The sequence below is a fragment of the Mycobacterium sp. 20KCMC460 genome (assembly GCF_022179425.1).
Taxonomy (GTDB): Bacteria; Actinomycetota; Actinomycetes; order Mycobacteriales; family Mycobacteriaceae; genus Mycobacterium; species Mycobacterium kiyosense.
On record NZ_AP025524.1, the window covers coordinates 2912515 to 3027857 of the forward strand.

Genomic DNA, 115343 nt, shown 5'->3' on the forward strand with positions numbered 1-115343 from the left:
TGCGCAGAGCCGACGACGGTAACGGCTCGCCTCGGGTCAGCCCGTCGGAGAAGTTGCGCCAGGTCGGGGATGCCGAGAAGCTGTCGAATGCGGTGGAGCCGAGCAGCACCGCCAGCACCAGCACCACCCCCGGGCGCACCGGCAGCGACGGCAGGTGGTCGAACGGGTTGCCGATGACGATACGTCCGTCGTGCCGCCGAAACGGCGAGAGCCGTGACACCGCCATGCTGTAGACGCCGAACGGGTCGGCGCGCGCCAGCCAGCGCTGCCCGCACAGCCATGCCCCCGCCAGCAACACCACGGTGTAGACGAGCAGCCACGCCTTCACCCCGATCAGCGACGCCGAGTTCGGGCTGGCCAGCTCCATCCATACGAACGCGAACAGGCCGACCGCCGCCGGCCGGTATCCCCAGCTCTCCGGAAAGCTGTAGCGCGGCTCGCCCAACCGGCCGGGCACCGCACGGCGCGCCAACAGGTACAGGGTGCGCACCGGCGAGATCACCCGCCACACCGGCCCGAACAGCAGGGACAGCGCAACCAGCCCCACCCACAGCAGCACGTAGAACGCCCCGAGCAGGCCGTTGGCCGGACTCTGCGGCCCCCACACGCCGACCGCGACCGCCCACGCCGCCACCACCAGGGCCAGCCCGGCGGCCGTCCCCCGGGCCACCGGGGAATCGACCAACCTGGTCACCGCCGTCGGCAACGGGCGACCGGGCTTGTCCGGGTCGAACCGGGGCCGTTTCCACGCGAACGCCACCAGCGCGAAGGTGAACGTCAACGCCCAGGCCGCGCCCACCATCGCATACATGTACGGGACCGGCAGATCACCGACCCGCCGAGGCCGTGGGCCTGCAGCGACAAACTCACGATTGCACTTGGATGGTGGCGATCGTCCGATGCAGATGGTGCAGCTCGACGTCGACGCTGCCCGGCACGTCGACGGTGAACTGGAAGGCCTGGTTCGGTGCGGCGGCCACCTCGAACTTGTGGTCGGGCACCGAATGCACGTGCAGTTCGTCGGTGGCGTCGCTGTTGACCCGCAGGTTGATCTGCTGGCCGACGGACGCGTGCAGGGTGGCGTTGGTGGGTGTCACCTGCCCGTTGGCGATGGTGATGTCGACAACCAGGGACTGCGGCGCGGGCTTGCTCGGCGACTTACCGCCGCACCCTACCAACGCGCACGTCAACGCGAGTGCGCCGAGAAGGCAGCCGAGGATGCGGGCCACCGGTCACGCCGCCCGGGGAAGCGGAGTTTCCGCGTCCTCCGTACGCCTGGGCCGGCTGGTTCCGCCGTTGATCCGCCCCGCGCCCCAGGTGATGCCCGCGATCACCATCAGCGTGAAGATCAGCACCACGATCGAGCCGACGTTGAACAGCCACACCGGGGCGTTCTGGTCGCGCTCGCGCTGCAGGATGGTGATCTCCTGGACGAACGGCCGGGTGCTGTTGGCCAGCGCGGGTACCTCGGCGGCGGGAATCGCGTCATCGGCCGGCTCCCAGATCGGCACGGCGGTCATCGTGTAGCCGTCCTGCGCGCGCAGCAGTGTCTTCCACTTGCCCCAGACGGGGATCGGCTGGGTGGACCGGTAGTGACCGGGTCCGACCCGCTCCAGGCGGTCGATGACCAGGCCGCGGCGGTTCTCCATGCCGCCTTGCCAGGACAGGATGGTCAGCCAGTCGGGATTGTCGCTGACCATGTTGGCCGGGTTGAGCTGCACATCGGCCGACACCATGCGTTTGCCCGGCTCGCCGGGAAGGTCGGTCAGGGTGATCGTCGCGGTGTCCTGCTTGGGCACCACGATGTGCAGACCGTTGGCCACCGTCGCCCCGATCACCAGCACCGTCATCACCACGACCGAGATCCCGATGGCGCGGCGCGGCAGGCGCTGGCCGGTGAGCACCATGCCCAGCAGGCCGCCGCACACGCCCATCAACACCGCCACCGGCACCGCCATGGCCAGCGCCTCGCCCCACATGCTCGTCGGCCACGGGTAGTGGTAGACCGTGCCGATCCACAGCGATTCCAGCCAGAGTCCGACGGTGCCGACGCCCAGTCCGGCCACCGCGCCGAACACCACCGGGCGCTTGAACAGCGGTGTCAACGCCACCGCCTCGACCACCAGCGCCGGCCCCAGATAGAGCGGGAACCAGTTGATCGGCGCGCCCAGCACCGGCCCCACCAGGAACGCGACCACGCCGCGGAGCAGGATCGCGAACAGCGCGGCAATGATCGCCGCGCCCTTGCCCAGCGTCATACGCGCGACCACCAGACCCAGCGCGGCGACCCCGGCGATCATCATCGGCTGCAGCACCAGGCGGAACTGCTCGACACCGAAGTCGTACTCGATCTGGTAGACCGACAGGCCGATCAGCAGCCCGCCGCAGGACAGGTAGCGCAGGAACCGGACGAACGGCCGATCGGCCGGGGCGTCGGGTAGCGCGCCGCCGCCCTCGTATTCCAGCATCAGCACCGCGAACAGCGAGAAGCACGCGCCGCCGATCATCATCAAGTGCGTCGGGCCCCACAGCGTGACGTCCTGGCCGAACAGGCGATGCCAGATGTCGTCGAGCGGAAACCCGATCAGCGCGTACAAGCCGCAGCCGGCCATCAGCACCCCGCCCACCGGCGCGTGCCAGTCCTTGGTGATGCGCACCGGCGCCGGACCGGGCTTGTCGAATGGCAGAACCACCGCGATCATGCCCGCGAGGAAGATCCCGAACAGGCCGATGATGATGAAGTAGTGCGCCGGGTTGGCCAGCGGTCCGGGGTCGCGCCCTTCGCCGATGTGCCAGCTCACGTCCCAGATGAACCCGAACAGCGCGCAGATGATGAAGGTGGTGAACACCAGCACCGGCAGCGCCACCCAGGACGGGCGCTTGAACTTCACGCCCAGCCAATCGGCGAAGTTGCCCAACCATGCGATGCGATGGGTGCGGTGGCGATGACCGATCCACAGCATCGCCAGCGCGATCATCATCGCGGCAATGGAAAGCCCGATCACCTGGTCCAGGCCTGCGCCTCGAGCCGGCGCATCCGCTGCAACAACTGACAGAACCACCGCTATCGCCTCCCACGCTGAGACATCCCGGAAATTCACATCACCGAGCCGCTGCCGTTTAATTGTGATCCAATAATGCCCACTCGATGTGACCGTTAATCCTGCTTTTCGGCGAGGGTGTCGTCGGACTCCTTTTGGCGCCTGTCCCGGATGGCGATGTAGGAAATCACCCCGACCACGATCACCGCGGGAAAGAACGCGGGGATGGCCAGCAGCAGCGCGTGGTGGCCCACGACGTGGGTCTGGCACTCGACGACGAGGTGGTTCATGACGGTCGGGTGACCCTCCAAACCGGCTACCGCAAGCAATCGGTGCATCCGCCGACCGTTACCCTAGCCTGTACGACATTTCGCTCAGGCTGCCCGATGCGCGCAGCGCGGAAACATCCATACCGACCAAGGATTCAGGGGAGTAACCCGGTGACTCAAGCGCCAGTTCGACCGACCACTGCTGCTGGCCACGATGGCAACGAGGCTTCGGACATTCTCGCGGTCGCCCGTGAGCAGGTGCTCCAGCGGGGCGAGGGGCTGACCAAAGACCAGGTGCTGCGGGTGCTGCAGCTGCCCGACGACCGGCTCGAGGAGCTGCTGGCGCTGGCCCACGAGGTGCGGATGCGCTGGTGCGGCCCGGAGGTTGAGGTCGAGGGGATCATCAGCCTCAAGACCGGCGGCTGCCCGGAGGACTGCCACTTCTGTTCCCAGTCTGGATTGTTCAAGTCGCCGGTGCGCAGCGCCTGGCTGGACATCCCCAGCCTGGTCGAGGCGGCCAAGCAGACCGCCAAGTCCGGCGCGACCGAATTCTGCATCGTGGCCGCGGTGCGCGGGCCCGACGAGCGGCTGCTCGCCCAGGTCGCCGCCGGTATCGAGGCGATCCGCAACGAGGTGGAGATCCAGATCGCCTGCTCGCTGGGCATGCTGACCGCCGAACAGGTGGAGCGGCTGGCGGCGATGGGGGTGCACCGCTACAACCACAACTTGGAGACCGCGCGCTCGTTCTTCACCAACGTCGTCACCACCCACACCTGGGAAGAACGCTGGCAGACGCTGTCGATGGTGCGCGACGCCGGGATGGAGGTGTGCTGCGGCGGCATCCTGGGCATGGGCGAGACGCTGGAGCAGCGCGCCGAATTCGCCGCCGATCTGGCCGAGCTGGACCCGGACGAGGTGCCGCTGAACTTCCTCAACCCGCGCCCCGGCACGCCGTTCGGCGACCTGGAAGTGTTGCCGGCCAGCGAGGCGCTCAAGGCGGTGGGTGCGTTCCGGCTGGCGTTGCCGCGCACGATGCTGCGCTTCGCCGGCGGCCGTGAGATCACGCTCGGTGATCTGGGCGCCAAGCAGGGCATCCTGGGCGGCATCAACGCCGTCATCGTCGGTAACTACCTGACCACGCTGGGACGGCCCGCCGAGGCGGACCTGGAGTTGCTCAACGACCTGCAGATGCCGCTGAAGGCACTGAACGCCAGCCTGTAATGACCGGTGACCTGCCGGGCCCGGTGGGCGCCGGCGCCTACAACGTCTACACCGGAGACCGCGCGGGCACCGCGGTGCCTACCGCCGCCCAGCTGGGACTGGAGCCGCCGCGGTTCTGCGCCGAATGTGGACGCCGGATGATCGTGCAGGTGCGCCCCGACGGCTGGTGGGCCAAGTGTTCGCGGCACGGGCAGGTGGACTCGGCCGACTTGGACGGGCAGCGCTGAACCGGCGCGGGCGTCGGCGACTATATGCTCGCGGGACCATCGAAGCGGAGGAGTGCGGCGTGACTGACGGCGTGGCGCTGGCATCGGAGCAGCCGCTGGGCGCCGGGCCCGGCCAGGTCAAGCCGCAGCGGGCGCGGGCATATCTCGTCGTGATCGGCGCCCTGCCGGCCTGTGGGGTGCTGGCCGGTGCGCTCTGGGCGTGGATCGCGCCCTCGATTCACGCCGTCGTGGCGGTCAGCCGCAAGGGCGAGCGGGTGCACGAGTACCTGGGCAGCGAATCGCAGAACCTGTTCGTCGCGCCGGTGTTGCTGGCGGGCATGCTGGGGGTGGTCGCGGCGGTGGCGGCGGTGGCGGTGTGGCAGTGGCGCTATCACCGTGGCCCGCACATGGTCGCGGCATTGACGGCGGGGCTGGTCGGCGCCGCCGCGCTGGCCGCGGGGGTGGGTGCGCTGCTGGTACGGATGCGTTACGGCGCAATCGATTTCAACACCGTGCCGCTGGCTTCGGGTGAGCATTCGCTGACGTACGTGGAACTGGCACCGCCGGTGTTCGTCGGCCACTCGCCGCTGTTGATAGCGGCCACGCTGATATCGCCGGCCGCAATAGCGTCGCTGGTCTACGTCATGATCGCCACCGGATCGGTCCGCGACGACCTGGGCGGCTACCCGCCGCAGCGTCGCCCGGTCATGCCGCCGGTGGTGCCGCCGCCTCCGCCGCTGCCCGCGCCCCCGGTGTCATAGCGGGCGCCGGCGGATCCTGCGACCGAGAATGACCTTGGCCGCGATCACGCCCAGCCGGGCCATTCCCGCGTAGGTCATCGGGTTGAACGCGGTGGGCCAGGTGGTGCGTACCAAGTTGTCGCTCAGCGGGCGACCCGCGAACCGGTCGATCAGCCAGCGCAGCGCCATCGGGGCCGACAGCGGATGCAGGATCATATGCTCGTTGAACGCGTCCCGGTGGTAGGTGACGCTGGCGCCGCCGGCGATGTACGTCTCGGCCAGTTCGTCGATGTCGTCGACAGCGATCAGATAGTCGTGGACGGCCTGCACGATCAACACCGGCGGCGTCGGGATCGCGGCACCGAGCTTGATGCTGTCGAAGACGTGCACCACGGCCGGGCGCGACAGGGTCTGCTCGAGCGGTTCGTCCAGATAGTCGCCCACGTTCTTGTGGGCCATCTTGATCACGGCCTCGGCGGTGGTCATCGTCTCGAGGCTCTCGAGCAGGGCACGGCCCTCTTCGCTGGTGTGCTCCTTGATCACCTGGTCCAGACCGGGGTAGCTGTGCGTGAGCGCGGCTACCACCAGGGCCGGCAGCCCGGCGAACAACCCGCCGTTGAGGCGGCGGAAGGTGTGGCCCAGGTCGCCGACGGGCGAGCCCAGGACCGCTCCGACGATATCGAGCTCGGGGGCGTACTCACCGCACATCTCGGCCGCCCAGGCACTCGCCAGGCCGCCGCCCGAGTACCCCCACAGCCCGACCTTCGCCGACGGCGACAAGCCGAGCCGCTCGGAGCTGAGCGAGGCGCGGATCCCGTCCAGGATGCGGTATCCGGGTTCGATCGGGGTGCCCCACAGCCCCTGTAGGCCCTCGTGATCGGGCACCGACACCGCCCAGCCCTCGGCGACCGCCGCGGCAACCAGGAGCAGCTCCAGCTGCGCCAAAGAGCCGACGGCCTTCGCGCGGCGCCGCATCGCATAGGAGGGGAAGCAGCGTGACGACACCGCGTCGATGGCGCACTGATAAGACAGCAGCGGGATGGTCTTGCCCGGCGCTACCTCGGCGGGCACGATCACCGTCGTCACCGAGGCCTCGGGGTTGCCGTGCTTGTCGGTGGTCCGGAACAGCAGCTGCGTGGCGTTCAGGGTCTGCGGAATCAACCCCATGAACGCCAGCTCGACGTCGCGGGAGCGCAACACCGTCCCGGGTTCGGCATGCTGAAAGCCGGCCGGGGGCTGGTAGAAGGGGTCGTCGGTCGGCAGCAGCGGCCGGACCTTGCGCTGCAGCTCCTCGTGCGGTGCCGCGCCGATCCACCGCAGGCCGTCGGTTCCCGTCGCGCCGGCCAGGTTGCCCAGCTCCCCCATCAACATTCCCTTCACGTCCACTCGGTTCGCGCGAGTTGCGCGCCGTCGATCCCGGATCAAGTGCAGTGCTGTCAGCCGGAAGAGTTCACCGCGGGCGCGTGGCATGCGCCCGCCGGCTCTTAATCATCTCTTAGACAATGTACAGGTGGCGTACGCCGAATCGAAACCGGCGTGTCGCGCCGCGCCGGTCTCTCAACCGGGCGGGCGCAGCGCGGCGAACTCGTCGGTCACCCGCAACTGGGAGTCGGTGAACCGGTACAGGGCGGCGGGGCGGCCACCGCTGCGGCCGGACTGGGCGATGGTGCCGGTCGCGGTGATGACGTTGCGGCGGGCCAGTACCCGCTGCAGGTTGGTGGCATCGACCTGGTAGCCGAGCGCGGCACCGTAGATGTCGCGCAGCGTGGAGAGTGCGAATTCCTTTGGCGCCAAAGCGAATCCAATGTTCGTGTAGGACATCTTGGCGACCAGCCGGGCGTGCGCGTGGGTCACCATCGGGCCGTGGTCGAATGCCATCTCGGGTAGCGCGTTCACCGGATGCCACCGGGTGTCGGCGGGGAGTTCGGGCGTGGCGGGGGAGGGCACCAGTCCCAGGAAGGTGGACGCGATCACCCGGCCGCCCGGCACTCGGTGCGGATCGGAGAACACCGCGAGTTGTTCCAGGTGGGCCAGCTCGCGCAGGTCGACCTTTTCGGCCAGCTGGCGTCGCACCGAGGTGGTCATGTCCTCGTCGGCGCGCAACTGACCGCCCGGCAGCGACCACGCGCCGCGCTGCGGATCCTGGGCACGCTGCCATAACAGCACGTTCAGCTGCGGTTTTCCGGATGGTGTGGCCGCGGTAACCATCCGAACCTGGAACACGACCGCGAGCACTTCGTGGCGAGTGCTACCATGTGGCATGTTTTCGATTATAAGTCGAAAACCTCCTGGTGTGAAAGGAGCCCCCATGACGGTCTTGAATCGCATGGACACGCTTGCTACGCGGCGATCGCAAGCGCGGCTCAGCACGGCGCCGCAGCTCGGCGCCATCTGCGAGGAATTGGCCGACCGGATCGTCAGCACGCCCACCGGTTACACCGGGGTCGAGGGTGACGCCCGGTGGGCCGCCGAAATCCGCCGCCTGGCGCGGCTGCGCGGCGCCACCGTGCTGGCGCACAACTACCAACTGCCCGCGATCCAGGACGTCGCCGATCACGTGGGGGACTCGCTGGCCCTGTCGAGGATCGCGGCCGAGGCGCCCGAGGACACCATCGTGTTCTGCGGGGTGCACTTCATGGCCGAGACCGCCAAGATCCTCAGCCCGGAGAAGACGGTGCTGATCCCCGACCAACGGGCCGGCTGCTCACTGGCCGACTCGATCACGCCCGCCGAACTGCGCGCCTGGAAGGACGAGCACCCCGGCGCGGTCGTCGTGTCCTACGTCAACACCACCGCGGATGTGAAGGCGCTCACCGACATCTGCTGCACCTCCTCCAACGCGGTGGACGTGGTGGCCTCCATCGACCCGGATCGAGAGGTGCTGTTCTGCCCCGACCAGTTCCTCGGCGCCCACGTGCGCCGGGTGACCGGCCGCACCAACCTGCACGTGTGGGCCGGCGAATGCCACGTGCACGCCGGGATCAACGGCGACGAACTGACCGAGCAGGCGCGGGCCAATCCGGATGCCGAACTGTTCGTCCACCCCGAATGTGGTTGTGCCACCTCGGCTTTGTATCTGGCCGGGGAGGGTGCGTTCCCCGCCGAGCGGGTCAAGATCCTGTCCACCGGCGGCATGCTCGACGCCGCGCACGCCACCCGCGCCCGCAAGGTCCTGGTCGCCACCGAGGTCGGCATGCTGCACCAATTGCGCAGGGCCGCACCGGACGTCGACTTCCAGGCGGTCAACGACCGCGCCTCGTGCAAGTACATGAAGATGATCACCCCGGCCGCGCTGCTGCGCTGCCTGCTCGACGGCGCCGACGAGGTGCACGTCGACCCCGACACCGCGGCCGCAGGCCGGCGCAGCGTGCAGCGGATGATCGCCATCGGCCAGCCCGGCGGTGGCGAATGACGACCGCCCCGCTCTGGCAGGACCGCGCCGATGTCGTGGTGATCGGCATGGGAGTGGCCGGGCTGGCCGCGGCGCTGGCCGCGCACCGCGCCGGCCGGCGGGTCGTCGTCCTGAACAAGTCGGCCCAACTGCACGGGGTGACCGCCACGCACTACGCCCAAGGCGGCATCGCGGTGGTGTTGCCCGACAACGACGATTCGATCGACGCGCATGTCGCCGACACCCTGGCCGCCGGCGCGGGCCTGTGCGACCCCGACGCGGTCTACTCGATCGTCGCCGACGGCTACCGCGCGGTCACCGAATTAGTCGGTGCCGGAGCACGATTCGACGAATCGGTGTCCGGCGGCTGGGACGTGACACGCGAGGGCGGGCACTCGCGGCGCCGCGTCGTACACGCCGGCGGCGACGCCACCGGCGCCGAGGTGCAGCGCACCCTGGATCACGCGGCCCGCGCGCTGGACATCCGCAGCTCGCACGTGGCGCTGCGGGTGCTGCACGACGATTCCGCGGTGACCGGGGTGCTGGTGCGCCGTCCGGACGGCTGCGGCATCATTCACGCCCCCGCGGTGATCCTGGCCACCGGCGGGCTCGGCCACCTCTACAGCGCGACCACCAATCCCGACGGATCCACCGGCGACGGTATCGCGCTGGGGTTGTGGGCGGGTGTGCCGGTCAGCGATCTCGAATTCATCCAGTTCCACCCCACCATGCTTTTCGACGCGTCGCGCGGCGGTGGGCGGCGTCCGTTGATCACCGAAGCGATCCGCGGCGAAGGCGCCATATTGATTGACCGGCAAGGCAATTCGATCACCGCCGGGGTGCATCCAATGGGCGATCTGGCTCCCCGCGACGTGGTCGCAGCCGCCATCGACGCGCGGCTGAAGGCCACCGGCGACCCGTGCGCGTACCTGGACGCCCGCGGCATCCCGGGTTTCGGTGCGCGGTTCCCGACCGTCACGGCCTCCTGCCGGGCGGCCGGCATCGACCCTGTGCGCCAACCCATTCCGATCGTTCCCGGCGCCCACTACAGCTGCGGTGGCCTGGTCACCGACGTGTACGGCCAGACCGAACTCGCCGGGCTCTACGCGGCCGGTGAAGTAGCGCGTACCGGCATGCACGGCGCCAACCGGCTGGCCTCCAACAGCCTGCTGGAAGGTCTGGTGGTCGGCGGCCGGTCCGGCAAACTCGCCGCCGCGCACGCCGCAGCCGCCGGGCGTCCCCGGGCGGCGATGCCCGAACCGATCACCCACACCGCTCCGCAGCGCGGCGATCTGCAGCGGGCGATGAGCCGGGACGCGTCGGTGGTGCGCGACGCCGCCGGACTGCACCGGCTGGCCGAAATGCTCGACGCCGCGCCGGTGCGCGAAGTCTCGGATCGCTTCGCAGCCGAGGACGTTGCGCTGGCCCTGGCCGCCCGGACCGTGGCCGCCGCCGCCCTGGCCCGCACCGAGAGCCGCGGTTGCCACCACCGGGCCGAATACCCGGAAACCTGCGCCGCGCAAGGCCGCAGCCTGCTGGTCCGGCTGGCTCCCGGGTCCTGCGACACGGTACAGGCGGAGGCGCTGGCGGCGGTGGGCTGATGATCCTCGACGACGCCGAGCGGGCCGACGCACGCGAAACCATCCGGCGCGGTCTCGTCGAAGACCTCCGCTACGGGCCGGACGCCACCACCTTGGCGACGGTGGCCGCCGGTACGGTGGCCACCGCATCGATGGTGCCGCGAGAGGCGGGCGTGGCCGCCGGGGTCGAGGTGGCCTTGCTGGTGCTCGACGAGGTGATCGGCAGCCGCGGCTACCAGGTGCTGCACCGCGTCGAGGACGGTACCCGGCTGCAGGCCGGCCAGCCGCTGCTGACCGTGCAGGCCGAGACCCAGGGCCTGCTGACGGCCGAGCGAACCATGCTGAACCTGGTGTGCCACCTGTCCGGCATCGCCACCGCGACCGCGGCCTGGGTGGAGGCGGTGAGCGGCACCAAAGCCAAGATCCGTGACACCCGCAAGACGCTGCCCGGTCTGCGCGCTTTGCAGAAATACGCGGTGCGCGTCGGCGGTGGTGTCAACCACCGGCTGGGCCTGGGTGATGCGGCGCTGATCAAGGACAACCACGTGGCGGCGGCCGGATCGGTGGTCAAGGCGCTGCGCGCGGTGCGGACCCACGCGCCCGAGCTGACCTGCGAGGTGGAGGTCGACTCCCTCGAGCAACTCGACGAGGTGTTGCCGGAGAAGCCTGAGTTGGTCCTGCTGGACAATTTCCCGGTCTGGCAGACCCAGACCGCGGTGCAGCGCCGCGACGCTCGGGCCCCGGGCGTACTGCTGGAATCATCGGGCGGGCTCAGCCTGGAAACGGCCGCCACCTACGCGCAGACGGGTGTTGACTTTCTGGCCGTAGGAGCGCTGACGCATTCGGTGCGGGTGCTCGACATCGGCCTGGATATGTGAGCGCCTGTTTTCGCCCCGTCGCCTCTGCGTTCCGTCCCCCCTGCGCTTTCGCTGCCAGCCCGGGCCTGACGTGAAATCAGGGCGGCAAAAGCGCCTTCCGACCGCCACCAGTTCACGCGAGGCGGGGGTCGGTTCACGCGAGGCGGGGTAGCTCCGGGCGCGGTGGGAGATCCGCTGCCCCGGTCAGGCGATATCGGCCACGAAGACCGCCATCCGGCGCAACTGGGCGCGGGCCGGCCAGGGCAGGTCATCGCCGGGGGTGCCGGCCGGCAGGATGCGCGGATTGACGAGATGCACGCTGCGCCGCGCATAGTGCAGGTCAGCCTCGCCGGCCGCCAGCACGTTCTTCACCCAGTCGGTCTTGCCGTGGCCCAGCGCGATCGCCAGCACGTTGCCCTTGCGGTAGGTGGTGACGATGGTCTGATAGGGCTTGCCGGACTTGCGGCCGCGGTGCTCGATGGTCGCAGTGCCCGGCAGGTAGCGGGCGACCGGCTTGAACAGCGGGTTCAAGTACTTGACTTGGAGGTTCTCGAACCACACCGGGAAGACCATCGGGATCCCGGGGGCGTTGTTGGGGTGTCGATCCCGTGCTGACATGGCTGACTCCTCTGTTATGCGGGACTGTACCGGGCGGATATCGACTTGAGTTGCTCTGGGACAATGGTCCGGTGACCACATCGCCCCCGCTGCTGGCCCGCATCGATCTGCGGGGCGTCGAGCTGACGGCCGCGCGGTTGCGGGCCGCACTGCCGCGCGGCGGCGTCGACGTGGAGTCCGTGCTGCCCAAGGTACGTCCCATCGTCGAGGCGGTCGCCGACCGCGGCGCCGACGCCGCCCTGGAGTACGGCGAATCGTTCGACGGGGTACGGCCAGCCACGGTCCGGGTTCCGGCCGCCGCGCTGGACGAGGCGCTGGCCGGCCTGCAATCCGAGGTTCGCGACGCCCTGCAGGTGATGATCGAGCGCACCCGCGCGGTGCACGCCGACCAGCGCCGCGCCGACGTGACCACCACTCTCGGCCCGGGCGCCACCGTCACCGAACGCTGGGTGCCCGTGGAGCGGGTCGGCCTGTACGTGCCCGGCGGCAACGCCGTCTACCCGTCGAGCGTGGTGATGAACGTCGTGCCCGCCCAGGCGGCCGGCGTCGAGTCCCTGGTGGTGGCCAGCCCACCCCAGGCACAGTTCGGCGGACTCCCGCACCCGACCATCCTGGCCGCGGCCAAGCTGCTGGGCGTGGCCGAGGTGTGGGCGGTCGGCGGAGCCCAGGCGGTGGCGCTGCTGGCTTACGGCAGCAGCGCCGGGGAAGAGCTGGCGCCGGTCGACATGATCACCGGTCCGGGCAACATCTACGTCACCGCGGCCAAGCGGCTGTGCCGCTCCCAGGTCGGCATCGACGCCGAGGCGGGCCCCACCGAGATCGCGATCCTGGCCGACCACACCGCCGACGCCGCCCATGTGGCCGCCGACCTGATCAGCCAGGCCGAGCACGACGAGATGGCCGCCAGCGTCCTGATCACGCCCAGCCCGGAGTTGGCCGACGCCACCGACGCAGAACTGGCCGTCCAGTTGCGGACCACGGTGCACCGCGAGCGGGTGACCGTGGCCCTGTCGGGTCCGCAGTCGAAGACCATCCTGACCGACGACCTCGACGCCGCGATCAGGGTCGCCAACGCCTACGCCGCCGAACATCTGGAGATCCAGACCGCCGACGCGGCGCAGGTGGCCGGCCGGATCCGTTCGGCCGGAGCGATTTTCGTCGGCCCCTATGCGCCGGTCAGCCTCGGCGACTACTGCGCCGGCTCCAACCACGTGTTACCCACCGCCGGTTCGGCCCGCCACTCCAGCGGTCTGTCGGTGCAGACCTTCCTGCGCGGCATCCACGTCGTCGACTACACCGAGGCGGCGCTCAAAGACGTGTCCGGGCACGTGGTCACCCTGGCCAAGGCCGAAGACCTGCCCTCGCACGGCGAGGCGGTACGCCGGAGGTTCGAACGATGAAGCCGACCCTGGACGACCTGCCGCTGCGCGACGACCTGCGCGGTAAATCACCCTACGGCGCACCGCAATTGGACGTGCCGGTGCGGCTGAACACCAACGAGAACCCGCATCCGCCCACCCCCGCACTGGTCGACGACGTGGTCGGTTCAATGCGCGAGGCGGCCGCCGATCTGCACCGCTATCCCGACCGCGACGCAGTGGCGCTACGGACCGACCTGGCCGCCTACCTCACCGTCCAGACCGGCGTCCGGGTCGGGGCCGAAAGCGTTTGGGCGGCAAACGGTTCCAACGAGATCCTGCAGCAGCTGCTGCAGGCGTTCGGCGGTCCGGGGCGCAGCGCGATCGGCTTCGTGCCGTCGTACTCGATGCACCCGATCATCTCCGACGCCACCCGCACCGAGTGGATTGAAACCGCCCGCGCCGACGACTTCAGCCTCGACATCGCGGCCGCCGTGACCGCCGTCGCCGAACGCAAGCCCGACGTGGTGTTCATCGCGAGCCCCAATAACCCGTCCGGGCAGAGCGTTTCGCTGCCGGATCTGCGTCGGTTGCTGGACGTGGTGCCGGGCATCCTGATCGTCGACGAGGCCTACGGCGAGTTCTCGTCGCAACCCAGCGCGATCGGTTTGGTCGAGGAATATCCGACCAAACTGATCGTCACGCGAACCATGAGCAAGGCCTTCGCCTTCGCCGGGGGACGCCTGGGCTACCTGGTGGCCACCCCCGCACTGGTCGACGCGATGCTGCTGGTACGGCTGCCGTATCACCTGTCGTCGCTCACCCAGGCCGCCGCCCAGGCCGCGCTGCGACACGCCGACGACACCCTGGGCAGCGTGGCCACCCTGATCGCCGAGCGCGAGCGGGTGTCGGCGGCGTTGGCCGGCATGGGTTTTCGGGTGATACCCAGCGACGCCAACTTCGTGCTGTTCGGAGAATTCGCCGACGCGCCGGCCGCCTGGCAGCATTACCTGGATGCCGGGGTGCTGATCCGCGACGTCGGCATCTCCGGTTACCTGCGCGCCACCACCGGACTGGCGCAGGAGAACGACGCCTTCCTGCGGGCGAGCGCCCAGATCGCCGCAACCGAACTAGCCAGCCCGTCAGAGGCGGGTCGCGACCAAATATCAGCAGCCCGGTAGGAGTTCCGTGACCAGCCCTGAGCCCAGGCGCGCGCGCATCGAGCGTCGCACCAAAGAATCCGACATCATCATCGAACTCGACCTCGACGGCGCCGGTCAGGTCCACATCGACACCGGCGTCCCGTACTTCGACCACATGCTGACCGCGCTGGGCAGTCACGCCAGCTTCGACCTGACGGTGCGCACCAAGGGCGATGTCGAGATCGAGGCGCACCACACCGTCGAGGACACCGCGATCGCGCTGGGCCAGGCGCTGGGCAAGGCGCTGGGCGACAAGAAGGGGATCCGGCGCTTCGGCGACGCCTTCATTCCGATGGACGAGACGCTGGCGCACGCCGCCGTCGACGTATCGGGTCGCCCCTACTGCGTGCACACCGGTGAGCCGGATCACTTGCAGCACTTCACGATTGCCGGTAACTCGGTGCCCTACCACACCGTGATCAACCGGCATGTGTTCGAATCGCTGGCGATGAACGCCCGCATCGCGCTGCACGTCCGGGTGCTCTACGGCCGCGACCCGCACCACATCACCGAGGCGGAATACAAGGCGGTGGCCCGTGCACTGCGCCACGCCGTCGAGTTCGACCCCAAGGTTTCGGGTGTGCCGTCCACCAAAGGTGTTTTGTGACAAGTAAATCTGTCGTAGTGCTGGACTACGGCTCCGGAAATCTGCGCTCGGCTCAACGAGCGCTGGAGCGGGTCGGTGCCGCGGTCGAGGTGACCGCCGACGCGGAGCAGGCTTTGGCCGCCGACGGCCTGGTGGTGCCCGGTGTGGGCGCCTTCGAGGCGTGCATGACCGGCCTGCGCAAAATCGACGGCGAACGTATCATCGCCCAGCGGGTGGCCGCCGGCGCGCCGGTGCTGGGCGTGTGCGTGGGCATGCAGATCCTGTTCGCCCGCGGCGTCGAATTCGGGGTCCAGACAACGGGTTGCGGTCAGTGGCCCGGCGCGGTGACCCGGCTGGACGCCCCGGTGATCCCGCACATGGGCTGGAACGTGGTGCAGGCTGCGCCGGGCAGCGTGCTGTTCAACGGGCTCAGCGCCGACACCCGGTTCTATTTCGTACACTCCTACGCCGCGCAGCGGTGGGAAGGTTCAGCCGAGGCGATGTTGACGTGGGCGACACACCAGGTGCCGTTTCTGGCGGCCGTCGAGGACGGGCCGCTGTCGGCGACCCAGTTCCACCCGGAGAAGAGCGGGGACGCCGGAGCGGCCGTGCTGCACAACTGGGTCGAGGGCCTGTAGCCATGTCGCTGATTCTGTTGCCCGCGGTCGATGTGGTCGAGGGACGGGCCGTGCGCCTGGTGCAGGGCAAGGCCGGTAGTGAGACCGAATACGGTTCGGCGCTGGATGCCGCCCTGGGTTGGCAGCGCGACGGCACCGACTGGATCCACCTGGTCGACCTGGACGCCGCGTTCGGGCGCGGATCCAACCGCGAACTGCTCGCCGACGTGGTGGGCAAGCTGGACGTACAGGTGGAGCTGTCCGGCGGCATCCGCGACGACGATTCGCTGGCCGCCGCGCTGGCCACCGGCTGCGCCCGGGTCAACCTGGGCACCGCGGCGCTGGAGAACCCGCAGTGGTGTGCCCGCGCGATCGCCGAGCACGGCGAGAAGGTCGCAGTGGGCCTGGACGTCCAGATCGTCGACGGCCGACACCGGCTGCGCGGACGCGGCTGGGAGACCGACGGCGGGGACCTGTGGCAGGTGCTGGACCGGCTCAACGGCGAAGGGTGCTCGCGTTACGTCGTCACCGACGTCACCAAGGACGGCACGCTGGGCGGTCCCAACCTCGAGCTGCTGGCGGCGGTCGCCGAGCGCACCGAGGCGCCGGTGATCGCCTCCGGCGGGGTGTCCAGTCTGGACGACCTGCGCGCCATCGCGACACTGACCGATCGTGGCGTCGAGGGCGCCATCGTGGGCAAGGCGCTCTACGCCGGGCGCTTCACCTTGCCGCAGGCGCTGGCCGCGGTGCGGGAATAGGGAACAGCTGCGCGATGGAGCGAAATTTCTCGCTGGACTCGCTGGTCGAACGGGCGGCGGCGGTCCTCGACGACGCGGTCGAGCCGTTCCTGGCGGGCCACCGGGCCGATTCGGCGGTCGCCAAGAAAGGCAACGACTTCGCCACCGAGGTGGATCTGGCGATCGAGCGGCAGGTCGTCGACGCCCTGGTGGCGGCCACCGGAATCGAGGTGCACGGCGAGGAGTTCGGTGGCGCCGACGTCGACTCGCCGTGGGTGTGGGTACTGGACCCGATCGACGGCACCTTCAACTATGCCGCCGGCTCGCCGCTGGCCGGGATCCTGCTGGGGCTGCTGCGCGACGGCGAACCGGTGGCCGGGCTGACCTGGCTACCGTTCACCAACCAGCGCTACACCGCGATCACCGGCGGTCCGCTGCTGAAAAACGGTGTGCCGCAACCCAATCTGGTGCGCGCCGAGTTGTCCGATGCGCTGGTGGCGGCGGGATCGTTCAGCGCGGACTCGCGTGGCCGCTTTCCCGGCCAGTACCGTCTGGCGGTGCTGGAGAACCTGAGCCGGATGTCGTCGCGGTTGCGGATGCACGGCTCCACCGGCCTCGACCTCGCCTATGTCGCCGACGGAATACTCGGTGGGGCAATCAGTTTCGGTAGTCACGTGTGGGATCACGCCGCCGGTGTCGCCTTGGTGCGGGCCGCGGGCGGCATCGTCACCGACCTGGCCGGCCGGCCGTGGACCCCGGCGTCGCGGTCGGCGCTGGCCGCCGCGCCCGGCATACACGCGGAGATGCTCGACATCCTGCGCAGCACCGGCCAGCCGGAGGACTTCTGATGTTGCACGACGCCAATGATCTTGCGGTGCGGGTGATCCCGTGCCTGGACGTGGACGCCGGTCGCGTCGTCAAGGGGGTTAACTTCGAAAACCTCAGGGATGCAGGCGATCCCGTCGAACTCGCCGCTGCCTACGACGCCGAGGGCGCCGACGAACTGACCTTCCTGGATGTCACCGCCTCCGCCTCGGGTCGCGCCACCATGCTCGACGTGGTGCGCCGCACCGCGGAGCAGGTTTTCATCCCGCTGACGGTGGGCGGCGGGGTGCGCACGGTGGCCGACGTCGACGTGCTGCTGCGCGCGGGCGCCGACAAAGTCTCGGTGAACACCGCCGCGATCGCACGCCCGGACCTGTTGGCCGAGATGGCACGGCAATTCGGCTCGCAGTGCATCGTGCTGTCGGTCGACGCGCGCACGGTCCCGGCCGGTTCGGAACCGACGCCGTCGGGCTGGGAGGTCACCACCCACGGCGGCCGGCGCGGCACCGGCATCGACGCGGTCCAGTGGGCGGCGCGCGGCGCCGAGTTGGGGGTGGGGGAGATCCTGCTCAATTCGATGGACGCCGACGGCACCAAGGCCGGCTTCGACCTGCCGATGCTGCGGGCGGTGCGCGCGGCGGTGACGGTGCCGGTGATCGCCAGCGGCGGGGCGGGAGCCGTCGAACACTTCGCGCCCGCGGTCGACTCCGGTGCCGATGCGGTGTTGGCGGCCAGCGTCTTTCACTTCCGGGAGCTGACCATCGGGCAGGTGAAGGCCGCGATGGCGGCCGAGGGGATCACGGTGCGATGAGCCTGGACCCGCGCATCGCGGCGCGGCTGAAGCGCAACGCCGACGGGTTGATCGCCGCCGTGGTGCAGGAGCACGGCACCGGCGACGTGTTGATGGTGGCCTGGATGGACGACGACGCGCTGGCCCGAACGCTGGAAACGCGTGAAGCCACGTATTTTTCGCGGTCCCGCGGCGAGCAGTGGATCAAGGGTGCGACGTCCGGGCACACCCAGCACGTGCACTCGGTGCGCCTGGATTGCGACGGCGACACCGTGCTGTTGAGCGTCGACCAGGTCGGCGGCGCCTGCCACACCGGCGACCACAGCTGCTTCGACGCCGCGGTGCTGCTCGACGACGCCGAAGCTCAGCGTGACTAATCCACGTCCAGGCCGTTGGTGGCGGCTAGGGCGGCCTTGACCCACTCGCGTTTCGCGACTGCCGGGGCGATGTGTTCGTGGCCGATTTCTTCGACGTCGATGGGCCGGTTCGCGGTGATCGCGGTGGCCACCTGGAAGATGAAGGTGCGGCTGTCGGTGGCGATTCCGAGTAGGGCGTCGTTGTCGCCGAGCCCGTTGTCGGCGATTTCGCGGTCGGCCCACCGGGCCGGGTCGAGCCGGCCGAAGTTCTTGATGTACACCACCCAGAGCCGGATGCCGCGTCGCTGGAGGAGTTTGTCGAGGGCCGCTTCGACCGCGTCGTGCTCGGCGGGTTTGAGTACGCGCGCGTCATCGGTGAGGTGGGCGGTCAACCGTGGCTGGGGTGGTGACGCGGGCGTGGCACTGCTGCTGGGCGGTTCGGCAGACCGCGAGGTGGAGCTGCTCGGCTGACTCGAGGCGGCCCGGTTCTCGGTCCTGGTGCTCATCACCACGACCCCGAGAATCACCGCAACGCCCACCAGCGCGATGGCCGCCAGGGTCGCGATCAATGTCGCGTGCCCGCCACGGGGCGCCGGCGGTGGCGCCGGGATGACCTGAGTCGGCCCGGCCAGGGCCAATGGGGGAACCAACGGCGGGCCCGCGACCAGTCCGGGCGGGGCGGCCAAGGCGGCCGCGAATTCCGTACACGAGGCGAACCGCGCAGACGGGTCCTTGGCCAGCGCCCGGGCCATGACCGTGTCGAGGTGGGCCAGGTCGGGCCGCCGTCCGCTGAGCAACGGCGGCGGTGCGGACAGGTGCTGGGTGACGATCGCCGCGGGGCTGGAGTGGTCGAAAGGCGCCACCCCGGTCAGTAGCTGATAGGTGGTACACGCGAGCGCGTACTGGTCGACCCGTCCGTCGAGGGCCGAGCCCAGCAGCTGCTCGGGCGCGCAGTAGGCGGTGGTGCCCATCGTCATGTTGGTGGCGGTCAGTCCGCTGGTCTGGTCGAGCTCGCGGGCGACGCCGAAATCGGCCAGCACGATGCGTCGTCGCGGGCCGGCGTCACCCAACAGGATGTTGGCCGGTTTGACATCGCGGTGCAGCAGGCCACGGGAGTGCGCGTAGTCCAGCGCGTCGGCGACCGCGGCGACGATCTGCACGACGTCGGGCAGCGGCATTCCGGACGGGTAATGGTCCTGGATCAATCTGGCGGCGTCGGTTCCTTCCACGTAGTCCATCGACAGCCACAGCTGCCCGTGGTACTCGCCGCGGTCGTGGATGCCGACGATGTGCTCGTGGTAGAGGGCGCCGGCCAGTTCGGCTTCGCGGTTGAAGCGCTGGCGGTACTCCTGATTGACGGTGAGTTCGGCGGGCAGAATCTTCAGCGCGTCGCGCCGCGGTAGCCGCGGGTGCTGGGCCAGGTAGACCTCGCCCATGCCGCCGACACCCAAGCGCCGGATGATGGTGTAACCGGCGAACAGTTCGCCAGCCCGCAAGCCGTCGTCCTGGCTCTCGCTTGTCGGCATGTGAGCATGCTACTGGCGGTGGTCGCTGGTCGGCGCTCGGGCGGGCCAGCTAACCGCGCTGCTACACTTGCAAAGCTGAGAGTTTCGCCGGCGGGGTCCGCCTGGCCGGCTGCGATCCACCATTCTGGATGTAGCCGTAGAGCGAAATCAGTTCTGGCTGAATGTGATTGGGAAATTGGTTTCTCGCACGTGAACGCTGGGCGTCCAGGTGGTTGCCCACCCGCCGGCTGCGTGCCGTGGCACAATCCTGCTGTGCGGCAACCGGTTTGATGACGACGGCGAGGAAAGGGTCGACGGTGCTGACACGAGTGTCCTGGAATCTGCTGGCCCCGGTGATAGCGGTCGTTTCGCTGGTGTTCACCTGGGGTGAGGACATCGGGCCTCTGGTCGGGGGGATCGAAGCGGTGTTGCTGGCCGGCGCCGTGCTGGCCGCCGTCCATCACGCCGAGGTGGTCGCGCACCGGGTCGGGGAGCCGCTGGGCTCGCTGGTGCTCGCCGTCGCGGTGACCGTCATCGAGGTCGCGCTGATCGTCACCCTGATGACCTCCGGCGGCGACAAGGCCGCCACCCTGGCCCGCGACACGGTGTTCTCCGCGGTCATGATCACCACCAACGGGATCGCCGGTTTGGCATTGCTGGTCGGGTCCCGTCGTTACGGGGTGACGCACTTCAACGCCGAGGGCAGCGGCTCGGCGCTGGCCACCATCGCGACGCTGGCGACGCTGGGTCTTGGTGCTGCCCACGTTCACCACCAGCCACCCCGGTCCGCAGTTCTCCCCGGGCCAGCTGGTGTTCGCCGCCGTCGCTTCCCTGGCCCTGTACCTGATGTTCGTCTTCACCCAGACGGTGCGGCACCGCGACTTCTTCCTGCCGGTCGAACAGCAGGGCGCCGACGATCCCGACGACGACAGTCACGCCGACCCGCCCAGCAACTCCGAGACGCTGATCAGCCTCGGTTTGCTGCTGGTGGCGCTGGTGGCGGTGGTGGGTCTGGCGAAAGTGGAGTCCCCGATCATCGAACGCATGGTGGCCGCCGCCGGCTTCCCGCATTCCTTCGTCGGGGTGGTGATCGCGACGCTGGTGCTGCTGCCCGAGACGCTCGCCGCGGTGCGCGCGGCACAGCGGGGCCGCATGCAGATCGGCCTCAACCTGGCCTACGGGTCGGCGATGGCCAGCATCGGGCTCACCATCCCCACCATCGCGCTGGCCTCGATCTGGATTCGCGGGCCGCTGATCCTGGGGCTGGGCGCCACCCAACTGGTGTTGCTGGCGCTGACGGTCGTGGTCAGCACCCTGACCGTGGTGCCCGGTAGGGCGACCCGACTGCAGGGCGAGGTGCATCTGGTGCTGCTGGCGGCGTGCTTCTTCCTGGCGATGAGCCCGTAGCGGCCCCTGCGGGTCAGCGGTTGCGCAGTGTCTGCAGCGCTTTGTCGGCGTGGGTGTCCATGCTGAACTCGCTGGCGATCACGTCGAGCACTTTGCGGTCTTGGTCGATGACGAACGTGGTGCGCTTGACCGGCATCAGCTTGCCCAGCAGGCCGCGCTTGACGCCGAACTGGGTGGCCACCGCGCCGTCGGCGTCCGACAGCAGCGGGTAGTCGAACTTCTGGGCGTCGGCGAACTGCGCCTGCTTGTGCACCGCGTCGGTGCTGATACCGACCCGGTTGGCGCCCACGGCGGCGAACTCGGCGGCCAGGTCGCGGAAGTGGCAGGCCTCCTTCGTGCAGCCCGGGGTCATGGCCGCCGGGTAGAAGAACAGCACCACGGGACCGTCGGCGAGCAGGTCGCTGAGTTTGCGCGGGGTGCCCGTCTGGTCGGGAAGCTCGAAGTCGGCCACGGTGTCGCCAGTTTTCATGGCCGTCACGCTACGCCAGCCGCGCCGAGCCACCGCGAGGGTGACCATGCCGCGGAGAATCGGCGCCGAAATCACGCCCGGGTTGCGCTCGTGAGCACCTCATGGCGGGCCGTCTGCGAGGATGTGTCGGTGCACCCCAACCTTGCAGCCACGACAACGCGGGAGGATTTCCGCGTGCTGGCGGCAGAGCACCGGGTGGTCCCGGTCACCCGCAAAGTCTTGGCCGACAGCGAAACTCCGCTTTCGGCCTATCGCAAGCTCGCCGCCAACCGGCCCGGTACCTTCCTGCTCGAATCGGCCGAGAACGGCCGTTCGTGGTCACGGTGGTCGTTCATCGGCGCCGGAGCGCCGACCGCGCTGACGGTGCGGGACGGGCACGCCGTGTGGCTGGGTGCCGCCCCCAAGGACGCGCCCACCGGCGGCGACCCCCTGGACGCGCTGCGCGCCACGCTGTCGGTGCTGGCGACCGCTGCTCCCCAGGAGTCCCGCCCGGGGCTGCCGCCGCTGTCGGGAGGCATGGTCGGCTTCTTCGCCTACGACATGGTGCGCCGCCTGGAGCGCCTGCCCGAACTGGCCGCCGACGATCTGCGGCTACCGGACATGCTGTTGCTGCTGGCCACCGACCTCGCCGCGGTCGACCACCACGAGGGCACCATCACGCTGATCGCCAACGCGGTCAACTGGAACGGCACCGACGAGCGGGTCGACTGGGCCTACGACGACGCGGTTGCGCGACTGGACGTGATGACCGCGGCGCTCGGGCAGCCGCTGCCCTCGACGGTGTCCACCTTCAGCAAGCCCGAGCCGCGGTATCGCGCGCAGCGCACGGTCGAGGAATACGGCAAGATCGTCGACTACCTGGTCGAGCAGATCGCGGCCGGCGAAGCGTTTCAGGTGGTGCCCTCGCAGCGCTTCGAGATGGACACCGACGTCGACCCGATCGACGTGTACCGGATGCTGCGGGTGACCAACCCCAGCCCTTACATGTATCTGCTGCAGATCCCCGATAGTGATGGGGCAGTGGACTTTTCGATCGTCGGATCGAGCCCGGAGGCGTTGGTGACCGTGCAGGACGGGCGGGCCACGACGCATCCGATCGCCGGAACCCGCTGGCGCGGGCAGACCGACGAGGAGGACGTCCTGCTGGAAAAGGAACTGCTGGCCGACGACAAGGAACTGGCCGAGCACCTGATGCTGGTCGATCTGGGCCGCAACGATCTGGGCCGGGTCTGCACCCCGGGCACCGTGCGCGTCGAGGACTACAGCCACATCGAGCGCTACAGCCACGTCATGCACCTGGTGTCCACCGTGACGGGTCTGCTGGCCGAGGGCCGGACCGCGCTGGACGCGGTGACCGCCTGTTTCCCGGCCGGCACGCTGTCGGGAGCGCCCAAGGTGCGCGCCATGGAGCTGATCGAGGAGGTCGAGAAGACGCGCCGCGGGCTCTACGGCGGCGTGGTGGGTTACCTGGACTTCGCCGGCAACGCCGACTTCGCGATCGCGATCCGTACCGCGCTGATGCGCGACGGCACCGCTTATGTGCAGGCCGGCGGCGGCGTGGTCGCCGATTCGAACGGCCCCTACGAGTACAACGAGGCCAGGAACAAGGCGCGGGCGGTGCTCAACGCGATCGCGGCCGCCCAGACGCTGACGACCCCCGACGTGGGCAGTGGCTGACTCCGCGCGCCGCGACCGGCTGACCGTGCGGCTGGCCCAACTGCTGTTGGTCGCCGGCGCCGGCGCGTTGTGGGCGGCGTCCCGGCTGACGTGGGTGACCATCCGCTCCTTCGACGGGCTGGGCCAGCCCAAGGACGTGGCGCTGTCCGGCGCGTCCTGGTCGACGGCGCTGCTGCCCCTGGCGATGGTGAGTCTGGCCGCCGCGGTCGCCGTCCTGGCCGTGCGTGGCTGGCAGCTGCGTGCGCTGGCGGTGCTATTGGCGGTGTCGAGCTTCGCCGTCGGCTATCTGGGCGTCAGTCTGTGGGCGGTGCCGGACGTGGCCGCCCGTGGCGCGGACCTTGCGCACGTTCCGGTGGCGACGCTGGTGGGCAGCGGGCGCCAGTACACCGGTGCGTCCATCACGGTGGTGGCAGCGGTGTGCACGCTGGTGGCCGCGACGTTGTTGATGCGCGCCGCCTCGGCCGCCGGCCCGGCGCGCTCGAGCAGCAGCAAGTATCTGGCGCCCGGTGCGCGCCGGTCGATTGCCCGCGACGAGGCCCGGCCGGGTGAACCCAAGCTGTCCCAGCGCACAATCTGGGATGCCCTCGACGCGGGTCGCGACCCTACCGAAGGGTCGGCCGAACCAGACACCGAGGGGCGGTGACGGACCCTGTCCCGACGGTCGCTACCCTTCTTGCACGTCGGCGAAACTGGCTGGCGAGCGTTGGGTCACGGGAAAGGAACACGGCAGGCATGAGTCCGGCATCCGTGCTTGACTCCATCCTCGAGGGAGTCCGCGCCGACGTTGCCGCGCGCGAAGCCCGCGTGAGCCTGTCCGAAATCAAGGCGGCCGCAGCCGCCGCGCCGCCACCGCTGGATGTCATGGCGGCGCTGCGCGAACCCGGCATCGGCGTGATCGCCGAGGTCAAGCGCGCCAGCCCGTCGAAGGGTGCGCTGGCGCCCATCTCCGACCCCGCCAAACTGGCCCGCGCCTACGAGGACGGCGGCGCCCGGATCATCAGTGTGCTCACCGAGGAACGACGGTTCCAGGGCTCACTGGACGACCTCGACGCGGTGCGCGCCGCGGTGTCGATCCCGGTGTTGCGCAAAGACTTTGTGGTGCAGCCCTACCAGATTCACGAGGCTCGTGCGCACGGCGCGGACATGCTGCTGCTGATCGTCGCCGCGCTGGACCAGTCGGCGCTGGTGTCGATGCTCGATCGCACCGAATCATTGGGCATGACCGCGCTCGTCGAAGTCCACACCGAAGAAGAAGCCGACCGCGCGCTCAAAGCCGGGGCCAACGTGATCGGGGTCAACGCCCGCGATCTGGCGACGCTGGAGGTCGATCGGGACTGCTTCGCGCGCATCGCTCCGGGGCTGCCCAGCAAGGTGATCCGGATCGCCGAATCCGGTGTGCGCCACACCGGTGACCTGCTGGCCTATGCCGGCGCGGGGGCCGACGCCGTTCTGGTCGGCGAGGGTCTGGTCAAAAGCGGTGACCCGCGCGCTGCGGTCGCGGATCTGGTCACCGCCGGCACCCATCCGTCCTGTCCGAAACCGGCTCGCTAACTCTTGATGTGCCGCACGCGCGCTGAGTACTTGTGATGGCAGATCTTTCCAACCCGGACCTTCCGCGCACCAGCGCCGCCGTCGTCGAGCGCACCCACCACGACCCTGACCAGGGTGGGCATTTCGGCAGCTACGGTGGCCGCTATGTTCCCGAGGCGCTGATGGCGGTGATCGAGGAGGTCACCGTCGCCTACGAAAAGGAGCGCGTCGACCAGGATTTCCTGGATACCTTGGACAGGTTGCAAGCCAACTACGCAGGTCGGCCGTCGCCGCTGTACGAGACGACTCGACTGGGCGGGTACGCCGGGTCGGCGCGGATCTTCCTCAAGCGAGAAGACTTGAACCACACCGGTTCTCACAAGATCAACAATGTGCTGGGCCAGGCGCTGCTGGCCCGCCGGATGGGTAAGACCCGGGTGATCGCCGAGACCGGTGCGGGCCAGCACGGGGTGGCCACCGCCACCGCGTGCGCGCTGTTTGGCCTGGAGTGCGTCATCTATATGGGTGCGGTCGACACCGCGCGCCAGGCGCTCAACGTGGCGCGGATGCGCTTGCTCGGCGCCGAGGTGGTATCCGTCCAGACCGGGTCGAGGACCCTCAAAGACGCCATCAACGAGGCCTTCCGGGATTGGGTCACCAACGCCGACAACACTTATTACTGCTTCGGCACCGCCGCCGGCCCGCACCCGTTCCCGACCATGGTGCGCGATTTCCAGCGCATCATCGGGTTGGAGGCGCGGGCACAGATCCAACAGCAGATCGGCCGGTTGCCCGACGCGGTGGTGGCCTGCGTCGGCGGTGGGTCCAACGCGATCGGCATCTTCCACGCTTTTCTGGACGACCCCGGCGTGAAGTTGGTGGGTTACGAAGCCGCCGGCGACGGCGTCGAGACCGGGCGGCACGCCGCGACGTTCGCCGGCGGCTCACCCGGGGCGTTTCAGGGTTCCTACTCGTATCTGTTGCAGGACGAAGACGGCCAGACCATCGAATCGCACTCGATCTCAGCGGGTTTGGACTACCCCGGGGTGGGACCCGAGCACGCGTGGCTCAAAGACATCGGACGCGTCCAGTACGAACCGATCACCGACACCGAGGCGATGGACGCGTTCGGCCTGCTGAGCCGCTCCGAAGGCATCATCCCGGCCATCGAGTCCGCGCACGCGGTGGCCGGCGCCCTGAAGCTGGGTGCCGAATTGGGCAGGGGGGCCGTCATTGTGGTGAATTTGTCCGGCCGCGGCGATAAGGACGTGGAGACGGCCGCGAAATGGTTCGGCTTGCTGGACAAGTGATGACGGTGCAGCAGAGCGGGGCCAGCAGGCTGAAGCCGGTGTTCGACACGTGCCACGGCGAGGGGCGGGCGGCGCTGATCGGTTATCTGCCGACTGGCTATCCGGACGTGTCGTCCTCGGTGCAGGCGATGATCGCTTTGGTCGAATCCGGTTGCGACATCATCGAAGTCGGCGTGCCCTATTCGGATCCGGGGATGGACGGCCCGACAATCCAACGGGCCACCGAGCAGGCGCTCAGCGGGGGAGTCCGGGTTCGGGACACGCTGGCCGCCGTCGAGGCGATCAGTGCTGCCGGTGGGCACGCCGTGGTGATGACCTACTGGAATCCGGTGCTGCGCTACGGGGTTGACGCGTTCGCAAGGGATCTTGCCGCGGCCGGGGGGCAGGGGCTGATCACTCCCGACCTGATTCCCGACGAGGCGCAGGCCTGGTTCGCGGCCTCCGACCAGCACGGCTTGGATCGCATCTTTCTGGTGGCTCCGTCGTCGACGGCCGAGCGACTGGCGGCCACCGTCGAGGCGTCGCGCGGATTCGTCTACGCGGCGTCGACGATGGGGGTGACCGGGGCGCGTGATGTGGTGTCACAGGCCGCGCCCGAACTGGTGGGGAGGGTGAAGGCGGTGTCGGACATACCCGTTGGGGTCGGCTTGGGGGTGCGCTCTGCTCAGCAGGCTGCGCAGATCGGCAGCTATGCCGACGGTGTGATCGTGGGGTCCGCGCTGGTGTCGGCGTTGGGTGAGGGGTTGCCGCGGCTGCGCGCGCTGACCGGGGAACTCGCAGCCGGTGTGCGCCAGAGGGTGTCGGCATGACTCTGGCTGCCTCGCAGGTGTGGCTCGCATCGTTTCCGAGTCCGCCGCGCGGGGTCTGGCACTTGGGGCCGTTGCCGATTCGCGCGTACGCGTTTTTCATCATCACCGGGATCCTGATCGCGTTGGTGATCGGCGACCGGCGGTGGGTGGCTCGCGGCGGTGAGCGCGGTTTGGTCTACGACATCGCGCTGTGGATGGTGCCGTTCGGTCTGGTCGGTGGCCGCTTGTATCACCTGGCCACGGACTGGCGGACGTATTGGGGTCCCGGCGGCGCCGGAACCAGTGCGGCGCTGCGTATTTGGGATGGCGGGCTGGGCATCTGGGGTGCGGTTGCCCTCGGCGTGGTCGGCGCCTGGATCGGTTGTCGGCGCAACGGTGTTCCGCTGCCGGCGTTCCTCGACGCGGCGGCTCCCGGGGTGGTGCTGGCGCAGGCGATCGGCCGGCTCGGCAACTACTTCAACCAGGAGTTGTACGGGCGCGAGACCACCATGCCGTGGGGTCTGGAGATCTTCTACCGTCGTGACCCGTCGGGCATTCTGAGCGAGCATTCCCTCGACGGCGTGTCGACGGGCCAGGTGTTCGCCATCGTGCAGCCGACGTTCCTTTACGAATTGCTGTGGAATCTGCTGGTATTCGCTGTTCTGCTTTACCTGGACCGTCGGTTCGTGTTCGACCACGGACGGCTGTTCGCGGCCTACGTGGCGCTGTACTGCGTGGGACGGTTCGGTGTCGAGTTGCTGCGCGACGACACGGCCACTCACATCGCCGGCATCCGGATCAATACGTTCACATCGACTTTCGTGTTCCTCGGCGCCGTGGTGTACATGATTCTGGCGCCGAAGGACCGCACGGATCCGGACACGCTGCGCAGCCGCTTCGCCGACGAGGAGTCGGAAGAGGAGTCGGAAGAGGCTGAGGAGCTTGCGGCCGTCGCGGCGGGTTCGGCGGTTGCTGCCGGTGCTGGGGGTGGCGGTGACGCGGAACCGGTTGCCGCGGATGCGCAGGCCGTCGAGGAGCCCACCGACGAGGCCGAGGCCGGTACGCCCGTGGTGCTGGAGAAGGCGGCGGCTGCAGCGGCCGCGTCGGAGTCGGAGCAGGCGGACGTCGAGGCGGTCGAGCCGGTAACCGAGGCGGTCGCGGAGCCAGAGGTCGCCGAGGGGGAGGCAGAGGCAGAGGCAGAAGCGGAGCCAGAGGTAGAGGCAGAGGCAGAGCCTGAGGCTGCGGCGGCGGTAGCCGAGCCTGAGTTGGCAGAGGCCGAATCCGCGAATGAGGTTGAGACTGCCGACGGTTCTGCCGAGGGCGACACCGAGGCGGGCGAGGCTGAGTTCGCGACGGCGGATGCCGACGTCGAGGAGGGCGAGGCCGAACCGGAGACGACCGTCGAGCCCGCAGTAGCCGAGGCGGCGCCGGAGGCCGAGTCAGAGGACGAGTCAGAGGTCGCGCCAGAGCCAGAACCAGAGGGCGAGGCTGAGGCTGAGGCTGAGCGAGAGTCAGAGGCCGACGCAGAGGCCGAGGCTGAGCCAGAGGCCCACGCAGAGGCGGAGGCTGACCTCCCGCCCGCGTCGGCAACACAGGCAGAAGCAGCCGATGCAGCCGATGCCGCCGAGCCGGAGGTCACCGGGGCTGCCGACGCGGTGGCCGAAATAGCCGATACCGAACAGTCCGAGAGCGAGTCGGCTGACGAAGCGGTCGATGCAGCAGCCGAAGACGCTGAAACCCAAGAGCCGCAAGCCGAATCGCTGACGGAGGAAACCCAGACCGCACTTCCCCAGACCGCACTTCCCGAGGCCGAGCCCGCGGAGGCGAACACCGAAGCAGCGGAAGCCGCGCCGGAGAACCTCGAGGTGCCGGCCGACGACGCCCAGACCAGTCCACCGCCAGCGGAAACGCACGGTAACTCCGACGGAGAAGACCGCAAGCGATGGAGGTTCCGTCGGCGGCGCGGCTGAACCCGGGCCTGGAGTCGTTTCTCTTTTTCGGAAAGTGATATCGCCGGCGCTATCGCATTTGTAAATCGATCGGCGTTCTCCCGATGGCGGCCCGGTCCGTCGGCTGAATATGCGCCCGCCGAGAGCAATCGCAATCGACGGTCCCGCGCGTCGTCTCCGATCTGGCATCCTGAACCGGTGATCGACCAGCCGTGGCCCCCGACTGAGACGCGGCCGGCACAGACCGGCGACCAGCCCAGCCGGACCCGGAATCGCCTCGCCGCCGCCGGATCGGCGATGCTGCTGACCGGCGCCCTCGCCTACATCGGGTTCGCCGACCCGCACAACCCGGACTCGCTCTACCCGCAATGCCCCTTCAAATGGCTCACCGGCTGGAACTGCCCGGCCTGCGGGGGTCTGCGAATGACCCACGACCTGCTGCACGGGCACTTCGCGGCAAGCGTTCACGACAACGTTTTCCTGTTGATCACCCTCCCGTTGCTGGCGGCGTGGATCCTGCTACGGCGCTACCGCGCGAAGTCGTGGCTGCCGGTTGCCACTCTGGTCACCGTCTTAGTCTTGTCCGCCGCGTGGACGGTGGTGCGCAACATGCCCGGCTTCCCTTGGGTCCCAACGGTTCTCAGCGACTGACCGGCGAGAACCGGGTGACCAGAGCCGGCCCGCGACGCGACGGCGTTACGCGCGTCGCACCCACGAGACACACCTAGGACATCGAGCGCGACTATGCTTTGGCGTCGTGACTAGACGCGGAAAGATCGTCTGCACTCTCGGGCCCGCCACGCAGCAGGTTGATCTGCTCAAGGCGTTGGTCGAAGCGGGAATGGACGTCGCCCGCATGAACTTCAGCCACGGCGACTACAGCGACCACGAGGCCTCCTACGAGCGGGTCCGGAAAGCCTCGGACGCCACCGGTAGGGCGGTCGGCATTCTCTGTGACCTGCAAGGCCCGAAGATCCGGTTGGGTCGCTTCGCCTCCGGTCCCACCTATTGGGCCGACGGCGAAACGGTCCGCATCACCGTCGCGGACTGCGAAGGCACCCACGACCGGGTCTCCACCACCTACAAGAGGCTGGCCAAGGACGCCGTAGCCGGCGACCGGGTGCTCGTCGACGACGGCAAGGTCGGCCTGATCGTCGAGCGCGTCGAGGACGACGATGTGGTCTGCAGAGTCGTCGAAGGCGGCCCGGTCAGCAACAACAAGGGGATCTCGCTGCCCGGCATGAACGTGTCGGCGCCCCCGCTGTCGAAAAAAGACATCGACGATCTCACCTTCGCCTTGAAGCTCGGCGTCGACCTGGTGGCCCTGTCCTTCGTGCGCTCACCCTCCGACGTCGAGCTGGTCCACGAGGTGATGGACAAGGTCGGCCGCCGGGTGCCGGTGATCGCCAAGCTGGAGAAACCCGAAGCCATCGACAACCTCGAGGCCATCGTGCTGGCCTTCGACGCCGTCATGGTGGCGCGCGGCGACCTGGGCGTCGAGTTGCCGCTGGAAGAAGTGCCCCTGGTACAGAAGCGGGCCATCCAGATGGCGCGGGAAAACGCCAAGCCGGTGATCGTGGCGACCCAGATGCTGGACTCGATGATCGAGAATTCGCGCCCCACCCGGGCCGAAGCCTCCGACGTCGCCAACGCCGTGCTCGACGGCGCCGACGCGCTGATGCTGTCCGGTGAGACCTCGGTGGGTAAGTACCCGTTGCAGGCGGTCCAGACGATGTCGCGGATCGTGTGCGCGGTCGAGCAGAACTCGACCGCCGCGCCGCCGCTGACCCACGTACCGCGCACCAAGCGCGGCGTCATCTCCTACGCCGCCCGCGACATCGGCGAGCGCCTGGACGCCAAAGCGCTGGTGGCGTTCACGCAATCCGGTGACACCGTGCGGCGACTGGCCCGCCTGCACACCCCGCTGCCGCTACTGGCCTTCACTGACTTGCCCGAGGTGCGCAGCCAGCTGGCGATGACCTGGGGAACGGAGACGTTCATCGTCCCGCACATGAAGTCGACCGACGGCATGATCCGCGAGGTCGACAAGTCGCTGCTGGAACTGGGCCGCTACAAGCGCGGTGACCTGGTCGTCATCGTCGCCGGCGCGCCGCCGGGAACAGTGGGCTCGACCAACTTGATCCACGTGCACCGCATCGGCGAGGACGACGTCTAGTTGCCTGACGGGTTGTCCGACTTCGACGAACTGCTGGCGGTTCTGGACCTCGATCGCGTCACCGACGACCGGTTCGTCGGATCCCACCCCAGCAAGAACCCGATGCGGACCTTCGGTGGACTGCTGGTGGCGCAGTCCTTCGTGGCGAGCACCCGCACCCTGGCCCGCGACCTGCCGCCCGGCGCGGTGTCCGTGCATTTCGTCAACGGCGGCGACACCGCCAAGGACATCGAATTCCAGGTGGTCCGGTTGCGCGACGAGCGGCGCTTCGCCAACCGGCGCGTCGATGCGGTTCAGGACGGCGTGCTGCTGTCCACCGCGATGATCTCCTACATGTCCGGTGGCCGCGGACTCGAGCACAGCGTCGAACCCCCACAGGTCCCCGACCCGGAGGGGTTGCCGACGATCGGCGAGCTGCTGCGGGGCTATGAGGAGACCGTCCCGCATTTCGTCAACGCGCTGCAACCGGTCGAGTGGCGCTACACCAACGACCCTGCCTGGGTGATGCGCGACAAGGGGGACCGGCTGGGTCACAACCGGGTCTGGATCAAGGCCAAGGGCAGGCTGCCCGACGACCCGACGCTGCACACGGCCACCATGCTGTACTCATCGGACACCACCGTGCTGGACTCGGTGATCACCACCCACGGACTGTCCTGGGGCTACGACCGGATCTTCGCGGCGTCGGCCAACCACACGGTGTGGTTTCACCGGCAGGTCGACTACAACGACTGGGTGCTGTACTCGACGTCGTCGCCGGTGGCCGCCGATTCCCGCGGACTGGGCACCGGGCATTTCTTCGACCGTTCCGGTCAGGTCGTCGCCACGGTTGCCCAAGAGGGCGTATTGAAATACTTTCCCACCGCGAAAAGGTAAGCGGTGCAACGGGATTACGATGCTTTTCTGTCGTATACGCGTCGCGATCGCCAAGCCGCCGCCGGTATCCAGCAGGGTCTGCACCGGATCGGGCGGCGGGTGGGCCAGCTGCGTGCGCTGCGGGTGTTCCGCGACGACACCGACCTGACCGTCAGCCCCGATCTGTGGGGCAAGATCACCGAGGCGCTCGACCGGTCCCATTACCTGGTTGCGGTGCTGTCGCCGGGGGCGGCCGAATCGTATTGGGTCAACCGCGAAATCAGCTACTGGCTCGACCACTCACCGACCGGCGCCGGCCGCGAGCGGTTGCTGCTGGTGCTCGCCGGCGGACGGCTGCAGTGGGACTCGGTGCACCAGCGATTCGATCCCGAGTCGTCGGACGCGGCGCCGCCGGTACTTGCCGAGCCGGGAGCGCTGCCGGCGGAGCCGTTCTTCGTCGACGTCAGCGGTGATGCGCCGTGGGATGCGCAAGCACCCGCGCTGCGGGAGAAGATCACCGCGCTGGCCGCCCCGATCCATGGTCTGCCCAAAGACCAGTTGGCCAGCGACGATCTGCGGGAGCGCCGCCGCTCACGCCGGCTGCGCGCGGCTGCCGTCGCCGCGCTGGTGGTGCTGACGGTGGTGGCGGTGGTAGCGGCGCTGTTCGCGGTAGTGCAGCAACGCGAGGCCGTCCATCAACGGCAGCAAGCGCTGCGCCAGCGCGATCAGGCAGTCGCGGTGAAGTTGGCGTCGCAGGGCGCGGCGATGCTCGCCGGCATTCAGCCGGGTGGCGACGTGCGCGCCATCCAGCAGATCTTGGCGGCCCCGGCGATCGCGCCGGGCACCGATGTAGGGACTTTGCTGAACACGCTGGCGGTGCGGCGCAGCACCGTCAAGATGTTCCCGTTGGCCGAGGCATCGTTGGGGGTCACGGCATTGAGTCCGGACGGGCGACGCATCGTCTCGGCCAGCGACAAGGCGTTGCGGTTGTGGGACGCCGAAACCGGCGCGCCGATCGGTGGCCCGCTGGTCGGCCACACCGAGCCGGTGTCCAGCGTGGCGTTCAGCCCGGACGGAACCCGCATCGTCTCCGGCGGGCGCGACGACGTGGTGCGGCTATGGGATGCCGCAACCGGGGTCCCGATCGGTGCCCCGTTCACCGGGCACACGGATGCGGTGTCGGCGGTGGTGTTCAGCCCGGACGGGGCGCGCATCGTGTCCGGCAGCTGGGACAAGACGCTGCGGATCTGGGATATCGCCACCGCCTCCCCGATCGGGGCGCCGATGACCGGACACACCGGTCAGGTGACCGATGTGGATTTCAGTTCCGACGGTGGACGCGTCGTCTCGGCGAGCACCGACAACACGGTGCGGTTGTGGGATGCGCGGACCGGAACGCCGGTCGGCGGGCCGTTGACCGGGCACACCGACGACGTGTCCAGCGTGGCGTTCAGTCCCGACGGACTACGCGTGGTCTCCGGTAGCTGGGACAACACCTTGCGGCTGTGGGACGCCCGCACCGGTGCACCGATCGGGGCGCCGCTGACCGGCCACACCGACCAGGTGACCAGCGTGGCGTACAGCCCGGACGGGCAGCGGATCGTCTCCGGCAGCGCCGACAAGACGCTGCGGCTGTGGGACGCGACCACCGGCGCGCCGGTCGGTGTACCGCTGGTTGGGCACACCGGCCAGGTGGCCAGTGTCGCGTTCGGGCCGGGTGGGCGACGCATCGTCTCCGGCGGCGCCGACGACATGCTGCGGGTATGGGACCCCGACGCGGCCCTGAGCAGGGTGCTCACCGGGCACACCGCGCCGGTCCAAAGTGTGGCGTTCAGCCCCGACGGGCACCGCATCGTCTCCGGCGGTGGCGACAACACGGTGCGGCTGTGGGACGCCGTGACCGGCGCCGCGATCGGCGCCCCGCTGACCGGGCACACCAACCAGGTCAACAGCGTGGCGTTCAGCCCCGACGGGCGCCGCATCGTCTCCGGTGCCAGCGACAACACGGTGCGGTTGTGGGACGCCCTGACCGGTGCCCCGATCGGCGGCCCGCTGCAGGGGCACACCAGCGGGGTGACCAGCGTCGCGTTCAGTCCGGACGGGCAGCGGATCGTTTCCGGCAGCGCCGACATGACACTGCGACTGTGGAACGCCGCCACCGGCGCGCCCATCAGCGCGCCACTGACCGGGCACACCGGTTTCGTCGAGTGCGTCGCGTTCAGTCCGGACGGCCGCCGCATCGCCTCGGGAAGCTGGGACACCACGCTGCGGCTGTGGGACGCGACCACCGGCGCGCCGGTCGGCGCGCCCTTGACCGGGCACACCCGGGCGGTTCGCGACCTCGCCTACAGCCCCGACGGGCAGCGCATCGTCAGCGCCAGCTGGGACACCACGCTGCGCCTCTGGGACGCGACCACCGGTGCGCCCGTGGGCGAACCGCTGACCGGGCACTCCGCGGTGGTGCGCTCCGTCGCGTACAGCCACGACGGCGCGTACATCGTGTCCGGCAGCGCCGACAACACGCTGCGGTTCTGGGCTGCCGGCACCGGTGAGCCGCTCGGTGTCCCGCTCACCGGGCACGACGAGGTGCTCACCGGCGTAGCGTTCAGTCCCGATGGTCACCGCGTGGTCTCGAGCAGCCAGGACCGGACGCTGCGGTTGTGGCCTGCTCCGACGGCGTGGCCAGAGCTGTTGTGCGACAAGATCACCGCCAACATGAGCCGGCAACAATGGCGCGACTGGGTGTCACCCGACATCGGTTACCGCACGGTGTGCCCGGGGCTGCCGATCTCGCCCGGTTAGCTTCTGGCGGCGCCCGATTCCTCGAGCAGGGACACCGCGGAGGCCCGGGTGATCTTCCAGTCGCCCTGCTTGATGAACGTCAGCTTCTGGGTCACCGGGGTCAGTTTCGGGCCCGAGATCGTGACATCCGCCGAAGCCTGGTCGGGGCCGGCCGGCTGGATATTGGCCACGGCGGCCGTCAGCGGCAGTTCGCCGTGTGCGACGGCCTGTTTCATCCGGGCATCGGCGAGGTGCGCCTCGACCGGACTGATACCGCCCTCGACCAGGTGGCTCTTGTCGACGAACGATACGTTCGGGTCCTGTAGCGCGTTGAGCAACGCCAGCAGGTCGGCGGCCGCGGGCAAGGCTGGGCTGGGATCGAGGGGCAGCGGCGAAGCGAAGTCGAGGAACTGTGTCCGGGTGGCCACCGTGTCGGTGGGCACGAGGTAGAGCGCTCCGGCGAGAGCGGCCATCGTCGCCGCGGTGGCCAGGAGTTTCGTCATCGTCCGCTGTCCTCTCAACACCATTCGGTGCTGATGTTAGACCCGGCCAGCCGCAAATTCGCCCGGATCAGGCGTAACGTTTGCGGGTAGGGCGCGGCTTGGAGGAGACGGGGTGAGGGTGCCGTCGGTGGGACTGACCAAGCGCATTCGGGCGCGCGAACGCGTTGTGGTCCAAGTCGATTCGCTAGCTCTGCGCTGTATCGGCGCGGCGGCTCTGGTCTGTGCGTCGGTCTGGCTGGTCGTCGTGCTCACCGGAAACCACCGGGACGGCCAGTTCGGGGGACGGCTGGCGTGGTCGCTGACCGTGCTGGCCGCGGTCGCGTTGATCGCGCGCGGCATCTTCCTCGGCCGTCCGGTCACCGTCATGCATGCGGTTGCCGCGACGTCAGTGCTGCTGGGCGGCTTGTTCGCCCATCTGCTGGGATTCGCGCTCCCGGGTGGGGTGCTGATCGCGAGCTCCGGGCTGGTCCTGATGTGGCCGACGGCCGCGCGCCCGCGGCCCGACGAGCTGCCGAAGGTGTGGGCACTTATCGAAGCCACGAAGCAAGATCCGTTGGCGCCGTTCGCCATGCAGACGGGCAAGTGCTATCTCTTCGACGAGACTGGCACCGCGGCACTGGCGTACCGGACGCGACTGGGCTTCGCCGTGGTCAGCGGCGATCCGATCGGCGCCGAAGAGCGATTCCCGGCGCTGGTCGCCGATTTCGCCGCACTATGCCATAGCCGCGGCTGGCGCATCGCCGTGCTGGCCTGCAGCGATCGCAGCCTGAGCCTCTGGCGTGATGCCGACACGATCGGCCAGTCCCTGACGGCGGTGCCGTTCGGGCGTGACGTGGTCATCGACGTCGAAGATTTCGAGATGTCCGGCCGCAGATTCCGCAACCTGCGCCAAGCCGTCCGGCACACGCACAACCGCGGCATCACCACCGAGGTCGTCGACGAACAGTCGCTCACCGACGCCCAACGCGCGGAACTCGCCGAGATGCTACGGGCCTCGCCCAAGGGCGCCCACACCGACCGCGGCTTTTGTATGAGCCTCGACGGCGTGCTCGAGGGCCGCTATCCCGGCGTGCAGTTGATCATTGCGCGGGATGCGGCGGGCCGCGTGCAGGGTTTCGACCGTTTCACCACCGCGGGCTCGGGCAGCGACATCTCCCTCGACGTGCCCTGGCGCCGCCGCGACGCGCCCAACGGCATCGACGAGCGGCTCACCGTCGACATGATCGCAGCGGCGAGAAAGGCAGGGGCGCAACGGTTGTCGCTGGCGTTCGCGGCGTTCCCGGAGCTGTTCGGCGAGCACCCGCGCGGCTTGCTGCGGGTGTGCTACCGACTCGTCCACATCCTGGACCCGCTCATCTCCCTGGAGTCGTTGTACCGGTACCTGCAGAAGTACCACGCCATGGATGCGCGCCGCTATGTCCTGATTTCGCTGACTCAGCTGGTTCCGCTGCTGGTCGTGTTGCTGTCGCTGGAGTTCATGCCGCGTCGACGCCGCTTGTGAGGTCCAATTTCTCGCAGTCGATGTCGCGGGGCAGATGATGGGTGGCGACCACCACGGTCCGGGCGGCGGGCAGCAGGGCGCCGTCGGCAGCCAACAGCCCGCGCAGTAGGTCCTCGGCGTCGTTCCGGTCCAGGTGCTCGGTGGGTTCGTCGAGCAGCAGGATCCGCGCGGGGGACAGCAGCGCCCGCGCCAGCAGCAGCCGTCGGCGCTGCCCCGCCGAAACCGCTTGCGCGCCGCCGACCAACACCGTGGACAGGCCCTCGGGCAGCCCGGCCAGCCAATCGCCCAGGCCGACGGCTGTCAATGCCGCCGTCAGCTCCTCGTCGGTGCAGTCACCACGAGCGACCAGCAGGTTATCCCGGACCGTGGTGGTGAACAGGTGCGCGTCTTCGGCGAAAAAGACTATCGCACTGCGTAATTCAGCTTCGCGGATGCTGTGCACGTCGACGCCGTTCAACGTCACCCGTCCCTGCAGGGGCGGCAGCAGACCGGCCAGCGTCATCAGCAGCGTGGTCTTACCGGAGCCGCTGGCGCCGGTGACCGCCAGCCGCGCCCCCGGCACCACGTCGACCGCGCACCGGATTCCCGGCGTTCCCGGGTGACCGCAACGCACATCCGCGGACAGCCGGCCCGACGGTCGCGGCAGTGCGACCGCCGAGGTTTCGTCGGGGTTGTCCAGCCGGGGAGCCAGCTCCTGCAGCCGACGCGCCGAGATCCGCGACCGGGTCAGCTGCACCGCGGCCGCCGGCAGGGCGGTGGTCGCTTCGAACGCCGAGAGCGGCAACAACATCAGCACGGCCAGCGTCGTCGGGGCCACCGAGGACCCCATCCCGATCGCGGCCACCACCGCCCCGAGCACACTGACCCCGACGGCCGCGGTGGGCAGCGCCTCGGCGATCGCCGCCGGCCGAGCGGCCGCGTCCAGGGCTGCACCCCAGGATCGTTGCCGTTGTTGGGATTCGGCGATCAGGCCGGGCAGCGCACCGGCGACCCGGAGTTCGGGCGCGTGTTCAAGCGCGAGCATGGCAGAGGTGTCCCGTTCGGAATGCTGCTCGCGGGCAACGGCTTCCTGCCGTTCGGCGGCCCGGCCGGCCAGCGCGGGAGCGACCACGCCGGCCACCAGCAGGCAGACCGCCAGCACGATCGCGGCCGAGGGCGAAATGCACCCGACGACGCCGACGGCCGCCACCATCAGCACCGCCGCGACACCCATCGGCACCAGGGCGCGCACCAGCACGTCGGCCAACGCGTCGACATCGGCGCCGACGCGGGCCACCAACTCGCCGCTGTGCAACCGGACTGCCAGCGCGGCCGGCCCGGTGGCCAGCCGGCGATAGATTTCGGAGCGGGCCGCGCCGGCCGCCCGCAGCGCGGTGTCGTGGCTGGCCAGTCGCTCGCAATAGCGCAGCACGCCGCGCGAAATCGCGAACGTGCGCACCAGCACGACCGCGATCGACAGGTCCAACACCGGGGGCAGCTGCGCGGCGCGGGTGATCAGCCACGCCGACACCCCAGCCAGGGCCAGCGCGCTGCCCAGCGACAGCGCCCCGAACGTCACAGCGGCCAACACCCTCGGCAGCCGGGGCCGCAACAGCTCCAGCGCCGCCACGAGCGGATCAGACCGGCGCATGACGCGCCTCGCTTCCGGCGACCACCTCGACGACCCGATCCCCGATCGCCAGGACCCGCTCGCGATGCCCGACGACCACCACGGTCGCGCCGGCGCGGGCCCGCGCGACGACGGCTCGCAGCACTCGGTCCTCGGTGGCGGCGTCCAGATGCGCGGTGGGTTCGTCCAGCAACAGCACCGGCGCCGCAGCGCCGAGCGTTCGCGCCAAACCCAGCCGTTGCCGCTGCCCGAGCGACAAACCCACACCGTCGCGACCCAGCACGGTGTCCAGACCGCGTGGCAACTCCGGTAACACCGCGTCGAATCCCGAAGCCGTGCAAGCACTCTCAAGATCGTCCAGCGGACCCAGCAGCGTCAGGTTGTCGCGCACCGTCCCCGGCACCAGCACCGGGCGTTGCGGCAGCCAGGACAACTGCTCCCACCACGGCTCGGACGCCAGTTCGGCGATGTCGACGCCCCCCACGGTGACACGGCCCGACGTGGGCGCCGTCAGGCCCGCAATCACCTGCAGCGCGGTGCTTTTGCCCGCACCGTTAGGGCCGGTGAACACCGTCACCGCGCCCGGTTCGACGACGGCGGTCAGATCGTCGGGGGCGCGACCCGCCCGGGACGTGACGCTGAGGTGCTCCAGGCGGATCTGTGCCCCGCGTGCGCTGACAGTCCGGCTACCCGGCGCTCGCGGCGGCGCCGCGGGCGCGCCGATGAGCGCAAATGCCTTGTCTGCCGCGGCTCGTCCGTCCTGCGCGGCGTGAAACTCCACCCCGATGCGGCGCAGCGGCCAATACACGTCCGGCGCCAGCAGCAACACGGTCAAGCCGACGGCCAGACTCATCTCCCCGAACACCAGGCGAAGCCCGATGCTGACCGCCACCAGAGCCACGCCCAGGGTGGCCAGCAATTCGAGGACGAGCGCCGACAGGAACGCGATCCGCAAGGTGGACATCGTCGAACGACGATGCGCCGCACTGAGTTCGGCGATGCGGCGCTCAGGTCCCGACGCCCGCCCCAGCGCCCGCAGCGTCGGTATGCCGGCGATCAGATCCAGCAACCTCGCCTGCAAGGTGGTCATGGCTTGCAGGGCGGCGGCGGCACGGTCGGCGGTGGCCAATCCGATCAACACCATGAATACCGGTATCAGTGGCAGCGTGATCACCACAATGACCATCGACTTCAGGTCGTAGCAGGCGATCACCGCGACGGTGGCCGGGGTGAGGATCGCGGCCAGCAGCAACGTCGGCAGATAGCCGGTGAAGTACGGGCGCAGGCCGTCGAGGCCGCGGGTGACCACCGTGGCGGCCGAGTCTCGTTCTGCGGCAAGCTGATCGGGTGGTCGGGCCGTCACCGCCGTCAACACTTGCCCGCTCAGGTCGGCGATCACCGCGCTGGCGCCCCGCTGTCCCAGCCGGGCCTGTAGCCAGTGCGCCAGCGTGCGGATAACCCACAGTGCCGACAGAATCGACAGCGATGCCGACCATTCGCGCAACTCCCGCGCGGCGGGGTCGGTAGCGACCCGCGCCACCAGGCCGCCCAGGACGATCGCCGCCGCGATGGCGCAGCCCGAGATCACCACGCCGCAGAGCACACTGGCGGCCAGGTAGCGGCGCAATGCGGTGGACGCCCGCCACAGCCGGGGGTCCACCGGACCCCGTGCACTCCTACCGGTCAGGACGGACGCCTGGTCAAACCGATCGACGCAGGTATCCGGTCAGCCGAGATGCGTTGCCGGAATACCCAATACGTCCAGGCCTGGTACACCACCGTCAGCGGCGTCATGATCGCGGTCACCCAGGTCATGATCTTGAGGGTGTAATCGGTGGACGACGCGTTGTAGATCGTCACGTTCCACTGACTGTTCAGCGTGGACGGAACCAGGTTGGGGTAGAGCGAGCCGAACAGCAGCACCACCACGCTGGCAACCACCAGCAGCGTGCACACGAACGCCCACCCATCGGAGGCGCGTCGCCACACCAACAGCACCGCCGCCACCTGGGCCAGCACCGCCACCCCCAGCACCGCCCAGGTCCAGTCCTTGCCGTGCGCCAGCTGCGTCCAGATCCCGAACGCGGCAACCAACACCGTTACCGGCAGCGCCAAGATGCGGCCGAATCGGTGGGCGTCGTCGCGGATGGAGTCGGCCGTCTTCAGCGAGACGAACACCGAACCGTAGAACAAGAACAATCCGGCGGTGGCCAGACCACCCAGCAGAGTGTAGGGGTTGAGCACGTCACCGATCGAGAGGTCCACCTGTCCGTCGGGGCCCACCGGGAGCCCGCGCACCAGAATGGAAAACGCTGTGCCCCAGAGGATTGCAGGAAGCCAGGAGCCGGCGGCAATGCCGAAGTCGGCCCAGCCCCGCCATTTCGTGTCGTCGACCTTGCCGCGCCACTCGATGGACACCACGCGCACGATCATGCCGAACAGGATCGCCAGCAGCGGCAGATAGAGCGTGGAGAACACGGTGGCATACCAGCCGGGGAAGGCCGCGAACATGGCCGCGCCCGCGGTGATCAGCCAGACTTCGTTGGCGTCCCACACCGGCCCGATGGTGTTGAGTGCCGCGCGCCGATGCGCTTCCCGATCGCCCTTGCTGACCCGAGCGAACGGTTCCATCAGCATGCCCACGCCGAAGTCGAAGCCCTCGAGGATGAAAAAGCCGAGGAACAGTGTCGTGATGAGGCCGAACCACAACTCTTGGAGTTTCACCGGTCAGCTCCTTTCGGCGTCTAGTAGGCGAACGACAGGGGTGCCACGTCGTCTTCCTGCTCGGCAGGAGGCGCGGCCGGTTCGGCGTCGTGTTCCAGCGGCCCCTCCGCGATGTAGCGCTTGAGCAGCCAGAACCACACCACCGCGAGCACGGCGTAGACCAGCGTGAACGTCACCAGCGAGGTGATCACCACCCCGGACCCGTGATGCGACACCCCGGCCGCGACGGTGAGGTGGACGTTCGGGTCGCCGGTCGGGTTCGGGGCGACGATCCACGGCTGGCGGCCCATCTCGGTGAACACCCAGCCGGCACTGTTGGCCAGGAACGGTGCCGGGATCGCCAGCAGCGCAAACCAGGCGAACCAGCGCTGGTTCGGGATCCGTCCGCCGCGGGTCAGCCACAGTGCGGTCAACGCGAACAACACCGGAATGGCCAGCAGTCCGATCATCGCGCGGAAGGACCAGTAGGTGACAAACAGGTTGGGGCGGTAGTCATTTGGGCCGAAGCGCTGGTTGTAGTCCCGCTGGATGTCGCGCACACCCTGCAACGTGACGCCGTCGAACTTGCCCTCGGCCAGGAACGGCAGCACGTACGGCACCTCGATGACACGGGTGAGCGCATCACAGTTGTTCTGTCGCCCGACCGTCAGGATGGAGAAGTCCGGATCGACCTGGGTGTCGCACAGCGACTCCGCCGACGCCATCTTCATCGGCTGCTGCCGGAACATCAGCTTGCCCTGGTGATCGCCGCTGAAGAACAACCCGACCGTGGCGAGGAGCACCACCCAGCAGCCCAGTACGGTCGCCGGGCGATACATCGCCCGAGTGCCCGGGTCGACGGTGTCGGTCTGTGACCGCACCAGCCACCAGGCGCTGACGGCAGCCACGAACGTGCCCGCGGTCAGCAGCGCGCCGGTGACCGTGTGGCCGAACGCCGTCAGGCCGGTGTTGTTGGTGAGCAACGCCAGGATGTCGTTCAGTTCGGCCCGGTGGGTCTGCGGGTTGTAGTGCACGCCCACCGGATGCTGCATGAACGAGTTCGCGGTGATGATGAAATACGCCGAAACGTTCACCGAGATCGCGACGATCCAAATGCAGGCCAGGTGAACCAGTTTCGGCAGTCGGCTCCAGCCGAAGATCCACAATCCGATGAAGGTCGACTCGAAGAAGAAGGCCAGCAGGCCCTCCATCGCCAGCGGCGCGCCGAACACGTCGCCGACGAACCTCGAATACTCGCTCCAGTTCATCCCGAACTGGAACTCCTGCACGATGCCGGTGGCCACCCCGATGGCGAAATTGATCAGGAACAGCTTCCCGAAGAACTTCGTCAGCCGGTACCAGGCGACGTTGTCGGTGACCACCCAGGCCGTCTGCATGATGGCGAGCAGTGGAGCCAGGCCGATGGTGAGCGGCACGAAAATGAAGTGGTAGACGGTGGTGATACCGAACTGCCAGCGCGATAGATCAACAACGTTCATCTGTCAGCTCCCGGGGCTGCGGGACAATCTACGACGGAGTGTAGTAATCGGTTCTGGCCGACGCCAACTCGATGGGCGTGCTGATCAGCCGGTGAGGTTTTTGGACGCCTTCCGGATGCCGAACGACGACACGATTTCGAAGACACCGATGACGATGAGCCAGATGCCGACCACATACGCCAGGGTGATGATCGATTGGAAGGGGGAAGCCATCACGACGATCCCCGCCAACAGGCTGATCAGGCCGATGAAGATCGCCCAGCCCCGACCGGGAAGTTCGGGATCGCTGATGGCCGAGACCGTGGTGGCCACACCGCGGAAGATGAACCCGACCCCGATCCAGATCGCCAGCAACAGCACGGCGTTGCCGAAGTGACGGAACGCCAGCACCGCCAGAATCAGTGATGCGGCACCGCTGATGAACAGCAGAATCCGGCTGCCCGCCGACACGTGCAGACTGAACGCGAAGACGACCTGGGCAGCGCCGGTGACCAGCAGGTAGGCGCCGAAGAAGATGGCGGCCACCAGGACCGTTTGACCCGGCCAGGCCGCCACGGCGGCGCCGAGCGCGAGCGACAAGATCCCGGATACCAGGGTGGATTTCCAGAGGTGGGGGAGCAGACTAGGCGGCGACAATGTTGCGGGACTAGTTTCCATGCAGCCAGTGTGACGCATGTGGCGGAGCCGGGGTAGGGGTCTTTTGACCTCAGACGGGTGCGACACGGAGGTCTTCGGCCGGCAGACTGTCCGGTTCCTCGACCGGCTTGCGGCCCATCAGGTACCAGGTGCGCATCACGCCTTTGCCCTTGACGTCGATGTAGCCGCGTTCGCGCAGTTCGAAATCGTCCTTCAGCCGCTCGTAGACCTCGTCGGGCACCTGGATCTGCCCGACCGAATCGGTGGACTCCATCCGGGATGCGACGTTGACCGCGTCGCCCCAGACGTCGTAGAAGAACCGGCGGGAGCCGACCACCCCGGCTACGACGGGACCGGTGGCCAGTCCCACCCGTAGTGGAACCGCTCGTCCGTGCGGATCCTTGAGCGCGGCTGCGGCGTCGGCCATGTCGAGAGCGAAATCGGCTAAGGCGTGCACGTGGTCGGGCCGCGGGCGCGGAACCCCGCTGACGACCATGTAGGAGTCGCCGCTGACCTTGATCTTCTCCAGCTCGTACTTGTCCACCAGCGCGTCGAACGCGCTATACAGGCGGTCCAGGAAACGGACCAGGTCGGCGGGTGGGGTGCTGCTGGCACGTTCGGTGAAGCCGACGATGTCGGCGAACAGCACCGAGGCCTCGTCGTACTTGTCGGCGATGACGCGCCGCTCGGGTTCCTTGAGCCGTTCGGCGATGCTGGCCGGCAACATGTTGGCCAGCAGTGCCTCGGAGCGCTCGTACTGTTCCTCCATGACCGCCTCGGCCCGGGCGGTGTCGCGCAACGCGAAGTAAACCGTGGCGACCACCATCACGCACGCCGAAATGGTGGTGACGACAAAACCCGTGGACTGCGCCCAATCCGGCTGCAGGCCGGTGCTGCGCGGGATCACGAACTCGGACATGATCACCAGCCCGGCGCCGAGCGCCGCCAGGAAACTGGCCAGCACGATGTGCTCGATACCCAGCAGCAATACGGCCAGACATGACCCGACGATGAAGAACAGCTGGGCGCCCGAACCGGTTCCCACGTCCCAGCAGCTGGCCAGCACGGTGGCGTAGGCGGCGAAGATAAAGGTCAGCGGTGCCACCAGTTCGCCGAAGCGGTGCAGCATCGGAACGAACGCAAAGACCAGCGCCGCGGCGATATTGATCGAGATGACCTGCCACAACCACGAGCCGGTGAGCAGCTGGACGGCAACGAAGCTCCCGCTCACCAGGACGGCCATCCAGGCAGCGATGTCGAGAATGCGCGCCCGGCGGGCAGCGGCGTCCGCGTAGTGCTGCCGCAGGTCTTTGGTTTGGGCTCGGACCGCGGCGACGCAGTCGGGCCGGCGAACCGGGTCGTCGTTGCCAGCTTTGAGGGCAGCGCACTTTTTTGCGCCCATGGGGTAAAGCCTAACCGTTGGCCGAGATTAGCGAGCGGTGTTGCCGCGTACCTTGACCGCAACGACCAGGGGTTGTGCCGGTATTCCGGGCTGATGGTCGCGGCAGACCGATAAATAGAGAATTCTCCCGATTTATTCGGTCTGCCGCGCGGGTCCAAACTGCCCAGTAGGCGCCTCTTGGTGGGGCGCGCTGACGGGAGGGCGCCGCTATGTCGTTCGTATTCGCGGCTCCGGACGTGGTCTCCGCGGCCGGGACCGATCTGGTCGGACTGGCTTCGGGTTTGCAGGGGGCCACCGCGGCCGCGCTCGGGCCGACCACGGCGATTCTGTCGGCCGCCCAGGATGAGGTATCGACGTTGATTGCGGCGCTTTTCGAGGGGCATGGCCAGGACTTTCAAGCGCTCAGTGGGCAGGCCTTCGCGTATCACGAGCAATTCGCGCAGTTGCTCAGCGCCGGCGGAGGTGCGTACGCCGCCGCCGAGGCTGCCGGTTCGAATCCGCTGCAATTCTTGAGCCAGGCGGTGTTCGGGGTGATCAATGCGCCCACTGAGCTCCTGTTGGGTCGTCCGCTGATCGGCAACGGCGCCAACGGCACTCCGGGCACCGGGCAGAACGGCGCTGCCGGAGGCATCTTGATCGGCAATGGTGGGTCCGGCGGGTCCGGAGCGCCGGGTCATAACGGTGGCGCCGGTGGCGCGGCCGGGCTGCTCGGTACCGGCGGGGCAGGCGGTGCCGGCGGCAAGGTGGCATCGGGTACCGCCGGCGCCGGTGGTGCGGGCGGTGCGGGTGGTCTGCTGGCCGGCACCGGCGGCGTGGGCGGTGCCGGAGGGGCTTCCGCTTCCGGAACAGGAGGAGCCGGTGGGATCGGTGGTGCCGGTGGACTGTTCGGCGCGGGGGGCCTCGGCGGCGCCGGCGGCTTCGGCGGTGTCAACGGCGGTGCCGGCGGTGCGGGTGGGGCCGGCGGGCTGCTCGGCGGGCTGATCGGTGCCGGCGGCGGCCACGGCGGGGCCGGCGGATACGGCGATGCGGGTGCGGGCGGTGCGGGCGGTGCCGGCGGCAACGCCGGTCTGCTCGCCGGTCCCGGTGGGGCCGGCGGCACGGGCGGACACGCGGCCGGAACTGGGGATAACGGTGGTGCGGGAGGCGCGGGCGGCAACGCAGGACTGCTGTTCGGCGCCGGCGGCGGTGGTGGGGCGGGCGGGTCCGCCGAAGACGGACTCGGCGGCGCAGGTGGGTACGGCGGTAACGCCGGCCTGCTGTGGTCCAACGGCGGTTCGGGCGGCGCGGGGGGCTTCGGCAGCAATATCGGCGGTGCGGGGGGTGCCGGCGGCAATGCCCTGTTGCTCGGTTTCGGTGGGATCGGTGGATCGGGCGGATCCGGCCAGATAGCGGGCGCGACCGGTGGCGCTGGGGGCCAGGGCGGTCTGCTGCTGGGCGACGGCGGTTCCGGCGGGACCGGTGGGTGGAGCCCCGGCCACGGCGGCACCGGCGGCACCGGCGGAAGAGCTTTCTTGATCGGCGTGGCCGGCAACGGCGGTGAGGCCGGTTACGGCGTCTCAGCGAACGGCGGCGCCGGGGCGAGCGGCATCGCCAGTCCGCTACAGCCGCTGTTCACCGCCCTCAACGTGCCGACCGAAGCGGTGCTGGGGCGCCCGCTCATCGGCAATGGCGCCAACGCGGCGCCGGGATCGGGATTGACCGGCTCGCCGGGAGGCCTGCTGCTCGGCGACGGTGGGGCCGGTGGATCCGGTACGGCCGGCCACCCGGGCGGCGTCGGCGGTGCTGCCGGGGTGCTGGGCACCGGCGGTGCCGGCGGTATCGGAGGGGGAGCTCCGACCGCGGGCAACGGCGGCGCCGGTGGCGCTGGGGGCGCCGGTGGGGCGCTGCTGGGCGATGGCGGATCCGGCGGCCCGGGTGGCTTCGCGTTCTCCGGTAGTGGGGTCGGCGGTGCCGGCGGCGCGGGCGGGGCCGGCGGCTTGCTGAGCGGCGGCGGGGCCGGCGGTGTCGGGGGGCTCGGCTTCGGTCTGAGCGGTGTCGGGGGCGCGGGCGGGTCCGGCGGGGCGGCCGGCTTGCTGAGTGGCGGCGGCGGCGACGGAGGTTCCGGCGGATTCGGCGAGGCCGCGGGCGGTGTCGGGGGCGGCGGCGGCAACGCCGGGCTGCTCGCCGGAAACGGTGGCGCCGGAGGGGCCGGCGGGCTCGGCTACGACAACGCTGGTGTCGCGGGAGGCAATGGTGGCACCGGCGGCTTGTTGTTCGGTGCCGGCGGCGTCGGTGGAGACGGCGGAATCGGCTTCAACGGAATCGGCGGCACCGGCGGCAGCGGTGGTAGCGGGGGCGCAGTGTTCGGCGTCGGCGGGGCCGGAGGCGATGGAGGAGTGAGCGAGCACAATGCCGGCGGCGCGGGCGGAGCGGGCGGTAACGTTGCGCTGCTCGGCGATGGCGGGACCGGTGGTCTGGGCGGATTTAGCGTGACTCAGGTCGGCGGGCAGGGCGGGGTCGGCGGCGCGGCAGGTCCGTTGGTGGGCAACGGGGGAGCGGGTGGCGCCGGCGGCGCGGGCGCGACCAACGCCGGCAACGGTGCAGCGGGAGGCAACGCCTTGGTGATCGGCATCGGCGGCAACGGCGGCAACGCTGGAACCGGCGGCACGCCGGGGACTCCGGGTGACGGTGGTAGCGGCGGCCTGCTGGGGGTCAATGGGCTCAACGGGTTGGCCATCTAGCGCCGATCCGCCGGCGCCAGGTACGTCGGCCAGGTACGTCGGCGAGATCTCCCACATGCCCCGAATACAAGCATTGACGGCTCGGTCTTGATAGCGGGATCTCTGGTGCCCTCGGTGAGATTCGAACTCACACTGTACGGGTTTTGAATCCGTTTCCTCTGCCAGTTGGGATACGAGGGCTGCTAACCGGTTTCGGTCCGGAGTACACCATAGAGGAACCCCCCGGGTTCCCCGTCACAGGCGTCACGACAGAATATCCGTCATGACGGACCCCACCTCCGATGCCGCCGCCGCTCCGACGCGGCGGGTCCTGATCGCCGAAGACGAAGCGCTGATCCGCATGGACTTGGCTGAGATGCTGCGTGAGGAGGGTTACGAGATCGTCGGTGAGGCCGGCGACGGCCAGGAAGCCGTGGAGTTGGCCGAACAACACCAGCCCGATCTGGTGATCATGGATGTGAAGATGCCGCGCCGCGACGGTATCGACGCGGCCTCGGAGATCGCGAGCAAGCGCATCGCGCCGATCGTGGTGCTGACCGCCTTCAGCCAGCGCGACCTCGTCGAGCGGGCGCGGGACGCCGGGGCAATGGCGTACCTGGTCAAACCGTTCACTGCCAGCGACCTGATCCCGGCGATCGAACTGGCGATGAGCCGGTTCAGTGAGATCACCGCCCTGGAAAAAGAAGTGGCGACGTTGTCGGACCGGCTGGAGACCCGCAAGCTGATCGAACGCGCCAAGGGCCTGCTGCAGGTGAAGCAGGGCATGACCGAGCCCGAGGCGTTCAAGTGGATTCAGCGCGCCGCCATGGACCGCCGGACGTCGATGAAGCGTGTCGCCGAGGTGGTACTGGAAACCCTCGATACGCCCAAGGACGCTTGACCTTGGACGCGCCCCTTGCGCGTCGAGCGTCCTGATATGTACGGCAAAAGCCCACTGCGACCGTACATTTGGGGCCGCTCGAGGCAACAGAAACGGCGCGAAAGCCCCTAGCGGGCGACGATCACCGACGACCCGTGCCCGAACAGCCCCTGGTTCGCGGTGACGCCCACCTTCGCGCCTTCCACCTGCCGGCCCGTCGCCTGTCCCCGCAGCTGCCAGGTCAGCTCGCACACCTGCGCAATCGCCTGTGCGGGAATGGCCTCACCGAAGCAGGCCAGACCGCCAGACGGGTTCACCGGAACGCGGCCACCCAAAGCCGTTGCCCCGGAGCGCAACAGCGCCTCGGCCTCGCCGCGACCGCACAACCCCAGGTGCTCATACCAGTCGAGTTCCAAAGCAGTCGACAGGTCGTACACCTCGGCCAGGCTGACGTCCTCGGGCCCGATGCCGGCCTCGGCGTACGCGGCGTCCAGGATCTGGTCCTTGAACACCCGCTCGGGTCCGGGCACCACCGCGGTGGAATCCGTTGCGATATCCGGTAATTCGGGCAGATGCTGCGGGTATCGCGGCGTCACCGTGCTGACCGCACGCACGGACGGAACACCGTCCAGCGAGCCGAGGTGCTTGCGGGCGAAGTCCGCGCTGGCCACGATCAGGGCGGCCGCGCCGTCGGAGGTGGCGCAGATGTCCAGCTGACGCAACGGGTCGGACACCACCGGGCTGGCCAGCACGTCCTCCACCGAGGATTCCTTGCGGTAGCGGGCATTCGGGTTCTGCAACCCGTGCCGGGAGTTTTTCACCTTCACCTGCGCGAAGTCCTCCGACGTCGCGCCGTACAGGTCCATCCGGCGCCGCGCCAGCAGGGCGAAGTAGACCGGGTTCATCGCGCCGATGAGATGGAAACGCTGCCAGTCGGGATCGTTCTTGCGCTCGCCGCCGACCGGCGCGAACGCCCCCTTCGGCGTGGTGTCGGCGCCGATCACCAGCGCGACATCGCAGAATCCGGCCAGGATGTGGGCGCGGGCGCTCTGCAGGGCCTGCGAACCGGACGCGCACGCCGCATACGACGACGACACCGGCACCCCGTTCCAGCCCAGCTTCTGCGCGAACGTCGACCCCGCGATGAAGCCCGGATAGCCGTTGCGGATGGTGTCGGCGCCGGCGACCAGCTGAATCTGCCGCCAGTCCAGCCCGGCCTCGGCCAGCGCGGCACGGGCGGCCACCACTCCGTATTCGGTGAAGTCGCGGCCCCATTTGCCCCAGGGGTGCATGCCGGCGCCGAGGATGTAGAGCGGCTCAGGAGTGCTCATGCCGAGACCTTCCACGCGTAGACGATCCGCTCCACGCCGTCGTCGCCGGTGAACAGCGGCATCGTCGTCAGCTCCATCTCCATGCCGACCTTCAGGTCGGCCGCCAGCGTGCCCTCGACCACCTTGCCGAGCACGATGATGCCCTCGTCGGCCAGTTCCACCGCCGCGATCGCGAACGGTTCGAACTCGGCGGGCGCCGGGTAGGGCGCCGGCGGCGGGTAGCGGTTCTCGGTGTAGCTCCACAGCTTTCCGCGCCTGGACAGGGCGACCGACTCCAAAGTGTCGCTGTCGCAGGCCGGATTGGGGCAGTTGTTCTCCCGCGGCGGGAACACGAAAGTCCCGCACTGCGGGCATTTACTGCCGATCAGATGGGTGGTTCCGTCGTCGTCGGTGGCGAACCATCCCTCGATCGCGGGTTGCTGGCTGGTGAGCTCGGGCACCCGGCAAGACTACCAAGCGCTTGTTTGGGGACACCACGGGACACCAGGAGGCGCCGGGGACACCGGGGCGCGTCGGACCCGATGCCTAGAGTGAGTCTCGTGACTGCCACCACCCAGGATCAAGCCAAGCCGACCCTGATGCTCCTGGACGGCAATTCGCTGGCGTTCCGGGCGTTTTACGCGTTGCCCGCGGAGAACTTCAAGACCCGAGGCGGCCTGACCACCAACGCCGTCTACGGCTTCACCGCCATGCTGATCAACCTGCTGCGCGACGAGGCGCCGACCCACATCGCCGCGGCCTTCGACGTCTCGCGCCAGACGTTTCGCTCCGAGCGCTACCCCGAATACAAGGCCAACCGCTCCTCGACGCCCGACGAGTTCCACGGCCAGATCGACATCACCAAGGAAGTGCTCAACGCGCTGGGCATCACCGTGCTGGCCGAACCGGGATTCGAGGCCGACGACATCATCGCCACCCTGGCCACCCAGGCCGAGAACGAGGGCTACCGAGTGCTGGTGGTCACCGGCGACCGCGACTCCCTGCAGCTGGTCAGCGACGACGTCACCGTGCTCTACCCACGCAAAGGCGTCAGCGAACTCACCCGCTTCACCCCGGAAGCCGTCGTCGAGAAATACGGGCTCACCCCACGGCAATACCCCGACTTCGCCGCGCTGCGCGGCGACCCCAGCGACAACCTGCCCGGCATTCCCGGGGTGGGGGAGAAAACCGCCTCGAAGTGGATCATCGAGTACGGCTCACTGCAGTCGCTGGTCGACAACGTCGACACGGTGCGCGGCAAGGTCGGCGATGCACTGCGGGCGCACGTCGCCAACGTCGTGCTGAACAGGGACCTCACCGAGCTGGTCAAGGACGTGCCGCTGGCGCAGACGCCCGACACGCTGCGGCTGCAGCCCTGGGACCGTGACCACATCCACCGGCTGTTCGACGACCTCGAGTTCCGCGTCCTGCGGGACCGCCTGTTCGACACCCTCGCCGCGGTCGAGCCCGAGGTCGACGAGGGATTCGACGTGCGCGGCGGGGCGCTGCAGCCCGGCTCGGTGAAGCAGTGGCTGGACGAGCACGTCGGCGACGGGCGGCGCGCCGGACTGACGGTGGTGGGCACGCACCTGCCGCACGGCGGCGATGCGACAGCCCTGGCCATCGCCGCGGCCGACGGCGAAGGCGCCTACCTGGACACCGCCACGCTGACGCCGCAGGACGACGCCGCCCTGGCGCAGTGGCTTGCCGACCCCGGCAGGCCCAAGGCGCTGCACGAGGCGAAGCTGGCGATTCACGACCTGGCCGGCCGGGGCTGGACGCTGGCCGGTGTCACCTCCGACACCGCGCTGGCCGCCTACCTGGTGCGGCCCGGGCAGCGCAGCTTCACCCTCGACGACCTCTCGCTGCGCTACCTTCGCCGCGAGCTGCGCGCGGAAACTGCTGAGCAACAACAACTTTCGCTGCTCGATGACGAGGAAGGCACCGACGAGCAGGCCGTGCAGACCGCCATCCTGCGGGCCCGCGCCGTCATCGATCTGGCCGACGCCCTGGACGCCGAACTGGACCGCATCGATTCCACCGCGCTGCTGGGTGAGATGGAACTTCCGGTGCAGCAGGTACTGGCCGGCATGGAAGCCGTCGGCATCGCCGTCGACCTGCGCCTGCTGACCGAACTGCAGAGCCAGTTCGCCGACGAGATCCGGGACGCCGCCGAAGCCGCCTACGCCGTGATCGGCAAGCAGATCAACCTGGGCTCGCCCAAGCAGCTGCAGGTGGTGCTGTTCGACGAGCTGGGCATGCCCAAGACCAAGCGCACCAAGACCGGCTACACCACCGACGCGGACGCCCTGCAGTCGCTCTTCGACAAGACCGGGCACCCGTTTCTGCAGCATCTGCTGACCCACCGCGATGTCACCCGGCTCAAGGTCACCGTCGACGGGCTGCTCAACTCGGTGGCCGCCGACGGCCGCATCCACACCACGTTCAATCAGACGATCGCCGCCACCGGCCGCCTTTCCTCCACCGAACCGAACCTGCAGAACATCCCGATCCGCACCGACGCCGGCCGCCAGATCCGCAACGCGTTCGTCGTCGGCTCCGGCGGTTACACCGAGTTGATGACGGCCGACTACAGCCAGATCGAGATGCGGATCATGGCCCACCTGTCCCGTGACGAGGGGCTGATCGAAGCGTTCAACACCGGCGAGGACCTGCACTCGTTCGTCGCCTCACGCGCCTTCGGCGTTCCGATCGACGAGGTCAACGCCGAATTGCGGCGCCGGGTCAAGGCGATGTCGTACGGCCTGGCCTACGGGTTGAGCGCCTACGGCTTGTCGGCCCAGCTCAAGATCTCCACCGAAGAGGCCAAAGAACAGATGGACCAGTACTTCGCCCGGTTCGGCGGGGTACGCGACTACCTGCTGGCCGTGGTGGAGCAGGCCCGCAAGGACGGCTACACCTCGACCGTCCTGGGCCGGCGGCGCTACCTGCCCGAACTGGACAGCAGCAACCGCCAGGTGCGCGAGGCCGCCGAACGGGCCGCGCTCAACGCGCCGATCCAGGGCAGCGCCGCCGACATCATCAAGGTTGCGATGATCGAGGTCGACAAGGCGATCAAGGAAGCGCAGCTCAAGTCGCGCATGTTGTTGCAGGTCCATGACGAGCTGCTGCTTGAAATCGCGCCGGGGGAGCGCGAGCAGGTGGAGCAGCTGGTGCGCGAGAGGATGGGTGGCGCGTACCCGCTGGACGTGCCGCTGGAGGTGTCGGTCGGCTACGGTCACAGCTGGGATTCGGCGGCACACTGAGTCACCCCGCGGAAGCAAGTCGCTCATCCACAGCGGGACCGAGTTTGGCCTGCGTGTACGCAGTCGAGTAGCCTCGACAGGTAAACCCAAATTGTCCCTGCGATCAATCCTGTCCGGAGCAACCCAACAATATGCCGAGTCCCACCGTCACCTCGCCGCAAGTAGCCATCAACGACATTGGCACCAGCGAGGATTTTCTTGCCGCAATAGACAAAACGATCAAGTACTTCAACGATGGCGACATCGTGGAGGGAACCATCGTCAAAGTGGACCGGGACGAGGTGCTCCTCGACATCGGCTACAAGACCGAAGGGGTCATCCCCGCCCGCGAGCTCTCCATCAAGCACGACGTCGACCCCAACGAGGTCGTTTCCGTCGGTGACGAGGTCGAGGCCCTGGTTCTCACCAAAGAGGACAAAGAGGGCCGGCTGATCCTGTCCAAGAAGCGCGCGCAGTACGAGCGCGCCTGGGGCACCATCGAGGAGCTCAAGGAGAAGGACGAGGCCGTCAAGGGCACCGTCATCGAGGTGGTCAAGGGTGGCCTGATCCTCGACATCGGGTTGCGCGGCTTCCTGCCCGCCTCGCTGGTCGAGATGCGCCGGGTGCGCGACCTGCAGCCGTACATCGGCAAGGAGATCGAAGCCAAGATCATCGAGCTGGACAAGAACCGCAACAACGTGGTGCTGTCCCGGCGCGCCTGGCTGGAGCAGACCCAGTCCGAGGTACGCAGCGAATTCCTCAACCAGCTGCAGAAGGGCACCATCCGCAAGGGTGTGGTCTCCTCCATCGTCAACTTCGGCGCCTTCGTCGACTTGGGCGGGGTGGACGGCCTGGTGCACGTCTCGGAGCTGTCCTGGAAGCACATCGACCACCCGTCCGAGGTGGTCAGCGTCGGCGACGAGGTCACCGTCGAGGTGCTCGACGTCGACATGGACCGCGAGCGGGTTTCGTTGTCGCTGAAGGCGACTCAGGAAGACCCGTGGCGCCACTTCGCCCGCACCCACGCGATCGGTCAGATCGTGCCGGGCAAGGTCACCAAGCTGGTGCCGTTCGGCGCGTTCGTGCGTGTCGAGGAGGGCATCGAGGGCCTGGTGCACATCTCGGAGCTGGCCGAGCGCCACGTCGAGGTGCCCGACCAGGTGGTCGCCGTCGGCGACGACGCGATGGTCAAGGTCATCGACATCGACCTGGAGCGGCGCCGAATCTCGTTGTCGCTCAAGCAGGCCAACGAGGACTACACCGAGGAGTTCGACCCCGCCAAGTACGGCATGGCCGACAGCTACGACGAGCAGGGCAACTACATCTTCCCCGAGGGCTTCGACGCCGAAACCAACGAGTGGATCGAAGGTTTCGACGCCCAGCGCAACGAGTGGGAGGCCCGCTACGCCGAGGCCGAGCGGCGGCACAAGATGCACACCGCGCAGATGGAGAAGTTCGCCGCCGCGGAGGCAGCCGACCACAGCAGTGGCGGCAGCAGCTCGTCGAGCAGCAGCTCCTCGGAGAAGTCCGCGGGCGGGTCGCTGGCCAGCGACGCGCAGCTGGCTGCTCTGCGCGAGAAGCTCGCCGGCAGCGCGTAATACGCTCGGATGCTGCGCATCGGGCTGACCGGCGGCATCGGCGCCGGCAAATCGGCGCTGTCCAAGACGTTCTCGGAGTGCGGTGGCATCATCGTCGACGGTGATGTCATCGCCCGCGAGGTCGTCGAGCCGGGCACCGAAGGACTGGCCGCACTGGTCGACGCCTTCGGCGAGGACATCCTGCTGCCCGATGGTGCGCTGGACCGGCCGGCGTTGGCGGCCAAGGCTTTTGCCGATGAGGAAGAGCGCAAGAAGCTCAACGGCATCGTGCATCCCCTGGTCGCCAAGCGCCGGTCCGAGATCATCGACGCGGTTGCCCAGGACTCCGTGGTGGTGGAAGACATCCCGCTGCTGGTGGAATCGGGGATGGCCCCGCTGTTCCCGCTGGTGGTCATCGTGCACGCCGACGTCGAGCTGCGCCTGCGACGGCTGATCGAGCAACGCGGCATGACCGAGGACGACGCCCGCGCCCGGATCGCCGCGCAGGCCACCGACGAGCAGCGTCGTGCCGTCGCCGACATCTGGCTGGACAACTCCGGCAGCCCGGGGGAGTTGATCGAGCGGGCAAAAGACGTGTGGCACAACCGGATTCTGCCGTTCGCGCACAATCTGGCCGAGCGTCAGCCGGCGCGGGCGCAGGCCCGGCTGGTCCCGGCCGACCCGAGTTGGCCCGAGCAGGCATCGCGAATCCTCAACCGGCTCAAGACTACGTGCGGCCATCGGGCATTGCGGGTAGACCACATCGGCTCCACCGCGGTGCCGGACCTCGACGCGAAGGACGTCATCGACATCCAGATCACCGTCGAATCACTGGACATCGCAGACGAACTCGTCGAGCCGCTGCTGGCCGCGGGCTACCCCCGTCTCGAGCACATCACCCAGGACGCCGCCAAGACCGATGCCCGCAGCACCGTCGCGGACTTCGATCATAGCGACGATCCAACGTTGTGGCACAAGCGTATTCACGCCTCCGCCGATCCAGGACGTCCGACCAACGTGCACATCCGGGTCGCCGGACGGCCGAATCAGCAATTCGCGCTGCTGTTCGTGGACTGGCTCAAAGCCAACCCCGCGGTGCGGGCGGACTATCTGGAAGTCAAGCGCGCGGCCGACGCCGGCGGCGGCGGTGACATCATCCGGTACGTCACCGCCAAAGAACCGTGGTTCCTCGACGCCTACCGCCGGGCCTGGGAGTGGGCCGACACCACCGGCTGGAAGCCCTGAGCGGTCCGAGTACCTTTTTTTCATGCCGTTCGTCACCGACATCCTGGGGCCGCGGCGGCCCGTCGACCTGACGCCCCCGCTGACGCCGGGCCGGATGCGGCGCACCAGCACCATCGACACCCACCCGGGCGGACCGGGAGAATCCTTCGCCGAACTCCGGGGGCGCGACGCGGTAGGTACCGAGGACGGCATCGCGGTAGTCGGTCAAGTCCAGATCCGGGCACGGCTGGTCGATTTCGTCGTCGACGACATCGAGCCCACGCCGCCGGACGCCCGACTCGATGCGCTGCGGGGGCAGCGCGTCAGCCGGGGCTTCCGGGCGAAGCTCGGTGAACTGCTGCCCGACGAGGTGCGCAAAGCCAGCCTGCTGCATCTGCTGCTGGACGACTGGGTGGGCGCGGCGCTGGTGTCCGGATATGGCATCCAGCACACCGCGATCAGCCTGGGCATCGAGCAGAAGATGCCGCCGGGTGTGGCAGACCGGATGACCGGGATCTGCGCGGGTTTCGCGCCGGAGGCGTCCGTGGTCGGCTACGCCCGGCAACACGATGTGATTCCGACCGGTCGCGGCCCGGTGGCGCCGGCACTGGCCGGACTGCACGAAGCCGAGCCGCTGCGAGCGCGCGGGATGCGCAGACTCCGACGTCTGGACACCTGGCCGGTGGGCGACGGCGTGGTCGAGTTCGACGCACACTTTCGCGATTCGCACACCGACGACGACCTCGTCGAGACCATCGTGCACGAGTACACGGTGACCGGAACGCTGCAGGAGTCGACCCGCACGGTCCTCTCGGCGCGGGCCGACGTGCGGGTGCTGCCGTGGCAGGAATGCCCCGGTGCCGTCGAAAGCGCGGCGCGCATCGCGGGCATGACGCTGACGGAGTTGCGGGACCGCGTCCGTGTCGAATTCGTCGGCACCAGCACCTGCACGCATCTGAACGACACACTGCGGGCCATCGCCGATTTGGATGCCCTGCTGAATCTGCCGATCCGCTGACGACGGTGGTCAGGGACCGCCGCGCCAATGCTCGATCCGGTGATGGTCGGGTGTGAACCCGTGCTCGACGCCCCACAACACCGCCTGGGTGCGGCTACCCACCCCGATCTTGCGGTAGATAGTGCGGATGTAGGACTTCACGGTGTTGGGGCTCAGGTAGGTCAGCCGCGCGACGTCGGCGTTGCTCTTGCCCTGGGTGATCAGCGCCAGGATCTCGGCCTCACGGTCGCTGAGGCCTTCGCCGCGGCCCGGCCAGTCCAGCCCGGGCGCGCTGCGCGCCCGCTTCGCCACGTCGCTGATGATCAAATCGCCGCAGTGCACCGCTTCCAGTGCGGCCACCAGTTCACTGGCCGGCAGGGTCTTCGACAGGTAGCCGTGCGCACCCTGGCGCTGAGCGCTGTCGACCAGATCGGGGTGAAAGTTCCACGTGTACACCACAACTCGGCGCGCGCGTGGGTTGGCGACCAACACGCCGATCTCCTCGTGATCGGATTCGGGCTGGGCGAAGGAGTCGTACAGCACGATGTCGACGGCGTCCTTGACCGGCATCGTGGAGTCGAGTTCCGCGATCACCACGCGGTCGCGGTACGGGTCCAGCATGTTGGCAACACCTTTGACGACGACGTCGTAGTCGTCGACGAGGGCGACCGTGATCGGCTCACCGGAAGGCGGCATATCGCGCAGATTACCTCCCTAGGGGTGTAGTTCTCGCCCCGCAAAGGGCGTTCGCTGGAATCAGCGTCGGGGCAAACCGACCCGACCGGCAACATCGCTGAAAGGGAGGGCTCGTCATGATCGTTCTCGGAATCATCCTGCTGATCGCCGGATTTCTGCTCAAGATCAACATCCTGTGGACGCTGGGAATCATCCTGGTGGTCATCGGTGCGATTCTGGCCGTGCTCGGCTCCACCGGACGCGCGGTCGGCGGACGTCGGCATTACTTCTGACGCCAACGCACGTTTGCATCCGTTTCATGCCGGTTATTCGACATGAGTACGAGAGGAGCAGAAAATGGCTCTCTGGCAATGGATTCTGATTGCATTACTGGCCGTCGTCGTGGTCGCAGTCCTGGTAGCGGCGGCGTTCATGGCGAGCAGCCGCAGAAGGACCGAACGTCTGAAACGGCATTACGGCAGCGAGTACGAGCGACTGGTGTCGCAAACCGGTGACCACCGCGCCGCCGAGCAGGAGCTCACCGCCCGGGAGCGCAATCGCAAGAAGCTCGACATCGTCGCGTTGACCCCTTCGGCGCTGACGGACTTCACCACCCGCTGGCAACAGGTGCAGACCGGGTTCGTCGACAACCCGGCGACCGCGGTCGGCGTCGCCGACCGGCTGGTCACCGAGGTGATGCGGCAACGGGGTTATCCCGTAGACGATTTCGAGCAGCGAGCCGCTGACATCTCGGTGGATCACCCCCAGATCGTCGAGGACTATCGGGCCGCACACAGCATTCACCTGGCCCAGCAGCGCGGCGATGTCGACACCGAACGGCAACGGGAAGCGTTCGTGCACTACCGCGCGCTGTTCGAGAAACTGCTCGAGACCACTTCCAAGGAGGCAAGCGCATGACCACCCAAGAACAACCGACCACCACCTATGACGAACCCCAAAACCCGGACGTCGCAACACAACCGCCGGCGACCGAGTCGGCAGAGCCCGCGCGGCACAAACACGAATCCGCGCCGGCGGAGTCGCACGAGTCCGCAACCACCGAAATGCTGTTCGCCGAGGACGATCTCGCCGAGCTTCGCGGGCGCTGGGCCGCGGTGCAGGCCGCTTTCGTCGACGATCCCAAGGACTGCGTGCAGAAGGCCGATGTCCTGGTCTCGGATCTGGTGGACCAGTTGACATCCCAATTCGCAACTGCGCGTACGCGTTTGGAGGAGCAATGGGCCCGCGGGCAGCAGGCTTCCACCGAGGACCTGCGGCTGGCGCTGATGCACTACCGCGAATTCTTCGAACGCCTGCTTGCGGTCTGATCAGTCGGGGCCCTCAGATATCCGGTCAGCAGCAGGACGATCTCGTCCTCGGCGTGCTGAAAGTCGACGTTCTCGCCGGAGGTGACCAGCCGGTGCACCAGGGATTCGATGGTCACCACCACGATCTGGGCAGTGAGCCGGTCAGCTCGGGTCCCGTGGTGTCGGGCCAGCAACTGGGCAGCCATATCCACGCTGAACCGCTCCAGTTCGTGCAAGCGGTCCAGGAACTCGGGCGCCCGCGGCGCCTCCTCGAACAGCACGCGGTGCAGGCGCGGGTTGTCCCGGTGGTTGTCGATGACGGCCCGCACGAACAGCCGCAGCGTATCCTCGAGCCCTTCCGGTAGCCCCTCTGACAGCCGGTTGCCGAGCAACTCGGTCCCGGCCTGCAGGTGTTCATCCATCAGGGCACGTAGCACCGCGTCCTTGTTGGGGAAGTACTGGTACAGCGAGCCGATGGACATCCCGGCCCGTTCGGCGATGCGGTTGGTGGTGCCGGCCGAATACCCGTATTCGGCGAAAACCTGAGCCGCCGCGTCCAGGATGCGTTGCCGGGTCTGGGCGGCTCGCACCTGCCGAGGCTGCTTACGCTGCCGAAAACGGTCAGTCGGGGCGATCCTGGACCTCCCGGTGTTGCAGGGCAAAAAGCGAGTAGTCATTCCACCCCGACACCAGCAAAATCAGGGACCTAACTGTTGCCCGAGGAGTCGGAATGCGTACCGTGCACGTTGAAACTATCCTGCCCACCAGCGCCGAGCGGGTGTGGGCGGCGATGCTCTCACCGGCCACCTTCCTCTACGTCTGCAAGGGGTTGTTCGGCTTCCCCGCGCTGGCCGGACGTACCGAGGCGCTGCGGCTGGGCGAGAGCGGCACCGGCTGGCTGATGGCGTTCCACGTCGTTCCCGCCTACCGGCACACCATCGAGGTCGTCGACGTGGACCAGAAGGCCGCAACGATCCGGACCCACGAACACGGCGGCGTGCTGAAGACGTGGAACCACACCCTGCATGTCGAACCGCTCGAGGCCGACCGGTGCCGGTACAGCGACACCGTCGACATCGATGCCGGTGTGCTCACCGGCATCGTCGCCGCACTGGCCGGCGGGATCTACCGCTACCGGCAACGGCGCTGGCGCAAACTTGTGCGACGACACCTGCTGCCGGCGGAAACGGCATGCGCCGGCAACCGCTAACTTGCGCGCCCCGGGTTGTCACCGCAAATTATGGTCGGCGCCTCGCCAGGTGAGCTGGATGCCGCCGGCCGCCAGCCATGCCGTCAGGTCATAGCCGTGGCCGGCCAGCCCCTCGACGGCCGCCACTGCCCGCCGTACCGCCACCTCGGCCACGTCGGGCGACAACAGGCCCTGCCGCAGGGCTTCGAGCAGCTCGTCGACGTCGGCGAGTTCCACGCCGCGGCCGGTGCGCACCTCGAGGTCGAGGTAGTGGTCCTCCGAACGCCACACCGTGTCGCCGGGCGTGTACTCGCCGACGTCGAGGTAGTAGTCGTGGTCGCGTTCGTGGCCCGGGTTGAAGTGAAAAACGGTGGCGCGCAACCCCATCGACGGCAGTAGCCAGGATTCCAGATAGTGGAACTGGGCGCGGCCGGGAGTGGGTCGGGCCAGATACAGCCCCCACGGATGCACCGCGTACTCGTCGACCGCCCGCACGATGCCCTTGGGGTCGGTGTTGGTGCGGGCGGCCAGGTCGAATGTCTCGTGCTTGGGTGGATGGATGCGGTCAGCCTACCGGCGCAGCCGGATCTTCCATCGCACGAAGCAGGCGTAGAACACCGACAACGCGGCGAGCATACCCATGTCGAGCAGCCAGATCTTCGACGTGTGCTGCCAGAACCGGTCCTTGGGGATCAGCGAGCCCGGGACCAGATTGCGCACGTCGACCGTGGCGGCGGCCGCGGCGTAGCCCCAGCGCGCCGGCACCACCGTGGACAACTGCTCCAGCACGATCCGGTTGGTCACCGGGACCATGCCGCCGCACAGCACCAGCTGCGCCATGATCGACACCACGAACAGCGGCATGATCTGCTCGTTGGAGCGCACCAGCGCCGAGATCGCCAGCCCCAGAATCGCCGAGGCCACGCACGTCGCAGCCACGGTGAGGAACAGCTCGATCGTCGCCGCCACGTTCCCGTGGCCCAGCACCAGCCCGCCGCGGGTCGGGCCGCTCTTGCCCACGATCACGATGGTGGTCGCGACCGCCGCCTGCAGCACCGCGAACACGCAGAACACCGCCGTCTTGGCCAGCAGATACGCCGTCGTCGACAAACCCACCGCCTGCTCGCGCTGGAAGATCGCCCGCTCGCCGACCAGGTCGCGGATGGTCAGCGCGGTGCCCATGAACGCGGCCGCCAACAGCAGCAGGTTGAGGATCTGCGCCGACTCGTCGGGCGTCCCGGCGTGTTCGGCGACCACCCGGAATCCGTTGGACCCGGGCACCGTCAGTGACAACGTGCCGAGCACGAACGGCAGCAGGGCCAGGAACACGAAGTAGGCCCGGTCGGCGACCACCAGGCGCACCTGGCGTCGCGCGATCGTCGAGATCTGGCGGCGCAGGCTGGTGTGCGTCGGCTTGCCCAGCTCGGCGGGCTCGGCGTCCTCGGCGGGACGCTTGGTCGCCTGGCTCTGCGCCAGGAAGCGGCGGTTGGCCTCGTCGGGGTCGGCGCCCACCTGGGTGAAGATCTTGGCCCAGTTGGTGGTGCCCATCGCCGAACCGATCTGGTCGGGCGGACCGCAGTACGCCGTCTTTCCGCCCGGCGCGACCAGCAGCAACTGGTCGCAGATGTCCAGGTAGGACAGCATGTGCGTCACCACGATCACCACCCGGCCGGCGTCGGCGAGCGAGCGCAGCATGGTCATGACCTGGTGGTCGAGGGCGGGGTCCAAGCCTGAGGTCGGCTCGTCCAGGATCAGCAGCGACGGGCCGGTGAGCAGCTCGAGGGCCACCGACGCCCGTTTGCGCTGCCCGCCGGAGAGCTTGTCCACCCGGGTGTCGGCGTGCTTGGTCAGATCGAGTTCTTTGAGCACCTGACTGACCACGCGGGCGCGGTCGGATTTGCTGGTGTCCGGCGGCAACCGAAGTTCGGCCGCGTAGCCCAGCGCCTGGTTCACGGTGAGCTGCCGGTGCACCACGTCGTCCTGCGGCACCATCCCGATCCGGCTGCGCAGCGACGCGTACTCGGCGTGGATGTCGTGGCCTTCGAAGGTCACCGACCCGGACGTCGGGCGGGCGTAACCGGCGATCAGCCTGGCCAGGGTGCTCTTGCCGGCGCCCGATCCGCCGATCACCGCGGTCAGCGTGCCCGGCCGCGCGACCAGCGAGATGCCGTCCAGCAGTTGCTTGCCGTTGTCGACGGTGTAGTCGACGTTGCGCACCTCCAGCCCGCCGGTGCGGGTGGCGGTTTCGCTGCTGGGTAGCAGGGTGCCGTCGCTGAATACCAGGTCGACGTTGCCGATGGTGACCACGTCACCCTCGGCCAGGATCGCCGACCCCACCCGGGTGCCGTTGACGAACGTGCCGTTGACACTGCGGTCCTGGATCTCGGTGCCCAGCGGGGTGAGCCGCAGGGTGGCGTGCTGGCGGCTGGCCAGCACGTCGGAGACGACGATGTCGTTGTCGTTGGCGCGTCCGATGGAGATGACGCCGGTCGATTTCGCCGGCTCCGAGCCCCGCTGCGAGCGTGGTGCCAGGATCTTGACCATCCGGGTGGCCAGGCCGGACACGTCGGCCGACTTGTGATCGATATGGGTGACCTCGGCGGCGGGCCGGTCGAGGTTGACGGTGGTGATCTGTTCATGCGGCGGCGGCGGTGACGGCGGTGACGGCGGCCGGGGCGCGGGGCGCGGTTGCTGCGGCGGGGTGGGACGCACGGGTCGCCCGTTGCTCCGGGCCGGTGGGGCGGGCTGCGGTGGCCGCGCCGGCGGCATCGGCGGAGGTGACGGCGGGGGTGGCGGTGGCGGCGTGACCGCCCAGGTCAGCGTGGGCGGCCCGCTGTCGTGCACCGGCCCGGCGCTGGCGAAGCCGTTGCGCGGGCGAACCGGCTGGGCGCGCTGCCCGCCGAGTTCGAACGTCAGCCGCGGCCCGGCGGGATTGCCGATGTTGATGCTCTGGCCGTCGTGCACGTCCACCACCGGCATCCGGTACCCGGCGACGTACGTCCCGTTCAGCGAGCCGTTGTCGATCGCCAGCCAACGCCCCTGCTCGAAGCGCAGGATCAGATGCGCCCGGGAGATCCGCGGATCGGGAATGCGCAGGTCGGCGTGCAGGTCGCGGCCGACGACAATCTCGTAACCCGGGGCGAAAGAGCGTTGGGAGCCGTCGTATCGAATGGTCAGGGCTGGCGGGACGGGTCGATTCACCACACCAGTATCGGCGCGCCAGCGGGGTTGCTCGATGAGAGTCAGCTGTGCGGTTCCTATGTCTGCAACGCTGCCTCTCATAGCAACTGCACAGCTCGGATCGGGACATGCAACACGTCAACTCGGGCATCATTCGAGGGGGAGGAGGGACGAAACGGCATGGAAGATCGGTCTGGCGGCACCCGGCGTCTCAACGCCGGCCGGCGACTGCTGGGCAACTCGCGTCAAGCTCTGCGCGCAGGTGTCCAGTCGCTGCCCGCCACCACCGTCAAGCTGCTGCGCCGCGTCCCGCCGGCGGTCCCACCGCCGAGACCCGCCGATCACCCCGCGCCGGGATCGCGCACCGCCATGGACCGCGGCGCGCAGTTCGCCGGCTACACCATCCTGCGGCAGCTGGGTGCCGGCGGAATGGCCGAGGTCTATCTGGCATTGCACCCCCGGTTGCCGCGCCGGGATGTGATCAAGGTGCTGGCCGAGGCGATCACCGCGGACAGCGAGTTCCGCGAGAGGTTCAACCGGGAAGCCGATCTCGCCGCCACGCTGTGGCACCCGCACATCGTCGGTGTGCACGATCGCGGCGAGTTCAACGGCCAGCTCTGGATTTCGATGGACTATGTCGAAGGCACCGACGCTGCCCGGCTGGTACGAGAGTCTCACCCCGACGGCCTGCCGGCCGAAGACGTCTGCGCCATCCTCACCGCCGTCGCGGGGGCGCTCGACTACGCCCACGACCGCGGGCTGTTGCACCGCGACGTCAAACCCGCCAACATCCTGCTCACCCATCCCGAAGACGGGGAGCGGCGAATCCTGTTGGCCGACTTCGGTGTTGCCCGTCACCTCGCCGACGTCAACGGGATCACCCAAACCAACGTCGCGGTCGGCACCGTCGCCTATGCCGCCCCCGAGCAGTTGGCGGGCTCCAACATCGACCGGCGCGCAGACCAATATGCGTTGGCCGCCACGGCTTTTCACCTGCTCACCGGCACCCCGCCGTTCCGCAACCCCAACCCGGTCGCGGTCATCAGCCAGCATTTGCACGAGGACCCGCCCCAGATCAGCGACTACCGTCCCGAATTGGCTTGTCTGGACGACATATTCGACCGGGCACTGGCCAAAGCGCCCGAGGAACGGTTCGATCGATGCCGATCCTTCGCCGCCGCCGTCGCCGCCGCGGTGGGCAACCCGCTGCCCGAAGACACCGCCGCCGGTGACGCCACTCCCGCGCGCGCCCGCCGCATCTCGCCGCGCACCCGGATGGCGGCCGCGCTGACGTGCGCGGTCCTGATTGCGATCGCGGCCACTTGGTCGGCGCTGTACAGCTTCCAACCCGACCTCATCGATCCCACGTTGGCGGCCCGACCCGCCGCCCAGGCGGCCGCTCCCGCGCCCGCCGCCCCGGTCTCGGCGCCCCCCGGCAAGGTCCTGGACGGCACCTACCGGCTGGATTTCGACCGCTCCAAGCGCACCACCAACGGCACACCGATGCGTCACAACGGCCTCCCCACCACCACGTGGTGGGCCTTCCATTCCGTCTGCACCACCAACGGCTGCGCGGCTACCGGTGTCCAGCTCGACCAGAGCTCCCACCAGGTCGCCGACACCACCGACGGCGGCTCGAGCGACACGCTGCGGTTCGTGGCCGGCTATTGGCAGGGCGCCCCGGCGCAGCAGCAGGTCGCGTGCCACGAGCCGAACGCTCCGGCACCGGCCACCCAGCAGGAGACGGTGGCGTTCTCGCTGGCACCGCAGGCAGACGGGACGCTGCGCGGCGTGCAGACCGAAACCGTCGGCAGCAACGAGTGCGGTGCGCAGGGGGCGGTGGCGCGGGTTCCGGTGGTGGCCACCCGGGTGGGCGACGTGCCGCCGGAGGTGACGCTGAGCGACCCCGCGCAGGCGGTCAGCGCGGCGCTCGCGCCGGCGTCCCGGCCCACCCCGCCCGTGCTCGGCGGTGCCTGCACCGACGCGGACAAGCTGGCCTACGACCAGACCAGCAACGAACAGGTGGTCTGCGAGGGCAGCACCTGGGACAAGGCGCCGATCACCACCGGAGTGCACTCCGCCGGCAGCACCTGCGACCGGCCGGACATCCCGGTGTTCGCGATGTCGGCTTCCAGCGACGGCTACCTGATCGAGTGTGATCCGGTGAGCCGGATGTGGACCCGGCATCGCTGACGCTTTTTTCGCGTCACACTCCGGCGGGGACTCGCTTGTTCGCGGCGCGCATCTCTTGGCGCAACGCGGTGAACTCCGAGATCGTCCTGGTGGCCACCGAGGCGACCGGACGGTTGTTGCGGCCGGTGGCCTCGGTCTTGGACACCATCACCACGCTGTCGATATACGGCTGGATGGTGGTGGCGTTCTGCACGGTCGCGACGATCACCAGCTGGAACCCGAACTTGCGGAACGCCTGCAAAGCCTGCTGAGCGAACTGCGGGTCGGACTTGGAGAACGCCTCGTCGAGCATCAACTGGGCGAAAACCGGCCTGTTATCCGTGCTTTCGGGGCTGGCCAGGTTGAAGCTCAGCGCGCCGGCCAGGCAGAACGCCATCAGCTTCTCCTGCTCGCCGCCGGAGTTGTCGCCGGCGTTGCTGTGCGTGCGAATCAGTTCGTCGCTGCTGACGTCCCATTCCGCGCAGTCGAAGGTGAACCGGTTGCGCACGTCCAGGGCGTCGCGGGTCCACGCCCTGTCCTCGGGCGCGGTGGAGGCCAACCGGTTGCGCAGACGCAGGATGTCGGCGTACTGGTCGAGGATCGCCTGCTTGTCGCCGAGCCCGACCTCGGCGATGCGCCGTGAGATGGCGCGCACGATCTCGGTGAGTTCGTCGACGGCTGGCAGCTGCCGCGGGGTCGCCCGCAGCGTCAACCGGGTGCCGCGGTTGAACTCCACCGCGCCCAAACCGGTGTTCACCCGGTCGATCTGCTCGCTGATGCGCCGCGTCTCCTGCTGAGCGACCCGGTGCAGCGTCAGGATCGCATCCGGGGCCTGCTCGGTGACCAGTCGCAGCATCCGCTCGTAGGCGTCGGGCAGTTCGCGCTCGTCGATGTGCCGGCACAGCGCGACGTAGTCGTGTACCCGTTCGTCGAAGTTGTCGCTGTCATTCGGGATGGCGTCGGGGAACGAGGTGTCGAAGGTGTTGAGGATGCGGGCCAATTCGTCGTAGGAGCGGCGGCGGCTCTCGCGCAGCTGTTCGCGGTCTTTCTTGATGGCCGCGAACAACGCCTCCCGGTGCGGCTCGGGATCCAGCAGTTCCAGCGCTACCGGGATCGCGGCGGCGTAGCGGTGCAGCAATTCGGTCAGTGGTTCGGAGACGAACGCCGGCGCCAACCGGTCCTGCAGGTCCAGCAGCCGGGTGCGCCGCTCGTCCAGGCTGTCGCGGCGCATCTGGATCGCCCCGCGCCGCGTCATCAATCTCTGTATCTGCGACCAGCATTCGTCGGCACGGGCATTGAGGGCGTCCAGATCGGGGTGATCGGACAGCAGCAACTCGTACTGCTGGCGCAGGCGCTCGGCGTGCCCGTCGGCGGTATCGGTGTCGATGTGACTCCACTGCGGGAACTGCTCACAGATCGCCTTGCAGGCCACCGCGCGGTCCCGCCACCGCTGGCGCTGGGCGGCGATGGCATCGGCGGTGTGGCGGGCCTGCCGGTAGGTTTCTTCGGCGGCGGCAAGTTCCAGCGTCAGCGCATTGATCTTGGCCGACACGTCGCCCTGGTAGAGGTATTCGGACGGCTTGATCGGGCGCCGGTCGTCCTTGATCGCCAGCCGATCGGAGTCCTTGTACAAGCCGGTGTCGGTGACCGCGCGGCGGAAACGGGCGAAGACGTCTGGGCTCTCGACGCAGACGTGGTCGCCGGCGGCGGCGATGACGTCGACGGCCTCGGCCGCGCACGGGTGGCCGGGGTCGACGGCGAACAGCTTGCCCGCCAACGTTTTCGGGTCCAAATCTGCAGGCGCGGCACGCAGGAACTTGGTCCGGACATGATGCAGCTGAAGGCGGCCGCGCAGGTCGGTCTCGTTGACGAACCGCAACACCGCCGCCCAGTGCTGGTCGGGCACCAGCAGCCGAAGTCCGGTGCCGCGCAGCACCTTCTCCACCGCCAGCCGCCACCGGGTCTGGTCGGGGTGCAGGTCCAGCAGTTCGGCGATGTAGGGCAGATCGGCCGGGTCGGCCCGCACCGCGGCGCAGATCTGGTCGCGCATCGCCAGCGCGAACTCCGGCAGCGCGGAGACGACGTGTTCGACGCGGCGCAGTTCCTTGGCGGCCTCGTCGCGGGCGATGCGGGCCGATTTCTGCGCGTACTCGGCGTCGGTGGAGGTCTCCCGGTTCCGTTCCACCTTGGCCAGCATCTCGGTGGCCTCGGTCAGCAGTTGCTCGCGCAAGTTCCAGAATTCGTCGGCCGTGTCCGGGATCTCGATGTCCTGGGCGGACAGCAGGTCTTCGTATGCGGCGCGGCGACGGCTGACCTGCTCGGCTTCGGCCTCGGCGGCGGTGACCTGCGACTGCAGCGGGGCGATGTTCGCGCTGGACCCGCTGATCTGGGCGTTGAGCGAATCTGCTTCGGCCTTGGCCAGATTCAATGACCGGGTGACATCCTCGTACTCGTTCTCCAGCTGGTCGATGGTGCTGTCCAGGGCGGCGATCTGAGCCGGGCACTGCGCCAGCCGGACGTGGTCGCTGAACGCGCGCACCATCGGCGCATCAACCAGGTCGATGATGCCCAGGTCCGACGACTCGGCGGCGTAGCGCTGCTGCACCTGCTCGATGTCGCCCAGGATGCGCCGCTTGCGCTGGGCGACCGCGAGCAGCTCCCGAGCCTCCACCAGCGGGTCGATCTGCTTGAGTGCTTCGGGTAGCCGGGCCAGGCTGTCGGGTTCGTCGAGCATGAAGTCGCGGACGAATTGCTCAAGTCCGCCAACGCTTTTCAGTGACTTCGCCTTGCCGAGCAACTGTTGGGCCGCATCGGAGGCCCGGATGCCGATGGTGGCGTACAGCTGCGCCAGATACTGCGACTCGACCTTGGTGGAGAACCGCCAAGCCTCCTTGAACACGCCGACATCGAAGCGGTTGGCCGCCCATCGATTGCAGATCTCCTAGATGTCGAGGTCGCCGTCGCCCAACACGAAGCGACTCGACGAGTCGCTGCGGGAGTCGCCGGTCAGCCACTTGAGCACCAGGCCGGTGACGGTGCGGCCCGACTCACCGGTGTAAGTGACCGCGACCGCCGACCACGCGGTTCCGTCGCCGCGCAGGTACATCACCCGGCTGGTGCCGCCGTCACTGCGCTGACCCCAGGCTCCGCGCACATACTTGTCGACGGTGCGGCGTCCGGCGCTGGACCCCGCGGCGGTGTGGTCGCCGGAGGCGTTGAAGTTGCGCCGGTTGAACGGCAGGAAGCCAAGCGAAATCGCATCCAGCAGTGAGGATTTACCGCTTCCCGATGCTCCGGCGATGAGCGCACCGCCGCTGCTGAACGGGATGCTGTGGTAGCCGTCGAAGACGCCCCAGTTGATGATCTGCAGCCGGGACAGGTGGAATTGTTCAGTCGTCATCGGGCTCGGCTTCGTCGTCCGTCTCCTGCGGAATGCCGCCACTGAGCAACTGCTCGAATTGCTGCTGCAACTCCGTGATGACGGAGGCGGTCATGATGGCGGTGATCACCGGGCTGATCGTGTAACTGTCGTCGTCGTCACGGCTTCGGCGCAGGATCTCCAAACCGGTCAACCGGGCGATGGCGCCGTCGATGCGGGCGGCGAACGTGACCGCGTCGCGATCGGTGTCGTTGAGCACCCCGGAGAACAGGCCGTGCATTTCTTCGCGGCTGATCAACACGGCCTGCCCGCCGGATGCGCGCATCATCTGGGCCAGGTGCAGCGCCAGGATCGAGTCGTAGGTGCCCAGCGGTTCGCGGCGCAAAAGCTTGATGCCCCTGGCTGATTCGTAGCGGGCCTGTTCGATGAACGCGATCTCCGTTCCGTCGGTGATGCGCAGTTGCAGGTCGAGTTCGGAGAGCCGGACCGACAGCTGGGCGCGGTACTCGACGACCCAGCTGTAGATGTCGGCGTCGGCCTCGGCGCTGATGTAGCGGCGGGTGAGCAGGTGCTGCAGCGCCCAGCACGCGCGGTCGGGCAGCTCGGAGACGTCGCCCTCGAAACGCGGCCTGCGCCCCACCGGCGGAGTCGCCGCCTGATCGACCTGCGGCAGCGACGAGAAGTCGATATCGGTCTCAATGGTCACGTGCCGGCTCCCGCGAGAGTGGTGATCGGTTCGGTGAAAGTCAAACGGGGAAGCTCGATTTCACGGTCGGGGCCGGCCAGGGAGCGAAACCGGACGGCGGTCGACCCGACGGTGCCGTCTTGGGGTTGCTTGAGCGCCCAGGACCACAAAACGATGACGTGACCGAGGTAGGCGGTGTCCAGCATCGCGACGGCGTCCGGCAGGCTGACGGGTCCCTTGCGCAGGCTGTCGTTGAGGGCGTCCGCCATGGCGGGTGCGTCGACCTGCGTGGTGAGGGCAGCGAAGGTGGTCAGGTCGACCTCGCCGGTGGCGGCCTCAGCGGGTTTGGGCCTGGACAGGTCGCCGATCTTGAAGCTCAGTGCGCCGACCGAACTGATGGCGTGCCGGGCCAGCGGGACGTCGATGTCGAGGCGGGAGTCGGTCAGCGAAGTCTTGAGCAGCGCACGGGCCGCGCCGATGGCCTGGTTGAGCTGACGGGCCACGCCGCGGCGCTGCTCCATGGTGCCGAATGCGGTGAACCGCTTGACGCGCTGGGCGCAGCGCTGCTGAATGCGCTCCACCTCGTCGATCTGGTGGCCGACGAGTTCGAAGAAGCCGGTCATGATCTTGCGCAGATCCGGGTCGAGGGCGGGCAGCGCGTCGGCGACGGCGGCCACGTCGGCCTCGAATTCGGCACGCTGGTCGGGGTCGTTGACCATGCGCAGGAAGGCGCGGTGCGAGTCACGGCCTCGGGAGTCCCAGGCGGCCTGGTAGTCGGAATACATCTGGCGCTGCCGGTCGCGGTATTCCACGTTGCTGTCGATGGGTTCGTCCAGGGCGGCGGTGGCCTGCTCGATCATGGCACCGTACTGGCCGATGTCGGTGATCAACCGTTCCATCTGCAAGGCGATCGCGCGCGCTTCGTCGTAGCAGTCGGTCACGTCCGGTGCCGGGCGTTGGCCCGCGTCGAGCTGGTCGAGTTGCTGGTGCAGGGCGTCGATCTCGGCCTCGATCTGCTTGCGGATGCGGGCCGGGTCGCTGTCCACCCGCAGGGCGACCTGCTTGAGCCGGGCGGCGAGCCCGGTGATCGAGCCCCCGGTGGCGATGGTGTCCTGACGACGCATGCCGCGCAGGAAGTCCAGCGCGCGGCGGGTGTCCTGGGTGAGATAGCAGAGGTTCTGTTCGTGGCCGGCCCGGCTGTCCACGACGCGGTGCAGCCAGCCCTGGCCGGCCCAGGATTTGATCAGCGCGAGCCCGGACTGGGGCTCGCCCAGCTCGGCGAGATCGCGTTCCAGCCGCACCACGAGCTCGGTCTCCGGGACGGCGGTGTCGCTGAGGTGGCGTTCCATCAGCGTCGCGTAGAGGCCCAGGTTGAGCGTGGCCAGCAGCCGGACCGCCCGAGAGCCCTGCAGGTCGCGGTTGAGCGCGAGAAGGTCTGTCGCCGACAGGCCCGCGTAGTCGTCCACCGTCATCCCTTGCTCTTGTCGTTCGTCCGGACGCCCAACATAGGCCACCGGGCCGACAAGTCCGGTGCGCCGCGGAGCCGTGTCGGCTGAAAATGGCGCTCTGCCAGGGCCTTTCCGTGAAATGAGAGATGCATGTTGCTGGTGTGCACACTGTGGCTGATGTGCCGGTTGGATTTCGTCCCTGCCTGCGCGAGCGTCCTCAGAGGGATGGTCGGGGCGCACCGTTCGCCGGCCTTCGGGGCCGCTCGCGCCGAGGACTTGTCGGTCCCGTTGACTACCCTGGCAGACATGGCTTTCGCCACCGAACACCCAGTAGTCGCGCACTCCGAATACCGCGCCGTCGACGAGGTCGTCCGCACCGGCGCCAAATTCGAGGTGGTCAGCCCGCACCAGCCCGCCGGTGACCAGCCGGCGGCCATCGACGAACTGGAGCGGCGCATCAAAGCCGGGGAGCGGGACGTCGTGCTGCTCGGCGCCACCGGCACCGGCAAGTCGGCGACGACGGCCTGGCTGATCGAACGCCTGCAACGGCCCACCCTGGTGATGGCGCCGAACAAGACGCTGGCCGCACAGCTGGCCAATGAACTGCGGGAGATGTTGCCGCACAACGCAGTCGAGTACTTCGTGTCGTATTACGACTACTACCAGCCGGAAGCCTATATCGCGCAGACGGACACCTACATCGAAAAGGACAGCTCCATCAACGACGATGTGGAGCGCCTCAGACATTCCGCGACCTCGTCGCTGCTGTCCCGGCGCGACGTGGTGGTGGTCGCCTCGGTGTCCTGCATCTACGGCCTGGGCACCCCGCAGTCCTACCTGGACCGCTCGGTGGAACTGCAGGTCGGAAACGAAGTGCCCCGGGACGCGCTGCTGCGGCTGCTGGTCGACGTGCAGTACACCCGTAACGACCTCTCCTTCACCCGCGGCTCCTTCCGGGTACGCGGCGACACGGTGGAGATCATCCCCTCCTACGAAGAGTTGGCCGTCCGGATCGAGTTCTTCGGCGACGAGATCGAGGCGCTGTACTACCTGCACCCGCTGACCGGGGACGTGGTGCGCCAGGTCGACTCGCTGCGCATCTTTCCCGCCACCCACTACGTCGCCGGCCCGGAGCGGATGGCGCAGGCGATCTCCACCATCGAGCAGGAACTGGCCGAACGCTTGGCCGAGCTGGAAGGTCAGGGCAAGCTGCTGGAGGCGCAGCGGCTACGGATGCGCACCAATTACGACATCGAGATGATGCGCCAGGTCGGATTCTGCTCGGGCATCGAGAACTACTCGCGGCACATCGACGGCCGGCCCGCGGGCTCGGCGCCGGCCACCCTGCTGGACTACTTCCCGGACGATTTTCTGCTCGTCATCGACGAGTCGCACGTCACCGTGCCGCAGATCGGCGGCATGTACGAGGGCGACATGTCGCGCAAGCGCAACCTGGTCGAATACGGGTTCCGGCTGCCGTCGGCGGTCGACAACCGGCCGCTGACCTGGGAGGAGTTCGCCGACCGGATCGGGCAGACGGTGTATCTGTCGGCCACTCCCGGACCATACGAACTCAGCCAGACCGGCGGGGAGTTCGTCGAACAGGTCATCCGCCCGACCGGGCTGGTCGACCCGAAGGTGGTGGTCAAGCCGACCAAGGGCCAGATCGACGACCTCATCGGCGAGATCCGCAAACGCGCCGAGGCGGACGAGCGCGTCCTGGTGACCACACTGACCAAGAAAATGGCCGAAGACCTCACCGACTATCTGCTGGAGATGGGCATCCGGGTGCGCTATCTGCACTCCGAGGTCGACACCTTGCGCCGGGTCGAGTTGCTCCGACAGCTGCGGCTCGGCGACTACGACGTGCTGGTGGGCATCAACCTGCTGCGTGAGGGCCTCGACCTGCCCGAGGTGTCCCTGGTGGCGATCCTGGACGCCGACAAGGAAGGCTTCCTGCGATCCACCCGCAGCCTGATCCAGACCATCGGCCGCGCCGCCCGCAACGTCTCCGGCGAAGTCCACATGTACGCCGATAAGCTCACCGACTCCATGAACGAGGCGATCGACGAGACCGAGCGGCGGCGGGCCAAACAGATTGCCTACAACGAGGCGCACGGCATCGACCCGCAGCCGCTGCGCAAGAAGATCGCCGACATCCTCGACCAGGTCTACCGCGAGGCCGACGACACCGAAGTCGGCGTCGGCGGATCGGGGCGCAACTCCTCGCGCGGTCGGCGGGCCCAGGGCGAGCCGGGTCGTGCCGTCAGTGCGGGCGTCATCGAGGGACGCGACACCTCCTCGATGCCGCGCGCCGAGCTGGCCGATCTGATCAAGGACCTCACCGCGCAGATGATGGCCGCCGCGCGGGACCTGCAGTTCGAGCTGGCGGCCAGGTTCCGCGACGAGATCGCGGACCTCAAGAAGGAGTTGCGGGGTATGGACGCCGCCGGCCTCAAGTGACGCAGACAGCGCGCGCGACCGGCAGCTGGCGTGACCTGCTGGGTCACCATCTGGGTACCTGCACCGTGCTGGCCGGCGGCGTCGCGATGTACGCCACCAACGAGTTCCTCACCGTCAGCCTGCTCCCCAGCGCCATCGCCGAGATCGGCGGCAGCCGCCTCTACGCCTGGGTGGTCACGCTGTATCTGGTCGGCTCCGTGGCCGCGGCCACCACCGTCAACGCGACATTGCGGCAGTTCGGAGCCCGCGTGTCATTTCTGCTGGGACTGTCCGTGTTCGGGGTGGCCAGCCTGGTATGCGCGGTCGCCCCGACCATGCAGGTGCTGATCGCGGGCCGCACCTTGCAGGGAGTCGCCGGGGGCCTGCTGGCCGGACTCGGCTACGCGCTGATCAACGCCGAACTGCCGCGCGAGCTGTGGACCCGCGGGTCCGCGCTGGTCTCGGCGATGTGGGGGGTCGCCACGGTGGTGGGCCCCGCGATCGGCGGGGTCTTCGCGCAGTACGGCCTGTGGCGCTGGGCTTTCGGGACGATGACGGTGCTGAGCGTTTTGATGGCGGCCCTGGTGACCGCGGTGCTGGGCGCCGAGCGGGCCGTCGCGGCGGGGGAGCACTCCACCCGCCAGGTGCCGGTGTGGTCGCTGCTGGTGATCGGGGCCGCCGCGCTGGCGGTCAGCGTCGCACAACTACCGCGCAACGCCGCCGCCATCGCCGGCCTGGTGTTCCTCGGGCTGCTGCTGGTCGCGGCATTCATAGCGGTCGATCGCCGGAAGCAGGCAAAGGTGCTGCCGCCCAGCGTGTTCGGCTCCGGTCCGTTGAAGTGGATCTACCTGACCATGGCGATGCTCATGATGGCGGTGATGGTCGACACGTACGTGCCGCTGTTCGGGCAGCGGCTGGGACACCTGTCACCGGTCGGCGCCGGCTTCCTGGGCGCCTCGCTGGCTGTCGGATGGACGGTCAGCGAGGTCGTCAGCGCGTCGCTGCACAACCGACGTGTCATCGGATACGTCGTGCTGGTCGCGCCGCTGTTGATGGGGACCGGGCTGGCGGTGGGCGCCCTGACGCAGAGCGCGGACGCTTCGCCGAGCCTGGTCGGGCTGTGGGCGCTGGCTCTGGTGATCGCCGGCATCGGCATCGGCATGGCTTGGCCACACATGTCGGTGCGGGCCATGGAGTCCGTCGACGACCCGGCCGAGAGCAGCGCGGCCGCCGCCGCGATCAACACCGTGCAGCTGATCTCCGGAGCCTTCGGCGCCGGGATCGCCGGCGTGGTCGTGAACACCGCTCCGGGCGACGCGGTGATTCAAGCCCGCTGGTTGTACGCGGTGTTCACGGTGCTGGCCGCGGTCGGTGTGCTGGCGGCGTATCGGGCGACTCGCCGGGATCGGCGGTCACTGCGTTAACACCGCACCTCTTACGGTAGGAGCGTGACGGAGACGGTCAGTGAGACCGGCAGTTGGCGTGAGCTGTTCGGTCGGCATCTGGGCACCTGCACCGTGCTGGCCGGCGGCGTCGGACTCTACGCCACCAACGAGTTCCTCACCGTCAGCATGCTCCCGAGCATCGTCGCGGACATCGGCGGTGAACGCCTGTTCGCCTGGGCGACCACGCTCTATCTGGTCGGCTCGGTGGTCGCGGCGACCACGGTGAACCCGATGCTGGTGCGGGTCGGAGCACGATCGTCATATCTGATGGGGCTCACCGTCTTCGCGTTGTCGAGCCTGGTCTCGGCACTGGCGCCGAACATGCAGATCCTGGTCGCCGGACGCATGCTGCAAGGCCTCGCGGGCGGCCTGCTGGCCGGTCTGGGGTATGCGCTGATCAACTCCGCGCTGCCGCGCCAGCTGTGGACCCGCGGCTCGGCGCTGGTCTCCACGATGTGGGGGGTCGCGACGCTGGTCGGACCCACAACCGGAGGGATCTTCGCCCAGCTGGACTTGTGGCAGTGGGCGTTCGTGTCGATCGCGTTCGCCGCCGCACTGATGGCGCTGCTGGTGCGGAAAGTGCTGCCGGCTGGGCATATCGGCGGCGAGAAGCCGATCGCCCACCCGGTGCCGGTCTGGTCGCTGCTGCTGATCGGGGCGGCTGCGCTGGCCGTCAGCGTCGCGGAGCTGCCGCAATACCGGATTCAGACCTTCGGGCTGCTGGCCGCCGCCGCGCTGCTGGTGGTGGTCTTCGTGATCGTGGACTGGCGGATGCACGTCGCGGTGTTGCCGCGCAGCGTGTTTGGTTCCGGGCCGCTGAAGTGGATTTACCTGACCATGGCCGTGCAGATGGTGGCGGCGATGGCCAACACCTATGTGCCGTTCTTCGGGCAGAAGCTGGCCGACCTGAGTCCGGTGGAATCCGGGTTTCTGGGGGCCGCGCTCGCCACCGGGTGGACCCTCGCCGAGGTGGTCAGCGCGTCGCTGACCAACCGGCAGGTGATCGGGCATGTGGTCGCGGTGGCTCCGCTGGTGATGGCGTCCGGCCTGGCGCTGGGTGCGGTAACGCAGCGTCCTTACGCCTCGCTGTCGTTCGTGCTGCTGTGGGCGCTGGCCCTGCTGATCACCGGTGCGGGCATCGGAATGGGGTGGCCTCATCTGGCGGTCCGGGCGATGACCGCCGTCGACGACCCGGCCGAAAGCAGCGCGGCGGCCGCGGCGATCAACATCGTCCAGCTGAGTTCCGGGGCGTTCGGCGCCGGACTGGCGGGCGTCGTCGTCAACACCGCACCCGGCGGCGAGGTGACGTCGGCGCGCTGGCTGTTCGCGGTGTTCACCGCACTGGCCGCCCTCGGATTCCTCAGCTCCTATCAGGCAACCCACCGCGACCGACGCTCACCGGGTCGACTTGACGACCTGTGAATAGTGGAACTGCCACCGCTCGACGATGTGAAAACCCAGATGGCCCGGGAACTGATAGGCCGGTGAGCGCCCGAACGCTCCCGGCGGAAGTGACTGTCCCACTTGGTGATCGGGCTGCGAAGGGTCGTGGTTGGTGATGGTCCACAGGGTGGAGCATTTGTTGATCTTGGCGGTCGTCAGCCAGACCGCGACGTGGCCGTCCCACAACGTGCCGGCCTTGGGTCCGTAGGCGCCCCGTTCGATGTCGATCAGGGAGTGGAAGGCGGCCGGCCGGGTGGCCACCAGGGCGCGGATCGGCCCGGGCAGCCAGGGCACCGTGTTGTCCAGCAACAGACAGTCGCCGGGTGCGGCGTGGGCGCTGATGACGTCCGCCACTTGGCTGTAGTCCCACCCCTCCTTGGCGTACGGCCCACGCTGGATGAAGTAGTAGCCCGGAAACGCGGCCACGGCCATGGCTACCAGCAGGGCGGCCACCTGCCACCGGGTGCGGGCGATGGCGACGATGCAGATTGCCAGGATCACCGCCGCGGCGGGGGCGGTGAAGATCAGGTATCGCGGGTAGTAGATCGGTTCGCTGAGCGCCGAGTAGATCAGCACGGTGCCGGTCGGGATGACCACCCACAGCACACTGATCAGCAGCAACCGGCCGGTGCCGGCCTCGGCCCTGGCGCGCCCGGCCAGCCGGAGGCCAGCCGCGACGACCACCAGGACACCGGCGAGGATGGCGAAGGCGATGCTGTGGTCGAAGAACTGCCGGTGCACGACGTCGAGGAACAGGTTGCGGTGCAGCCCCGCGATCCAGCCGACCTGAAAGACCTGGTTGTGGGCGAACAGCAGGAAAGGCGTCATCGCTCCGAGCGCGACGGCCGACGCCACCGCAAACCAGATGGCCGGCCGCTTACGCGGCTTGCCCGGGGCCACCGCGGGCAGGATCGCCGCGTACACCGGCACCAGCAGCACCGTGTTGATGCTGACCAGAATGGTGAGCATCAACGCCAGCGCGTAGGACACCCACATCCGGGCCCGATTACGTCGCACCGCGGCGACGAACAGCACGGTCAGCCAGACCGCGGCGGCGACCGACAGCGCGTAGGAGCGGGCCTCGATGCCCGCCCATGTCACCCTGGGCAGGATCGCGAAGACGACGCCCGCGCACAGTGCCGTCGTCCGCCCCGCGAACTGCTTCGCGAACACCACCACGCCTGCGGCGGCTGCCCCCACCGCCAGCGCGCTGGGTGCTCGTGACCAGAATTCGGTCGGGGGGAAGATCGCGAACCAGCCGTGCATCAGCAGGTAGTAGAAGCCGTGGACGGCGTCGATGTGGCTCAGCAACTTCCACAACTCGGGCAGCGTGCGGCTGGCCGACGCCGAGATCGTCGCGCCTTCGTCGTACCACAGCGACGGTCGCGCGGCCCAGGCGCCGCTGACGACCGCGGTCAGCGCGGCTATCGCCCACGGGTCCAGCAACCTGCCGCGCGAAGTTGCCGACGACGCCGATTCGGCGCCGTCAGCCACGGGATCTTCGACGACAGGGGTAGACATGATCGCCTACCACCTTAAGTGGAGCTTTGCCGAACAGTGCAGTTGAGCGGCCCGGCGACGTGAGCTGCGCAATGCGGCGGACACGACCGTGAGGGCTGCCACGCCGCAAATCTCTCCCACCACGGTCCAGCAACGCGATACTGTCTTGGGTTGGCTGAGAAACCGACACCTGGGAGGGTAAATGAGCGCCTATCAAACCGTTGTCGTAGGTACTGACGGCTCGGATTCGTCGCTGCGCGCGGTCGAGAGGGCGGCCAAACTCGCCGGAAGCGACGCCAAGTTGATCATCGCGTCGGCGTACCTGCCCCAGCAGGAGGACGCCCGCGCGGTCGACGCCCTCAAGGGCGAGAGCTACAAGGTGACGGGCACCGGTCCGATCTACGACATCCTGCACACGGCCAAGGAACGGGCGCACATCGCCGGCGCGAAGAACGTCGAGGAGCGCGCGATCGAAGGCGCCCCGGTGGATGCGTTGGTGCAGCTGGCCGAGTCGGAGAAGGCGGACCTGCTGGTGGTCGGCAACGTCGGCTTGAGCACGATCGCGGGACGGCTGCTGGGATCGGTGCCGGCCAACGTCTCGCGTAAGGCGAAGGTCGACGTGCTGATCGTGCACACCACGTAGCCGGCCTACCAGCCGCGCTCACGCCATTCGGCCAGGTGTGGGCGTTCGGCGCCCAGCACGGTGTCGTCGCCGTGGCCGGGGTAGATCACGGTGGCGTCGTCGTACACGTCGAACACCCGGCTGGACACGTCGTCGAGCAGCTGCTCGAAGTCACCGGGTTGCCAGGTCTTGCCGACGCCGCCGGGGAATACCGTAGGCTCTTAATTGTGAATACTTCGGTCGGCGAGCGCGTCGCGCTCTACGCGCGCATCAGCCAAGACACCAGCGGCCAGGCGGTTGGCGTCACAGCCCAGCTCGACCATGCCCGCACCTTCGCCTCAGCACGGGGTTATCGGATCGTGGCCGAGCACACCGACAACGACATCAGCGCGTTTCGTGGCGCCGAACGGCCCGGCTACCAGAAAGTTTTGCGGCTGGCGCGTGACCGGCAGATCGACCGTGTCATCGTCTACCAGCTCACCCGCATGACCCGGAACCGAGGTGAGCGCGCCGAGTTCATCGACTCATTCCACGCGTGCAGGGTCAACGTGTCCGAGGCCCAGGGCGGCGACTACGACCTATCAACGGCGGCCGGCCGCTCCTGGGTCGACATTCAAGGGGCGTTGGCAACCTGGGAATCTGAAATCAAGTCCGAGCGCGTCACAGCCGCGGCCGCGCGACGTGCCCGCTCAGGCCGGCCATCCAGCGACCTCGGCTACGGGTGGCAGAAGAGGGGCCGCGGGGCTGACGCCACCTGGGTCGAACACCCGCAACAGGCCGGTGTTGTCCGTGAGGTCGTCGACCGTCTGCTCGCTGGTGACACCCTCCGCGGCATCACCGAGTCGCTCAACCAGCGCGGCGAGCCGGCGCCCAACTCGGCGCGGTGGGGTAAGACGTCGGTCAAGAAGCTCGCCATCCGAGAATCGAATATTGCGCAACGTGTTCACCATCGCGGCCTTCCCGATGAGGAACGTTTCGACGGCTGCTGGCCGCCGATTGTTGACCGCGCCAAGCACGAGAAAGTCGTTGCGCTGCTCACCGAGCCCGGGCGCCGAGTCAACGGCACCGCCCGCCCCGGCGCCCGCCGGCATCTGCTCAGCTGGGGGATAGGCGAGTGCGGGGTGTGTGGAGAGAAGCTGCGTGCCGTCACGCGCCGCGGGCAGCGCGGCAAGCCGCTCGATTTGTACATCTGCGACAGCAATAAGGGCTGCGTCGGCCGCTCCGAGCCGTCGGTCGACGAGGTCGTCAGGGAGGTCGTCATCGCGCGCCTGGCTCAGCCTGACGCACTGGACTGGCTACTCGGCGATGATGCGGAGGCGCGGCGGTGGTCCGACCGTGCCCGCGAGCTGAATCAACGTCTGAGCGAAGCGGCCGACGCGTTCGCCGAGGGCGCCATCAGCGCCGACCAGCTACGCCGAATCACCGCGCGCCTGCAGCCCGAGCTCGATGAGGCCGAACGGCGCCGCGCCGAGTCCGTCGTCTCGCTGGACATCAGCGCGGTGCAACCGCTGGCCGGCCCGCGAGCTCGAGAACGATGGGACGAGATGGCCGTATCCCAGCGCCGCGCCATATTGCAGGCGCTGCGACTGCGCGTGATTATCGACCGCACCCGGCCCGGTCCAGGTTTCGACCCCAGCAGCGTCAGATTCGAGTGGGACCGATGATCGACCGCATCCGCGTTTTCTGCGACGACGCCGTGCACTCCCGCGGCACTTACGAGCTCGGGGCGCTGATCTGCGACACCAGGGGATGGCGGCCAGTGCCACCCGAAAACGGGCGGCGATGCATTTCTCTGCAAGCTCTGCGCGAAATCGACGGTCGCACAGTGGAAATCGAACCAGGCTCCGATCTGCTCACGCCGAGCGACGCGAGCAACGTCCGGTACCGAATGCTGTTTGAATGCCACGGCCAGACGACGCCCGCGAGGTACGAGTCGCTAGCGGCATTCCTCGACACGTGGGCGGCGCACGGCCAAACCTCCATCAGTCTTAAGAATCTCGCTGCTAGCCTGTGAAGCGCCAACGACCGGTACGTCGGGCGCCCCGTAACAGCGTCGGTGAGCGCCAACAAGGGCCGGATGTCGCTCGGTGACAGCCTTGCCAGCGCGAGGGTTAATCTCTCGCGCTCTTGGAGGCCCTGGCGATGGCTTTGTCATCGGAAACCGCACATTATCGCGCTCGCATCGGTGCGCTGTCCCGCGACCGTAAGCCCGACGACCCGGAGCTGGTCGAGGCCCGCCGGGCGCTCCGTGCCCACCAACTGGCCGAGCACGTCGCGAGGGTCGTCGCCCAGGCGCCGCCGCTGACCGCCGAGCAGCGCGAGCGCATCGCCGCGATTCTGCGCGGCGGCGCAGCGTGAGCGACCGGCCCGGCAGCCTGATCGACTACGAACGCTCAGCTTGCCTGTGCGACGTCGGCGCACCCGACTATCTGGCCGCCGTCTGTGTGACCAACGCCGGCGACGAGGTGCTGTGGCTGGTAAGCAAGACCGCCCTCGCCGGGGGGCGCGCGCAACACGGAGACCCATCGCAGCCACACGAGGGGCTTGGGCGGCTGCCGGCCACCATGCGCGAGCGCATCTGGGGTGACAGTCTGCGCTGCGGGCGACCCACTTCGGCTGGCCAACCCTGCCGTCAGCGCGTCAAGGAACCTGGCCTGGCGTGCGGGCTGCACACCGCGAAGGCCGCAACGTGAGACCGCCGTTCGTCAGGGTCATGCCGGACGAGGTCGAGCGTTACGGCGCAGCGGCAGCCTTAGTGCTGGCCCACATTCGGTATCGGTGTGAGTCCAACGGACCTGGGCGCGTGACGGTGGCCGGCGTGCGTTGGTGGCGCGTGTCCTATTCCGAATTCGGCAGCGAAGTCGGATTGAGCGGCAGCGCAATTCGGCGCGCCTTGGAGCGTCTAGCAAACTCAATCGAGGTCGCAGAACACCCGCCGCGCGAGGACCGACGCCGATCTTACAAAATCGCCTCTGACCAGACAGAATACGAATCCGACAAACCTGCGAGCTGCCACAATACGAATCCGGCAGACCATGTGCCGAATTCGTACGATGGTCTGTCGAAATCGACACACCCCCCTGTCGAATCCGACAGATGCACTACTTATAGAGACCTTGGAGAAGTAACAGAAGAAGGGGGAGAAGCGCCCACCGTCGACGCCGAGCTCGTCGACGAGCCCACCAAGGCGATCGAGCAAACCGGCAAACAACTGCAGCGCATCAGCGGCGTACCCGCCGACCTGTCGAGCATTCCGGCCGAGCCGCCCCGCTACTGCTCGAGGCACATGCCTGCCGGCACAGAACTCAGCTGCGGTCCATGCCGCGATGCTCGGCACAACTACACGCGCTGGGAAAAGCGATACGGCGCAATCTGGGACGTGTTGCACCCGCCACCAATCGGCAAGACCGAAGCCAAGGCCCTCGGCAACCTGCTCGTCGCCGAGCGCCTGATTGCACGGATGGACTCGGATGACACGGAGCAACCGCCAGGGCCGGCCGCCGCGCCGCGCTATTTGTGCAACAGGTGCCGAGACCGCGGAATCGTGCTCAACAACGACGGCAAACCAGGCCGCGTCATCCGCGTCTGTCACTGCGACGGTGGCAGCCACCCAGCAATCGAGGGCGAACTCACCGATGAGCAACTCGCCTACGCACGCCAACTCCAAGGACAAACCCGATGATCGACGACACCGAATGGCGGGCCGCCGTCGCCGAGCTGACCGAATGGGACCACGCCGCCACCGACGACCCGCGAACCTACGCAGACCTGCACTCGCTCAACGGGATTCGGACACCATGAGCCACCTACGCGAACACCTCACCAACCCGGTCAGCGCCCTGGTCGCCGCCGCGCTGCGCCGCCGCTGCGAACTGTGCCACGCCCAACCCGGCCAGCACTGCCACAACCTCGCCGGTAACACCGGCCCGCTGCCCGGCGGCCGCATCGTCCACTTCACAAGGCTCACAACATGACCGCCGTCCTGGTCTGCCACCGCGAGCACCCGAGCACCGGCACACTGACCGCAGAGTGGACCTACTGGGACAGCCTCGAGCTGGCCCACCAGGCCGCGGCCGAGCTGCCGCCCTGCGGGCCACACTGCATCGGTGTGCACACCGTCGTCCCCGTCGAACTCGAGTCCGCCGCCCCCCGCGGCCGCCACCTCGCCAGGTTCCTGCCATGACCATCCGCCGCCCTGGTCCTCGGCGTGCCCATCCCCGCGCTGCCCGGCGCCCGCTGCCGCGGCCGACACGATCTGTTCGACCGCCCCCCGCGCCCGCTGCGCCGGGCGGCCGCCGGCCCCCGCCGCCCGGCGGGGAAGGGTCCAATCGCCGTGACGCCTGTGACGCGACCGCTTTGTCAAGGCCCCGTGGGCGTGGACCCAACAAATTCCGATTTTCCAGGCCGATTGTCGGGCCGAAACGACCGAAAGGTATTGATTATGGCGAGAACTGGCCGCAAGGCCACTCCGAACCGGCTCAAGCTGCTGGCGGGCAGTCGGGAGCGGGACTTGAACCGCGACGAGCCGATTCCGTCGCCACCTGCTGACGGTGTCGACTTGACGAAGCCGCCGCGTGGTCTGGGAGCCGCCGCGGCGAAGGTGTGGCGTGAGCTGGCGCCCGACTTGGTCGACAAGCAGGTGTTGGCAGTCTGGGACTTGACGCTGTTCGAGGCGTTCTGTCGGACGGTGGCGCACTATCGGGCGTTGGAGGCGAAGGTTCGCCAGGACGGCTACACCGGGGCAGGCAGCCAGGGGCAGCCGATCAAGTCGGTGTACTGGGCGGCGCGTAACGATGCGCTCAAGCAGCTCATGGCGCTGGCGGCTCGTTTCGGGTTGACACCGGCTGACCGCGCCGGCCTGGTCGAGGGCGTCATGCCCGGCGGGGCCGGCCAGGGCCGTCCCGTGCTCGGTCCCGAAAGGCTGCTGAATTGAGGGCCGAGGATCGCCGGTTGTGCGAGGAGTTCGTGTCGCGGATGCGCGCGAAGGATGGCATTGGCTCCGACGAGTTGGCGATGGCGCACCAGGTCACCGCTATTTGCGCGAACGCCGACACGGTCGAGGAGATGGCGCTGTACCGGCTGGCTGTGGCGACGGTGGGACTGTGGTCTGTCGACGACACCGGCCCTGCGTGGTTGATTGCGCGCGCGGAGTTGGTGGAGGTGCAACTGGACGCGGCCATCGCAGATGCGTCGCCGCCGGGCGATCCCGATGGGCCGGAATCGGGCTGAGTGCGGCCCTCGGCGACGAACACGCGCCGCCGAGGGTGGTTGCACCCTAAATCTCATTCGTGTCATTCTGGGGGCAGCCGTGGGCGCTGACTGACCGAGATGATCCGTCGGGTACCCGCGGTGAGGAGCCCGCCACCGAGCTGACCCGCCGCCGTGAAGGTTCGCCCGCCGCCGAGAAATCGACCGCCGCCGGAACCGGATCGACCGCCGCTCAGCGACGTCGCCGCCGCCGAAATCGCCCGTTTCGGGCACCCCTCATTCATGCTGCGCGGAATACGTTGCCGCGCACAATATTTCGGAGGCATCTTGCGATGAATCTCGCAGAGGAAGTCAAGACCAAGGCGGCCGCATACCGGGCCGGGCAGATCACCGATGCCGAGTTTTCGGCGTTCATGGACGACGCCGAGGCCCGCGCGGCCCAAGACGCGACCGCCCAGCGTGCCCGGCAGTGGCGCAACGCCGGCTATGCAGCCGCCGAGGGCGCCGTGGTCGGCAAGCAGGTGACCGGACGCCAGGTGGCGCCGCTCGGCCTGGACGAGGAGTCGTCGCGCGCGCTGTATGAGGCCGTGGTGTCGCGGCAGTCGCTGCAAGTCAAGGCGTTCTCGTCTCCTGACTCGCTGCTGCCGGCGCAGCTGGTGCCCAATGTCTTGGGGCCGGTGCACGAGAACCGGATTTTGGACCGGCTGCCGGTGCAGGCGATCAGCGCGCCGTCGGTCGAGTACATCAGGCACAACAGCACGACCGGCGCCGCGGCCGTGGTCGCCGAGGGCGGGCTCAAGCCCGAGCTGGTGCTCAACACGCAGCAGATGACCGCGACCGCGCAGAAAATCGCCGCGCACACCGCCACCACGTACGAGGCGATTTCGGACTGGGACTCGTGGACCGGCTATGTGCAGGCCGAGCTGTTCCGGCAGATCATCGACGTCGAGAACGCCGAGCTGTTGGGCGGCGCTGGCACGACCGGGCACCTCACCGGATTGCTGCACACCTCGGGAATCCTGACGCACGACCACAGTGCGGACGCGACTGGCGTCACGACGCTGGACGCGGTGGAGATGAGCATTGCGGCGCTGCGCACCGGGGCGGCGCTGGCTGAGCCGGACCTGCTGGTGCTCAACCCGCTCACCTGGTCGGCGATGCGCCGCGAGAAGGACAGCCAGAACCGCTACCTGGTCGCACCCGATCCCACCCAGGGCGCCGCGAGCTCGCTGTGGGGTGTCGAGGTGCTCGTCACCACGGTGCAGGCCGCCGGCACCGGACTGCTCATCGACAGCAGCAAGTTCGGCCGCGTCCTGCTGCGTGAGGGCCTGTCGCTGCGCACCGGCAGCGCCAACGACGACTTCACGCACAACCTGGTGCGGTTCGTCGGCGAGGAGCGCCTGGCGCTGGCCGTCGAGCGGCCGGCGGCGCTGCTGTCCATTACCGGCCTACCGACGAGCTGACAGGAGCGTCTGCGGTGAAAGTCAAGGTGCTGCAACCGTTTCAGGTCTGCCACGACGGCGCGATCCACCGGCCCGGCAAGACCGCCGAGGTGCCCGACCACGTCGGGGAGCTGTGGCTGGCCTCGGGATGGGTCGACGAGGTCGGCGGCCGCAAGCGCAAAGCCGGCTGGGTACCTCAGGCGGTGTCGGAGGCGGGCACGCCGGTGGTCGACGAGGACGGCAGGCCGGTCCCACCGGCCGGCGACGGCGCCCCTGTCGACGAGTGACCGCGCCGGCCAGCGCGACGCGCCGCGGCGTCTGCAGGCAGCTGCGCGGCGAGGCCGCGTTCGACATCATCATCGCCGGCGGCCACCGCGAGCCCGGCGGGGTGATCCTCGGGCCGAGCCAGTGGCGGCAACCGTTCCCCGAGCGGGTGCCAATCACCGTTGTACGGCACGGCGAAAGCCAGGTCGTCGGCGAAGGAACGCCGCTGCTCGACCGCAAGAACAACCTCCGCATCCGCGGCATGTGGTCAACGACCCCGCTCGGAGAATACGTGAGAACCCTTGTCGCGCAACGTGTTCTGCGTGAGGCGAAGCTGGAATATACCGACACCATCGACGACGCCGGCCAGCTGGTGCGCGAGGTGCTCGGCGGGGTGTTCACGCTGCCCACCGGGCCGCCGACCGTTGGCGGCGGCGCTGAGCCGGCGGCCGAGCTGCTCGGTCTGGCCGCCCGCATCTACACCGCCACACCGGCCCAGCGGGCCGTCCTGGCCGACCAGGTCATCGCCTGCGCTCTCGCGCTGGGAGGAACTGCGCCGGCCTAGTCGCCGAGGCCCAGCTCGTCCCGCAGCTGCCGCGCGGGAATCGTCTCGCCTGTCCGCAACAGCACGCTGAGGTCATCTTCGAGCAGCTCCATCGACAGGCTGATCACGTGGGCCGGCACGCCGCGGGCCAACGCATCCGCGACCGCGTCGCGCAGCTGGCCGGCTGCCGCACTGATGGCCTGGACGTCGTACACCCGAATCGTCGGGTCGTCAGCGTCCATCTGATCAAGCCAGCGTTCCGCTGCCTGGGTTCCACCCGACTCACTCACGCTGACCAGTATCCCGTCGCTCGCCACGCGGACCAAGAGCGCGACAGCGGGACTCAGCGTGTCCACACAAATGTGCGGCTAACGCGCTACGTGTGTCGGTGCCGCGCACTACGCTCTGCAACGTGCAGGTGCCGACTTGGATCGCGCTGGCCGCTTTGGTAGCACCGGCCATCTCGGCCGCGGTGGCAGTGATTCAGGCCAGACGCGCCACAAAAGCAAAGGACGCGGCGCAACTTCACGAGGCCAAAGCCGAACAGAACGCCGCACGAGCAACCAAGGCGGCCGAAGAAGCTGCGGCCTGGCAGCGCCAGGCCGCAGCGGCGGCCCAGCGGTCGGCCGAGGCCCTCGAGGCGCAGAACCGGATGGCTGAAGAACATGCTGAGCGCGCCGAGGGCGTTCCCTGGGAGTTGAGGCACGCACAAGGTGACCAGTACGACCTCTGGAATGTCACCGACACCGCCAAGTTTGGCGTAAAGATTTCAGGTGGGGGCGTTGCAGGTGATCCCGTGTTCGACCGTGTCGACGGCCGCAGCTCCGCGCGGTTCATGATTGCCCCGTTCGGCGGTGAAGCCGACCGGATAGATGTGACGTGGCACCGTCGCGACGACCTGTCCGATCAGCCGCCGCAACAGTGGCGAGGCACAAGGCCGCCGAAGCTATAGCGCGGCAAGCGCCGCAGCGCGTATCTCGTCGTCGTCGACGGCGGTGTACCGCTCGGTGGTGGCTATCGAGGTGTGGCCGAGGAGCACCTGGACGGCGCGCAGGTTACGGCTGCCGCGATAGGCGCGGGTGGCGAAGCGGTGCCGCAGCTTGTGCATCGACCAGCCGGCCGGCAACGCGTCGGCGACCAGCTTGCCGACGTGCTCGGCCGTGAGGTGCCCGCCGGCCGGCCACGCCGGGAACAGCCAACCGACGGCCGGCAGATACGGGGTGTGGCCGGCGGCACCGGCCCGCAGCACCGCGGCCAGCGAGTCGCTGATCGGCACGACCCTGGTCTTGCCGCCCTTGCCGTGTACGACGAGCTGCGGCCCGCCGACGCCGTCGACCAGGTCGCTGGTGTGGACCTGGGCGACCTCGGCGCGCCGCAGGCCGGCCTCGGCCGCGAGCCGCATCATCAACGTGACACGCGCATCCGCGGCCGAAATGGCTTGCTGCCAGGCATCATCAGGCACCGGCCGCGGCACCGCCGGCGGTATCCGCACCGCCGGCAGCTCGTCACCGATGTTGGCCGGCACGCGGCCGGCCCGGTGTGCCCAGCGGAAAAACTCACGCGCCGCAGCCCGGTAGAACCGCCGCGTCTCCGGTTTCCACTGCTGCCCGCCGAACCATTCGACGAGCAGCTGCCCGGTCACCTCAGCGGGTGGCCGGCCCACGCCGCGGGCAATGCGCGACACGGCGTGTCGGCGTGCGTCGACCGTGCGCGCGCTCTGGCCTGCCGCCGCCAGGTGCAGGCAGTAGTCGGCGACGGGTTGCCGCCACGCCGCCGGGATGCGGGCCGGCGCCGGCCCCGGCCGGCCGCCGCGGTACCGCTCGACCAGGTACGCCTCGATGGTCTCCAACCGGCCGGCGATCACAGGGCCGCCGGCATCGCGCAGCTCGAACACATTGCCGCGCCGCGCCATCTGCACCTGCAGCGCTGCGGCTTGGCGGCGCGCGATCCGCGCCCGACTGGCCTCGGTCGCCGTCATGTCAGAGCGTCGAGTGAGTCGGCCGCATCGAGCAGCGCAGCCGCCAGTCGACGGGCCTGCGGTGCCGTGAGTTCGGCGTCGCCGGTGTCGGGGCGGAGCAACACGTACCGGAACAGTTCGCCGTTGCCGTACTGCGCGCCGGCGACAGTCACGCTGACCTCGCCGACGTCGTGCTGCGACCACGTCAGCGGCCGGTAGCAGTCCTGCGGGCAGCTGCGGCCTGTGATGTCGTGCCAGATATCCCAGTCACCGGCGACCGCACCGGCAGGGATCGGCGGGCAAGAAGCATTGCTCAGGTCATTGTCGCGGCTCATGGCCGAGGAGCCTATTGCACCGAATTACGTTGGTAAATAGGCAATTTGAACGCTTAATCATTGCGCTACAGGGCTGTAGCGCGTTGGACAGTCGGCCGCGTAGACGGACGTGGCGCTCGGGCGAGCGCAGTATCGAGAGTGCCGCGCTTCACCAGCCGCGTTCGCGCCACTCCGCTACGTGCGGTCGCTCGACGCCGAGTGTGGTGTCGTCGCCGTGGCCGGGGTAGATCACCGTGGCGTCGTCGTAGCGGTCGAAAACTCTGGTTTCCAGGTCTCCGATGAGCGACTCGAATTCTTCCGGGCGTGTTGTACGCCCAGGACCGCCCGGGAACAGGCAGTCGCCGGTGAACAGCTGGGTGACGCCGCCGGTAGCGGGCCCGTCCAGGGCCAGTGCCACCGATCCCGGAGTGTGCCCGCGCAGGTGGATGACGTCGAAGGTGAGCTCACCGATCTGGATCGTGTCGCCGTTGGCCAGCAAACGGTCCGGTCGGACCGGTAGTGGCTCCGCGTCGATCTTGTGCGCCGCCGTGGGTGCTCCGGTGGCGGCGGCGACCGCCTCCAGGGCCTGCCAGTGGTCGAAGTGCTGGTGGCTGGTCACGATCAACGCCAGCTTGGGGGCGTGCCGGCGGATCAGGTCGATCAGCGCGTCGGCGTCGTTAGCGGCGTCGATGAGCAGTGTGTCTCCGGTCGCGGAACAGGTCACCAGGTAGGCGTTGTTGTCCATCGGGCCGACCGAGGCCTTCAGGATCGTCGCGCCGGGCAGCGTGCGCTGGGCGGCGGTGCCCGGGTCGACGTGTCCGGTGTAGGAGTCGGAAACAGTGATCATGCTGGTCACGCTACTTGGTCAGGCGCGGGCCGGCAGCGGCCGGACGAGGCTTGTCGGTGGCTGCACCTAGCATGGATTGCGGCCTGCGCTGTGAGCTGTTCGTCACGGCAGGGCTCTACGAGTTTCAGCTGAAAGGGACAGCGTGGCCGACCGTCTCATCGTCAAGGGCGCGCGCGAGCACAACCTGCGCAGCGTCGACCTTGACCTACCCCGCGACGCCCTGATCGTGTTCACCGGGCTATCCGGGTCGGGCAAATCGTCGCTGGCCTTCGACACGATCTTCGCCGAGGGACAGCGCCGCTACGTGGAATCGCTGTCGGCGTATGCGCGCCAGTTCCTGGGGCAGATGGACAAACCGGACGTCGACTTCATCGAGGGCCTGTCGCCGGCGGTGTCCATCGACCAGAAGTCGACCAACCGCAACCCGCGCTCGACGGTCGGCACCATCACCGAGGTCTACGACTACCTGCGGCTGCTGTACGCCCGCGCGGGCACGCCGCACTGCCCGATCTGTGGTGAGCGGATCGCGCGCCAGACGCCCCAGCAAATCGTCGACCAGGTGCTCGCGATGGACGAGGGCATCCGGTTCCTGGTGCTGGCGCCGGTGGTGCGCACCCGCAAAGGCGAGTTCGCCGACCTGTTCGACAAGCTCAACGCGCAGGGCTACAGCAGGGTTCGGGTCGACGGCGTGGTGCACCCGCTGACCGATCCGCCCAAGCTGAAGAAGCAGGAGAAACACGACATCGAGGTGGTGGTCGATCGCCTCACCGTCAAGGCCGGCGCCAAGCAGCGACTGACCGACTCGGTGGAGACCGCGCTCAACCTCGCCGACGGCATCGTGGTCCTGGAGTTTCCCGACGACCGCGACGAGCACGACCGGCCGCGGGAACAGCGGTTCTCCGAGAAGCTCGCCTGCCCGAACGGGCACGCGCTGGCCGTCGACGACCTCGAACCACGGTCGTTCTCGTTCAACTCGCCCTATGGCGCCTGCCCCGAATGCGTCGGCCTGGGCATCCGCAAGGAGGTCGACCCCGACCTGGTGGTGCCCGACCCGGAACTGACGCTGGCCGAGGGCGCGGTGGCGCCGTGGTCGGCCGGGCACACCGCCGAGTACTTCACCCGGATGATGGCCGGGCTCGGTGACGCGCTGGGATTCGACGTCAACACCCCCTGGCGCAAACTACCGGCGAAGGCGCGCAAGGCGATCTTGGAGGGCGCCGACGAGCAGGTGCATGTGCGCTACCGCAACCGGTACGGCCGCACCCGGTCCTACTACGCCGAATTCGAAGGCGTGCTGGCGTTCCTGCAGCGCAAGATGGCCCAGACCGAATCCGAGCAGATGAAGGAACGCTACGAGGGCTTCATGCGGGACATCCCGTGCCCGGTGTGTGAGGGCACCCGGCTCAAGCCGGAGATCCTCGCGGTGACGCTGGCGGCGGGGGAGCACGGCCCCAAGTCCATCGCCGAGGTCTGCGACCTGTCCATCGCGGACTGCTCGGATTTCCTCAACGCGTTGACACTTGGCCACCGCGAGCGGGCGATCGCCGGGCAGGTGCTCAAGGAGATCCAGTCGCGGCTGGGCTTTCTGCTCGACGTCGGGCTGGACTACCTGTCGCTGTCCCGGGCGGCGGCCACCCTGTCCGGCGGCGAAGCTCAGCGCATCCGGCTGGCCACCCAGATCGGCTCCGGTCTGGTCGGTGTGCTCTACGTGCTCGACGAGCCGTCCATCGGCCTGCACCAGCGCGACAACCGCCGCCTCATCGAAACCCTCACGCGCTTAAGGGATTTGGGTAACACGCTGATCGTCGTCGAGCACGACGAGGACACCATCGAGCACGCCGACTGGATCGTCGACATCGGGCCGGGCGCCGGCGAGCACGGCGGCCACATCGTGCACAGCGGGCCCTACAGCGAGCTGCTGCGCAACAAGCAGTCGATCACCGGCGCCTACCTGTCGGGCCGGGAGAGCATCGAGATGCCCGCGATGCGCCGGCCCGTCGACCCGAAGCGGCGACTGACCGTCGTCGGTGCCCGCGAACACAACCTGCGCGGCATCGACGTGGCGTTTCCGCTGGGCGTGCTGACCTCGGTGACCGGGGTGTCGGGCTCGGGCAAGTCCACTCTGGTCAACGACATCCTGGCCGCGGTGCTGGCCAACCGGCTCAACGGCGCCCGCCAGGTCCCCGGACGGCACACTCGGGTCACCGGCCTGGATCACCTGGACAAGCTGGTGCGGGTGGACCAGTCGCCGATCGGGCGTACGCCCCGCTCCAACCCGGCCACCTACACCGGCGTCTTCGACAAGATCCGCACCCTATTCGCGGCCACCACCGAGGCCAAAGTCCGCGGCTACCAACCCGGCCGGTTCTCCTTCAACGTCAAGGGCGGCCGGTGCGAGGCCTGCACCGGCGACGGCACCATCAAGATCGAGATGAACTTCCTGCCCGACGTGTACGTGCCGTGCGAGGTGTGTCAGGGCGCGCGCTACAACCGGGAAACCCTCGAGGTGCATTACAAAGGCAAGACCATCTCCGAGGTGCTGGACATGTCCATCGAGGAGGCCGCCGAATTCTTCGAGCCGATCAGCGGCATCCACCGCTACCTGCGCACCCTGGTCGACGTCGGGCTGGGGTACGTGCGACTCGGCCAGCCCGCGCCGACGCTGTCCGGCGGTGAGGCCCAGCGGGTGAAGCTGGCCTCCGAACTGCAGAAGCGATCCACCGGGCGCACCATCTACGTGCTCGACGAGCCCACCACCGGCCTGCACTTCGACGACATCCGCAAGTTGCTCAACGTCATCAGCGGCCTGGTCGACAAGGGCAACACGGTGATCGTCATCGAGCACAATCTGGACGTGATCAAGACCTCCGACTGGATCGTCGACATGGGTCCTGAGGGTGGTGCCGGCGGCGGAACCGTTGTGGCGCAAGGCACTCCGGAAGACGTCGCCGCGGTGCCGGAGAGCTACACCGGCAAGTTCCTGGCCGAGGTGCTCGGCCCGGCGAGCACCGGCCCCAAGCGGACCGCCAGCAAGCGACGCAAAGTCAGCGCGTAATTTCGCCGCGCCGCGGCGGTAGTCTCTGCGACGTGGACGAGTTGCTGCAGGTCGATCTGGACAACCTGCACCGGCTCGGCGCCACCCTGGCCGGGCATGCGGATGCGATCGCAGGGTGCAAACTCACCGTCGCGGTGGCGATGCCGGGCTCACCGGTCCAGATCGCCGCCGATCAGGTCGGCGACGGGGTGGTCAAGGCATTCGGCGTGGTCGGAAAGTGCGTGCGCCGAATGGCCGAGGCGTCGACCAACGCCGCCGCCACCTACGAGGAACTCGATCAGGCGTTCGCGGCCCAACGACGCCTGTACAGCGACGGCCGCTGAGTCGCGGTGACCACCATCAGCCACGTGCGTGGTTGCCAGCCCGAGACGATGACGGCGTTCGCCGAGGATCTGAGCGCACAGGGCAACACTTTCACCTCGCGCGTCGAGCAGGCCGAACGCGACGTCGACGCCGCGATGAACACCTGGAAGGGTGCGGCAGCCGGCGCCGCTTCGGTGCGCGCGACGTCACAGCGGCTGGCCGCCAACCACATCGGCTCCGCCGTGGTGACGCTGGCCGACACCTTCAACACTTACGGCGCCCAACTGAGCGGATACCGGAACACGTTGCTGCGAATAGTCGACGGCGACATCCCGGCCGCCGGGATGACCGTGGACGACGCGGGCAACGTCAAGGCGCCGCAAGTGCCGGGCGCACGATCGGGGGACTTGCTGGCCTACCTGCTGCAGGGGCAGCTCGACGGCCAGGCTGCCGATTTCCAGACGCGCGTGAAGAATCTGCTGACTCAATTCGGGGATGCGGAAACCCAAGCGGCGCAAGCGATCTCCACCGGACTGCAGGAGCTGACCGGTTACGCACAGCACCCCGACGGGCCGGCGGTGCGCCCGCAGGTGCAGGCCATCATCGACGGCCACGCCCAGCTGCCCACCGACCCCAAACAGCTGCACGATTTCTGGGCGGGACTTTCGCCCGCGGAGAAGGACGCCCTCTACCGCCACGACCACTACATCGGGAATCGCAACGGCTTGCCCGCGGTCGACCGTGACTACTACAACCGTGAAACCCTGGCCGACGAACTGAGCCGGGCCCGCTCCGCCGCGGCACAGGTCGAGGAGCTGCGCGCGCAGCACCCGGATTGGGCGGCGGGACACAACATTCCCTCACCCAACGAACCGGGTGCGATTTTCGACGACCGCGTGGCCTACGAGCAGTGGCAGCGGCGCTACGACGCCGCCCTGGCCGGCACGAGAACCCTGCCGGATCTGCAGGCCGTCGACAAGGCCGTCGGCGGCAAACCCGACCGCAAGCTGTTGCTGCTGGACACCCAGACCGGTCGACAGGCGCACGCTGCCGTCGCGATCGGCGACCCGGACACCGCCACCCACGTCTCAGTCACCGCGCCCGGGCTCAACACCACCGTGCACGGGGCAATCGACGGGATGGCCTCGGAAGCGACGCACGTCCGGGAAGAAGCGCTGCGACAGCTGCGCACCACCCCGGGGCACGCCCACGACACCGTATCGGCGATCGCCTGGATCGGCTACGACGCGCCGCAGGTCCCCGGAACCGACGACCTCGGCAGATCGCTGGCCGGCGGTTGGGACGTCAGCCACGACACCCTTGCCCGCGCCGGGGCGCACCAGCTGGCCGGCTTCTACGACGGGATCACGGCCGCCCATGACGGGGGGCCAGCGCATCTGACCGCCATCGGCCACTCCTACGGGTCGTTGACCACCGGCCTGGCCCTGCAGGAACCCGGCAATCACGGGGTCAGCGACGCCCTGTTCTACGGTTCGCCGGGCATCGAAGCCAGCACCCCACAGCAACTACATCTGCAGCCCGGGCACGTATTCGCCATGGAAACCCCGGACGACCCCATCCAATACACCTACGACGCACCGCCGCTGGTCCATGCCGGCGCCCCGTTCCTGCCGTTTCCGCTGAACGTGATCGCCGAGGGCGGCCTGACCGCGTTGGATGCCTCCGGAGCCGGTCATTTCGGACCCAACCCCGCCACCAACCCCGAATTCACCCGGCTGGCCACCGGTCCGGTCGCCATACCCGACGGACACGGCGGAAGCCTCAACCTGGAAGGCGCGCACGGGCACAGTGATTATCCTCGCCAGGGTGGCAACAACCTGCCGCGCACCACGGGCTACAACATCGCCGCCGTCGTCGCCGGCCTGGGTGACCATGCGATCCGCGGAGACTGACGACCAGATGAGAAAGCCCACCGCACCGATCCGCACGGCCGTTCGCTGCGCGGCGACACTTGCGGTTCTGCTAGCGACGACAGGATGCCACGTGGAACAGCCCTATCCGCCCACCCCGTCCAGCGATGCCGCACACGCCCTGCAGCAGCTGAAAGCCCTGCCGTCCTTGGAAGACACCAAGACCCAACTGCAGTCCGCGATGGACGCGATAGCCGCGGCGGCCAGCGCGAGAATTCCCTCGATCCGGTGGGAAACCCTGGACCAGGGCAGCAGCGACAACTGCCAGCGACCGTACGAGCAAACCGCTGGCCAGAGTTTCTTTCTGCCGCAACGCGTCGCGGAGAACGTCGCTGTTTCCGAGCCGGACTGGGCCGCGATCGTCGCGGCGGCCAAGGACTCGGCCGCCAAGCTGGACGCCACCGACGTCCAGGTGATGAAGGACCAGCCCAGGGATCACGACGTCTGGTTCTCCGGTCCCACCGGGCTGTCCATCAAAGTGTCCTACGGCGGCAACCTGGTGATCGCCGGATACACCGGCTGCCGGCTTCCCAACGACAAGAAGTGAGGCCGACGGGGTTGGCGGACAACGACTTCGAAGAGCTCGGGCTCAAGGTGCAGCGCGCTCAGCGCGCCCTCGAGCAGGCCCGCGGTGTCGGGACGGCCGACGGCATCCACGTGGTCGTGGACGCCGAAAACCGGCTGCTGTCGGTGAACGTACCCGACGAAGACGCGATCATCGCCGCCTACCGCGCCGCGGTGGCTGACGTACAGGTCAGGGTCGAGGACGCCATGAGCGAGGTGCGGTCCGACCCGCGGTTCGAGGCGATGTCGACCTTCGTCGAGGCGAACTCGGCTCGGCTGGACGCCGAGCGTGCCCAGCGTGAGCAAGACGACGAAGCCTACTACGAAGAACAGGCCCGACGCGGTTGGCGGGATCGCTGAAGGCGAAAGTCTTTGTCGCCCAGTGTCAGTGCACGCGCTGCAGAGCCGCTTCCTCGGTCTGGGCGCCTTCGCCGCGACCGAGTGCGACGGTCGCTGCCGCCATCGTCGCGATGGCGGCCGGCAGGATCACCGCCCCGACGCCGTGGGCCGTCAACTGCTCGCCCAGCACCACGACGCCCAGCGCCACCGCCACGACCGGCTCGCCGACCAGCATGACCGGCACCGACGCCTGCAAGGCGCCCGCCTGGAAAGCCCACTGCTGCAACGCGGTAACGGCCACGGCCAGCGTTACCAGCAGATAGGGCGCGGGAGCGGAGAGCAGGGCGGGCCAGCCGCCCACCCCGACCAGGTGTGTACACGTCTTGGTCAGCAGGGCGATCATCCCGAGTCCGACGGCCACCGCCACCCCCAGGGACGTCGCACGAACCCTGCCCGTGGTGCGACGTGCCACCCACACGCACAGCACCACCACCGGCACCGTCGCGGCGCAGGCGAGCGCCCAGGCCGGCGCCGTGGGGCGATAGTGTCCTTCCCTCGGCCGCCCGACCAGTACGAAAACCGCCAGCGCGGCGGTCAGTAACGTCGCCCACGCCCACTCGGGCCCGGTTACCCGCTTGCCGGTCCGCCAGGCACTCATGGGCAGCACGAACAGCAGCGAGGACACCAGCAGCGGTTGCACCAGCATCAGCGACCCGTGGGCGAGTGCGAGCGCCTGAAATGCGTAGCCGGCTACGGCCGACGCCGTCCCCGCCCACCACAGCCCGTCGCGAAGCACCGCCGCGGCGGCTGCCGGTAGCGGTTTGTCGCTGACGGTCGGACGCTGCAGAGCGGCCTGACGCACCACAATGCCCAAAGCCAGAAACAGCGACGCCGCCGCCGCCGATCCGATTGCCGCAAGGTGCGTACCCAGCCAATGCATGACCCGCTACATACCCCTTGCGCTCGTACCTGACTCAGGCCGGTGCCAGCGGCCCGCGGCCGGACTTGGACAGCGGCGAAGGAAAGCGCGGGCTGATTCGCGCCCCGTCCAGCCAGGCGGTGAGCTCGTCGGCCCGCTGCTGCAGTGCGCGGCGCCCGTCCGCGCCCGGGTCTTCCAGCAACTGCAGCCGGACCCGCCCGGGTTGGCCGGGCTCTGTTTCCTGGCACCAGCCGCCTACCACCTGCCCGTTCCACCACGCGGTGGGACCGGCGTTTCCGTTGCGGTCGAAAATCTGGTCGCGATGTTCGCCGAGATACCAGTCGCGTTCCGACCATCCCATCGTGGTGGGGTCCAGCGCCGGGAGCAGCGCGGCCCACGGCGGCGCGTCGGCCTCGGTGCCCAGGTCTTCGGCCAGCGCGTAACCGGGATTGCCGTGCATGTCCACTTCCACCGCCCCGATCGCGGCCAGCGCCACTCGGGTGGCGGTCAAAGTGGTGCCGAACCACCACTTGATGTCGGTGACACTGGCCGGCCCGAAGGTGTGCAGCCAACGCCGGACCAGTTCGGCGCGCGCCGTACCCTCGGGCGGTGGTGCGCCGGCCTGGTCCAACCAGTCCCGGGCCGGCACCCACCGTGGTCGTGACGTCGTCCAGGACCCGTCGTTGGGGCCGCGCACCACCGCACCGCTTGCGGCCAGCACGGTCAACACCCGGGGGGCCACCGGAGTTGAACCGCCCCAAGGTTTTCCGGGGGCGGGATCGTAGGTTCCGGCCAGCTCCGGCAGTGCCGCCCGCAGTTCGGACGTGTTCGCCGGACCGTGCTCGCCGAGGTGACGCAGCACGGCCGCGCCGGCCTGATTCAGCCACCCGTCGCCGTCGTCAGTCACGCCGGCCTTGTGCAGGTCGCCGATCAGGCGGCGCCGCTCGTTGTCGGCGACGGCGGCGCTGGCCGCCGACTGAACCAGCGGAAAGTCGTCGGTGTTCACCAGCCACAATGTCCGCCGCATCGCCAGATGTTTTATGGCAGAACGTCTTTGGTAGAGCAACCGGTCCAGGTCGGCGACGGTGAAGTCGGGGCAGCGGGCCCACAGCGACAGGTACGGCGTGGCCGGGTCGGTGGCGTGCAGGCCGAGCAGTCCGGCGGTGACGCGGGTCGCCGAACCCCGTGCCGACAGGAAGTGCCTGCGCGCCAGCCGGTTTCGGCGTTCCGCGATGCTGAATTTGCGCACGGCTCAATGGTTCCCGGGGGTCACTTGGGTAGTTTCGTGGCCATCTTGTTGGCGATCAGCCGAGCCTGGTTGATGACCCCGGGCGCGCAGACGTTGACGTCGAACACCACGTTGGACACCGCACTCAGCACGTGCTGGCAGATCACCGGGCTGTCGGCCAGCGTGCGGGTCAGCGCAATATTGGGCGGGTTGCCGCTGAGTTGCCCGAACGTCCATTCCGACGTCTTGCCGCTGTTGACCTGGGTCACCGACTTTCCGGCGCAGTACTGCCACGACTCCGCCTGTGCGGCAACGAAATCGGCCGCCTGCCGGGCGGAGGCGAAAACCGCCGATCCCTGGACCACCACATAGCCGGGATTGGCGTTCGGCTTCTGCAACAGCTGCGCCGACATCCCGGTGTAGCCGCTGCTCTTATACGTCCGCGTCTGGAAACCGATGAGGGCGCCCAGGCAGCGTTCGTCGGACAACGAGTTCTCCGGGCCCGGGTCCTTCATCTCCGAGACGTTGTGGTCCAGAAGGATGCCGGTAGTCCCGACGCTGGTGTTGACCTCCTGCTCGGTGAGCAGCAGCGACCCGAGTTGCGCCGCGGTTACCAGCGGCGCCGCCGACGGCGCGGCGGTGGTGGTGACGGCCGCACTGCCCGCGGCGGGCGAGGTGGCGGTGCTGCTTGCCTCGTTTCGTCCACCGCCGCCGCGGCTGCCGCTGATCAACCAGATGCCGGCGCCGGCCAGGAGCACCACCACTACCAGCGCCGCGGCCGGCAACAACCACCGGTTGCGGCGTGGTGCCGGGGCCGGCCGCCACTGCGGCGCCGGGTGCGCGGGTCCCTGCGGCGGCGGTGCCGCGTACGTCGGATGCGACACCGGTGGCGTCCAGTGCGGTTGGGTGACCGGCCCGCTGGGCGCCGGGAGCGGCGGCGGCGGGCCGGGATGCTGGGTGTGCTCGATGATGGTGGCCGCCCGATCCCGGTCGGGCGCGCTGAGCGCCTCTCTGGCTGCCCGGGCCAGCTCACCGGCCGTCGAGAACCGGTCCGCCGGATTCTTGGCCATGCCGCGGTCGATCACCCTGTCGAACGCCGCCGGGATATCGTGGCGCGCCTGGCTGGGCCGCGGGACGGGCTGCATCATGTGCGCCGCCATCAGTGCGCTCAAGTTCTGCGTCTGGTAGGGCGGTGACCCGGTGAGACTCTCGTACAGCACGCACGCCAGCCCGTAGATGTCGGATCGGTAGGTGGTCTCGTCGTCGGCGAACCGCTCGGGCGCCATGTACCGCCAGCTGCCCACCGCGGTGCCGGTTTTGGTCAGTTGTTGGTCCGTTGCCGCCGCAGCGATGCCGAAGTCGACCAGGTAGGCGAAGTCATCACCGGTGATCAGGATGTTCTCCGGCTTGATGTCGCGGTGGATGACACCGGCGCGGTGGGCGGCGTCCAGCGCGGCGGCCACCTGGGTGATGATCGCGACGGCTCGCGGGGGGGGAAGCGCGCCGGTGCGCGCCAGCAGCGACCCGAGGTCCTCGCCCTCTATGAAGCGCATGTCGATGTACAACTGGCCGTCGATTTCCCCGAAGTCGTGGATCGGCACGATGTGGGGTTCCTGCAGACGCCCGGCGGTGTGCGCTTCGCGCTGCATGCGGCGCCGGAAGGTGTCGTCGGAGTTCAGTTCCTGAGACATCAACTTCAGCGCGACGGTGCGGTCCTTGACCGTGTCGTGGGCTTCGTAGACCTCACCCATCCCACCACGGCCCAGCAGTCGGCCCAGCCGGTACGGGCCGAACTGACGGCCGGTCCGCGAGGTTGGCGACGTGTCACTCATCGGTGTGCATCGACTCCCGGATCTGCGCCAGGCGCTCGGCGGCCGCCCGCTGACGCTGCTGGTAATCCTCTTCGACGGACCGGCCTTCGGTCGTCTCCGCCGCCAGTTCCTCGGCCCCCAGTGCGGCGCCGTAGCGCGATTCGATCTTCTCGCGCACCGAATCGAACGTGGGCACCCCGGCGCTGTCATAGCCGGGGTCGGGGACAGGAGCGCTCGGCTGTTCGGGCATGCTCGTCACGTTACTTGGGCTGCCGACGGCCGAAATAACGCACCATCGGGTGCCGACGCACCGAAGTCAGCTCCCGGGCGGCCGGGAAGTGTCGCGGCCACGCGTGGGGTCAGTGCGGCTTGGCCAGCGGGAAGGGCAGCGTCTCGCGGATGCTGCGCCCGGTGATCAGCATCACCACCCGGTCGACGCCCATGCCCAGCCCGCCGGTGGGCGGCATCGCGTATTCCATCGCCTGCAGGAAGTCCTCGTCGAGTTGCATGGCCTCCGGGTCGCCGCCGGCGGCCAGCAGCGACTGCTCCTCGAGACGGCGCCGCTGTTCCACCGGATCGGTGAGTTCGCTGTAGGCGGTGCCCAGTTCGACGCCCCACGCCACCAGGTCCCAGCGCTCGGCGACGCCGCGCCTGCTGCGGTGCGGCCTGGTCAGCGGCGACACCGAGGTGGGGAAGTCGATGTAGAAGGTGGGCTGTTCGGTGCGCGCCTCGACCAGGTGCTCGTAGAGTTCCAGCACCACCGCGCCGGCGTCCCAGTAGGCGCGGTAGGGGATGCGGGCGGCGTCGGACAGCTTACGCAGTCGGGCCAGGCCGGTGTCGGGATCGATCTGCTCGCCCAGGGCTTCGGAAACCGCGTCATGGACGGTCTTGACCGGCCAGACCCCGGAGATGTCGACCGGTTCCAGACGGCCGCTGTGGCTAACCGAATCATCCTGAGTCCTGGGCCGCATCGCGGTCTGTGCGCCGTTGGCGGCCTGGGCGGCGTTCTGGATCAGTTCGCGGCAGCCGTCGATCCACACCTTGTAGTCGGCGTGCGCCTGATATGCCTCCAGCAGGGTGAACTCGGGGTTGTGGCTGAAGTCGACGCCCTCGTTGCGGAAGGCCCGGCCGACCTCGAAAACCCGCTCCACGCCTCCCACACAGAGCCGTTTGAGGTACAGCTCCGGGGCGATGCGCAGGTACAGGTCCATGGAGTAGGCGTTGATGTGGGTCACGAACGGCCGGGCGGTCGCCCCACCGTGCACCTGCTGCAGCATCGGGGTCTCGACCTCGATGAATCCCTTGCCGAACAACGTTTCCCGGATCGACCGCAGTACGGCGCTGCGGGCGGTGATCAGGTCGCGGGACTCGGTGTTGACGGCCAGGTCGACATAGCGGGTCCGCACCCGGGCCTCGGGGTCGGTGAGCCCTTTCCACTTGTTCGGCAGCGGCCGCAGGCACTTGCCGATCAACCGCCAATCGCTCACGATCAGCGATCGGGTGCCCTTGTCGCTGAAGCCCATGTGCCCGGTCGTCTCCACCAGGTCACCGAGGTCGATCGCGGCGTTGAAGTCAGCGGCGCGGCCGTGCCGCAAACGTGAATTGTCCAGTAGCACTTGCATTTCCCCGGACCAGTCGCGCAGCTGGGCGAACAGCACGCCGCCGTAGTTGCGGACCCGCAGAATGCGCCCGGACACCACCACATCGGCGTCGTCGGCGGCCTGCAGTGCCTCGGTCACCGTGTGACTGGGCGGTTGGCCGACCGGATAGGCGTCAATGCCGTTGTCGCGCAGCTTCTTCAGCTTCGCCAGCCGCACCCGCACCTGCTCGGGCTGGCGGCGGCCCGACTCGTCGTGTTCGGGGATCTCGGCATCTTGCAGTCCGCTGACGTCCGGTGCGGTGCCGTCAGGGTGCAACAAGCCGGTCGCCACCAGCGGCTCCGGCACGGCGGGGTGATGACCGGTGTGCACCTTGTCGCGCCGACTGAACGGCAGCACTAGGAAGCCCTCGGCGATCACCGAGGCGACGCCGACCCGCGGGATCATCCGGGCGTCCTCGTAGCAGGCGTAACGGGGCACCCATTCGGGTTGATACTTGGCGTTGGAGCGGTAGAGGGTTTCCAGCTGCCACCACCGCGAGAAGAACACCAGCAGGCCACGCCACAACCGCGCTACCGGTCCCGCGCCGAGCTGCTCGCCCTGCTCGAATGCCGAGCGGAAAACGGCGAAATTCAACGAGATTCGGCTGATGCCCAGACTTTCGGCGTGCAGCGTCAGCTCGCTGACCATCAGCTCGATGGTGCCGTTGGGTGACTCCCGTGATCGGCGCATCAGGTCCAGCGAAACGCCGGTGGCGCCCCAGGGCACCAGGGACAGCATCGCAACCACCTCGCCGCCCGGGTTGACCGCCTCGACCAGCAGGCAGTCGGCGTCGGCGGGATCGCCCAGCCGGCCCAGCGCCATCGAGAAGCCGCGTTCGGTTTCGGTGTCGCGCCAGGCGTCCGCCCGCTCGACGGTTTTCGCCATCTCGTCGGGGGAGATGTCGCGGTGCCGCCGGATGCGCACCGTCAACCCCGCGCGCCGGGCCCGGGTGACCGCCTGACGCACGCCGCGCATCTCGGGCCCGGACAGCTTGTATTCGGCCGGCCGCAGAATGGCCTCGTCGCCCAGCACCAGAGCGTTGAGTCCGGCCTCGCGGAACACCTGGGCGCCTTGGGAACTGGCGCCCATCACGCCGGGCGCCCAGCCGTATGTCTGGCACAGCTGCAGCCACGCGTCGATGGCCTGCGGCCACGCTTTGGGGTCACCGACGGGGTCGCCGCTGGCCAGGCAGACGCCGACTTCCACCCGGTAGGTGATGGCGGCGCGCCCGCTGGGGGCGAAGATCACTGACTTGTCCCGCCGCGTGGCGAAGTACGCCAGCGAGTCGTTCTTGCCGTACAGCTCGACGAGCCCGCGGATCGCGGATTCGTCCTCGCCGGTCAGTGCGTTGTCCGCGCGCTGGGACAAAAACAGCACGATCGCGGCGGCGATCAGGGCGAACGCGCCGAACAGTCCGAATATCGCGTTCAGGAAGACATGCGGGCGCCCGGTGAACACGTCGGAGTCGATCAGGCCGAATCCGATCACCCGGTTGGCGACGTAGGGCAGCCGGTCCTGGGGCGCCAGCGTGCCGGGAAACATCTCCACCAGGGCCCACGACGCGAGGATTCCGATCGCCCCGCCGACCACCAGCACCGCGGCCGCCCGGAACAATGCGCCGCGGCGCACCTTGGCCCAGAATTCCCGGTAGCCCAGCACCAGCAGGACAGTGGCCACGATGTGAAAAGCGAAGCCGAGGTTCTCGCCGAACGCCTCGGCGGGGGTGTTGCCGCCCGCGGCGATGTCGGCGGCGTTGATGCCCGCGGAGACCACCATGTTGCCCAGCAGCACCACCCAGGCGATGCGTTTGCGCGCGGTGAGCGCCGCGGCCAGCAACGCGAGCACGAACGACCAGGCGAAGCTGGTGTCCGGGAAGTTGAACAGGTAGCTGTTGATGAATTCGCGCGGCTCGTGGATGAGCCAGCGGATCAGCGGCGACAGACTGGCCAGCAGCGACACGGTTGCGATGACGCCGACGGTCCAGCCGGCCACCGCGGGCAGCCAGTGGTACCGGGATGACGGCCGGCGCACCGAGCGAGGCTTGATGAGTGTCACAGACGGCGAGGATATGCCCTAAATCTACGAAATTCCTGGTGTTGCGGCCCGTCCGCAAATGGGCGCGTTGCCGAGCCGAAGTGTAATTGCTGTTAGACTTACCGCTGCGACCATCCCGGCGAACGCCAGGGAACGTTAAGTGGAGTCCCACTCCCACCGGAAGCCGTACAGGCTATTCGGTCCGGTCACAGGCATCTACGGTGCCTGGTCTGCGCTTGACGCAGGCGGCTGGAGCTGTCCAAGCCGTGATCGGTCGGCATTGGGCCCTGCTTCTGCAGGGCTTTTTTGCTGATGGTTGGTGTGTCCCCACCGCTGTTTCCGGCTGTCCAGGACTGGACCGCACTGAAACCCAAGCCAACGAGGGAGGCCCCATCAGCACTGAGACCCGCGTCAACGAGCGCATTCGCGTGCCTGAAGTTCGATTGATCGGCCCCGGGGGAGAGCAGGTCGGCATCGTGCGTATCGAAGACGCACTCCGCGTAGCCGCGGACGCCGATCTCGACCTTGTCGAAGTTGCTCCCAACGCCCGACCGCCGGTCTGCAAGATCATGGACTACGGCAAGTACAAGTACGAGGCGGCGCAGAAGGCGCGCGAATCGCGCAAGAACCAGCAGCAGACCGTCGTCAAGGAACAGAAGCTGCGACCCAAGATCGACGACCACGACTACGAGACGAAGAAGGGCCACGTGGTCCGCTTCCTCGAAGCGGGTTCCAAGGTCAAGGTCACCATCATGTTCCGCGGACGCGAGCAGTCGCGGCCCGAACTGGGTTACCGATTGTTGCAGCGTCTGGGCTCCGACGTGGCCGAGTACGGGTTCGTCGAGACGTCGGCCAAGCAGGACGGGCGCAACATGACGATGGTGCTGGCACCCCACCGCGGCGCGAAGACTCGCGCCAAGGCGCGGAACGAGGGCGAGACCGCGGCCAAGCCGCCTGAGGACAACCCGTCGGCGAACTGATCGTCTGCAAGAACCAAGAACAAGAACCACGAACCTGAAGAAATCGAGGGAACATGCCCAAGGCCAAGACTCACAGCGGGGCCTCGAAGCGGTTCCGGCGCACCGGAACCGGCAAGATCGTCCGGCAGAAAGCAAACCGCCGGCACTTGCTCGAGCACAAGGCCACTAAGCGCACCCGGCGGCTGGACGGTCGCACGGTCGTCGCGGCCAACGACACCAAGCGGGTCAAGTCGCTGCTCAACGGCTGACCGGCGTTCGCACCCCACCCCTTGACCGATTCCGGGCTGTTAGAGCCCGACCAAAGTTTGAACGAGAGTAGGAACACCCATGGCACGCGTGAAGCGGGCGGTCAACGCCCACAAGAAGCGGCGCAGCGTCCTGAAGGCATCGAAGGGCTACCGCGGTCAGCGGTCCCGGCTCTACCGCAAAGCCAAAGAGCAGCAACTGCATTCGCTGAACTACGCCTACCGCGACCGTCGTGCCCGCAAGGGAGAGTTCCGCAAGTTGTGGATCTCGCGGATCAACGCCGCCGCGCGTGCCAACGACATCACCTACAACCGGCTGATCCAGGGCCTCAAGGCCGCGGGTGTCGAGGTCGACCGCAAGAACCTCGCCGACATCGCGATCAGTGATCCGGCGGCGTTCACCGCGCTCGTCGAGGTCGCCCGCGCCGCGCTGCCCCAGGACGTCAACGCTCCCTCCGGAGAAGCTGCCTAACCGGCTGGTCGCGGGCTGTGCAGGCCGCGCTCACCGAACGTTCGGCCCGGGTGGCCGCGGCGGTCAAGTTGCACCGTCACGTGGGCCGGCGCCGCGACGGGCGGTTCCTGGCCGAGGGATTCAACCTGGTGCAGGCGGCTGCGGCGCGCGGCCTGGTTCGTGAGGTTTTCGTCACCGAAGACGCCGCGCGCCGCCACGAGGCGCTGCTGGCAGCACAGGCCGCACCGGTGCACCTGGTGACCGAGCGCGCCGCCAAGTCGTTGTCGGACACCGTCACACCGGCAGGTCTGGTGGCCGTGTGTGAGATTCCGCAGACCACGCTCGACGAGGTGCTCGACAGCTCGCCGAGGCTGATCGCCGTCGCCGTCGCAATCGGTGAACCCGGCAATGCCGGCACCTTGATCCGGATCGCCGATGCCATGGGCGCCGCGGCGGTGGTGCTGGCCGGACACAGCGTGGACCCGTACAACGGCAAGTGCTTGCGTGCCTCCGCCGGCAGCATCTTCGCGGTTCCCGTCATCGTTGCCCACGATGCCGCGGACGCGTTGGGCCGGCTGCGCGCGGCCGGTCTGCAGTTGCTGGCCACCACCGTGGACGGGGAGATCTCCCTGGATGACGCCGACGGGCTGCTGGGCGACCCGACGGCATGGTTGTTCGGGCCGGAATCCCACGGGCTGCCCACCGAAATCGCGGTCCAGGCCGATCGCCGCCTGCGTATCCCGATGGCCGGAGCAGCGGAGAGCCTCAATGTTGCGGCCGCGGCGGCGATCTGCCTGTATCAGAGTTCGCGTGTGTTGCGGCTGGGGTCGCGCGGCTGAAAACCTCAAGCCGCCCGGCTGCGTCCCCGGGCCGGTCGCAACCCAGCAATTGACAAGGTGTTGTGCACCAGCGAACCCGCGCGCTCCATCAACGCTTTGGCCGGGTCCAGCGGTGACCGGGGGCGCGGCGGAAAGTAATGCATGGGCAGGCCGCGCCGATCCCGCGGCGGTGCCATGAACGCGGGTGCCTCGACCAGTGGCGCGTCGCTGCGGACCCGTCCTTCGGCGCGGCGGTAGGCGGCCAGCGCGCGGGGGTGCAGCCGGATCTCGTCGGGCACGGCCAGGAAGGCCAGCTCGACCATCTTGCCGAACACGCGCAAAAGGATCTCGTCGCCCGGCGTCCAGTGCATCCCGGCTTTCTCTCGCACGGCGGGCTCGAACAGGCCGGCCGCGATCCAGCGCTGACCGGCCACCAGCGGCTTGAAGATCTGGTCCCAGACGGGAGTGGGCATCAGCACGAACTTCGGCTTGGGAATGCGCATGTTGAAGATGTCCAGGGTCGCCTGGTTGATCTCCAACTCGTCTCGGCCCACGCGCTCCCAGTACTCCTGGAATTCGTCCCACGATTTGGGCACCGGACGCATGCTCATCCCGTACATGCGGTACCACTGCACGTGCTCGTCGAACAGCTGACGCTTCTCGGCCTCGGTCAGGCCGCCGCAGAAGTATTCGGCCACCTTGATGACGAGCATGAAGAACGTCGCGTGCGCCCAGTAGAAGGTCTCGGGGTTCAGGGCGTGATAGCGGCGGCCCTCGCCGTCGACTCCCTTGATGGTGGAGTGGTAGCCCTTGATCTGCCGGCCGGTCTGGGCGGCGCGGTCGCCGTCGTAGACCACACCCATGATCGGGTACACCGAGCGGGCCACTCGCTGCAGCGGTTCGCGCAGCAGGATGGAGTGTTCTTCGACACCCGCGCCCAGTTCCGGGTACATGTTCTGGATCGCGCCGATCCAGACGCCCATCATCCCGGTGCGCAGATCTCCGAAGTACTTCCACGTCAGCGAGTCGGGCCCGAGCGGGTCAGCCGGCGTCGTTGCCGATGTGACTGTCATGACGGCCTCCAAAGCGCCTGTACTGCGATCACGATAAGCGTTGACAACGTGCGTTGTCCACGATTTCGGCATACGCGTCGCACCGTCGTTACCCACTCTCCACAGCGCCGCCGTAACCGCGTGATCAGCATGTTTGTCGCGTCAGCGCACACGGGGTGGCGCAGCCCTCGTTGCCCGGGTCAGTCCGGACCAAATACCCTGGCCGGGTGGAGGTCGCGCCCGACGGAGCAAAGTCCGGCTCAGCCGACGAGACCACGACGGCGGTGGCCGAAGACGCTCCTCGACGGCGGTCCCCGGCCAGGTGGCTCCGCAACACCAACCGCAGCCCAGGCGTGGTGAACTTCGTCAAGCGGGCCCGGCGCTTGCTGCCCGGCGACCCCGAATTCGGCGATCCGCTCTCGACGGCCGGTGAGGGTGGTCCCCGTGCCGCGGCCCGCGCCGCCCACCGGTTACTCGGGGATCGCGACGCGGCATCGCGCGAGGTCAGCCTGGGTGTGTTACAGGTGTGGCAGGCGATGACCGAGGCGGTCTCGCGCAAACCGGCAAACCCCGAAGTGACGCTGGTGTTCACCGATCTGGTGGGTTACTCCTCGTGGTCACTGCAGGCCGGCGACGAGGCCGCCTTGGCCTTGTTGCGGCAGGTGGCGCGCGCCGTCGAGTCTCCGCTGCTGGATGCCGGCGGACACATCGTCAAGCGCACGGGCGATGGCATCATGGCGGTCTTCCGGCGCCCTGCCGTTGCGGTCCAGGCCGTCATCGCTGCCGAGGAAGCCATCAAATCCGTTGAGGTACAAGGATATACACCTCGGATGCGGGTCGGCATCCACACCGGACGGCCGCAGCGGCTGGGTTCGGACTGGCTGGGCGTCGACGTCAACATCGCGGCGCGGGTGATGGAACGCGCCACCAAAGGCGGGATCATGATCTCGAGTCCGACTCTTGATCTGATACCGCAAAGCGAGCTGGACGCGATGGGCGTCACCGCCCGGCGGGCGCGCAGGCCGATGTTCTCCAGCAAACTCACCGGCATCCCACCTGACTTGGCGATATATCGCCTCAAGGTTGGTAGGCACTTGACAGCTGGCGATAACACGGATGAGACAAATGTCCATGCATAGTGGAAGGTGATGTTTTCCGAGATTTTCGCCCGGCTGTTCCGGGTTCGCTTCACCGTGGCCTACATGGCCACGTTATTCGGTGTCAGCATCACCATGCTGATGCTGAGCCCGCAGGCCCACGATCGGCTGATCAGGCACGCCAGCACCAATCTGCACAACCTGTCGCACGGCCGGCTGCACACGCTGCTCGGTAGCGCGTTTGTGGTCGAGGCGGGTCCGCTGTGGTTCTGGATGCCGTTTTTGACCTGTCTGCTGGTGCTCGCCGAACTGCACCTGCGCACGGTGCGGCTGATCGTGGCGTTTCTGGTGGGTCACATCGGGGCCACGCTCGTGGTGGCCGCTGCGCTGGCCCTAGCGGTGAAGATGGGCTGGATGCCGTGGACGATCACCCGCGCCAGCGACGTCGGGATGAGCTACGGCGCGCTGGCGGCCCTGGGTGCGTTGACTGCCACCATCCCGCGGCCCTGGCGACCGGCGTGGATCGCCTGGTGGATTTCGTTGAGCGTGACGGCCGCAGTCGTCGGGGGCGACTTCACCAACGCAGGTCACGCGGTGGCCGTCCTGCTGGGGGTGCTGATCTCGACTCGCTTCCGTGCGCAGGTCCACTGGACGCCGCTGCGCTGCTTCATGTTGCTGAACTCGGCGGGGTTCGGGTTCCTGATCCTCGCGCACAGCACTGCGTCGATGGTGGCCGGAACGGTCGTCGGTGCGCTCGCGGCCGTGGTCGCGCACCTGGCCGCACGCCTGTTCGGGTCCCGCGATCCCGGCGGCGACCAGCTCAGCGAGCGCCCGGTGCCCGCGATGAGCGTCAACGGGTAACGCACCCGACAGCTCCATGTGACGGCGGCACGCATCCCCGCGGTCCGCGGCGGCGCCACCTTGACTAGGATCGGCACTTGCGTCACAGCGTGCCGTGAACCCACCCGGCGGCGATGCGGGCTAACCTGAGGCCCCTCGCGGCGGGAACAGCCGACCAGCCCCGTCAGCAAGGAGAGTGCCGCCGCGTGGGTGATCAACCCGTCGATCTGTCGCCGGAAGCCCTGGCGAAAGCGGTCGAGGCCGCCCGGCAGGCCATCGCGCGCGCCGACAGCCTGGATGCGCTCGCGCACACCAAGACCGAGTATCTCGGCGACCGTTCCCCGTTGGCACTGGCCCGGCAAGCGCTGGGCAACCTGCCCAAGGACCAACGCGCCGACGCCGGTAAGCGGGTCAACATCGCGCGCAGCGAGGTCCAGCGCAGCTACGACGAACGCCTGGCCACGCTGCGCGCCGAGCGGGACGCTGCGGTGCTGGTCGCCGAACGCATCGACGTCACGTTGCCGTCGACTCGGCAGCCCACCGGCGCGCGGCATCCGATCACCATCCTGGCCGAGCACGTCGCCGACACGTTCGTTGCGATGGGCTGGGAGTTGGCCGAGGGTCCGGAGGTCGAGACCGAGCAGTTCAACTTCGACGCCTTGAACTTCCCGCCGGACCATCCGGCCCGCAGCGAGCAGGACACGTTCTACATCGCTCCGGAGAATTCGCGGCAGCTGCTGCGCACCCACACCTCGCCGGTGCAGGTGCGCACCCTGCTCGAGCGGGAGCTGCCGGTGTACATCATCTCGATCGGCCGTACCTTCCGCACCGACGAACTCGACGCCACCCACACTCCCGTCTTCCACCAGGTCGAAGGCCTGGCCGTGGACCGTGGCCTCACCATGGCGCACCTGCGCGGCACCCTCGATGCGTTCGCACGGGCCGAATTCGGTGCCCAGGCCCGCACCCGGATGCGCCCGCACTTCTTTCCGTTCACCGAGCCGTCGGCGGAGGTCGACGTGTGGTTCGAAGGCAAGAAGGGTGGCGCGGACTGGGTGGAATGGGGCGGCTGCGGCATGGTGCATCCCAACGTGCTGCGGGCTGCCGGCATCGATCCCCACGAGTACTCGGGTTTCGCCTTCGGCATGGGGTTGGAGCGAACCCTGCAGTTCCGCAACGGCATTCCCGACATGCGCGACATGGTGGAAGGTGACGTCCGCTTCTCCCTGCCGTTCGGGGTGGGCGCCTGATGCGCGTTCCGTACAGCTGGCTGCGTGATGTGGTCCGCGCCGGCGCCCCGGACTGGGACGTCAGCGTAACCGAGCTGCAAGAGGCGCTGGTCCGGGTCGGGCACGAGATCGAAGAAGTGATCGAGCTCGGTCCGGTCGACGGGCCCTTGGCCGTCGGCCGGGTGACCGACATCGAGGAACTCAGCGGATTCAAGAAACCCATCCGCGCCTGCCTGGTCGACGTCGGTGCCGACCAGCCGCAGGAAATCGTTTGTGGCGCAACAAATTTCAAAGTGGGTGACCTGGTTGCCGTGGCGCTTCCGGGGGCCACGCTGCCCGGCGACTTCAAGATCGCTGCACGCAAGACTTACGGCCGCAACTCCAACGGCATGATCTGTTCGGCGGCCGAACTGGGTTTGAGCGCCGACCATTCCGGGATCCTGGTGCTGCCGCCGGGCACCGCCGAGCCAGGAGCGGACGCGACCGTCGTCCTGGGCCTGGACGACGTCGTCTTTCACCTCGCCATCACACCCGACCGTGGCTACGCGATGTCGGTGCGCGGGCTGGCCCGCGAAATCGCCTGCGCCTTCGACCTGAAGTTCGTCGACCCCGCCGAAGTTCCGCCGCTGCCCGTCGAAGGCGAAGCGTGGCCGCTGACCGTCGACCCGGCGACGGAGGTGCGCCGGTTCGCGCTGCGCCCGGTCGTCGGGATCGATCCGGCGGCGGTGTCACCGTGGTGGCTGCAGCGACGACTGCTGCTGTCCGGCATCCGTCCCACCTCGCCGGCCGTCGACGTCACCAACTACGTGATGATCGAGCTCGGCCATCCGATGCACGCCCACGACCGGGCCCGCATCACCGGAGGCTTCGCGGTGCGCTTCGCCCGCCCCGGCGAGACCGTGATCACCCTCGACGACGTCGAACGCAAACTCGAACCCGCCGACGTCCTGATCGTCGACGACGTCGCAACCACGGCCATCGGCGGCGTCATGGGCGCGGCCAGCACCGAGGTGCGCGCGGACTCCACCGAGATCCTGCTGGAAGCCGCCGTCTGGGACCCGGCCGCGATCTCGCGCACCCAGCGCCGGCTCCACCTGCCCAGCGAGGCCGCGCGCCGGTACGAGCGCGCGGTGGACCCGGCCATCTCGGTGGCCGTCCTGGATCGCTGCGCACGGCTGCTCGTCGACATCGCCGGGGGAGTTGCCGAGCCGAGCCTGACCGACTGGCGCGGCGACCCGCTGCGGGCGGATTGGTCACCACCGCCGATCCAGGTGACCGCCGACCTGCCGGCCCGCGTCGCGGGCGTCGACTACCCGCCGGGCACCACCGCGCGTCGTCTCACCCAGATCGGCGCCCGCGTGGCCCAGGACGGGGATACCCTCACCGTGACTCCACCGAGCTGGCGCCCGGACCTGCTGCAGGTCGCCGACCTCGTCGAGGAAGTGCTACGGCTGGAGGGGCTGGAAGCCATACCGTCGGTGCTGCCCGCCGCACCCGCGGGACGCGGCCTGACGGCTACCCAGCAGCGCCGCCGCGCGATCGGCAAGTCGCTGGCCCTGTCGGGCTACGTCGAGATCCTGCCGACGCCGTTTCTGCCGGCCGGTGTGTTCGACCTGTGGGGGCTGCCGCCCGACGACGCTCGCCGCACCACCACCAAAGTGGTCAACCCGCTCGAGGCCGACCGCCCGGCGCTGGCCACCACGTTGCTCCCGGCGCTTCTGGAAGCATTGGGCCGCAACGTGTCCCGAGGTTTGGGCGATGTCGCGCTGTTCGCCATCGCCCAGGTGGTCCAGCCGACCGAACAGACCCGTGGCGTCGAGTTGATCGCGGTCGATCGCCGGCCCACCGATGCCGAGATCGCCGCGTTGGACGCGTCGCTGCCGCGCCAGCCGCAACATGTCGCCGCGGTGCTGGCCGGGCTGCGTGAGCCGCGCGGGCCGTGGGGCCCGGGGCGCGCCGTCGAGGCGGCCGACGCATTCGAGGCGGTGCGCATTATCGCCCGCGCCAGTGGAATCGACGTCACGCTGCGGGCGGCCCAACATCTGCCGTGGCATCCGGGTAGGTGCGCCGAGGTGCTGGTCGGCGACACCCTGGTCGGTCATGCCGGCCAGCTGCATCCTGCCGTCATCGAACGCGCCGGCCTGCCCAAGGGCACCTGCGCTGTCGAGCTGGATCTGGATGCGATACCGACCGGCCGGCAACTGCCGGCGCCGCGGGTGTCGCCGTTCCCCGCGGTATTCCAGGATCTCAGCCTGGTGGTGGCCGCCGACGTACCCGCTCAGTCGGTCCTGGATGCCGTTCGTGACGGCGCGGGGGCACTGCTCGAGCACATCCAATTGTTCGACGTGTTCGTCGGGCCCCAGATCGGCGACGACCGAAAGTCACTGACGTTCGCCCTTCGTTTCCGCGCGCCGGACCGCACCCTGACCGAGGACGACGCGAGCGCGGCCCGCGACGCCGCGGTGCGCTGCGCGGCCGATCGGGTCGGAGCCTTCCTGCGCGGCTGACGACGCTGCGGGATCGCTGTGGAAATGGCACGTTTTCCCGCGCGTAACCTTTTGTCGCCACTAGGCTCCGTTTCTCGTCGGCCACATCGGGTGACCTCCGACATTGATCGAGTGGAGCTGCTGATGTCCTTCCTAGTCGCCACCCCCGATCTGGTTACATCAGCGGCCGCCAATCTGGCCGGCCTGCGCACGGTGTTGGAGGACGCCGCTGCCGCGGCAGCGGGCCCCACTACCGGTGTGGCGGCCGCCGCTGCCGACGACGTGTCGGCCGCGGTCTCGCGGTTGTTCGGCACCTACGGCCAGCAGTTCCAGGCTCTCAATGCGCAGGCGACGGCTTTCCACGCGCAATTCGTCCAGACTCTGAGCGCCGGGGCGGCGTCCTATGCGGCCGCGGAGACCGCGGCCGCATCACCGCTGCAGTCGCTGCTCGACGTGGTCAATGCACCCACGCAGTCGTTGCTGGGCCGCCCGCTGATCGGTAACGGCGCCGACGGCGCGGCCGGGACGGGTTCCGGGGCAGGCGGAAACGGCGCGCCCGGCGGGCTGCTGTACGGCAACGGAGGCGCCGGCGGTACTGGCGGGCCGAACGGCGGTGCCGGCGGCAACGGCGGAGCCGCCGGATTGATCGGTAACGGTGGTGTCGGTGGGGCCGGCGGAACGGACGGGCTCACCGCGGTCGGCGTCGGTGGGGCCGGTGGCAGGGGCGGGTTGCTGTTCGGCGCCGGTGGTGCGGGCGGTGCCGGCGGCATCGGCACGATCATCGGCGCGGGCGGCGCGGGTGGTAACGCCGTGCTGTTCGGCGACGGCGGCAGCGGGGGCAGCGGGCCCTCCGGCGGCACCCCCGGTCACGCCGGGGTTTTCTACGGCAATGGCGGTAGCGCCGGGGCCGGGTCGGGGCTGGCGGGTGCGGACGGCGGTTTCATTGGCAACGGTGGTGCCGGTGGGTCCAGCCTTACCGCTGCCGGCGGTGCCGGTGGAAACGCCTTCTTCGGACACGGCGGCGACGGCGGGTCGAGCAGCGCGGCGGGAGGCGGCAGCGGCGGCAGCACCTTCGTCGGCAATGGCGGGGCCGGCGGGAACGCGGGCGGCACCAACAGCGGAAGTGGCGGTGCCGGCGGCAACGTTGGATTGGTGGGCTTCGGCGGCGCCGGTGGAGCCGGCGCTGCGGGCTCGACCTCCCTGCTGTCCAGTCAAACGGGTGGGGTCGGCGGAGCCGGCGGCAGCGCCGGCCTGTTGTTCGGCAATGGTGGTGGCGGTGGGATCGGCGGTAATGGCGCCAATAACACGCCCTTGACCAGTGCGGGCAACGGCGGCGCCGGAGGCGCCGGAGGCCACGCTGGCTTGTTCGGCAACGGAGGTACTGGAGGTACGGGAGGTACCGGCGGAAACAACACGAATTCCAGCACCCTGACGGGCGGTCCAGGTGGGACCGGCGGCGTGGGCGGCGCGGGCGGTACCGGCGGCTTGCTGGCCGGCAGTGGGGGAGACGGCGGCCTCGGGGGTGTCGGCGGCTCGACCGCCCGCACCAACCTGGCCGGTGGTACCGGCGGTGTCGGGGGCGCCGGTGGTGGCACGGCATTGTTCGGTGCCGGTGGTGCGGGTGGGGTCGGTGGCTCCGGCGGACTCGGGGCGGGCATCGGTGGCGGCGGAGGCGCCGGCGGCAACGGCGGCAACGCCGTCGTCTTCGGCGGAGACGGCGGAGTGGGTGGCGCCGGCGGCGCACCGAACGGGGTCAGCGGAGCTGCCGGCCAACCGGGCCACAGCTTGTTCAGAGCGCTGGGGCTACCCGCTGCGGCGGCCGCCGCGCCGGGCCTGGCCGCAAGCGTCCCGATCTTGCAGCCGTACGAAGACCTGCTCAACAACACGGTCGCCAACCTGCGCAGCATCGGCACGGCATACCTCGCTGACCCGTCGCCGTTCCTTCAGCAGATCCTGGCCAACCAATACGACTACGGGCGGCTGACCCTGACGTCGCTCACCAATGCGGCCCGCGACTTCACCATCGGCGTGGCCGGAATCCCGTTCAGTTTGCAGGTGGCCTTCCAGGATCTGCTGGCGGGAGATACCAGCGGTGCGTTGCGCGCAGTCGGCGGGGCGGTGCTGAATACCCTTGTGACCGGTCTGAACGCTTCCGATCTGTCGAACATCAAGCTGGTCGGCACCCTGGGTGATCTGCTGCCCATACTGAGCATCCCCGGCGACTTCGCGCAGAACGTCACGAACGTGATCAACACCGCGTTGGACACCAATATCGCGGCGGTGATCAATGCCGCGACGCTCAGCGGCAGCATCACATTCGGTCTTCCGCTGGCGCTGGCCGTCGACGCCCTGGGAGCGCCGCTCACCAGCACGATGGCGACGGTCAGCAGCGCGACGACGTTCATCGGCGCGCTTCAGGCGGGCAACATCTCGGCGGCCTTGACCTCACTCGTCGACGCTCCGGCAGCCATCACCGACGCCTTCCTCAACGGTCAGGTGACGCTGCCGCTGGCGTTGTCGCTGTCCGGATTGCCTCCGGCGACCATCGGTGTTCCGGTCGGCGGCATCCTCTCGCCGCTGCGGCCGTTCACCGCAACCGTGAACCTGTCTCCGCTGCCGCCGATCTCCATCGTGCTCGGCGGTACGACCACCGGCGGCATCGTCCCGGCGCTGCTGGGTTACGCACCGGCGCAACTCGCAGCTGCGATTTCGTAGCGCCACACGCCGGCACTTCCCGCCCGAACGAAAATTCGGGGTTTGAACGCGACGTCATTGGGGTAACACCCGCCCGAATGCCAGGCGTCGACGGGAGATGGCTGTGTCGTTGGTAATCGATCCGGGACTGGTAGCGACGGCAACGGGTCAACTGGCTGATATCGGTGCCTCAATAGGTGAGACGGCGGCGGCAGCGTCGGCACCGACGACGCAGATCGCGGTCGCTGCCTCCGACGAAGTCTCCGCGGCGGTGGCGCGGCTCTTCGGCACGCTGGGAGCAGAATTTCAGCAGGCCAACGCCCAGGCCGCGGCATTTCACGCCGAGTTCGTCCGTGTTCTGAGTACCAGCGCGGCGGCGTATATCGGAGCTGAGATAGCCAACGCTGAGAAGCAGCTGCTGGACACATCGGCCGCAGCAGCCGCGACCGATCCACTCGGCGGATTACTCGGCAGCATTCTCGGAGGTGGAACCAGCACCAGCGGCACCGGCCTGGGCGGCCTGCTCGGCGGCTCCGGCGGGCTGCTGGACCCGATCCTCTTCGGTGGCACCGGCGGTCTGCTGGGCCCGCTCATCGGCGGCAACGGCGTGCTGACGTCGCTGGTCGGTAACGGGCCGTTCGGATCCATATTGAACTCGGCCGGGCAGCAATTCGGCGCCGGTATCTCCGCACTGATCGGCGGCACCGGCGGACAGTTCCTCACCGGCCAATTACAGGGGCTGGGCTCCCTGCTGTTCCCGGGACTCTTCCCGACCACCGGTGTAGTGACCACGGCCCCCGCCGTTGGCGGGGCGTGGCAGCAGCTGTTCATCAACACCGGCAACAATCTGGCCGCGCTAAATGCCGCGTTTGCCGCCGACCCGTTCCCGCTGCTGCGCCAGATCGTCGCCAACCAGCAGGGCTACGCGATGCAGATCG

At 68.6% G+C, this 115343-nt stretch carries 104 protein-coding genes, 1 tRNA gene and 4 pseudogenes (2 of these 109 only partly in view); 70 read left to right on the forward strand and 39 right to left on the reverse strand.

What is annotated here, in order from left to right; all coding sequences use genetic code 11:
- The 4 genes and pseudogenes from MKCMC460_RS13595 to MKCMC460_RS13610 form a co-directional block, all read right to left on the reverse strand.
- Positions 1–873, reverse strand: a pseudogene (locus MKCMC460_RS13595) (hypothetical protein); it reaches 440 nt to the left of the window's first position.
- A complete protein-coding gene (locus MKCMC460_RS13600) occupies positions 867–1229 on the reverse strand; it encodes a hypothetical protein (protein ID WP_236975428.1) in 363 nt (120 codons plus the stop codon). The pseudogene MKCMC460_RS13595 and the gene MKCMC460_RS13600 overlap by 7 nt, the downstream one beginning before the upstream one ends.
- Positions 1230–1232: 3 nt before the next feature.
- Positions 1233–3014 (reverse strand): hypothetical protein, encoded by a 1782-nt coding sequence (locus MKCMC460_RS13605; protein WP_370653171.1) that lies wholly within the window; start codon positions 3012–3014, stop codon positions 1233–1235.
- Between the two features lie 143 nt (positions 3015–3157).
- Entirely contained in the window at positions 3158–3379 is a 222-nt protein-coding gene (locus MKCMC460_RS13610; protein WP_236984639.1) for a hypothetical protein, read from the reverse strand.
- Between the two features lie 102 nt (positions 3380–3481).
- Here MKCMC460_RS13610 and bioB point away from each other — a divergent pair, with 102 nt between their 5' ends.
- The 3 genes from bioB to MKCMC460_RS13625 all read left to right on the forward strand — a co-directional run bounded on the left by bioB (position 3482) and on the right by MKCMC460_RS13625 (position 5498).
- Positions 3482–4531, forward strand: coding sequence for a biotin synthase BioB (bioB, locus tag MKCMC460_RS13615; protein ID WP_236975426.1), 1050 nt, complete (start codon positions 3482–3484; stop codon positions 4529–4531).
- The gene (locus MKCMC460_RS13620) at positions 4531–4758 is read left to right on the forward strand and encodes a hypothetical protein (RefSeq protein ID WP_236975424.1); all 228 of its coding nucleotides are present in this window, start codon (positions 4531–4533) and stop codon (positions 4756–4758) included. Before bioB ends, MKCMC460_RS13620 begins: the two co-directional genes overlap by 1 nt.
- Positions 4759–4829: 71 nt before the next feature.
- Positions 4830–5498: a DUF2567 domain-containing protein gene (locus tag MKCMC460_RS13625; RefSeq protein WP_370653172.1), complete on the forward strand. Its 669-nt coding sequence runs from the start codon at positions 4830–4832 to the stop codon at positions 5496–5498.
- Here the strand turns inward: MKCMC460_RS13625 and MKCMC460_RS13630 are convergent.
- Entirely contained in the window at positions 5493–6842 is a 1350-nt protein-coding gene (locus MKCMC460_RS13630; protein ID WP_236984182.1) for a lipase family protein, read from the reverse strand. The genes MKCMC460_RS13625 and MKCMC460_RS13630 overlap by 6 nt on opposite strands.
- A 192-nt stretch (positions 6843–7034) precedes the next feature.
- The gene (locus MKCMC460_RS13635; RefSeq protein WP_236975422.1) at positions 7035–7739 is read right to left on the reverse strand and encodes an NUDIX domain-containing protein; all 705 of its coding nucleotides are present in this window, start codon (positions 7737–7739) and stop codon (positions 7035–7037) included.
- 46 nt (positions 7740–7785) lie between these two features.
- Between MKCMC460_RS13635 and nadA the strand changes: the two genes are divergently transcribed.
- Genes nadA through nadC form a run of 3 tightly spaced genes read left to right on the forward strand, consistent with a single transcriptional unit; the run spans position 7786 to position 11326 of the window.
- Positions 7786–8889, forward strand: coding sequence for a quinolinate synthase NadA (nadA, locus tag MKCMC460_RS13640; RefSeq protein ID WP_238305868.1), 1104 nt, complete (start codon positions 7786–7788; stop codon positions 8887–8889).
- Positions 8886–10469 carry an L-aspartate oxidase gene (locus MKCMC460_RS13645; protein ID WP_238305869.1) on the forward strand — a complete coding sequence of 528 codons (1584 nt, stop codon included), beginning with the start codon at positions 8886–8888 and terminating at the stop codon, positions 10467–10469. Before nadA ends, MKCMC460_RS13645 begins: the two co-directional genes overlap by 4 nt.
- Complete coding sequence (nadC, locus tag MKCMC460_RS13650; protein ID WP_236975420.1) at positions 10469–11326, forward strand: carboxylating nicotinate-nucleotide diphosphorylase; 858 nt, start codon at positions 10469–10471, stop codon at positions 11324–11326. The genes MKCMC460_RS13645 and nadC overlap by 1 nt, the downstream gene beginning before the upstream one ends.
- A 183-nt stretch (positions 11327–11509) precedes the next feature.
- Here the strand turns inward: nadC and MKCMC460_RS13655 are convergent, their stop codons facing one another.
- A complete protein-coding gene (locus MKCMC460_RS13655; protein ID WP_236975417.1) occupies positions 11510–11923 on the reverse strand; it encodes a nitroreductase family deazaflavin-dependent oxidoreductase in 414 nt (137 codons plus the stop codon).
- A gap of 89 nt (positions 11924–12012) precedes the next feature.
- On the opposite strand from MKCMC460_RS13655, the gene hisD reads away from it, so the two are divergent.
- Genes hisD through hisI form a run of 8 tightly spaced genes read left to right on the forward strand, consistent with a single transcriptional unit; the run spans position 12013 to position 18415 of the window.
- Positions 12013–13323 (forward strand): histidinol dehydrogenase, encoded by a 1311-nt coding sequence (gene hisD, locus MKCMC460_RS13660; protein WP_236984180.1) that lies wholly within the window; start codon positions 12013–12015, stop codon positions 13321–13323.
- A complete protein-coding gene (locus tag MKCMC460_RS13665) occupies positions 13320–14462 on the forward strand; it encodes a histidinol-phosphate transaminase (RefSeq protein WP_236975408.1) in 1143 nt (380 codons plus the stop codon). The genes hisD and MKCMC460_RS13665 overlap by 4 nt, the downstream gene beginning before the upstream one ends.
- Positions 14463–14469: 7 nt before the next feature.
- On the forward strand, positions 14470–15090 hold the full coding sequence (gene hisB, locus MKCMC460_RS13670) for an imidazoleglycerol-phosphate dehydratase HisB (protein WP_236975406.1): 621 nt from the start codon (positions 14470–14472) through the stop codon (positions 15088–15090).
- Entirely contained in the window at positions 15087–15707 is a 621-nt protein-coding gene (gene hisH / locus MKCMC460_RS13675; RefSeq protein ID WP_236975404.1) for an imidazole glycerol phosphate synthase subunit HisH, read from the forward strand. The genes hisB and hisH overlap by 4 nt, the downstream gene beginning before the upstream one ends.
- 2 nt (positions 15708–15709) lie before the next feature.
- A complete protein-coding gene (gene priA / locus MKCMC460_RS13680) occupies positions 15710–16444 on the forward strand; it encodes a bifunctional 1-(5-phosphoribosyl)-5-((5-phosphoribosylamino)methylideneamino)imidazole-4-carboxamide isomerase/phosphoribosylanthranilate isomerase PriA (protein ID WP_236975402.1) in 735 nt (244 codons plus the stop codon).
- Positions 16445–16458: 14 nt separating this feature from the next.
- Positions 16459–17271 (forward strand): inositol monophosphatase, encoded by an 813-nt coding sequence (locus MKCMC460_RS13685; RefSeq protein WP_236975400.1) that lies wholly within the window; start codon positions 16459–16461, stop codon positions 17269–17271.
- Positions 17271–18059, forward strand: coding sequence for an imidazole glycerol phosphate synthase subunit HisF (hisF, locus tag MKCMC460_RS13690; protein WP_238305871.1), 789 nt, complete (start codon positions 17271–17273; stop codon positions 18057–18059). Before MKCMC460_RS13685 ends, hisF begins: the two co-directional genes overlap by 1 nt.
- Entirely contained in the window at positions 18056–18415 is a 360-nt protein-coding gene (gene hisI / locus MKCMC460_RS13695) for a phosphoribosyl-AMP cyclohydrolase (RefSeq protein ID WP_236975390.1), read from the forward strand. The genes hisF and hisI overlap by 4 nt, the downstream gene beginning before the upstream one ends.
- Here the strand turns inward: hisI and MKCMC460_RS13700 are convergent.
- Positions 18412–19920: a serine/threonine-protein kinase gene (locus MKCMC460_RS13700; protein ID WP_236975382.1), complete on the reverse strand. Its 1509-nt coding sequence runs from the start codon at positions 19918–19920 to the stop codon at positions 18412–18414. The genes hisI and MKCMC460_RS13700 overlap by 4 nt on opposite strands.
- Before the next feature lie 61 nt (positions 19921–19981).
- Positions 19982–20281 carry a hypothetical protein gene (locus MKCMC460_RS13705; RefSeq protein ID WP_238306066.1) on the reverse strand — a complete coding sequence of 100 codons (300 nt, stop codon included), beginning with the start codon at positions 20279–20281 and terminating at the stop codon, positions 19982–19984.
- Between MKCMC460_RS13705 and MKCMC460_RS13710 the strand changes: the two are divergent.
- A pseudogene (locus MKCMC460_RS13710) lies at positions 20217–21306 on the forward strand (calcium:proton antiporter). The gene MKCMC460_RS13705 and the pseudogene MKCMC460_RS13710 sit on opposite strands and share 65 nt — an antisense overlap.
- 13 nt (positions 21307–21319) lie before the next feature.
- Here MKCMC460_RS13710 and MKCMC460_RS13715 read toward each other — a convergent pair.
- A complete protein-coding gene (locus MKCMC460_RS13715) occupies positions 21320–21775 on the reverse strand; it encodes a peroxiredoxin (RefSeq protein WP_236975366.1) in 456 nt (151 codons plus the stop codon).
- A 129-nt stretch (positions 21776–21904) separates the two neighbouring features.
- Between MKCMC460_RS13715 and MKCMC460_RS13720 the strand changes: the two genes are divergently transcribed.
- The 10 genes from MKCMC460_RS13720 to MKCMC460_RS13765 all read left to right on the forward strand — a co-directional run bounded on the left by MKCMC460_RS13720 (position 21905) and on the right by MKCMC460_RS13765 (position 34862).
- Positions 21905–23452, forward strand: a complete 1548-nt coding sequence (locus tag MKCMC460_RS13720; RefSeq protein WP_236984179.1) for an anthranilate synthase component I — start codon at positions 21905–21907, stop codon at positions 23450–23452.
- On the forward strand, positions 23445–24095 hold the full coding sequence (locus tag MKCMC460_RS13725; protein WP_236975364.1) for a TIGR02234 family membrane protein: 651 nt from the start codon (positions 23445–23447) through the stop codon (positions 24093–24095). The genes MKCMC460_RS13720 and MKCMC460_RS13725 overlap by 8 nt, the downstream gene beginning before the upstream one ends.
- A gap of 89 nt (positions 24096–24184) precedes the next feature.
- Complete coding sequence (gene trpC, locus MKCMC460_RS13730; protein ID WP_238305872.1) at positions 24185–25003, forward strand: indole-3-glycerol phosphate synthase TrpC; 819 nt, start codon at positions 24185–24187, stop codon at positions 25001–25003.
- 35 nt (positions 25004–25038) lie between these two features.
- A complete protein-coding gene (trpB, locus tag MKCMC460_RS13735) occupies positions 25039–26292 on the forward strand; it encodes a tryptophan synthase subunit beta (RefSeq protein WP_236975362.1) in 1254 nt (417 codons plus the stop codon).
- The gene (gene trpA / locus MKCMC460_RS13740; protein ID WP_236975360.1) at positions 26289–27101 is read left to right on the forward strand and encodes a tryptophan synthase subunit alpha; all 813 of its coding nucleotides are present in this window, start codon (positions 26289–26291) and stop codon (positions 27099–27101) included. Before trpB ends, trpA begins: the two co-directional genes overlap by 4 nt.
- Positions 27098–29050, forward strand: a complete 1953-nt coding sequence (gene lgt / locus MKCMC460_RS13745; protein ID WP_238305873.1) for a prolipoprotein diacylglyceryl transferase — start codon at positions 27098–27100, stop codon at positions 29048–29050. The genes trpA and lgt overlap by 4 nt, the downstream gene beginning before the upstream one ends.
- A 276-nt stretch (positions 29051–29326) precedes the next feature.
- On the forward strand, positions 29327–29680 hold the full coding sequence (locus MKCMC460_RS13750; protein WP_236984176.1) for a DUF2752 domain-containing protein: 354 nt from the start codon (positions 29327–29329) through the stop codon (positions 29678–29680).
- A gap of 106 nt (positions 29681–29786) precedes the next feature.
- A complete protein-coding gene (pyk, locus tag MKCMC460_RS13755; protein WP_236975358.1) occupies positions 29787–31205 on the forward strand; it encodes a pyruvate kinase in 1419 nt (472 codons plus the stop codon).
- Positions 31206–32081, forward strand: coding sequence for an acyl-CoA thioesterase II (locus MKCMC460_RS13760; RefSeq protein WP_238305874.1), 876 nt, complete (start codon positions 31206–31208; stop codon positions 32079–32081).
- A 3-nt stretch (positions 32082–32084) separates the two neighbouring features.
- Positions 32085–34862 carry a TIR domain-containing protein gene (locus tag MKCMC460_RS13765; protein ID WP_236975353.1) on the forward strand — a complete coding sequence of 926 codons (2778 nt, stop codon included), beginning with the start codon at positions 32085–32087 and terminating at the stop codon, positions 34860–34862.
- On the opposite strand, the gene MKCMC460_RS13770 is transcribed toward MKCMC460_RS13765, so the two are convergent.
- Positions 34859–35344, reverse strand: coding sequence for a hypothetical protein (locus MKCMC460_RS13770; protein ID WP_236975351.1), 486 nt, complete (start codon positions 35342–35344; stop codon positions 34859–34861). The genes MKCMC460_RS13765 and MKCMC460_RS13770 overlap by 4 nt on opposite strands.
- A gap of 112 nt (positions 35345–35456) precedes the next feature.
- Between MKCMC460_RS13770 and MKCMC460_RS13775 the strand changes: the two genes are divergently transcribed.
- Positions 35457–36845 (forward strand): bifunctional lysylphosphatidylglycerol flippase/synthetase MprF, encoded by a 1389-nt coding sequence (locus MKCMC460_RS13775; RefSeq protein ID WP_236975349.1) that lies wholly within the window; start codon positions 35457–35459, stop codon positions 36843–36845.
- Here the strand turns inward: MKCMC460_RS13775 and cydC are convergent.
- The 6 genes from cydC to MKCMC460_RS13805 form a co-directional block, all read right to left on the reverse strand.
- Positions 36820–38475, reverse strand: coding sequence for a thiol reductant ABC exporter subunit CydC (gene cydC / locus MKCMC460_RS13780; protein ID WP_236975341.1), 1656 nt, complete (start codon positions 38473–38475; stop codon positions 36820–36822). The genes MKCMC460_RS13775 and cydC overlap by 26 nt on opposite strands.
- A complete protein-coding gene (gene cydD, locus MKCMC460_RS13785; RefSeq protein ID WP_255731306.1) occupies positions 38462–40081 on the reverse strand; it encodes a thiol reductant ABC exporter subunit CydD in 1620 nt (539 codons plus the stop codon). The genes cydC and cydD overlap by 14 nt, the downstream gene beginning before the upstream one ends.
- A 56-nt stretch (positions 40082–40137) precedes the next feature.
- Positions 40138–41178 carry a cytochrome d ubiquinol oxidase subunit II gene (gene cydB / locus MKCMC460_RS13790; RefSeq protein WP_236975332.1) on the reverse strand — a complete coding sequence of 347 codons (1041 nt, stop codon included), beginning with the start codon at positions 41176–41178 and terminating at the stop codon, positions 40138–40140.
- Positions 41179–41198: 20 nt separating this feature from the next.
- Entirely contained in the window at positions 41199–42656 is a 1458-nt protein-coding gene (locus tag MKCMC460_RS13795; protein ID WP_236975330.1) for a cytochrome ubiquinol oxidase subunit I, read from the reverse strand.
- Between the two features lie 84 nt (positions 42657–42740).
- Positions 42741–43331, reverse strand: coding sequence for an HdeD family acid-resistance protein (locus MKCMC460_RS13800; RefSeq protein WP_236975328.1), 591 nt, complete (start codon positions 43329–43331; stop codon positions 42741–42743).
- Between the two features lie 31 nt (positions 43332–43362).
- Positions 43363–44694, reverse strand: a complete 1332-nt coding sequence (locus MKCMC460_RS13805) for an adenylate/guanylate cyclase domain-containing protein (RefSeq protein ID WP_236975326.1) — start codon at positions 44692–44694, stop codon at positions 43363–43365.
- Positions 44695–44903: 209 nt separating this feature from the next.
- Between MKCMC460_RS13805 and MKCMC460_RS13810 the strand changes: the two genes are divergently transcribed.
- Entirely contained in the window at positions 44904–47414 is a 2511-nt protein-coding gene (locus tag MKCMC460_RS13810) for a PE family protein (RefSeq protein ID WP_238305875.1), read from the forward strand.
- 103 nt (positions 47415–47517) lie between these two features.
- On the opposite strand, the gene MKCMC460_RS13815 is transcribed toward MKCMC460_RS13810, so the two are convergent.
- Positions 47518–47594: transfer RNA gene (locus tag MKCMC460_RS13815), tRNA-Leu, on the reverse strand.
- 82 nt (positions 47595–47676) lie between these two features.
- Here MKCMC460_RS13815 and MKCMC460_RS13820 point away from each other — a divergent pair.
- Positions 47677–48294, forward strand: a complete 618-nt coding sequence (locus MKCMC460_RS13820) for an ANTAR domain-containing response regulator (protein ID WP_238305876.1) — start codon at positions 47677–47679, stop codon at positions 48292–48294.
- A gap of 107 nt (positions 48295–48401) precedes the next feature.
- Here MKCMC460_RS13820 and MKCMC460_RS13825 read toward each other — a convergent pair whose 3' ends face one another.
- On the reverse strand, positions 48402–49604 hold the full coding sequence (locus MKCMC460_RS13825; RefSeq protein WP_236975316.1) for a lipid-transfer protein: 1203 nt from the start codon (positions 49602–49604) through the stop codon (positions 48402–48404).
- Entirely contained in the window at positions 49601–50044 is a 444-nt protein-coding gene (locus MKCMC460_RS13830; protein WP_236975314.1) for a Zn-ribbon domain-containing OB-fold protein, read from the reverse strand. Before MKCMC460_RS13830 ends, MKCMC460_RS13825 begins: the two co-directional genes overlap by 4 nt.
- A gap of 81 nt (positions 50045–50125) precedes the next feature.
- Between MKCMC460_RS13830 and polA the strand changes: the two genes are divergently transcribed.
- From polA to MKCMC460_RS13850, 4 genes are all read left to right on the forward strand, one after another.
- Complete coding sequence (gene polA, locus MKCMC460_RS13835) at positions 50126–52849, forward strand: DNA polymerase I (RefSeq protein ID WP_370653127.1); 2724 nt, start codon at positions 50126–50128, stop codon at positions 52847–52849.
- 131 nt (positions 52850–52980) lie between these two features.
- The gene (rpsA, locus tag MKCMC460_RS13840) at positions 52981–54426 is read left to right on the forward strand and encodes a 30S ribosomal protein S1 (RefSeq protein WP_236975311.1); all 1446 of its coding nucleotides are present in this window, start codon (positions 52981–52983) and stop codon (positions 54424–54426) included.
- A gap of 9 nt (positions 54427–54435) precedes the next feature.
- Entirely contained in the window at positions 54436–55650 is a 1215-nt protein-coding gene (gene coaE / locus MKCMC460_RS13845; RefSeq protein WP_236975309.1) for a dephospho-CoA kinase, read from the forward strand.
- 22 nt (positions 55651–55672) lie between these two features.
- Positions 55673–56647 carry a DUF2889 domain-containing protein gene (locus MKCMC460_RS13850; RefSeq protein WP_236975299.1) on the forward strand — a complete coding sequence of 325 codons (975 nt, stop codon included), beginning with the start codon at positions 55673–55675 and terminating at the stop codon, positions 56645–56647.
- 9 nt (positions 56648–56656) lie between these two features.
- Here MKCMC460_RS13850 and MKCMC460_RS13855 read toward each other — a convergent pair whose 3' ends face one another.
- Positions 56657–57322 carry a response regulator transcription factor gene (locus MKCMC460_RS13855; protein WP_236975297.1) on the reverse strand — a complete coding sequence of 222 codons (666 nt, stop codon included), beginning with the start codon at positions 57320–57322 and terminating at the stop codon, positions 56657–56659.
- Between the two features lie 116 nt (positions 57323–57438).
- On the opposite strand from MKCMC460_RS13855, the gene MKCMC460_RS13860 reads away from it, so the two are divergent.
- The 3 genes from MKCMC460_RS13860 (at position 57439) to MKCMC460_RS13870 (ending at position 58629) form a co-directional block, all read left to right on the forward strand.
- Positions 57439–57594 carry a DUF6131 family protein gene (locus tag MKCMC460_RS13860; protein WP_236975295.1) on the forward strand — a complete coding sequence of 52 codons (156 nt, stop codon included), beginning with the start codon at positions 57439–57441 and terminating at the stop codon, positions 57592–57594.
- Positions 57595–57658: 64 nt separating this feature from the next.
- Positions 57659–58219, forward strand: a complete 561-nt coding sequence (locus MKCMC460_RS13865) for a hypothetical protein (protein ID WP_236975292.1) — start codon at positions 57659–57661, stop codon at positions 58217–58219.
- Positions 58216–58629, forward strand: a complete 414-nt coding sequence (locus MKCMC460_RS13870; protein ID WP_236975290.1) for a hypothetical protein — start codon at positions 58216–58218, stop codon at positions 58627–58629. The genes MKCMC460_RS13865 and MKCMC460_RS13870 overlap by 4 nt, the downstream gene beginning before the upstream one ends.
- On the opposite strand, the gene MKCMC460_RS13875 is transcribed toward MKCMC460_RS13870, so the two are convergent.
- Positions 58593–59285, reverse strand: a complete 693-nt coding sequence (locus tag MKCMC460_RS13875) for a TetR/AcrR family transcriptional regulator (protein WP_370653128.1) — start codon at positions 59283–59285, stop codon at positions 58593–58595. The genes MKCMC460_RS13870 and MKCMC460_RS13875 overlap by 37 nt on opposite strands.
- A 53-nt stretch (positions 59286–59338) precedes the next feature.
- Here MKCMC460_RS13875 and MKCMC460_RS13880 point away from each other — a divergent pair, with 53 nt between their 5' ends.
- A complete protein-coding gene (locus MKCMC460_RS13880; protein ID WP_236975285.1) occupies positions 59339–59818 on the forward strand; it encodes a hypothetical protein in 480 nt (159 codons plus the stop codon).
- A gap of 18 nt (positions 59819–59836) precedes the next feature.
- Here the strand turns inward: MKCMC460_RS13880 and MKCMC460_RS13885 are convergent, their stop codons facing one another.
- Together MKCMC460_RS13885 and MKCMC460_RS13890 are read right to left on the reverse strand one after the other, a co-directional pair.
- The gene (locus tag MKCMC460_RS13885; RefSeq protein ID WP_236975282.1) at positions 59837–60292 is read right to left on the reverse strand and encodes a DUF402 domain-containing protein; all 456 of its coding nucleotides are present in this window, start codon (positions 60290–60292) and stop codon (positions 59837–59839) included.
- Positions 60293–60367: 75 nt separating this feature from the next.
- The gene (locus MKCMC460_RS13890) at positions 60368–62998 is read right to left on the reverse strand and encodes an FHA domain-containing protein (protein ID WP_238305877.1); all 2631 of its coding nucleotides are present in this window, start codon (positions 62996–62998) and stop codon (positions 60368–60370) included.
- Between the two features lie 159 nt (positions 62999–63157).
- Between MKCMC460_RS13890 and MKCMC460_RS13895 the strand changes: the two genes are divergently transcribed.
- Complete coding sequence (locus MKCMC460_RS13895) at positions 63158–65170, forward strand: serine/threonine-protein kinase (protein ID WP_238305878.1); 2013 nt, start codon at positions 63158–63160, stop codon at positions 65168–65170.
- Between the two features lie 13 nt (positions 65171–65183).
- On the opposite strand, the pseudogene MKCMC460_RS13900 reads toward MKCMC460_RS13895, so the two are convergent.
- The 3 genes and pseudogenes from MKCMC460_RS13900 to MKCMC460_RS13910 form a co-directional block, all read right to left on the reverse strand.
- Positions 65184–68549 (reverse strand): annotated as a pseudogene (locus MKCMC460_RS13900) (ATP-binding protein).
- Complete coding sequence (locus MKCMC460_RS13905) at positions 68539–69234, reverse strand: DUF4194 domain-containing protein (protein WP_236975262.1); 696 nt, start codon at positions 69232–69234, stop codon at positions 68539–68541. The pseudogene MKCMC460_RS13900 and the gene MKCMC460_RS13905 overlap by 11 nt, the downstream one beginning before the upstream one ends.
- Positions 69231–70685 carry a DUF3375 domain-containing protein gene (locus tag MKCMC460_RS13910; RefSeq protein WP_238305880.1) on the reverse strand — a complete coding sequence of 485 codons (1455 nt, stop codon included), beginning with the start codon at positions 70683–70685 and terminating at the stop codon, positions 69231–69233. Before MKCMC460_RS13910 ends, MKCMC460_RS13905 begins: the two co-directional genes overlap by 4 nt.
- Positions 70686–70967: 282 nt before the next feature.
- Between MKCMC460_RS13910 and uvrB the strand changes: the two genes are divergently transcribed.
- Genes uvrB through MKCMC460_RS13925 form a run of 3 tightly spaced genes read left to right on the forward strand, consistent with a single transcriptional unit; the run spans position 70968 to position 75970 of the window.
- Positions 70968–73124 carry an excinuclease ABC subunit UvrB gene (gene uvrB / locus MKCMC460_RS13915; protein WP_238305882.1) on the forward strand — a complete coding sequence of 719 codons (2157 nt, stop codon included), beginning with the start codon at positions 70968–70970 and terminating at the stop codon, positions 73122–73124.
- Complete coding sequence (locus MKCMC460_RS13920) at positions 73121–74527, forward strand: MFS transporter (protein WP_238305884.1); 1407 nt, start codon at positions 73121–73123, stop codon at positions 74525–74527. Before uvrB ends, MKCMC460_RS13920 begins: the two co-directional genes overlap by 4 nt.
- 24 nt (positions 74528–74551) lie before the next feature.
- Positions 74552–75970: an MFS transporter gene (locus MKCMC460_RS13925; protein WP_236975260.1), complete on the forward strand. Its 1419-nt coding sequence runs from the start codon at positions 74552–74554 to the stop codon at positions 75968–75970.
- Here the strand turns inward: MKCMC460_RS13925 and MKCMC460_RS13930 are convergent.
- Positions 75944–77512 (reverse strand): glycosyltransferase family 39 protein, encoded by a 1569-nt coding sequence (locus tag MKCMC460_RS13930; protein WP_236975258.1) that lies wholly within the window; start codon positions 77510–77512, stop codon positions 75944–75946. The two genes, MKCMC460_RS13925 and MKCMC460_RS13930, sit on opposite strands and share 27 nt — an antisense overlap.
- A 181-nt stretch (positions 77513–77693) precedes the next feature.
- Here MKCMC460_RS13930 and MKCMC460_RS13935 point away from each other — a divergent pair, with 181 nt between their 5' ends.
- Entirely contained in the window at positions 77694–78134 is a 441-nt protein-coding gene (locus MKCMC460_RS13935) for a universal stress protein (protein ID WP_236975256.1), read from the forward strand.
- A 5-nt stretch (positions 78135–78139) separates the two neighbouring features.
- Here MKCMC460_RS13935 and MKCMC460_RS13940 read toward each other — a convergent pair.
- Positions 78140–78325, reverse strand: a pseudogene (locus MKCMC460_RS13940) (MBL fold metallo-hydrolase); the annotation flags it as partial.
- A gap of 15 nt (positions 78326–78340) precedes the next feature.
- Here MKCMC460_RS13940 and MKCMC460_RS13945 point away from each other — a divergent pair.
- The 13 genes from MKCMC460_RS13945 (at position 78341) to MKCMC460_RS14000 (ending at position 85592) form a co-directional block, all read left to right on the forward strand.
- A complete protein-coding gene (locus tag MKCMC460_RS13945) occupies positions 78341–79777 on the forward strand; it encodes a recombinase family protein (protein WP_236975254.1) in 1437 nt (478 codons plus the stop codon).
- Positions 79774–80127 carry a hypothetical protein gene (locus tag MKCMC460_RS13950; protein WP_236975251.1) on the forward strand — a complete coding sequence of 118 codons (354 nt, stop codon included), beginning with the start codon at positions 79774–79776 and terminating at the stop codon, positions 80125–80127. The genes MKCMC460_RS13945 and MKCMC460_RS13950 overlap by 4 nt, the downstream gene beginning before the upstream one ends.
- A 128-nt stretch (positions 80128–80255) precedes the next feature.
- On the forward strand, positions 80256–80471 hold the full coding sequence (locus MKCMC460_RS13955; protein WP_236975249.1) for a hypothetical protein: 216 nt from the start codon (positions 80256–80258) through the stop codon (positions 80469–80471).
- Positions 80468–80806, forward strand: coding sequence for a hypothetical protein (locus MKCMC460_RS13960; RefSeq protein WP_236975247.1), 339 nt, complete (start codon positions 80468–80470; stop codon positions 80804–80806). Before MKCMC460_RS13955 ends, MKCMC460_RS13960 begins: the two co-directional genes overlap by 4 nt.
- A 20-nt stretch (positions 80807–80826) precedes the next feature.
- Positions 80827–81795 (forward strand): hypothetical protein, encoded by a 969-nt coding sequence (locus MKCMC460_RS13965; RefSeq protein WP_236975245.1) that lies wholly within the window; start codon positions 80827–80829, stop codon positions 81793–81795.
- Positions 81792–81914 carry a hypothetical protein gene (locus MKCMC460_RS31400; RefSeq protein ID WP_255730577.1) on the forward strand — a complete coding sequence of 41 codons (123 nt, stop codon included), beginning with the start codon at positions 81792–81794 and terminating at the stop codon, positions 81912–81914. Before MKCMC460_RS13965 ends, MKCMC460_RS31400 begins: the two co-directional genes overlap by 4 nt.
- A complete protein-coding gene (locus tag MKCMC460_RS13970; protein WP_236975243.1) occupies positions 81911–82087 on the forward strand; it encodes a hypothetical protein in 177 nt (58 codons plus the stop codon). The genes MKCMC460_RS31400 and MKCMC460_RS13970 overlap by 4 nt, the downstream gene beginning before the upstream one ends.
- The gene (locus MKCMC460_RS13975; protein ID WP_236975241.1) at positions 82084–82296 is read left to right on the forward strand and encodes a hypothetical protein; all 213 of its coding nucleotides are present in this window, start codon (positions 82084–82086) and stop codon (positions 82294–82296) included. The genes MKCMC460_RS13970 and MKCMC460_RS13975 overlap by 4 nt, the downstream gene beginning before the upstream one ends.
- Positions 82297–82554: 258 nt before the next feature.
- Complete coding sequence (locus MKCMC460_RS13980; protein ID WP_236975233.1) at positions 82555–83046, forward strand: phage terminase small subunit P27 family; 492 nt, start codon at positions 82555–82557, stop codon at positions 83044–83046.
- 17 nt (positions 83047–83063) lie between these two features.
- On the forward strand, positions 83064–83342 hold the full coding sequence (locus MKCMC460_RS13985; protein ID WP_236975231.1) for a hypothetical protein: 279 nt from the start codon (positions 83064–83066) through the stop codon (positions 83340–83342).
- Positions 83343–83653: 311 nt separating this feature from the next.
- A complete protein-coding gene (locus MKCMC460_RS13990; protein WP_236975229.1) occupies positions 83654–84784 on the forward strand; it encodes a phage major capsid protein in 1131 nt (376 codons plus the stop codon).
- A 14-nt stretch (positions 84785–84798) separates the two neighbouring features.
- On the forward strand, positions 84799–85050 hold the full coding sequence (locus tag MKCMC460_RS13995; protein ID WP_236975227.1) for a hypothetical protein: 252 nt from the start codon (positions 84799–84801) through the stop codon (positions 85048–85050).
- Positions 85047–85592 (forward strand): hypothetical protein, encoded by a 546-nt coding sequence (locus MKCMC460_RS14000; RefSeq protein WP_236975223.1) that lies wholly within the window; start codon positions 85047–85049, stop codon positions 85590–85592. Before MKCMC460_RS13995 ends, MKCMC460_RS14000 begins: the two co-directional genes overlap by 4 nt.
- On the opposite strand, the gene MKCMC460_RS14005 is transcribed toward MKCMC460_RS14000, so the two are convergent.
- Positions 85589–85861: a hypothetical protein gene (locus MKCMC460_RS14005; RefSeq protein ID WP_236975221.1), complete on the reverse strand. Its 273-nt coding sequence runs from the start codon at positions 85859–85861 to the stop codon at positions 85589–85591. The genes MKCMC460_RS14000 and MKCMC460_RS14005 overlap by 4 nt on opposite strands.
- A 122-nt stretch (positions 85862–85983) precedes the next feature.
- On the opposite strand from MKCMC460_RS14005, the gene MKCMC460_RS14010 reads away from it, so the two are divergent.
- Entirely contained in the window at positions 85984–86523 is a 540-nt protein-coding gene (locus MKCMC460_RS14010; protein ID WP_236975218.1) for a hypothetical protein, read from the forward strand.
- Here MKCMC460_RS14010 and MKCMC460_RS14015 read toward each other — a convergent pair.
- The 3 genes from MKCMC460_RS14015 to MKCMC460_RS14025 all read right to left on the reverse strand — a co-directional run bounded on the left by MKCMC460_RS14015 (position 86518) and on the right by MKCMC460_RS14025 (position 88689).
- Positions 86518–87549 carry a tyrosine-type recombinase/integrase gene (locus MKCMC460_RS14015; RefSeq protein WP_236975217.1) on the reverse strand — a complete coding sequence of 344 codons (1032 nt, stop codon included), beginning with the start codon at positions 87547–87549 and terminating at the stop codon, positions 86518–86520. The two genes, MKCMC460_RS14010 and MKCMC460_RS14015, sit on opposite strands and share 6 nt — an antisense overlap.
- The gene (locus tag MKCMC460_RS14020) at positions 87546–87863 is read right to left on the reverse strand and encodes a hypothetical protein (RefSeq protein WP_236975215.1); all 318 of its coding nucleotides are present in this window, start codon (positions 87861–87863) and stop codon (positions 87546–87548) included. The genes MKCMC460_RS14015 and MKCMC460_RS14020 overlap by 4 nt, the downstream gene beginning before the upstream one ends.
- A 148-nt stretch (positions 87864–88011) precedes the next feature.
- Positions 88012–88689: an MBL fold metallo-hydrolase gene (locus tag MKCMC460_RS14025; RefSeq protein ID WP_236975213.1), complete on the reverse strand. Its 678-nt coding sequence runs from the start codon at positions 88687–88689 to the stop codon at positions 88012–88014.
- 142 nt (positions 88690–88831) lie between these two features.
- Between MKCMC460_RS14025 and uvrA the strand changes: the two genes are divergently transcribed.
- From uvrA to MKCMC460_RS14050, 5 genes are all read left to right on the forward strand, one after another.
- Positions 88832–91744, forward strand: a complete 2913-nt coding sequence (uvrA, locus tag MKCMC460_RS14030) for an excinuclease ABC subunit UvrA (protein ID WP_236975211.1) — start codon at positions 88832–88834, stop codon at positions 91742–91744.
- Positions 91745–91776: 32 nt separating this feature from the next.
- Positions 91777–92067 carry a hypothetical protein gene (locus MKCMC460_RS14035; protein WP_236975198.1) on the forward strand — a complete coding sequence of 97 codons (291 nt, stop codon included), beginning with the start codon at positions 91777–91779 and terminating at the stop codon, positions 92065–92067.
- A 6-nt stretch (positions 92068–92073) separates the two neighbouring features.
- Positions 92074–93960 (forward strand): alpha/beta hydrolase, encoded by a 1887-nt coding sequence (locus MKCMC460_RS14040; RefSeq protein WP_238305886.1) that lies wholly within the window; start codon positions 92074–92076, stop codon positions 93958–93960.
- A gap of 91 nt (positions 93961–94051) precedes the next feature.
- The gene (locus MKCMC460_RS14045) at positions 94052–94525 is read left to right on the forward strand and encodes an LppA family lipoprotein (RefSeq protein WP_236975194.1); all 474 of its coding nucleotides are present in this window, start codon (positions 94052–94054) and stop codon (positions 94523–94525) included.
- Positions 94522–94902 carry a YbaB/EbfC family nucleoid-associated protein gene (locus tag MKCMC460_RS14050; RefSeq protein ID WP_238305888.1) on the forward strand — a complete coding sequence of 127 codons (381 nt, stop codon included), beginning with the start codon at positions 94522–94524 and terminating at the stop codon, positions 94900–94902. The genes MKCMC460_RS14045 and MKCMC460_RS14050 overlap by 4 nt, the downstream gene beginning before the upstream one ends.
- Before the next feature lie 25 nt (positions 94903–94927).
- Here MKCMC460_RS14050 and MKCMC460_RS14055 read toward each other — a convergent pair whose 3' ends face one another.
- The 5 genes from MKCMC460_RS14055 to lysX form a co-directional block, all read right to left on the reverse strand.
- On the reverse strand, positions 94928–95821 hold the full coding sequence (locus tag MKCMC460_RS14055) for a DMT family transporter (protein ID WP_236975185.1): 894 nt from the start codon (positions 95819–95821) through the stop codon (positions 94928–94930).
- A gap of 34 nt (positions 95822–95855) precedes the next feature.
- Complete coding sequence (locus MKCMC460_RS14060) at positions 95856–97049, reverse strand: winged helix DNA-binding domain-containing protein (protein ID WP_238305890.1); 1194 nt, start codon at positions 97047–97049, stop codon at positions 95856–95858.
- A gap of 20 nt (positions 97050–97069) precedes the next feature.
- Positions 97070–98860: a serine/threonine-protein kinase PknH/PknJ gene (locus MKCMC460_RS14065; RefSeq protein WP_238305892.1), complete on the reverse strand. Its 1791-nt coding sequence runs from the start codon at positions 98858–98860 to the stop codon at positions 97070–97072.
- Positions 98853–99089, reverse strand: a complete 237-nt coding sequence (locus MKCMC460_RS14070; RefSeq protein ID WP_236975181.1) for a hypothetical protein — start codon at positions 99087–99089, stop codon at positions 98853–98855. The genes MKCMC460_RS14065 and MKCMC460_RS14070 overlap by 8 nt, the downstream gene beginning before the upstream one ends.
- Before the next feature lie 109 nt (positions 99090–99198).
- A complete protein-coding gene (gene lysX, locus MKCMC460_RS14075; RefSeq protein ID WP_255730576.1) occupies positions 99199–102534 on the reverse strand; it encodes a bifunctional lysylphosphatidylglycerol synthetase/lysine--tRNA ligase LysX in 3336 nt (1111 codons plus the stop codon).
- 371 nt (positions 102535–102905) lie between these two features.
- On the opposite strand from lysX, the gene infC reads away from it, so the two are divergent.
- The 4 genes from infC (at position 102906) to MKCMC460_RS14095 (ending at position 105028) form a co-directional block, all read left to right on the forward strand.
- On the forward strand, positions 102906–103493 hold the full coding sequence (infC, locus tag MKCMC460_RS14080) for a translation initiation factor IF-3 (protein WP_236984166.1): 588 nt from the start codon (positions 102906–102908) through the stop codon (positions 103491–103493).
- 53 nt (positions 103494–103546) lie between these two features.
- Complete coding sequence (gene rpmI, locus MKCMC460_RS14085) at positions 103547–103741, forward strand: 50S ribosomal protein L35 (protein WP_236975179.1); 195 nt, start codon at positions 103547–103549, stop codon at positions 103739–103741.
- Between the two features lie 79 nt (positions 103742–103820).
- A complete protein-coding gene (gene rplT, locus MKCMC460_RS14090) occupies positions 103821–104210 on the forward strand; it encodes a 50S ribosomal protein L20 (protein ID WP_236975177.1) in 390 nt (129 codons plus the stop codon).
- Between the two features lie 17 nt (positions 104211–104227).
- On the forward strand, positions 104228–105028 hold the full coding sequence (locus MKCMC460_RS14095; protein ID WP_236975175.1) for an RNA methyltransferase: 801 nt from the start codon (positions 104228–104230) through the stop codon (positions 105026–105028).
- 5 nt (positions 105029–105033) lie between these two features.
- On the opposite strand, the gene MKCMC460_RS14100 is transcribed toward MKCMC460_RS14095, so the two are convergent.
- A complete protein-coding gene (locus MKCMC460_RS14100) occupies positions 105034–106080 on the reverse strand; it encodes an oxygenase MpaB family protein (RefSeq protein WP_236975173.1) in 1047 nt (348 codons plus the stop codon).
- A 206-nt stretch (positions 106081–106286) separates the two neighbouring features.
- Between MKCMC460_RS14100 and MKCMC460_RS14105 the strand changes: the two genes are divergently transcribed.
- From MKCMC460_RS14105 to MKCMC460_RS14130, 6 genes are all read left to right on the forward strand, one after another.
- On the forward strand, positions 106287–107198 hold the full coding sequence (locus MKCMC460_RS14105; RefSeq protein WP_236975170.1) for an adenylate/guanylate cyclase domain-containing protein: 912 nt from the start codon (positions 106287–106289) through the stop codon (positions 107196–107198).
- A gap of 9 nt (positions 107199–107207) precedes the next feature.
- Positions 107208–108017, forward strand: a complete 810-nt coding sequence (locus tag MKCMC460_RS14110) for a rhomboid-like protein (RefSeq protein WP_238305894.1) — start codon at positions 107208–107210, stop codon at positions 108015–108017.
- A 185-nt stretch (positions 108018–108202) separates the two neighbouring features.
- Positions 108203–109246, forward strand: a complete 1044-nt coding sequence (gene pheS / locus MKCMC460_RS14115) for a phenylalanine--tRNA ligase subunit alpha (protein ID WP_236975168.1) — start codon at positions 108203–108205, stop codon at positions 109244–109246.
- Positions 109246–111732: a phenylalanine--tRNA ligase subunit beta gene (gene pheT / locus MKCMC460_RS14120; protein ID WP_238305896.1), complete on the forward strand. Its 2487-nt coding sequence runs from the start codon at positions 109246–109248 to the stop codon at positions 111730–111732. Before pheS ends, pheT begins: the two co-directional genes overlap by 1 nt.
- A 123-nt stretch (positions 111733–111855) precedes the next feature.
- Positions 111856–114426 carry a PE family protein gene (locus tag MKCMC460_RS14125; RefSeq protein ID WP_238305898.1) on the forward strand — a complete coding sequence of 857 codons (2571 nt, stop codon included), beginning with the start codon at positions 111856–111858 and terminating at the stop codon, positions 114424–114426.
- 103 nt (positions 114427–114529) lie between these two features.
- On the forward strand, positions 114530–115343 hold the 5' end (the start) of the coding sequence (locus MKCMC460_RS14130; protein ID WP_236975160.1) for a PE family protein. 986 nt of this gene lie beyond the right edge of the window; the window shows 814 of its 1800 coding nt (coding positions 1–814); the start codon lies at positions 114530–114532; its stop codon lies off the right edge, out of view.

Excerpts from the sequence above, each read along its gene's own strand:
- MKCMC460_RS13820 (WP_238305876.1), top strand. The coding sequence starts at position 47,677 with ATGACGGACCCCACCTCCGATGCCGCCGCCGCTCCGACGCGGCGGGTC.
- MKCMC460_RS13930 (WP_236975258.1), bottom strand. The coding sequence starts at position 77,512 with ATGTCTACCCCTGTCGTCGAAGATCCCGTGGCTGACGGCGCCGAATCG.
- MKCMC460_RS13980 (WP_236975233.1), top strand. The coding sequence starts at position 82,555 with ATGGCGAGAACTGGCCGCAAGGCCACTCCGAACCGGCTCAAGCTGCTG.
- MKCMC460_RS13990 (WP_236975229.1), top strand. The coding sequence starts at position 83,654 with ATGAATCTCGCAGAGGAAGTCAAGACCAAGGCGGCCGCATACCGGGCC.
- MKCMC460_RS13910 (WP_238305880.1), bottom strand. The coding sequence starts at position 70,685 with ATGACGGTGGACGACTACGCGGGCCTGTCGGCGACAGACCTTCTCGCG.
- nadA (WP_238305868.1), top strand. The coding sequence starts at position 7,786 with ATGACGGTCTTGAATCGCATGGACACGCTTGCTACGCGGCGATCGCAA.
- MKCMC460_RS13935 (WP_236975256.1), top strand. The coding sequence starts at position 77,694 with ATGAGCGCCTATCAAACCGTTGTCGTAGGTACTGACGGCTCGGATTCG.
- MKCMC460_RS13645 (WP_238305869.1), top strand. The coding sequence starts at position 8,886 with ATGACGACCGCCCCGCTCTGGCAGGACCGCGCCGATGTCGTGGTGATC.
- nadC (WP_236975420.1), top strand. The coding sequence starts at position 10,469 with ATGATCCTCGACGACGCCGAGCGGGCCGACGCACGCGAAACCATCCGG.
- MKCMC460_RS14020 (WP_236975215.1), bottom strand. The coding sequence starts at position 87,863 with ATGAGCCGCGACAATGACCTGAGCAATGCTTCTTGCCCGCCGATCCCT.
- trpB (WP_236975362.1), top strand. The coding sequence starts at position 25,039 with ATGGCAGATCTTTCCAACCCGGACCTTCCGCGCACCAGCGCCGCCGTC.
- MKCMC460_RS13880 (WP_236975285.1), top strand. The coding sequence starts at position 59,339 with ATGCGTACCGTGCACGTTGAAACTATCCTGCCCACCAGCGCCGAGCGG.
- MKCMC460_RS13810 (WP_238305875.1), top strand. The coding sequence starts at position 44,904 with ATGTCGTTCGTATTCGCGGCTCCGGACGTGGTCTCCGCGGCCGGGACC.
- MKCMC460_RS13870 (WP_236975290.1), top strand. The coding sequence starts at position 58,216 with ATGACCACCCAAGAACAACCGACCACCACCTATGACGAACCCCAAAAC.
- lgt (WP_238305873.1), top strand. The coding sequence starts at position 27,098 with ATGACTCTGGCTGCCTCGCAGGTGTGGCTCGCATCGTTTCCGAGTCCG.
- MKCMC460_RS13700 (WP_236975382.1), bottom strand. The coding sequence starts at position 19,920 with ATGCCGACAAGCGAGAGCCAGGACGACGGCTTGCGGGCTGGCGAACTG.
- MKCMC460_RS13865 (WP_236975292.1), top strand. The coding sequence starts at position 57,659 with ATGGCTCTCTGGCAATGGATTCTGATTGCATTACTGGCCGTCGTCGTG.
- uvrB (WP_238305882.1), top strand. The coding sequence starts at position 70,968 with ATGGCTTTCGCCACCGAACACCCAGTAGTCGCGCACTCCGAATACCGC.
- MKCMC460_RS13950 (WP_236975251.1), top strand. The coding sequence starts at position 79,774 with ATGATCGACCGCATCCGCGTTTTCTGCGACGACGCCGTGCACTCCCGC.
- MKCMC460_RS14125 (WP_238305898.1), top strand. The coding sequence starts at position 111,856 with ATGTCCTTCCTAGTCGCCACCCCCGATCTGGTTACATCAGCGGCCGCC.
- MKCMC460_RS13630 (WP_236984182.1), bottom strand. The coding sequence starts at position 6,842 with ATGGGGGAGCTGGGCAACCTGGCCGGCGCGACGGGAACCGACGGCCTG.
- MKCMC460_RS14110 (WP_238305894.1), top strand. The coding sequence starts at position 107,208 with ATGTTTTCCGAGATTTTCGCCCGGCTGTTCCGGGTTCGCTTCACCGTG.
- MKCMC460_RS13620 (WP_236975424.1), top strand. The coding sequence starts at position 4,531 with ATGACCGGTGACCTGCCGGGCCCGGTGGGCGCCGGCGCCTACAACGTC.
- MKCMC460_RS13975 (WP_236975241.1), top strand. The coding sequence starts at position 82,084 with ATGACCGCCGTCCTGGTCTGCCACCGCGAGCACCCGAGCACCGGCACA.
- hisF (WP_238305871.1), top strand. The coding sequence starts at position 17,271 with ATGTTGCACGACGCCAATGATCTTGCGGTGCGGGTGATCCCGTGCCTG.
- pheT (WP_238305896.1), top strand. The coding sequence starts at position 109,246 with ATGCGCGTTCCGTACAGCTGGCTGCGTGATGTGGTCCGCGCCGGCGCC.
- MKCMC460_RS14070 (WP_236975181.1), bottom strand. The coding sequence starts at position 99,089 with ATGCCCGAACAGCCGAGCGCTCCTGTCCCCGACCCCGGCTATGACAGC.
- MKCMC460_RS14055 (WP_236975185.1), bottom strand. The coding sequence starts at position 95,821 with ATGCATTGGCTGGGTACGCACCTTGCGGCAATCGGATCGGCGGCGGCG.
- MKCMC460_RS13895 (WP_238305878.1), top strand. The coding sequence starts at position 63,158 with ATGGAAGATCGGTCTGGCGGCACCCGGCGTCTCAACGCCGGCCGGCGA.
- MKCMC460_RS13955 (WP_236975249.1), top strand. The coding sequence starts at position 80,256 with ATGGCTTTGTCATCGGAAACCGCACATTATCGCGCTCGCATCGGTGCG.
- MKCMC460_RS13715 (WP_236975366.1), bottom strand. The coding sequence starts at position 21,775 with ATGAAAACTGGCGACACCGTGGCCGACTTCGAGCTTCCCGACCAGACG.
- MKCMC460_RS13860 (WP_236975295.1), top strand. The coding sequence starts at position 57,439 with ATGATCGTTCTCGGAATCATCCTGCTGATCGCCGGATTTCTGCTCAAG.
- priA (WP_236975402.1), top strand. The coding sequence starts at position 15,710 with ATGTCGCTGATTCTGTTGCCCGCGGTCGATGTGGTCGAGGGACGGGCC.
- polA (WP_370653127.1), top strand. The coding sequence starts at position 50,126 with ATGCCTAGAGTGAGTCTCGTGACTGCCACCACCCAGGATCAAGCCAAG.
- trpC (WP_238305872.1), top strand. The coding sequence starts at position 24,185 with ATGAGTCCGGCATCCGTGCTTGACTCCATCCTCGAGGGAGTCCGCGCC.
- cydC (WP_236975341.1), bottom strand. The coding sequence starts at position 38,475 with ATGCGCCGGTCTGATCCGCTCGTGGCGGCGCTGGAGCTGTTGCGGCCC.
- MKCMC460_RS13805 (WP_236975326.1), bottom strand. The coding sequence starts at position 44,694 with ATGGGCGCAAAAAAGTGCGCTGCCCTCAAAGCTGGCAACGACGACCCG.
- rpsA (WP_236975311.1), top strand. The coding sequence starts at position 52,981 with ATGCCGAGTCCCACCGTCACCTCGCCGCAAGTAGCCATCAACGACATT.
- MKCMC460_RS31400 (WP_255730577.1), top strand. The coding sequence starts at position 81,792 with ATGATCGACGACACCGAATGGCGGGCCGCCGTCGCCGAGCTGACCGAA.
- hisI (WP_236975390.1), top strand. The coding sequence starts at position 18,056 with ATGAGCCTGGACCCGCGCATCGCGGCGCGGCTGAAGCGCAACGCCGAC.
- MKCMC460_RS13875 (WP_370653128.1), bottom strand. The coding sequence starts at position 59,285 with ATGACTACTCGCTTTTTGCCCTGCAACACCGGGAGGTCCAGGATCGCC.
- MKCMC460_RS13635 (WP_236975422.1), bottom strand. The coding sequence starts at position 7,739 with ATGCCACATGGTAGCACTCGCCACGAAGTGCTCGCGGTCGTGTTCCAG.
- MKCMC460_RS13965 (WP_236975245.1), top strand. The coding sequence starts at position 80,827 with ATGCCGGACGAGGTCGAGCGTTACGGCGCAGCGGCAGCCTTAGTGCTG.
- MKCMC460_RS13800 (WP_236975328.1), bottom strand. The coding sequence starts at position 43,331 with ATGCGTCACACTGGCTGCATGGAAACTAGTCCCGCAACATTGTCGCCG.
- MKCMC460_RS13770 (WP_236975351.1), bottom strand. The coding sequence starts at position 35,344 with ATGACGAAACTCCTGGCCACCGCGGCGACGATGGCCGCTCTCGCCGGA.
- MKCMC460_RS13685 (WP_236975400.1), top strand. The coding sequence starts at position 16,459 with ATGGAGCGAAATTTCTCGCTGGACTCGCTGGTCGAACGGGCGGCGGCG.
- MKCMC460_RS13850 (WP_236975299.1), top strand. The coding sequence starts at position 55,673 with ATGCCGTTCGTCACCGACATCCTGGGGCCGCGGCGGCCCGTCGACCTG.
- MKCMC460_RS13855 (WP_236975297.1), bottom strand. The coding sequence starts at position 57,322 with ATGCCGCCTTCCGGTGAGCCGATCACGGTCGCCCTCGTCGACGACTAC.
- MKCMC460_RS13750 (WP_236984176.1), top strand. The coding sequence starts at position 29,327 with ATGCTGCTGACCGGCGCCCTCGCCTACATCGGGTTCGCCGACCCGCAC.
- MKCMC460_RS14065 (WP_238305892.1), bottom strand. The coding sequence starts at position 98,860 with ATGAGTGACACGTCGCCAACCTCGCGGACCGGCCGTCAGTTCGGCCCG.
- MKCMC460_RS14025 (WP_236975213.1), bottom strand. The coding sequence starts at position 88,689 with ATGATCACTGTTTCCGACTCCTACACCGGACACGTCGACCCGGGCACC.
- MKCMC460_RS14100 (WP_236975173.1), bottom strand. The coding sequence starts at position 106,080 with ATGACAGTCACATCGGCAACGACGCCGGCTGACCCGCTCGGGCCCGAC.
- MKCMC460_RS13825 (WP_236975316.1), bottom strand. The coding sequence starts at position 49,604 with ATGAGCACTCCTGAGCCGCTCTACATCCTCGGCGCCGGCATGCACCCC.
- MKCMC460_RS13970 (WP_236975243.1), top strand. The coding sequence starts at position 81,911 with ATGAGCCACCTACGCGAACACCTCACCAACCCGGTCAGCGCCCTGGTC.
- rpmI (WP_236975179.1), top strand. The coding sequence starts at position 103,547 with ATGCCCAAGGCCAAGACTCACAGCGGGGCCTCGAAGCGGTTCCGGCGC.
- coaE (WP_236975309.1), top strand. The coding sequence starts at position 54,436 with ATGCTGCGCATCGGGCTGACCGGCGGCATCGGCGCCGGCAAATCGGCG.
- MKCMC460_RS13655 (WP_236975417.1), bottom strand. The coding sequence starts at position 11,923 with ATGTCAGCACGGGATCGACACCCCAACAACGCCCCCGGGATCCCGATG.
- MKCMC460_RS14015 (WP_236975217.1), bottom strand. The coding sequence starts at position 87,549 with ATGACGGCGACCGAGGCCAGTCGGGCGCGGATCGCGCGCCGCCAAGCC.
- MKCMC460_RS13610 (WP_236984639.1), bottom strand. The coding sequence starts at position 3,379 with ATGCACCGATTGCTTGCGGTAGCCGGTTTGGAGGGTCACCCGACCGTC.
- MKCMC460_RS13665 (WP_236975408.1), top strand. The coding sequence starts at position 13,320 with ATGAAGCCGACCCTGGACGACCTGCCGCTGCGCGACGACCTGCGCGGT.
- rplT (WP_236975177.1), top strand. The coding sequence starts at position 103,821 with ATGGCACGCGTGAAGCGGGCGGTCAACGCCCACAAGAAGCGGCGCAGC.
- MKCMC460_RS13795 (WP_236975330.1), bottom strand. The coding sequence starts at position 42,656 with ATGAACGTTGTTGATCTATCGCGCTGGCAGTTCGGTATCACCACCGTC.